This window comes from Streptomyces sp. NPDC042100, assembly GCF_055582325.1.
The window spans coordinates 591,496-700,588 of the sequence record NZ_JBVJDK010000001.1 but is presented as its reverse complement, the minus strand read 5'-3'; the positions used below and the strand labels follow the sequence as shown (position 1 = coordinate 700,588).

108 protein-coding genes and 1 riboswitch (2 of these 109 running past the window's edge) are annotated in these 109,093 nt (G+C 73.7%); of the genes, 52 read left to right on the top strand and 56 right to left on the bottom strand.

Annotated features, from left to right (window positions below):
* Together ACZ6J5_RS03365 and ACZ6J5_RS03360 are read left to right on the top strand one after the other, a co-directional pair.
* Positions 1–1,579: the 3' portion of an acetyl/propionyl/methylcrotonyl-CoA carboxylase subunit alpha gene (locus ACZ6J5_RS03365; protein WP_469387091.1), read on the top strand. The gene continues 176 nt to the left of window position 1, outside the view; only the last 1,579 of its 1,755 coding nucleotides appear in the window; its start codon lies beyond the left edge, outside the window; its stop codon occupies positions 1,577–1,579.
* A 98-nt stretch (positions 1,580–1,677) separates the two neighbouring features.
* Positions 1,678–2,223 (top strand): TetR/AcrR family transcriptional regulator, encoded by a 546-nt coding sequence (locus ACZ6J5_RS03360; protein WP_469387089.1) that lies wholly within the window; start codon positions 1,678–1,680, stop codon positions 2,221–2,223.
* A gap of 196 nt (positions 2,224–2,419) precedes the next feature.
* On the opposite strand, the gene ACZ6J5_RS03355 is transcribed toward ACZ6J5_RS03360, so the two are convergent.
* Both ACZ6J5_RS03355 and ACZ6J5_RS03350 read right to left on the bottom strand, forming a co-directional pair.
* The gene (locus tag ACZ6J5_RS03355; RefSeq protein WP_469387437.1) at positions 2,420–3,349 is read right to left on the bottom strand and encodes a DeoR/GlpR family DNA-binding transcription regulator; all 930 of its coding nucleotides are present in this window, start codon (positions 3,347–3,349) and stop codon (positions 2,420–2,422) included.
* A 224-nt stretch (positions 3,350–3,573) separates the two neighbouring features.
* Positions 3,574–5,013: an NAD(P)H-quinone dehydrogenase gene (locus ACZ6J5_RS03350; RefSeq protein ID WP_469387087.1), complete on the bottom strand. Its 1,440-nt coding sequence runs from the start codon at positions 5,011–5,013 to the stop codon at positions 3,574–3,576.
* Positions 5,014–5,242: 229 nt separating this feature from the next.
* Between ACZ6J5_RS03350 and ACZ6J5_RS03345 the strand changes: the two genes are divergently transcribed.
* From ACZ6J5_RS03345 to ACZ6J5_RS03330, 4 genes are all read left to right on the top strand, one after another.
* Complete coding sequence (locus ACZ6J5_RS03345; RefSeq protein ID WP_046908459.1) at positions 5,243–5,680, top strand: gamma-glutamylcyclotransferase family protein; 438 nt, start codon at positions 5,243–5,245, stop codon at positions 5,678–5,680.
* 312 nt (positions 5,681–5,992) lie between these two features.
* Positions 5,993–6,796 carry a purine-nucleoside phosphorylase gene (locus tag ACZ6J5_RS03340; protein ID WP_469387085.1) on the top strand — a complete coding sequence of 268 codons (804 nt, stop codon included), beginning with the start codon at positions 5,993–5,995 and terminating at the stop codon, positions 6,794–6,796.
* Positions 6,797–6,975: 179 nt separating this feature from the next.
* The gene (locus ACZ6J5_RS03335) at positions 6,976–8,631 is read left to right on the top strand and encodes a phospho-sugar mutase (RefSeq protein ID WP_469387083.1); all 1,656 of its coding nucleotides are present in this window, start codon (positions 6,976–6,978) and stop codon (positions 8,629–8,631) included.
* A 220-nt stretch (positions 8,632–8,851) separates the two neighbouring features.
* Positions 8,852–10,051 carry a hypothetical protein gene (locus ACZ6J5_RS03330; RefSeq protein WP_469387435.1) on the top strand — a complete coding sequence of 400 codons (1,200 nt, stop codon included), beginning with the start codon at positions 8,852–8,854 and terminating at the stop codon, positions 10,049–10,051.
* A gap of 55 nt (positions 10,052–10,106) precedes the next feature.
* On the opposite strand, the gene ACZ6J5_RS03325 is transcribed toward ACZ6J5_RS03330, so the two are convergent.
* Positions 10,107–10,754 (bottom strand): PH domain-containing protein, encoded by a 648-nt coding sequence (locus ACZ6J5_RS03325; protein WP_469387081.1) that lies wholly within the window; start codon positions 10,752–10,754, stop codon positions 10,107–10,109.
* 264 nt (positions 10,755–11,018) lie between these two features.
* Between ACZ6J5_RS03325 and deoC the strand changes: the two genes are divergently transcribed.
* From deoC to ACZ6J5_RS03310, 3 genes are read left to right on the top strand one after another with little or no spacing between them, the layout of a single operon-like run.
* Positions 11,019–11,978, top strand: a complete 960-nt coding sequence (gene deoC, locus ACZ6J5_RS03320) for a deoxyribose-phosphate aldolase (protein ID WP_469387079.1) — start codon at positions 11,019–11,021, stop codon at positions 11,976–11,978.
* A gap of 5 nt (positions 11,979–11,983) precedes the next feature.
* Positions 11,984–13,420 carry an aldehyde dehydrogenase family protein gene (locus ACZ6J5_RS03315; protein WP_469387077.1) on the top strand — a complete coding sequence of 479 codons (1,437 nt, stop codon included), beginning with the start codon at positions 11,984–11,986 and terminating at the stop codon, positions 13,418–13,420.
* Positions 13,413–14,303 (top strand): aldehyde dehydrogenase family protein, encoded by an 891-nt coding sequence (locus ACZ6J5_RS03310; RefSeq protein ID WP_469387075.1) that lies wholly within the window; start codon positions 13,413–13,415, stop codon positions 14,301–14,303. Before ACZ6J5_RS03315 ends, ACZ6J5_RS03310 begins: the two co-directional genes overlap by 8 nt.
* Before the next feature lie 60 nt (positions 14,304–14,363).
* On the opposite strand, the gene ACZ6J5_RS03305 is transcribed toward ACZ6J5_RS03310, so the two are convergent.
* Positions 14,364–14,756 carry a hypothetical protein gene (locus tag ACZ6J5_RS03305; RefSeq protein ID WP_469387073.1) on the bottom strand — a complete coding sequence of 131 codons (393 nt, stop codon included), beginning with the start codon at positions 14,754–14,756 and terminating at the stop codon, positions 14,364–14,366.
* Between the two features lie 52 nt (positions 14,757–14,808).
* Between ACZ6J5_RS03305 and ACZ6J5_RS03300 the strand changes: the two genes are divergently transcribed.
* Complete coding sequence (locus tag ACZ6J5_RS03300) at positions 14,809–15,504, top strand: uridine kinase family protein (protein WP_469387071.1); 696 nt, start codon at positions 14,809–14,811, stop codon at positions 15,502–15,504.
* Positions 15,505–15,644: 140 nt separating this feature from the next.
* On the opposite strand, the gene ACZ6J5_RS03295 is transcribed toward ACZ6J5_RS03300, so the two are convergent.
* Positions 15,645–16,382, bottom strand: a complete 738-nt coding sequence (locus tag ACZ6J5_RS03295; protein ID WP_469387069.1) for a SigE family RNA polymerase sigma factor — start codon at positions 16,380–16,382, stop codon at positions 15,645–15,647.
* A gap of 170 nt (positions 16,383–16,552) precedes the next feature.
* On the opposite strand from ACZ6J5_RS03295, the gene afsQ1 reads away from it, so the two are divergent.
* The 5 genes from afsQ1 (at position 16,553) to ACZ6J5_RS03270 (ending at position 20,345) form a co-directional block, all read left to right on the top strand.
* The gene (gene afsQ1 / locus ACZ6J5_RS03290; protein WP_205628185.1) at positions 16,553–17,230 is read left to right on the top strand and encodes a response regulator transcription factor; all 678 of its coding nucleotides are present in this window, start codon (positions 16,553–16,555) and stop codon (positions 17,228–17,230) included.
* A complete protein-coding gene (locus tag ACZ6J5_RS03285; RefSeq protein WP_469387067.1) occupies positions 17,227–18,765 on the top strand; it encodes an ATP-binding protein in 1,539 nt (512 codons plus the stop codon). The genes afsQ1 and ACZ6J5_RS03285 overlap by 4 nt, the downstream gene beginning before the upstream one ends.
* Positions 18,762–19,382, top strand: coding sequence for a hypothetical protein (locus ACZ6J5_RS03280; protein WP_469387065.1), 621 nt, complete (start codon positions 18,762–18,764; stop codon positions 19,380–19,382). Before ACZ6J5_RS03285 ends, ACZ6J5_RS03280 begins: the two co-directional genes overlap by 4 nt.
* A 96-nt stretch (positions 19,383–19,478) precedes the next feature.
* Positions 19,479–20,054 carry a VanZ family protein gene (locus ACZ6J5_RS03275; protein WP_469387063.1) on the top strand — a complete coding sequence of 192 codons (576 nt, stop codon included), beginning with the start codon at positions 19,479–19,481 and terminating at the stop codon, positions 20,052–20,054.
* A gap of 90 nt (positions 20,055–20,144) precedes the next feature.
* Positions 20,145–20,345 carry a PspC domain-containing protein gene (locus tag ACZ6J5_RS03270; protein ID WP_469387061.1) on the top strand — a complete coding sequence of 67 codons (201 nt, stop codon included), beginning with the start codon at positions 20,145–20,147 and terminating at the stop codon, positions 20,343–20,345.
* A gap of 98 nt (positions 20,346–20,443) precedes the next feature.
* Here ACZ6J5_RS03270 and ACZ6J5_RS03265 read toward each other — a convergent pair whose 3' ends face one another.
* Positions 20,444–20,878 carry a hypothetical protein gene (locus tag ACZ6J5_RS03265; protein WP_469387059.1) on the bottom strand — a complete coding sequence of 145 codons (435 nt, stop codon included), beginning with the start codon at positions 20,876–20,878 and terminating at the stop codon, positions 20,444–20,446.
* A 141-nt stretch (positions 20,879–21,019) separates the two neighbouring features.
* Positions 21,020–22,174, bottom strand: coding sequence for an adenosine deaminase (locus tag ACZ6J5_RS03260; protein ID WP_469387057.1), 1,155 nt, complete (start codon positions 22,172–22,174; stop codon positions 21,020–21,022).
* Positions 22,175–22,279: 105 nt separating this feature from the next.
* Here ACZ6J5_RS03260 and ACZ6J5_RS03255 point away from each other — a divergent pair, with 105 nt between their 5' ends.
* The gene (locus ACZ6J5_RS03255; RefSeq protein WP_469387055.1) at positions 22,280–23,053 is read left to right on the top strand and encodes a GNAT family N-acetyltransferase; all 774 of its coding nucleotides are present in this window, start codon (positions 22,280–22,282) and stop codon (positions 23,051–23,053) included.
* A gap of 194 nt (positions 23,054–23,247) precedes the next feature.
* Positions 23,248–23,925 (top strand): alpha/beta hydrolase, encoded by a 678-nt coding sequence (locus ACZ6J5_RS03250; RefSeq protein ID WP_469387433.1) that lies wholly within the window; start codon positions 23,248–23,250, stop codon positions 23,923–23,925.
* A gap of 76 nt (positions 23,926–24,001) precedes the next feature.
* Here ACZ6J5_RS03250 and ACZ6J5_RS03245 read toward each other — a convergent pair whose 3' ends face one another.
* Entirely contained in the window at positions 24,002–24,955 is a 954-nt protein-coding gene (locus ACZ6J5_RS03245) for a LysR family transcriptional regulator (RefSeq protein ID WP_469387053.1), read from the bottom strand.
* A 62-nt stretch (positions 24,956–25,017) separates the two neighbouring features.
* Between ACZ6J5_RS03245 and ACZ6J5_RS03240 the strand changes: the two genes are divergently transcribed.
* From ACZ6J5_RS03240 to ACZ6J5_RS03230, 3 genes are all read left to right on the top strand, one after another.
* On the top strand, positions 25,018–26,289 hold the full coding sequence (locus tag ACZ6J5_RS03240; RefSeq protein ID WP_469387051.1) for an MFS transporter: 1,272 nt from the start codon (positions 25,018–25,020) through the stop codon (positions 26,287–26,289).
* A gap of 66 nt (positions 26,290–26,355) precedes the next feature.
* Positions 26,356–27,051 carry a L,D-transpeptidase family protein gene (locus ACZ6J5_RS03235; RefSeq protein WP_469387049.1) on the top strand — a complete coding sequence of 232 codons (696 nt, stop codon included), beginning with the start codon at positions 26,356–26,358 and terminating at the stop codon, positions 27,049–27,051.
* A gap of 93 nt (positions 27,052–27,144) precedes the next feature.
* Positions 27,145–28,107 (top strand): sigma-70 family RNA polymerase sigma factor, encoded by a 963-nt coding sequence (locus ACZ6J5_RS03230; protein WP_469387047.1) that lies wholly within the window; start codon positions 27,145–27,147, stop codon positions 28,105–28,107.
* Here the strand turns inward: ACZ6J5_RS03230 and ACZ6J5_RS03225 are convergent, their stop codons facing one another.
* Positions 28,108–28,383, bottom strand: a complete 276-nt coding sequence (locus ACZ6J5_RS03225) for an STAS domain-containing protein (protein ID WP_469387045.1) — start codon at positions 28,381–28,383, stop codon at positions 28,108–28,110.
* 70 nt (positions 28,384–28,453) lie between these two features.
* On the opposite strand from ACZ6J5_RS03225, the gene ACZ6J5_RS03220 reads away from it, so the two are divergent.
* Positions 28,454–29,131: an HAD family hydrolase gene (locus ACZ6J5_RS03220; RefSeq protein ID WP_469387043.1), complete on the top strand. Its 678-nt coding sequence runs from the start codon at positions 28,454–28,456 to the stop codon at positions 29,129–29,131.
* Between the two features lie 81 nt (positions 29,132–29,212).
* Here ACZ6J5_RS03220 and ACZ6J5_RS03215 read toward each other — a convergent pair whose 3' ends face one another.
* The 11 genes from ACZ6J5_RS03215 to ACZ6J5_RS03165 form a co-directional block, all read right to left on the bottom strand.
* The gene (locus ACZ6J5_RS03215; RefSeq protein WP_469387042.1) at positions 29,213–30,490 is read right to left on the bottom strand and encodes a thymidine phosphorylase; all 1,278 of its coding nucleotides are present in this window, start codon (positions 30,488–30,490) and stop codon (positions 29,213–29,215) included.
* Positions 30,491–30,593: 103 nt separating this feature from the next.
* The gene (locus ACZ6J5_RS03210) at positions 30,594–30,998 is read right to left on the bottom strand and encodes a cytidine deaminase (RefSeq protein WP_469387041.1); all 405 of its coding nucleotides are present in this window, start codon (positions 30,996–30,998) and stop codon (positions 30,594–30,596) included.
* Entirely contained in the window at positions 30,995–32,257 is a 1,263-nt protein-coding gene (locus ACZ6J5_RS03205) for an ABC transporter permease (protein WP_469387039.1), read from the bottom strand. Before ACZ6J5_RS03205 ends, ACZ6J5_RS03210 begins: the two co-directional genes overlap by 4 nt.
* Positions 32,254–33,372, bottom strand: coding sequence for an ABC transporter permease (locus ACZ6J5_RS03200; protein WP_469387037.1), 1,119 nt, complete (start codon positions 33,370–33,372; stop codon positions 32,254–32,256). The genes ACZ6J5_RS03205 and ACZ6J5_RS03200 overlap by 4 nt, the downstream gene beginning before the upstream one ends.
* Complete coding sequence (locus ACZ6J5_RS03195; RefSeq protein WP_469387035.1) at positions 33,369–35,084, bottom strand: ABC transporter ATP-binding protein; 1,716 nt, start codon at positions 35,082–35,084, stop codon at positions 33,369–33,371. The genes ACZ6J5_RS03200 and ACZ6J5_RS03195 overlap by 4 nt, the downstream gene beginning before the upstream one ends.
* Before the next feature lie 126 nt (positions 35,085–35,210).
* Complete coding sequence (locus ACZ6J5_RS03190) at positions 35,211–36,269, bottom strand: BMP family lipoprotein (protein WP_469387033.1); 1,059 nt, start codon at positions 36,267–36,269, stop codon at positions 35,211–35,213.
* A gap of 318 nt (positions 36,270–36,587) precedes the next feature.
* Positions 36,588–37,832 carry an amidohydrolase gene (locus tag ACZ6J5_RS03185; RefSeq protein ID WP_469387031.1) on the bottom strand — a complete coding sequence of 415 codons (1,245 nt, stop codon included), beginning with the start codon at positions 37,830–37,832 and terminating at the stop codon, positions 36,588–36,590.
* Between the two features lie 116 nt (positions 37,833–37,948).
* Positions 37,949–39,244, bottom strand: coding sequence for a hypothetical protein (locus ACZ6J5_RS03180; RefSeq protein WP_469387030.1), 1,296 nt, complete (start codon positions 39,242–39,244; stop codon positions 37,949–37,951).
* Positions 39,241–40,134, bottom strand: coding sequence for an N-acetylneuraminate synthase family protein (locus tag ACZ6J5_RS03175; protein ID WP_469387028.1), 894 nt, complete (start codon positions 40,132–40,134; stop codon positions 39,241–39,243). Before ACZ6J5_RS03175 ends, ACZ6J5_RS03180 begins: the two co-directional genes overlap by 4 nt.
* A 69-nt stretch (positions 40,135–40,203) precedes the next feature.
* Positions 40,204–41,403 carry a cytidylyltransferase domain-containing protein gene (locus ACZ6J5_RS03170; protein WP_469387026.1) on the bottom strand — a complete coding sequence of 400 codons (1,200 nt, stop codon included), beginning with the start codon at positions 41,401–41,403 and terminating at the stop codon, positions 40,204–40,206.
* A complete protein-coding gene (locus ACZ6J5_RS03165; protein ID WP_469387024.1) occupies positions 41,403–42,713 on the bottom strand; it encodes a DUF6716 putative glycosyltransferase in 1,311 nt (436 codons plus the stop codon). The genes ACZ6J5_RS03170 and ACZ6J5_RS03165 overlap by 1 nt, the downstream gene beginning before the upstream one ends.
* Before the next feature lie 199 nt (positions 42,714–42,912).
* Between ACZ6J5_RS03165 and ACZ6J5_RS03160 the strand changes: the two genes are divergently transcribed.
* Together ACZ6J5_RS03160 and ACZ6J5_RS03155 are read left to right on the top strand one after the other, a co-directional pair.
* A complete protein-coding gene (locus ACZ6J5_RS03160; protein ID WP_469387022.1) occupies positions 42,913–43,950 on the top strand; it encodes a glycosyltransferase family 2 protein in 1,038 nt (345 codons plus the stop codon).
* Complete coding sequence (locus ACZ6J5_RS03155; protein ID WP_469387020.1) at positions 43,947–45,254, top strand: alpha-2,8-polysialyltransferase family protein; 1,308 nt, start codon at positions 43,947–43,949, stop codon at positions 45,252–45,254. The genes ACZ6J5_RS03160 and ACZ6J5_RS03155 overlap by 4 nt, the downstream gene beginning before the upstream one ends.
* Here the strand turns inward: ACZ6J5_RS03155 and ACZ6J5_RS03150 are convergent.
* The 3 genes from ACZ6J5_RS03150 to ACZ6J5_RS03140 form a co-directional block, all read right to left on the bottom strand.
* The gene (locus ACZ6J5_RS03150) at positions 45,251–46,072 is read right to left on the bottom strand and encodes a MerR family transcriptional regulator (protein WP_469387018.1); all 822 of its coding nucleotides are present in this window, start codon (positions 46,070–46,072) and stop codon (positions 45,251–45,253) included. The two genes, ACZ6J5_RS03155 and ACZ6J5_RS03150, sit on opposite strands and share 4 nt — an antisense overlap.
* Before the next feature lie 48 nt (positions 46,073–46,120).
* Positions 46,121–46,774: a leucine efflux protein LeuE gene (leuE, locus tag ACZ6J5_RS03145; protein ID WP_469387016.1), complete on the bottom strand. Its 654-nt coding sequence runs from the start codon at positions 46,772–46,774 to the stop codon at positions 46,121–46,123.
* Between the two features lie 83 nt (positions 46,775–46,857).
* Positions 46,858–48,438: an acyl-CoA mutase large subunit family protein gene (locus ACZ6J5_RS03140; protein WP_469387014.1), complete on the bottom strand. Its 1,581-nt coding sequence runs from the start codon at positions 48,436–48,438 to the stop codon at positions 46,858–46,860.
* Between the two features lie 136 nt (positions 48,439–48,574).
* Between ACZ6J5_RS03140 and ACZ6J5_RS03135 the strand changes: the two genes are divergently transcribed.
* Entirely contained in the window at positions 48,575–49,441 is an 867-nt protein-coding gene (locus tag ACZ6J5_RS03135) for a L,D-transpeptidase family protein (RefSeq protein ID WP_469387012.1), read from the top strand.
* A gap of 180 nt (positions 49,442–49,621) precedes the next feature.
* Here ACZ6J5_RS03135 and ACZ6J5_RS03130 read toward each other — a convergent pair whose 3' ends face one another.
* Together ACZ6J5_RS03130 and ACZ6J5_RS03125 are read right to left on the bottom strand one after the other, a co-directional pair.
* A complete protein-coding gene (locus tag ACZ6J5_RS03130; protein WP_469387010.1) occupies positions 49,622–50,719 on the bottom strand; it encodes a hypothetical protein in 1,098 nt (365 codons plus the stop codon).
* Positions 50,719–51,417 carry an RNA polymerase sigma factor gene (locus ACZ6J5_RS03125; RefSeq protein ID WP_469387008.1) on the bottom strand — a complete coding sequence of 233 codons (699 nt, stop codon included), beginning with the start codon at positions 51,415–51,417 and terminating at the stop codon, positions 50,719–50,721. The genes ACZ6J5_RS03130 and ACZ6J5_RS03125 overlap by 1 nt, the downstream gene beginning before the upstream one ends.
* 444 nt (positions 51,418–51,861) lie before the next feature.
* On the opposite strand from ACZ6J5_RS03125, the gene ACZ6J5_RS03120 reads away from it, so the two are divergent.
* The gene (locus tag ACZ6J5_RS03120; RefSeq protein ID WP_469387006.1) at positions 51,862–52,614 is read left to right on the top strand and encodes a Clp protease N-terminal domain-containing protein; all 753 of its coding nucleotides are present in this window, start codon (positions 51,862–51,864) and stop codon (positions 52,612–52,614) included.
* 16 nt (positions 52,615–52,630) lie between these two features.
* Here ACZ6J5_RS03120 and ACZ6J5_RS03115 read toward each other — a convergent pair whose 3' ends face one another.
* From ACZ6J5_RS03115 to ACZ6J5_RS03105, 3 genes are all read right to left on the bottom strand, one after another.
* On the bottom strand, positions 52,631–53,170 hold the full coding sequence (locus ACZ6J5_RS03115; RefSeq protein ID WP_469387004.1) for a hypothetical protein: 540 nt from the start codon (positions 53,168–53,170) through the stop codon (positions 52,631–52,633).
* 77 nt (positions 53,171–53,247) lie between these two features.
* Positions 53,248–53,895 (bottom strand): DUF4328 domain-containing protein, encoded by a 648-nt coding sequence (locus ACZ6J5_RS03110; protein WP_469387002.1) that lies wholly within the window; start codon positions 53,893–53,895, stop codon positions 53,248–53,250.
* A gap of 156 nt (positions 53,896–54,051) precedes the next feature.
* Positions 54,052–55,683, bottom strand: a complete 1,632-nt coding sequence (locus ACZ6J5_RS03105) for a beta-N-acetylhexosaminidase (RefSeq protein WP_469387000.1) — start codon at positions 55,681–55,683, stop codon at positions 54,052–54,054.
* Positions 55,684–56,005: 322 nt separating this feature from the next.
* On the opposite strand from ACZ6J5_RS03105, the gene ACZ6J5_RS03100 reads away from it, so the two are divergent.
* The 6 genes from ACZ6J5_RS03100 to ACZ6J5_RS03075 all read left to right on the top strand — a co-directional run bounded on the left by ACZ6J5_RS03100 (position 56,006) and on the right by ACZ6J5_RS03075 (position 60,704).
* Positions 56,006–56,497: a 2-oxo-4-hydroxy-4-carboxy-5-ureidoimidazoline decarboxylase gene (locus ACZ6J5_RS03100; RefSeq protein WP_469386998.1), complete on the top strand. Its 492-nt coding sequence runs from the start codon at positions 56,006–56,008 to the stop codon at positions 56,495–56,497.
* A gap of 224 nt (positions 56,498–56,721) precedes the next feature.
* The gene (gene sdhC / locus ACZ6J5_RS03095) at positions 56,722–57,102 is read left to right on the top strand and encodes a succinate dehydrogenase, cytochrome b556 subunit (protein WP_123954581.1); all 381 of its coding nucleotides are present in this window, start codon (positions 56,722–56,724) and stop codon (positions 57,100–57,102) included.
* 8 nt (positions 57,103–57,110) lie between these two features.
* Entirely contained in the window at positions 57,111–57,584 is a 474-nt protein-coding gene (locus ACZ6J5_RS03090; protein WP_362484215.1) for a succinate dehydrogenase hydrophobic membrane anchor subunit, read from the top strand.
* A gap of 24 nt (positions 57,585–57,608) precedes the next feature.
* Entirely contained in the window at positions 57,609–59,363 is a 1,755-nt protein-coding gene (sdhA, locus tag ACZ6J5_RS03085) for a succinate dehydrogenase flavoprotein subunit (protein ID WP_469386996.1), read from the top strand.
* On the top strand, positions 59,363–60,121 hold the full coding sequence (locus ACZ6J5_RS03080) for a succinate dehydrogenase iron-sulfur subunit (protein ID WP_469386994.1): 759 nt from the start codon (positions 59,363–59,365) through the stop codon (positions 60,119–60,121). The genes sdhA and ACZ6J5_RS03080 overlap by 1 nt, the downstream gene beginning before the upstream one ends.
* A gap of 88 nt (positions 60,122–60,209) precedes the next feature.
* Positions 60,210–60,704, top strand: coding sequence for a hypothetical protein (locus ACZ6J5_RS03075; protein WP_469386992.1), 495 nt, complete (start codon positions 60,210–60,212; stop codon positions 60,702–60,704).
* A gap of 1 nt (position 60,705) precedes the next feature.
* On the opposite strand, the gene ACZ6J5_RS03070 is transcribed toward ACZ6J5_RS03075, so the two are convergent.
* Positions 60,706–61,233, bottom strand: a complete 528-nt coding sequence (locus ACZ6J5_RS03070) for a MarR family winged helix-turn-helix transcriptional regulator (protein WP_469386990.1) — start codon at positions 61,231–61,233, stop codon at positions 60,706–60,708.
* Positions 61,234–61,329: 96 nt separating this feature from the next.
* On the opposite strand from ACZ6J5_RS03070, the gene ACZ6J5_RS03065 reads away from it, so the two are divergent.
* Positions 61,330–62,589: an MFS transporter gene (locus ACZ6J5_RS03065; RefSeq protein WP_469386988.1), complete on the top strand. Its 1,260-nt coding sequence runs from the start codon at positions 61,330–61,332 to the stop codon at positions 62,587–62,589.
* An 88-nt stretch (positions 62,590–62,677) separates the two neighbouring features.
* Positions 62,678–63,457 carry a TetR/AcrR family transcriptional regulator gene (locus ACZ6J5_RS03060; protein ID WP_469386986.1) on the top strand — a complete coding sequence of 260 codons (780 nt, stop codon included), beginning with the start codon at positions 62,678–62,680 and terminating at the stop codon, positions 63,455–63,457.
* Positions 63,458–63,493: 36 nt separating this feature from the next.
* Here ACZ6J5_RS03060 and ACZ6J5_RS03055 read toward each other — a convergent pair whose 3' ends face one another.
* The 4 genes from ACZ6J5_RS03055 to ACZ6J5_RS03040 form a co-directional block, all read right to left on the bottom strand.
* Positions 63,494–64,294, bottom strand: coding sequence for a hypothetical protein (locus ACZ6J5_RS03055; protein WP_469386984.1), 801 nt, complete (start codon positions 64,292–64,294; stop codon positions 63,494–63,496).
* Between the two features lie 104 nt (positions 64,295–64,398).
* Complete coding sequence (locus ACZ6J5_RS03050) at positions 64,399–64,908, bottom strand: SigE family RNA polymerase sigma factor (RefSeq protein ID WP_469386982.1); 510 nt, start codon at positions 64,906–64,908, stop codon at positions 64,399–64,401.
* 202 nt (positions 64,909–65,110) lie between these two features.
* Positions 65,111–66,670: an ABC transporter substrate-binding protein gene (locus ACZ6J5_RS03045; RefSeq protein WP_469386980.1), complete on the bottom strand. Its 1,560-nt coding sequence runs from the start codon at positions 66,668–66,670 to the stop codon at positions 65,111–65,113.
* A 239-nt stretch (positions 66,671–66,909) separates the two neighbouring features.
* Positions 66,910–68,238: a metallophosphoesterase gene (locus ACZ6J5_RS03040; protein WP_469386978.1), complete on the bottom strand. Its 1,329-nt coding sequence runs from the start codon at positions 68,236–68,238 to the stop codon at positions 66,910–66,912.
* 155 nt (positions 68,239–68,393) lie between these two features.
* Here ACZ6J5_RS03040 and ACZ6J5_RS03035 point away from each other — a divergent pair, with 155 nt between their 5' ends.
* Both ACZ6J5_RS03035 and ACZ6J5_RS03030 read left to right on the top strand, forming a co-directional pair.
* A complete protein-coding gene (locus ACZ6J5_RS03035) occupies positions 68,394–68,630 on the top strand; it encodes an SCO4848 family membrane protein (RefSeq protein ID WP_469386976.1) in 237 nt (78 codons plus the stop codon).
* Positions 68,631–68,915: 285 nt separating this feature from the next.
* Positions 68,916–70,220 (top strand): D-alanyl-D-alanine carboxypeptidase family protein, encoded by a 1,305-nt coding sequence (locus ACZ6J5_RS03030; protein ID WP_469386974.1) that lies wholly within the window; start codon positions 68,916–68,918, stop codon positions 70,218–70,220.
* On the opposite strand, the gene ACZ6J5_RS03025 is transcribed toward ACZ6J5_RS03030, so the two are convergent.
* From ACZ6J5_RS03025 to ACZ6J5_RS03010, 4 genes are all read right to left on the bottom strand, one after another.
* Positions 70,132–71,055 (bottom strand): YihY/virulence factor BrkB family protein, encoded by a 924-nt coding sequence (locus ACZ6J5_RS03025; RefSeq protein WP_469386972.1) that lies wholly within the window; start codon positions 71,053–71,055, stop codon positions 70,132–70,134. The genes ACZ6J5_RS03030 and ACZ6J5_RS03025 overlap by 89 nt on opposite strands.
* A complete protein-coding gene (locus ACZ6J5_RS03020; protein WP_469387431.1) occupies positions 71,043–71,438 on the bottom strand; it encodes a GtrA family protein in 396 nt (131 codons plus the stop codon). Before ACZ6J5_RS03020 ends, ACZ6J5_RS03025 begins: the two co-directional genes overlap by 13 nt.
* A 128-nt stretch (positions 71,439–71,566) precedes the next feature.
* A complete protein-coding gene (locus ACZ6J5_RS03015) occupies positions 71,567–72,541 on the bottom strand; it encodes a decaprenyl-phosphate phosphoribosyltransferase (RefSeq protein WP_469387429.1) in 975 nt (324 codons plus the stop codon).
* A gap of 118 nt (positions 72,542–72,659) precedes the next feature.
* A complete protein-coding gene (locus tag ACZ6J5_RS03010) occupies positions 72,660–73,289 on the bottom strand; it encodes a phosphatase PAP2 family protein (protein ID WP_469386970.1) in 630 nt (209 codons plus the stop codon).
* 255 nt (positions 73,290–73,544) lie between these two features.
* Between ACZ6J5_RS03010 and ACZ6J5_RS03005 the strand changes: the two genes are divergently transcribed.
* Together ACZ6J5_RS03005 and ACZ6J5_RS03000 are read left to right on the top strand one after the other, a co-directional pair.
* On the top strand, positions 73,545–74,933 hold the full coding sequence (locus ACZ6J5_RS03005; protein ID WP_469386968.1) for an FAD-binding protein: 1,389 nt from the start codon (positions 73,545–73,547) through the stop codon (positions 74,931–74,933).
* A gap of 35 nt (positions 74,934–74,968) precedes the next feature.
* Positions 74,969–75,724 (top strand): decaprenylphospho-beta-D-erythro-pentofuranosid-2-ulose 2-reductase, encoded by a 756-nt coding sequence (locus ACZ6J5_RS03000; protein ID WP_469387427.1) that lies wholly within the window; start codon positions 74,969–74,971, stop codon positions 75,722–75,724.
* 19 nt (positions 75,725–75,743) lie between these two features.
* Here ACZ6J5_RS03000 and ACZ6J5_RS02995 read toward each other — a convergent pair whose 3' ends face one another.
* From ACZ6J5_RS02995 to ACZ6J5_RS02985, 3 genes are all read right to left on the bottom strand, one after another.
* The gene (locus tag ACZ6J5_RS02995; protein ID WP_469386966.1) at positions 75,744–76,340 is read right to left on the bottom strand and encodes a 2'-5' RNA ligase family protein; all 597 of its coding nucleotides are present in this window, start codon (positions 76,338–76,340) and stop codon (positions 75,744–75,746) included.
* 111 nt (positions 76,341–76,451) lie between these two features.
* The gene (trpS, locus tag ACZ6J5_RS02990; RefSeq protein ID WP_469386964.1) at positions 76,452–77,465 is read right to left on the bottom strand and encodes a tryptophan--tRNA ligase; all 1,014 of its coding nucleotides are present in this window, start codon (positions 77,463–77,465) and stop codon (positions 76,452–76,454) included.
* 105 nt (positions 77,466–77,570) lie between these two features.
* Positions 77,571–78,842 carry a serine hydroxymethyltransferase gene (locus tag ACZ6J5_RS02985; RefSeq protein WP_469386962.1) on the bottom strand — a complete coding sequence of 424 codons (1,272 nt, stop codon included), beginning with the start codon at positions 78,840–78,842 and terminating at the stop codon, positions 77,571–77,573.
* A 68-nt stretch (positions 78,843–78,910) separates the two neighbouring features.
* Positions 78,911–79,001, bottom strand: a riboswitch (ZMP/ZTP riboswitch).
* A 141-nt stretch (positions 79,002–79,142) separates the two neighbouring features.
* Here ACZ6J5_RS02985 and rocD point away from each other — a divergent pair.
* Both rocD and ACZ6J5_RS02975 read left to right on the top strand, forming a co-directional pair.
* Positions 79,143–80,351 (top strand): ornithine--oxo-acid transaminase, encoded by a 1,209-nt coding sequence (rocD, locus tag ACZ6J5_RS02980; RefSeq protein ID WP_469386960.1) that lies wholly within the window; start codon positions 79,143–79,145, stop codon positions 80,349–80,351.
* Positions 80,352–80,544: 193 nt separating this feature from the next.
* On the top strand, positions 80,545–81,231 hold the full coding sequence (locus ACZ6J5_RS02975; RefSeq protein ID WP_469386959.1) for a polysaccharide deacetylase family protein: 687 nt from the start codon (positions 80,545–80,547) through the stop codon (positions 81,229–81,231).
* A gap of 15 nt (positions 81,232–81,246) precedes the next feature.
* On the opposite strand, the gene ACZ6J5_RS02970 is transcribed toward ACZ6J5_RS02975, so the two are convergent.
* Together ACZ6J5_RS02970 and ACZ6J5_RS02965 are read right to left on the bottom strand one after the other, a co-directional pair.
* Complete coding sequence (locus ACZ6J5_RS02970) at positions 81,247–82,431, bottom strand: glutathionylspermidine synthase family protein (RefSeq protein ID WP_469386957.1); 1,185 nt, start codon at positions 82,429–82,431, stop codon at positions 81,247–81,249.
* Between the two features lie 7 nt (positions 82,432–82,438).
* On the bottom strand, positions 82,439–82,738 hold the full coding sequence (locus ACZ6J5_RS02965; RefSeq protein WP_469386955.1) for a hypothetical protein: 300 nt from the start codon (positions 82,736–82,738) through the stop codon (positions 82,439–82,441).
* A gap of 111 nt (positions 82,739–82,849) precedes the next feature.
* On the opposite strand from ACZ6J5_RS02965, the gene ACZ6J5_RS02960 reads away from it, so the two are divergent.
* Entirely contained in the window at positions 82,850–83,707 is an 858-nt protein-coding gene (locus ACZ6J5_RS02960; protein ID WP_469387426.1) for a DMT family protein, read from the top strand.
* Between the two features lie 23 nt (positions 83,708–83,730).
* On the opposite strand, the gene ACZ6J5_RS02955 is transcribed toward ACZ6J5_RS02960, so the two are convergent.
* On the bottom strand, positions 83,731–83,931 hold the full coding sequence (locus ACZ6J5_RS02955; protein WP_469386953.1) for a DUF397 domain-containing protein: 201 nt from the start codon (positions 83,929–83,931) through the stop codon (positions 83,731–83,733).
* A complete protein-coding gene (locus ACZ6J5_RS02950; protein WP_469386951.1) occupies positions 83,928–84,767 on the bottom strand; it encodes a helix-turn-helix domain-containing protein in 840 nt (279 codons plus the stop codon). The genes ACZ6J5_RS02955 and ACZ6J5_RS02950 overlap by 4 nt, the downstream gene beginning before the upstream one ends.
* Positions 84,768–84,863: 96 nt before the next feature.
* Here ACZ6J5_RS02950 and ACZ6J5_RS02945 point away from each other — a divergent pair, with 96 nt between their 5' ends.
* Positions 84,864–85,130, top strand: coding sequence for a hypothetical protein (locus ACZ6J5_RS02945; protein ID WP_469386949.1), 267 nt, complete (start codon positions 84,864–84,866; stop codon positions 85,128–85,130).
* Between the two features lie 279 nt (positions 85,131–85,409).
* Positions 85,410–85,763 (top strand): hypothetical protein, encoded by a 354-nt coding sequence (locus ACZ6J5_RS02940; RefSeq protein WP_469386947.1) that lies wholly within the window; start codon positions 85,410–85,412, stop codon positions 85,761–85,763.
* Positions 85,764–85,791: 28 nt separating this feature from the next.
* Here ACZ6J5_RS02940 and pdxR read toward each other — a convergent pair whose 3' ends face one another.
* Complete coding sequence (gene pdxR / locus ACZ6J5_RS02935) at positions 85,792–87,195, bottom strand: MocR-like pyridoxine biosynthesis transcription factor PdxR (protein WP_469386945.1); 1,404 nt, start codon at positions 87,193–87,195, stop codon at positions 85,792–85,794.
* A gap of 47 nt (positions 87,196–87,242) precedes the next feature.
* Between pdxR and ACZ6J5_RS02930 the strand changes: the two genes are divergently transcribed.
* Together ACZ6J5_RS02930 and ACZ6J5_RS02925 are read left to right on the top strand one after the other, a co-directional pair.
* The gene (locus ACZ6J5_RS02930) at positions 87,243–87,755 is read left to right on the top strand and encodes a carboxymuconolactone decarboxylase family protein (protein WP_469386943.1); all 513 of its coding nucleotides are present in this window, start codon (positions 87,243–87,245) and stop codon (positions 87,753–87,755) included.
* Positions 87,752–88,480 carry an isocitrate lyase/PEP mutase family protein gene (locus ACZ6J5_RS02925; RefSeq protein ID WP_469386941.1) on the top strand — a complete coding sequence of 243 codons (729 nt, stop codon included), beginning with the start codon at positions 87,752–87,754 and terminating at the stop codon, positions 88,478–88,480. The genes ACZ6J5_RS02930 and ACZ6J5_RS02925 overlap by 4 nt, the downstream gene beginning before the upstream one ends.
* Here the strand turns inward: ACZ6J5_RS02925 and ACZ6J5_RS02920 are convergent.
* From ACZ6J5_RS02920 to ACZ6J5_RS02895, 6 genes are all read right to left on the bottom strand, one after another.
* Positions 88,470–89,363, bottom strand: coding sequence for a serine/arginine repetitive matrix protein 2 (locus ACZ6J5_RS02920; protein ID WP_469386939.1), 894 nt, complete (start codon positions 89,361–89,363; stop codon positions 88,470–88,472). The two genes, ACZ6J5_RS02925 and ACZ6J5_RS02920, sit on opposite strands and share 11 nt — an antisense overlap.
* Before the next feature lies 1 nt (position 89,364).
* Positions 89,365–89,766, bottom strand: a complete 402-nt coding sequence (locus tag ACZ6J5_RS02915; RefSeq protein ID WP_469386938.1) for a hypothetical protein — start codon at positions 89,764–89,766, stop codon at positions 89,365–89,367.
* Positions 89,759–91,555 (bottom strand): hypothetical protein, encoded by a 1,797-nt coding sequence (locus tag ACZ6J5_RS02910; protein ID WP_469386936.1) that lies wholly within the window; start codon positions 91,553–91,555, stop codon positions 89,759–89,761. Before ACZ6J5_RS02910 ends, ACZ6J5_RS02915 begins: the two co-directional genes overlap by 8 nt.
* A 147-nt stretch (positions 91,556–91,702) precedes the next feature.
* Positions 91,703–92,692 (bottom strand): malate dehydrogenase, encoded by a 990-nt coding sequence (locus tag ACZ6J5_RS02905; RefSeq protein ID WP_469386934.1) that lies wholly within the window; start codon positions 92,690–92,692, stop codon positions 91,703–91,705.
* A 337-nt stretch (positions 92,693–93,029) separates the two neighbouring features.
* The gene (locus ACZ6J5_RS02900; RefSeq protein ID WP_469386932.1) at positions 93,030–93,686 is read right to left on the bottom strand and encodes a DUF3017 domain-containing protein; all 657 of its coding nucleotides are present in this window, start codon (positions 93,684–93,686) and stop codon (positions 93,030–93,032) included.
* A 2-nt stretch (positions 93,687–93,688) separates the two neighbouring features.
* Positions 93,689–94,549 carry a bifunctional methylenetetrahydrofolate dehydrogenase/methenyltetrahydrofolate cyclohydrolase gene (locus ACZ6J5_RS02895; protein WP_469386930.1) on the bottom strand — a complete coding sequence of 287 codons (861 nt, stop codon included), beginning with the start codon at positions 94,547–94,549 and terminating at the stop codon, positions 93,689–93,691.
* 236 nt (positions 94,550–94,785) lie between these two features.
* Here ACZ6J5_RS02895 and ACZ6J5_RS02890 point away from each other — a divergent pair, with 236 nt between their 5' ends.
* Entirely contained in the window at positions 94,786–95,379 is a 594-nt protein-coding gene (locus ACZ6J5_RS02890) for a hypothetical protein (RefSeq protein WP_469386929.1), read from the top strand.
* A 96-nt stretch (positions 95,380–95,475) separates the two neighbouring features.
* Here the strand turns inward: ACZ6J5_RS02890 and ACZ6J5_RS02885 are convergent, their stop codons facing one another.
* Positions 95,476–96,924: a DUF2079 domain-containing protein gene (locus ACZ6J5_RS02885; protein WP_469386927.1), complete on the bottom strand. Its 1,449-nt coding sequence runs from the start codon at positions 96,922–96,924 to the stop codon at positions 95,476–95,478.
* Positions 96,925–97,283: 359 nt separating this feature from the next.
* On the opposite strand from ACZ6J5_RS02885, the gene ACZ6J5_RS02880 reads away from it, so the two are divergent.
* The 5 genes from ACZ6J5_RS02880 (at position 97,284) to ACZ6J5_RS02860 (ending at position 102,105) form a co-directional block, all read left to right on the top strand.
* Positions 97,284–97,667 (top strand): peptidase inhibitor family I36 protein, encoded by a 384-nt coding sequence (locus tag ACZ6J5_RS02880; protein ID WP_469386925.1) that lies wholly within the window; start codon positions 97,284–97,286, stop codon positions 97,665–97,667.
* Between the two features lie 161 nt (positions 97,668–97,828).
* Entirely contained in the window at positions 97,829–98,851 is a 1,023-nt protein-coding gene (locus ACZ6J5_RS02875) for a hypothetical protein (RefSeq protein ID WP_469386923.1), read from the top strand.
* On the top strand, positions 98,852–100,147 hold the full coding sequence (locus ACZ6J5_RS02870) for a hypothetical protein (RefSeq protein ID WP_469386921.1): 1,296 nt from the start codon (positions 98,852–98,854) through the stop codon (positions 100,145–100,147).
* Positions 100,140–100,835, top strand: coding sequence for an ABC transporter ATP-binding protein (locus tag ACZ6J5_RS02865; protein WP_469386920.1), 696 nt, complete (start codon positions 100,140–100,142; stop codon positions 100,833–100,835). The genes ACZ6J5_RS02870 and ACZ6J5_RS02865 overlap by 8 nt, the downstream gene beginning before the upstream one ends.
* Complete coding sequence (locus ACZ6J5_RS02860; RefSeq protein WP_469386917.1) at positions 100,825–102,105, top strand: ABC transporter permease; 1,281 nt, start codon at positions 100,825–100,827, stop codon at positions 102,103–102,105. Before ACZ6J5_RS02865 ends, ACZ6J5_RS02860 begins: the two co-directional genes overlap by 11 nt.
* Before the next feature lie 106 nt (positions 102,106–102,211).
* Here ACZ6J5_RS02860 and purH read toward each other — a convergent pair whose 3' ends face one another.
* Both purH and purN read right to left on the bottom strand, forming a co-directional pair.
* Positions 102,212–103,774, bottom strand: coding sequence for a bifunctional phosphoribosylaminoimidazolecarboxamide formyltransferase/IMP cyclohydrolase (gene purH, locus ACZ6J5_RS02855; protein ID WP_469386915.1), 1,563 nt, complete (start codon positions 103,772–103,774; stop codon positions 102,212–102,214).
* Entirely contained in the window at positions 103,752–104,378 is a 627-nt protein-coding gene (gene purN, locus ACZ6J5_RS02850) for a phosphoribosylglycinamide formyltransferase (RefSeq protein WP_469386914.1), read from the bottom strand. The genes purH and purN overlap by 23 nt, the downstream gene beginning before the upstream one ends.
* A gap of 238 nt (positions 104,379–104,616) precedes the next feature.
* On the opposite strand from purN, the gene ACZ6J5_RS02845 reads away from it, so the two are divergent.
* Complete coding sequence (locus tag ACZ6J5_RS02845; protein WP_469386912.1) at positions 104,617–105,324, top strand: hypothetical protein; 708 nt, start codon at positions 104,617–104,619, stop codon at positions 105,322–105,324.
* Between the two features lie 4 nt (positions 105,325–105,328).
* Here ACZ6J5_RS02845 and ACZ6J5_RS02840 read toward each other — a convergent pair whose 3' ends face one another.
* The gene (locus tag ACZ6J5_RS02840) at positions 105,329–107,104 is read right to left on the bottom strand and encodes a cell division protein PerM (protein ID WP_469386910.1); all 1,776 of its coding nucleotides are present in this window, start codon (positions 107,102–107,104) and stop codon (positions 105,329–105,331) included.
* Positions 107,105–107,232: 128 nt separating this feature from the next.
* Between ACZ6J5_RS02840 and ACZ6J5_RS02835 the strand changes: the two genes are divergently transcribed.
* On the top strand, positions 107,233–108,711 hold the full coding sequence (locus ACZ6J5_RS02835) for a sigma factor-like helix-turn-helix DNA-binding protein (RefSeq protein ID WP_469386908.1): 1,479 nt from the start codon (positions 107,233–107,235) through the stop codon (positions 108,709–108,711).
* A gap of 140 nt (positions 108,712–108,851) precedes the next feature.
* Here the strand turns inward: ACZ6J5_RS02835 and sucD are convergent, their stop codons facing one another.
* A protein-coding gene (gene sucD, locus ACZ6J5_RS02830) for a succinate--CoA ligase subunit alpha (protein ID WP_046912434.1) crosses the window boundary here: on the bottom strand, positions 108,852–109,093 show its 3' portion. Its footprint extends 643 nt past the window's final position; only the last 242 of its 885 coding nucleotides appear in the window; its start codon lies beyond the right edge, outside the window; its stop codon occupies positions 108,852–108,854.

Sequence of the window (109,093 nt, the reverse complement as noted above, 5' to 3'; positions counted from 1 at the left end):
CCTGGACATGGCCAAGGTGCTCCAGGCAGCGGCCGACTCCGGCGCCGACGCGATCCACCCGGGCTACGGCTTCCTCTCCGAGAACGCCGAGTTCGCCCAGGCCGTCCTCGACGCCGGCCTCACCTGGATCGGCCCGCCGCCGCAGGCCATCCGCGACCTCGGCGACAAGGTCGCCGCGCGCCACATCGCGCAGCGCGCGGGCGCCCCGCTGGTCGCCGGCACCCCGGACCCGGTCTCGGGCGCCGACGAGGTCGTCGCCTTCGCCGAGGAGCACGGCCTGCCGATCGCGATCAAGGCCGCCTTCGGCGGCGGTGGCCGTGGTCTGAAGGTCGCCCGCACCCTCGAAGAGGTGCCGGAGCTCTACGACTCGGCCGTCCGCGAGGCCGTCGCCGCCTTCGGCCGAGGCGAGTGCTTCGTCGAGCGCTACCTGGACAAGCCGCGCCACGTCGAGACCCAGTGCCTCGCCGACTCGCACGGCAACGTGGTCGTCGTCTCCACCCGTGACTGCTCCCTCCAGCGCCGCCACCAGAAGCTGGTCGAGGAGGCCCCGGCGCCGTTCCTGTCGGAGGCTCAGAACGCCGAGCTGTACGCGGCGTCCAAGGCCATCCTGAAGGAGGCGGGCTACGTCGGCGCCGGCACCGTCGAGTTCCTGGTCGGCCTCGACGGGACGATCTCCTTCCTGGAGGTCAACACCCGCCTCCAGGTCGAGCACCCGGTCACCGAGGAGGTCACCGGCCTCGACCTGGTCCGCGAGATGTTCCGGATCGCCGACGGCGAGGAGCTCGGCTACGGCGACCCCGAGATCCGCGGCCACTCCTTCGAGTTCCGCATCAACGGCGAGGACCCGGGCCGCAACTTCCTCCCGGCCCCCGGCACCGTCACCCTCTTCGCCCCGCCCACCGGCCCCGGTGTCCGCCTGGACGCCGGTGTCGAGTCCGGCTCGGTCATCGGCCCGGCCTGGGACTCGCTGCTCGCGAAGCTGATCGTCACCGGCGCCACCCGTGAGCAGGCCCTCCAGCGCGCCGCCCGCGCGCTCGCCGAGTTCAAGGTCGAGGGCATGGCCACCGCCATCCCCTTCCACCAGGCCGTCGTGGTCGACCCGGCGTTCACCGCCGACCCGTTCCGCATCCACACCCGGTGGATCGAGACCGAGTTCGTCAACGAGATCAAGCCCTTCGCCCCGGCCGGCGCCGACGCGGACGAGGACGAGAGCGGTCGCGAGACGATCGTCGTCGAGGTCGGCGGCAAGCGCCTGGAGGTCTCCCTCCCGTCCTCGCTCGGCATGACGCTGGCCCGCACCGGCCTGGCCGCCGGCGCCAAGCCGAAGCGCCGCGCCGCGAAGAAGTCCGGCCCGACCGCCTCCGGCGACACCCTCGCGTCCCCGATGCAGGGCACCATCGTCAAGGTGGCCGTCGAGGAGGGCCAGGAGGTCAAGGAGGGCGACCTGATCGTCGTCCTGGAGGCCATGAAGATGGAGCAGCCGCTGAACGCGCACCGCTCCGGCACGGTCAAGGGCCTCTCGGCGGAGGTCGGCGCCTCGATCACCTCGGGCGCCGCGATCTGCGAGATCAAGGACTGAAACCGGGCCCCGGACCGCGGGGTACGGTACGAAGGGCCCCGGGCGACGACCGCCCGCGGGCCCTTCGTGTCACCCGCCCCCCGGCCCAAGGAGTACGGATGCGTGCCGACGCGCGCCGGAACCACGAGCGGCTGCTCACCGAGGCCCGCGCCGCGTTCACCGCGCACGGGACGGACGCGTCCCTGGAGGACATCGCGCGGCGCGCCGGGGTCGGCATCGGCACGCTCTACCGGCACTTCCCCAACCGGGAGGCGCTGCTCGGCGCCGTCTTCCAGGACGCCCTGGCGGCCCTGCTGCGCCACTCGGCGGAGCTGGCGGGCGCGCCGGAGCCCCGGGCGGCGCTGGTGGCGTGGCTGCGCGCCCTGATCGCCCACGCGGGTGAGTACCGGGGGCTGGCCATCGCCCTCATGTCGGCCTCCCGGGACCGGAGTTCGGCGCTGGCCGCGTGCGGGGAGCCGCTACGGGCGGCGGGCAGCGAGCTGCTCGTGCGCGCCCAGCGGGCGGGCGCGGTCCGCGCGGAGGTGGCGATCGGCGACCTGGTCCAGCTGACGAACGCGATCGCACTGGCCGCCGAGCGCTCACCGGAGGACCCGGAGCTGGCGGACCGGCTGCTGTCCCTGGCGGTCCACGGCATCACGAACTGAGCGACGGCGCCGCCGGACAGCGGGCAGCGGGCAGCGGGCAGCGGGCAGCGGACAGCGGACAGCGGACAGCCGCCAACGGGCAGCGCGGACAGCAGGCAGCGCGAAGCCGACAGCCGACAGCCGACAGGGACAGCGACAGCGACAGCGACAGCGACACCGGAGCCCACAGGCTCCGGCGGCCCCGCCGTGCGCCCGCTCAGCGCCGCCGCATGTCCGCGACCCGCACCGGCCGTTCGGGGGCGAGCACCTCGCCGAGGCCGCCCGGACCGCCCGGACCGCCGCGGAACTGTCCGGCCGGGACCCGGCCGCGCTGTCCCGGCAACGGGACGTCACGGCGCGGGCGGCCGCCCGGGGGGTGCTGGTCGCCCCCGTGGCCCAGGCCCGCGCCGGCGACCGCGATCTGCACGCCCTGGTCGGCCAGGGCCTGGAGCTCGGTGGCGGCGCGCTCGTCGTGGGCGGGCGGCTCGTCGGTGACCAGCCGGGTGATCACGTCGGTCGGCACCGTCTGGAACATGGTGTCGGTGCCCAGCTTGGTGTGGTCGGCGAGGACCACCACCTCCGCCGCCGCCTGCACCAGCGCCCGGTCCACGCTCGCGGAGAGCATGTTCGAGGTGGACAGGCCGCGCTCGGCGGTCAGCCCGCTGCCGGACAGGAAGGCCCGGGAGACCCGCAGCCCCTGGAGCGACTGCTCGGCCCCGCTGCCCACCAGCGCGTAGTTGGAGCCGCGCAGGGTGCCGCCGGTCATGACGACCTCCACCCGGTTGGCGTGGGCGAGGGCCTGGGCGACCAGCAGCGAGTTGGTGACGACGGTGAGTCCGGGCACCCGGGCGAGCCGGCGGGCCAGCTCCTGCGTGGTGGTGCCGGCGCCGACGACGATGGCCTCGCCCTCGTCGACGAGGCTCGCGGCCATGTCGGCGATGGCGGTCTTCTCGGCGGTCGCGAGATGGGATTTCTGCGGGAATCCGGATTCGCGTGTGAATCCGCCCGGCAGCACCGCACCGCCGTGGCGGCGGTCGAGGAGTCCTTCTGCCTCCAGCGCCCGCACGTCTCGCCGTACGGTCACTTCTGAGGTCTGGACGACGCGGGCGAGCTCGCGGAGCGACACGGCTCCATTGGCGCGCACCATTTCGAGGATCAACTGGCGACGTTCTGCAGCGAACACGAAACTGACAGTAACGTGACCGGCCGATGATTTTCAGCACTATGCGCCGAATTGCAGAAGATGCACACAAGCGGGGTCCCCAAGTGGTATGGGAGACCCCGCCGTTGTCCCGAGTTGCCGGGGGTTGTCCGACCCGGCGAACCGTTCCCGCAGGCGGGAGGGGTTCCGGCCGGGTCCGGACAGGACCGTTACGCCTCGCCCGCGGTCTTTCGGGTGTGCAACTGCCGTGCCACTTCCGCGATCGAGCCCGACAGGGAGGGGTACACGGTGAAAGCATTTGCGATCTGTTCGACGGTCAGATTGTTGTCGACCGCGATCGAGATCGGGTGGATCAGCTCGCTCGCACGGGGGGCGACGACACAGCCGCCGACCACGATGCCGGTGCCCGGACGGCAGAAGATCTTGACGAAGCCGTCCCGGATGCCCTGCATCTTCGCGCGGGGGTTGCGCAGCAGCGGCAGCTTGACGACCCGGGCGTCGATCTTGCCCGCGTCCACGTCGGCCTGGGTGTAGCCGACGGTGGCGATCTCCGGGTCGGTGAAGACGTTGGAGGAGACCGTCTTCAGGTTCAGCGGGGCCACCGCGTCGCCCAGGAAGTGGTACATCGCGATCCTGCCCTGCATGGCGGCGACCGAGGCGAGCGCGAAGACGCCCGTGACGTCACCGGCCGCGTACACGCCGGGGGCGGAGGTGCGGGAGACCTTGTCGGTCCAGATGTGGCCGGAGTCCTTCAGCCGGACCCCGGCCTCCTCCAGGCCCATCCCGGCCGAGTTCGGGATGGCGCCGACGGCCATCAGGCAGTGCGTGCCGGAGATGACCCGGCCGTCCGACAGGGTGACCTCGACCCGGTCGCCCACCCGTTTGGCGGACTCCGCGCGGGAGCGGGCCATGACGTTCATGCCCCGGCGGCGGAAGACGTCCTCCAGGACGGCGGCGGCGTCGGGGTCCTCGCCCGGCAGCACGCGGTCGCGGGAGGAGACCAGGGTGACCCGGGAGCCGAGCGCCTGGTAGGCGCCGGCGAACTCGGCGCCGGTGACGCCGGAGCCGACCACGATGAGCTCCTCGGGGAGCTCCCCGAGGTCGTATACCTGGGTCCAGTTCAGGATCCGCTCGCCGTCCGGCTGGGCGTCGGGCAGCTCGCGCGGGTGGCCGCCGGTGGCGATCAGGACCGCGTCGGCGGTGAGGGTCTCCTCGCTGCCGTCCGCCGCGGTGACGATCACCTGGCGGGAGCCGTCCATGGCCTGCCGCCCGGAGAGCCGCCCGCGCCCGCGCAGCACCCGGGCGCCGGCCCGGGTGACGGAGGCGGTGATGTCGTGCGACTGGGCCAGCGCCAGGCGCTTCACCCGCCGGTTCACCTTGCCCAGGTCCACGCCGACCACCCGGGCGGCCTGCTCCACGTGCGGGGTGTCGTCGGCGACGATGATGCCCAGCTCCTCGTACGAGGAGTCGAAGGTGGTCATCACCTCGGCCGTGGCGATCAGGGTCTTGGAGGGGACGCAGTCGGTCAGGACGGATGCGCCGCCGAGGCCGTCGCAGTCGACGACGGTCACCTCCGCGCCGAGTTGGGCGCCCACGAGGGCCGCCTCGTAGCCGCCGGGTCCGCCGCCGATGATCACGATCCGGGTCACTGGGATCTACGCCTCGCGCTCTCGTTCTGCCGGGGGGTCGCCCCGCGGGGATGCAGTGCGTACGCCATTGTCCCGCACGCTTCAAGTGCGTACCCCATTCTCCCGTACCCGCCCGGCGGGCACGCGGCGGGGGCGTACCCGGGGGTCACCGGCTCCGGGGGCCGTCGCCGACGGGCCCCCTACCACGGGCTTCGTCATGCACCCCGCACCCTCCCGTACCCTCGGACCCATGTCGCTCTACGCCGCCTACGCCGGCAACCTCGACGCGCGGCTCATGACCCGCCGCGCTCCGCACTCGCCGCTGCGCGGCACCGGCTGGCTGAACGGCTGGCGGCTGACCTTCGGCGGGGAGCAGATGGGGTGGGAGGGAGCGCTGGCCACCATCGTGGAGGCGCCGCGCTCCCAGGTCTTCGTCGCGCTGTACGACATCGCCCCGATGGACGAGGACTCGCTGGACCGCTGGGAGGGCGTCGGCCTCGACATCTACCGGCGGATGCGGGTGCGGGTGCACACCCTGGACGGCGAGGAGCCGGCCTGGGTGTACGTGCTGAACGCCTACGAGGGCGGGCTGCCGTCCGCCCGCTACCTGGGCGAGGTCGCCGACGCGGCGGAGTCCGCCGGGGCGCCGCACGACTACGTGATGGAGCTGCGCAAGCGCCCGTGCTGACACCGGGCGCCGGCGCGCGCCCCGGCCCGTCGGCCGTCGCGGTCGGCTTCGGCCCGGTCGGCCCCGTCGGCCCCGTCGGCCCTGTCGTCGTCGCGTGCGTCGGCGCGGGATGCGCCGCGCGGGTCGCCGCGCCGTTCGTGGTGATCTCCGGCTCACCCTCCGTCGCGGTCTTCGTCGGAAACGACAAGACAACGATCGCAGGTCCGTCCGCAACGTCATCTACGCGCGTAGGGATTCTCCGGCTAGGCTGCTGCGCGTAGCAAATCCGTCCGGGGCTCCCCTCGGACCCCCCTCCCCGAGGCGAGAGAGTCAGTGAACGCAACTGCCACCCCGTACGAGGCCGCCGAGGCCGCTGCCGCCCGCCTGCGCGAGCTGACCGGAGTCGAGAAGCACGACGTCGTCCTGGTCATGGGATCCGGCTGGGCTCCGGCCGTCGACGCCCTGGGCGCCCCCGAGGCCGAGTTCCCGGTCACCGAGCTCCCCGGCTTCCCGCCGCCGGCCGTCGAGGGCCACGGCGGCAAGGTCCGCTCGTACAAGATCGGTGAGAAGCGCGCCCTGGTCTTCCTCGGCCGCACCCACTACTACGAGGGCCGCGGCGTCGCCTCCGTCGTCCACGGCGTGCGCACCGCCGTCGCCGCGGGCTGCGAGACCGTCGTGCTGACCAACGGCTGCGGCGGCCTGCGCGAGGGCATGCGCCCCGGCCAGCCGGTCCTGATCAGCGACCACCTCAACCTGACGGCCGCCTCGCCGATCGTCGGCGCCAACTTCGTCGACCTCACCGACCTGTACTCGCCGCGGCTGCGCGCGCTGTGCAAGGAGGTCGACGAGACGCTGGAGGAGGGCGTCTACGTCCAGTTCCCCGGCCCGCACTACGAGACCCCGGCCGAGATCAACATGGTCCGCGTCATGGGCGGCGACCTGGTCGGCATGTCCACCGTCCTGGAGGCCATCGCGGCCCGCGAGGCGGGCGCCGAGGTCCTGGGCATCTCCCTCGTCACCAACCTGGCCGCGGGCCTGTCGGGCGAGCCGCTCAACCACGAAGAGGTCCTCCAGGCCGGCCGCGACTCCGCCGCCCGCATGGGCGAGCTGCTGACCCGCGTGCTCGACCGCATCTGAGCCTCCCCCGGCTCGCGGGGGAGGGTCCGGCCCGCCGGGCCCCTTCCCCCGCCCCTCCCGTGACCGGGGGTCCGGGGCACGGCCCCGGTTCGGGAGGGGACGGCGCGGGGAACAGCTCCAGCGGCCCACCCCGCACCGCCCCGCCGCCCACCCGCCGCCATCGCCCCGAAAGGCACACCGTGACGCAGGAAGACGACCTCCTCGCCCGGGCCCACGCCTGGCTCGCCGAGGACCCCGACGCCGAGACCCGCGAGGAGCTCGCGAAGCTCCTCGACGCCGGCGCGACCGAAGAGCTCGCCGAGCGCTTCGCCGGCACGCTCCAGTTCGGCACCGCCGGCCTGCGCGGCGAGCTGGGCGCCGGCCCGATGCGGATGAACCGCGCCGTGGTCATCCGCGCCGCCGCCGGCCTCGCCGCGTACCTCAAGGCGAAGGGCGAGAGCGGCGGCCTCGTCGTCATCGGCTACGACGCCCGCTACAAGTCCGCGGACTTCGCCCGCGACACCGCCGCCGTGATGACCGGCGCCGGGCTGCGCGCCGCGCTGCTGCCGCGCCCGCTGCCGACGCCCGTCCTGGCGTACGCCATAAGGCACCTGGGCGCCGTCGCCGGTGTCGAGGTGACCGCGAGCCACAACCCGCCGCGCGACAACGGCTACAAGGTGTACCTGGGCGACGGCTCGCAGATCACCCCGCCGGCCGACGTGGAGATCGCCGCCGAGATCGACGCGGTGCGCGCGCTGGCCGACGTGCCGCGCCCCGAGTCCGGCTGGGAGACCCTCGGCGACGAGGTCCTGGAGGCGTACCTGGCGCGTACGGACGCGGTGCTGACCCCCGGCTCCCCGCGCGGCGCCCGGACCGTCTACACGGCCATGCACGGCGTCGGCAAGGACGTCCTGACGGCCGCCTTCGCCCGGCACGGCTTCCCGGCGCCGGTGCTGGTCGCCGCGCAGGCGGAGCCGGACCCGGCCTTCCCGACGGTCGCGTTCCCGAACCCGGAGGAGCCGGGGGCCATGGACCTCGCCTTCGAGACGGCGCGGTCGGCGGAGCCGGACCTCGTGATCGCCAACGACCCGGACGCGGACCGCTGCGCGGTGGCCGTGCCGGACGCGTCCGCCGAGGGCGGCTGGCGGATGCTGCGCGGCGACGAGGTCGGCGCGCTGCTCGCCGCGCACCTGGTGCACAAGGGCGCCCGGGGCGTGTTCGCCGAGTCGATCGTGTCGTCCTCGCTGCTCGGCCGGATCGCGGAGGCGGCGGGTGTCGGCTACGAGGAGACGCTGACCGGCTTCAAGTGGATCGCCCGCGTCGAGGGCCTGCGGTACGGCTACGAGGAGGCGCTGGGCTACTGCGTCGACCCCGAGGGCGTGCGCGACAAGGACGGCGTCACGGCGGCGCTGCTCGTCGCCGAGCTGGCCTCGGAGCTCAAGGAGCGGGACCGCACCCTGACGGACCTGCTGGACGACCTGGCGGTGGCCCACGGGCTGCACGCCACGGACCAGCTCTCGGTGCGGGTGCGCGACCTGAGCATCATCGCGAACGCGATGGCGGCGCTGCGCGAGAACCCGCCGGTGCGCCTCGCGGGCCTCACCGTGGTCTCGGCGGAGGACCTGTCGAAGGGCACCGAGTCGCTGCCCCCGACGGACGGGCTGCGCTACCACCTGGAGGGCGACTACAAGGCCCGGGTGATCGTGCGCCCCTCCGGCACCGAGCCGAAGATCAAGTGCTATCTGGAGGTCGTGGTCCCGGTCGGCGGCGCGAGCGAGCTGTCGACGGCCCGCGCGACCGGCGCCGACCTGCTGGCCGCGCTCAAGAAGGACCTGGCCGAGGCCGCGGGCCTGTAACGGCGGGAGCCCCGGAGGGCCCGTACGGAATCGTTTCCGTACGGGCCCTCCGGCGTCCCCGGCCCGCGTGCCCCGGCCCGCCTCCCGCCGGGCTCCCCCTTCGGGTGAACCGGGTACGGCAGGTGACCTAACCCGCGCCCCGCGCGGGGACGGCCGGGGCGAGGGTGACCCGGTGCCCCCGGTGCCCTCCCGGCAGACCCCCCGCCGCGCCGTACCCGCCGTGCCCGCCGCGCGCGGGCCCGCGCCGCCGCCCCGCCGGCTGCCCCGGCTGCTGCCCCGCCGCCCGCCCGGCCCGCTCCCGGGCGCGTTCCCCGGCCCCCTGGCCGGCGCGCTGCGGCGGGCGGCCCCGGCGCTGCTCGGCTATCTGGCCGTGCGGCTGCTCGGCCTGCTGGTGCTGGCCCGCTGGGCGCACCTGAAGGGCCACGGGGTGTGGCCGACGCTGGCGACCTCCTGGGACTCGGGCTGGTACCTGGACATCGCGGCGCACGGCTACGACCGGGCCCTCGGCCCCCCGGGGGACCACGACAACCTGGCCTTCTTCCCGCTGTACCCGCTGCTGGTCAGGGCCCTGTCGGCGGTCGCCCCCGGCTCGGCCGCCTCGGTGGGCCTGGTGCTGGCCTGGGGCTGCTCGCTGCCGGCCGCCTGGGGCGTCTTCGCCGTCGGCGACCGGTTGCACGGACGCCGTACGGGGACGCTGCTCGCGGTGCTGTGGGGGGCGCTGCCGGTCGCGGCGGTGCAGTGGATGGGGTACACGGAGTCGCTGTTCACGGCGCTGGCCGCGTGGGCGCTGTACGCGGTGCTGCGCGGGCGCTGGGCGTGGGCGGCGGGCCTGGCGGTGGCGGCGGGGCTGACCCGGCCGACCGGGGTCGCGGTGGCCGCCGCGGTGGCGGCGGGCGCCCTGCTGGCGGTGCGGCGCGGGGAGCGGCGGGCCTGGCCGGCGGCGCTCGCGGCACCGCTGGGCTGGCTCGGCTACGTGGCCTGGGTGGGGGCGCGGCTGGGCCGCTGGGACGGCTACTTCGCGGTGCAGCGGCGGTGGACCAACGAGTGGGACGGCGGGGCGACCACCCTGCGGGTGCTGCGCGGCGTGCTGGTCTACGCCCGCGCCCCCTCGCTGTTCCTGGTGGTGGTCTCGCTGGTGCTGGTGGCGTCGGCGGGCCTGTTCCTGCTGGCGCTCGCGGACCGGCAGCCGCTGCCGCTGCTGGTCTTCTCGGGCGTGCTGCTGCTGGTGGTGCTGGGCAGCGGCGGCGTCTACTTCCCCCGGGCCCGCTTCCTGCTCCCGGGCTTCCCGCTGCTGCTCCCCCTGGCGGCGGGCCTGGCCCGGGCCCGCCCGGCGGCGCGGACCCTGGTGCTGGCGGCGGCGGCGCTGTCGTCGGCGTGGCTGGGCGCGCACATGCTGCTGGTGTGGCCGGGGCCGCCGTAGGCCCGGCGCGTCCGGGCGCGCTCCCGGGAGGCTCGGCCGGGCGCGCTCCGGGGGCTCAGCCGGTCGCGGAGAGGACCACGAGGAGAACGAGTCCGGCGGCGGCCGGGGCGAGCACCTCGTACGCCCAGCGGACGGCGGGGGCGCCCTGGGCCTCGGGGCGGTCGCCGAGCCGCTCGGCCATGTCGCGCAGGTCGGCGACGGTCTGGTCGCTGGGGGCGACCCGGGAGGCCCGGTCGGTGACGTCCGCGGTGGCGGAGGTGCGCCCGTGCGGGTCGTCCTGGGAGGCGCGGGCGGCCTTGCGGGCGGCGCGCTTGCGCTGGCGCAGCGAGACCGGGACGGCCCACAGCTGGTAGGTGGCGCCCTCGCGGGTGAGGACCTCGCTGGAGTAGCCGGCGCGCAGGTCGGCGACGGTGCCCCAGGGCAGCGCGATGGTGCGGAAGGGGTTGCGGATCCGCAGCCGCTCCTCGTTGGCGAAGACGGCGGGGCGGATGGTGAAGGCGACGATCAGCGGGACCACGAGGACCAGCCCGGCGAGCGCCATCCACGGGACGCGGCCCTCGCCGCGCAGCATCGAGTCGCCGCCGAGGAGCGCGGCGATGACGAGCAGCGTGACCCCGCCCGCGATGCCGAGCGGCGACCGGAAGACCTGGTCGGCGTGGGCGGGCTCGGAGGGCTGCGGGGCGGGCGGCTCGGGGGTCGTCATGCGCCCGATTGTGCCTCAGGGCTCCCCGTTCGGCTCAGGCGGCTCGGGCCGGTGTCCTGCCGGAGCCATGCCCGTGGCATGACGGTGTCATGCCGGGGGACGTGCGGGCGTCATGCCGGGTGCCATGCCGGGGGACGTGCCGGGGGCACGTGACGGAGCTCACCCGGAGCCCCGCTCCCCCGCGCCCGCCTGGGCTTTCGGGCGCTCGTCCGAGCAGGCCCCTGTACAGGTCGCTACGCGCGTAGATATGCTCGACTGGTGACCATGCCCACCACTGCACCCGCAGCACACGCTTTCGCCGACGTGACCGCGTCCGACAGCACGCTGCGCCGCTTCCTCCACGGGCTGCCCGGCGTCGACGCCGTCGGCCTGGAGGCGCGCGCCGCGTCCCTCGGTACCCGCTCGATCAAGACCACGGCCAAGGCCCACGCCATCGACCTGGCCATCTCCATGATCGACCTGACGACGCTCGAAGGCGCGGACACCCCGGGCAAGGTCCGGGCGCTCGCCGCCAAGGCCGTCCACCCCGACCCGACCGACCGCACCTCGCCGACCACCGCCGCCGTCTGCGTCTACCCCGACATGGTGGCCACCGCCAAGGCCGCGCTCGCCGGCTCCGGCGTCAAGGTCGCCTCGGTCGCCACCGCCTTCCCGGCCGGGCGCGCCGCGCTGCCGGTGAAGCTGGCCGACACGGCCGACGCCATCGCCGCGGGCGCCGACGAGATCGACATGGTCATCGACCGTGGCGCCTTCCTCGCCGGGCACTACCTGAAGGTCTACGAGCAGATCGCCGCGGTCAAGGCCGAGTGCGGCGACCGCGCGCGGCTGAAGGTGATCTTCGAGACCGGCGAGCTCTCCACGTACGACAACATCCGCCGCGCCTCCTGGCTCGGCATGATGGCGGGCGCGGACTTCATCAAGACCTCGACCGGCAAGGTCGCGGTCAACGCCACCCCCGCCAACACGCTCCTGATGCTGGAGGCCGTGCGCGACTTCCGCGCCCAGACCGGCGTCCAGATCGGCGTGAAGCCCGCGGGCGGCATCCGCAACACCAAGGAAGCCGTCAAGTTCCTGGTCCTGGTCAACGAGACCGTCGGCGCGGACTGGCTGGACAACCACTGGTTCCGCTTCGGCGCCTCCAGTCTGCTCAACGACCTGCTGATGCAGCGCCAGAAGCTGGCGACCGGCCGCTACTCCGGCCCCGACTACGTGACGGTGGACTGATCGACATGGCATCCGTATTCGAGTACGCGCCGGCGCCCGAGTCCCGGTCCGTCGTCGACATCGCGCCCTCCTACGGCCTGTTCATCGACGGCGAGTTCGTCGACGCGGCCGACGGCAAGGTCTTCAAGACCGTCTCGCCGTCCACCGAGGAGGTCCTGTCCGAGGTCGCCCAGGCGGGCACCGAGGACGTCGACCGCGCCGTGAAGGCCGCCCGCAAGGCCTTCGAGAAGTGGTCGGCGCTGCCCGGCTCCGAGCGCGCCAAGTACCTCTTCCGGATCGCCCGGATCATCCAGGAGCGCAGCCGCGAGCTGGCCGTCCTGGAGACCCTGGACAACGGCAAGCCGATCAAGGAGACCCGCGACGCGGACCTCCCGCTGGTCGCCGCGCACTTCTTCTACTACGCGGGCTGGGCCGACAAGCTGGACCACGCGGGCTACGGCGCGAACCCGCGCCCGCTCGGCGTGGCCGGCCAGGTCATCCCGTGGAACTTCCCGCTCCTGATGCTGGCGTGGAAGATCGCCCCGGCCCTCGCGGCCGGCAACACGGTCGTCCTCAAGCCGGCCGAGACGACCCCGCTCTCCGCGCTGTTCTTCGCGGACATCTGCCGCCAGGCGGGCCTGCCCAAGGGTGTCGTCAACATCCTTCCCGGGTACGGCGACGCGGGCGCGGCCCTGGTCGGGCACCCGGACGTGAACAAGGTCGCCTTCACCGGCTCGACCGCGGTCGGCAAGGCCATCGCGCGCTCCGTCGCGGGCACCGACAAGAAGGTGACGCTGGAGCTGGGCGGCAAGGGCGCCAACATCGTCTTCGACGACGCCCCGATCGACCAGGCCGTCGAGGGCATCGTCACCGGCATCTTCTTCAACCAGGGCCAGGTCTGCTGCGCGGGCTCGCGCCTGCTGGTCCAGGAGTCGGTCCACGACGAGCTGCTGGACTCCCTCAAGCGCCGCCTCGGCACCCTGCGCCTGGGCGACCCGCTCGACAAGAACACCGACATCGGCGCCATCAACTCCGCCGAGCAGCTCGCCCGGATCACCGCGCTCGTCGAGCGAGGCGAGACGGAGGGCGCCGAGCGCTGGTCCGCCCCCTGCGAGCTCCCCTCGGCCGGCTACTGGTTCGCCCCGACGCTCTTCACCGGCGTCACCCAGGCGCACACGGTGGCCCGCGACGAGATCTTCGGCCCGGTCCTGTCCGTGCTGACCTTCCGTACGCCCGACGAGGCCGTCGCCAAGGCCAACAACAGCCAGTACGGCCTGTCGGCGGGCATCTGGACGGAGAAGGGCTCCCGCATCCTCGCCGTCGCGAACAAGCTCCGCGCCGGGGTCGTCTGGGCCAACACGTTCAACAAGTTCGACCCGACCTCGCCCTTCGGCGGCTACAAGGAGTCGGGCTTCGGCCGCGAGGGCGGCCGTCACGGTCTGGAGGCCTACCTCGATGTCTGACGCGACCCGTCTTGGCGTCTTCAAGACCTACAAGCTGTACGTCGGGGGCAAGTTCCCCCGCTCCGAGAGCGGCCGGGTGTACGAGGTGACGGACTCCAAGGGCAACTGGCTGGCCAACGCGCCGCTGTCCTCCCGCAAGGACGCCCGTGACGCGGTCGTCGCCGCGCGCAAGGCCTTCGGCGGCTGGGCCGGCGCGACCGCGTACAACCGGGGCCAGATCCTCTACCGCGTCGCCGAGATGCTGGAGGGCCGCCGGGACCAGTTCGTCCGCGAGGTCGGCGAGGCCGAGGGCCTGTCGAAGTCGAAGGCGGCCGCGGTCGTCGACGCGGCGGTCGACCGCTGGGTCTGGTACGCGGGCTGGACCGACAAGATCGCCCAGGTCGTCGGCGGCGCCAACCCGGTGGCGGGCCCGTACTTCAACCTGTCCACCCCGGAGCCGACCGGCGTCGTCACCGTCCTCGCCCCGCAGGACTCGTCCTTCCTGGGCCTGGTCTCGGTGATCGCCCCGGTCATCGCGACCGGCAACACGGCGGTCGTCGTCACCAGCGAGAAGGCCCCGCTGCCCGCCCTGTCCCTGGGCGAGGTGCTGGCCACCTCCGACCTGCCCGGCGGCGTGGTCAACCTGCTCTCCGGCAAGGCCTCCGAGATGGGCCCGCACCTCGCGGCCCACCAGGACGTCAACGCGATCGACCTCACCGGCGCGGACGCCGACCTGGCGCGCGAGCTGGAGATCGCGGCGGCGGACAACCTGAAGCGGGTGCTGCGCCCGCGCGCCGAGGACTTCACCGCGTCCCCCGGCACGGACCGCATGACCGCGTTCCTGGAGACCAAGACGGTCTGGCACCCGACGGGTTCGCTGGGCGCCTCCGGCTCCTCGTACTGAGCCACCGGCCCCCGACGCCCCCGGCACGGCCCCCGAGGCCGCGCCGGGGGCGTCGGCCGTCTACGGGAGCAGCGACTGCGTCAGCGGCCCCGCCACGGGGAGGTCGGCCAGCGCCCCGCCCTTGGTGACGTGGTCGGTGAGCAGGTTGGTGCCGACCGGCTTGAAGTCGGCGACCTGGGTGCCCAGCCCGTTGTCGAGCGGGTCCACGCCGGTGTTGGCCAGCGGGTCGAGCTGGAGCCGGGTCAGCGGCGCCACCCCGTGCCCGACGCCCTCCAGGGCGGCGGCGCCGTCGACCTGGGTGAGCGAGTCGCCCGGCAGCGGCACCGGCAGGGCCTCGGCGGCCTGGGCCGCGCCGCCCATGCCGAGCATGGCCGCACCGGCCGCCGTGACCGTGAGACCGGCCTTCAGCAGGGCACCGCGGCGGGGGGTCCTGGATTCTGCGTGACGCGCCATGAAGATCCTTCCGGAGAGTGAGAGAGCGGGTACGGACAGTAGTGGAGGTGTGATGCTCGATACCAACGGGCCGTCTCGGTGGTCCCCTTTACGGGGTAATGGTTCACACTGGTGTCCCGTGAGTTCCCAACCGATCCCGACCCGCGTCGTCCTGCTCGCGGGCCCCTCAGGCTCCGGCAAGTCGTCCCTCGCCGCCGTCACCGGCCTCCCGGTGCTGCGCCTCGACGACTTCTACAAGGAGGCCGGCGACCCCTCGCTGCCGCTGGTCGAGGGCAGCGCGGACGTCGACTGGGACTCCCCACGCTCCTGGGACGGGGACGCGGCCGTCGCCGCGATCGTGGAGCTCTGCGGCAGCGGCCGGACCGCCGTCCCGGTGTACGACATCGCCACCAGCTCCCGTGTCGACCACGAGACCCTCGACATCGAGCGGACCCCGCTGTTCGTGGCCGAGGGCATCTTCGCCGCCGACATCGTCGCGCGGTGCAGCGAGCTCGGCGTGCTGGCCGACGCGCTCTGCCTGCGCGGGCGCCCCTCCACGACCTTCCGCCGGCGGCTGCTGCGCGACCTCAAGGAGGGCCGCAAGTCGGTCCCGATGCTGCTGCGCCGCGGCTGGCGCCTGATGCGCGCCGAGCGCTCCATCGTCGCCCGCCAGGCCGCCCTGGGCGCCCACCCGTGCGGCAAGGACGAGGCGCTGGGCCGGCTGGCCGCCGCCGCGGCGGGCCGCTGCCGCACCCCCGCGACCCGCTGACCCGGGTCCGCCCCCGTACACGCGCCGAGGGCCGGACAGGATCCCCCGATCCTGTCCGGCCCTCGCCGTTTTCCCCCGTACCCCCGTACGGTCCCCCGTGTTCCCCCGTGCTCTCCCCCGTCGGTACCCCCGTACCGTCCTCAGGCGACGAGCTCGCCGAAGGACTCCTCCTCGTCACGGCCGAAGCTCAGCACCTCGTCCTCGCGCAGCCTCCGCAGGGAGCGCCAGATGCTCGACTTCACCGTGCCGACACTGATGTCCAGGATCTCCGCGATCTCCGGATCCGTACGGCCCTCGTAGTAGCGCAGCACCAGCATCGTGCGCTGGAGCTCGGGCAGCCGGGCCAGGGCCTGCCACAGGACCGCGCGCAGCTCGGTGCCCCGCATCGCGTCCGTCTCGCCCACCGTCTCCGGCAGCTCCTCGGTCGGGTACTCGTTGAGCTTGCGGCGGCGCCAGGCGCTGATGTGCAGATTGGTCATCGTGCGCCGCAGGTAGCCCCCGACCGCGGCCTTGTCGCTGATCCGGTCCCACGCCCGGTAGGTGGAGAACAGCGCGCTCTGCAGCAGGTCCTCCGCCTCGAAGCGGTCGCCGGTCAGGTGATAGGCGGTGGCGTACAGGGAGGCCCGGCGCTCCTGGACGTAGGCCGTGAACGCCGCTTCGGCGTCCCCCGCCTCCGCACGGGCGGAGCGCTCCCCCGTGACCTCCCCGTACACCGCTGCCCCGTCAGCCACGGCGACCATGTACGGCGCCTTGTGCTGACGCCCGACGCTGCGAACGCACCCCCGTCCGTTCACCGCGCCGGACTTCTCCGCACTCCGGGTGACGTCGTGGAGGCGCGTGACAACTGCGCTTGAGGTGGTGCTGTGCAGTGCGTTCATTCCGCGCCCCCCGTCGGTTGGAGTCCGTAGGTCCTTGATGTCGAGAAGCCTGCCCGGCCCACTTCATGGGGGTGTCCCCCGACTGTCACAGGCGTGTCACAGGCGGGGGGTCGAAAGGCCCTCCGGCCGGACGGTCGATCCCGGACGGCCTGATGGGACAGAATGAGGCCGTGCCTTTCCTGTTGCTGATCGAGGACGACGACGCCATCCGCACGGCCCTCGAACTCTCCCTGTCACGCCAGGGCCACCGTGTGGCCACCGCGGCGACGGGAGAGGACGGCCTGAAGCTCCTCAAGGAGCAGCGGCCCGACCTGGTCGTGCTGGACGTGATGCTGCCCGGCATCGACGGTTTCGAGGTGTGCCGCCGGATCCGGCGTACGGACCAGTTGCCGATCATCCTGCTGACCGCCCGCAGCGATGACATCGACGTGGTGGTGGGCCTGGAGTCCGGGGCCGACGACTACGTGGTCAAGCCCGTGCAGGGCCGGGTGCTCGACGCCCGGATCCGGGCCGTGCTGCGCCGCGGCGAGCGGGAGTCCACCGACTCGGCCAGCTTCGGCTCGCTGGTCATCGACCGTTCCGCGATGACCGTCACGAAGAACGGCGAGGACCTCCAGCTCACCCCGACCGAGCTGCGGCTGCTCCTGGAGCTGAGCCGGCGGCCCGGACAGGCCCTGTCCCGGCAGCAGTTGCTGCGGCTGGTGTGGGAGCACGACTACCTGGGCGACTCGCGCCTGGTGGACGCCTGTGTGCAGCGGCTGCGGGCCAAGGTCGAGGACGTGCCGTCCTCGCCGACCCTGATCCGCACCGTCCGGGGTGTCGGCTACCGGCTGGACGTCCCTGCGTGAGCAAAGGGATCATCGCGGGGCTCCGGCTCACCAGCCTGCGGCTCCGGCTCGTCGTCGTGTTCGCCCTCGTCGCCCTCACCGCCGCCGCGGCGGCGTCCGGGATCGCGTACTGGCTGAACCGCGAGGCGGTGCTGACCCGCACCCAGAACGGGGCGCTGAACGACTTCCGGCAGGAGATGCAGAACCGGGCGGCGACGCTGCCGCCTCGGCCCACCGAGGAGGAGCTGCGCCGCACCGCCGAGCAGATGGCGAGCGGCAGCGCCGGCTACAGCGTGCTGCTGATCGGCGAGCGGGACGCGGGCAAGCCGATCGTCGGCGCCTCCGACCCGGACGCCTTCACGCTCGCGGACGTGCCGCGCACCCTGCAGACCGCGGTGGAGACCAAGCGGCCGGTGACGGACGCCAACGCCTTCCCGTACCACCTGTTCTGGCAGCGGACCCAGCGCGGGTCGACGCCGTACCTGGTGGGCGGGACCACGATCGACGGCGGCGGGCCGACCGGCTACATGTTCAAGTCGCTCGCCGCGGAGAAGGCCGACCTCAACTCGCTCGGCTGGTCCCTCGGGATCGCCACCGGGCTCGCGGTGATCGGCTCGGTGCTGCTCGCGCAGGTCGCCTCCGCCACGGTGCTGCGGCCGGTGCAGCGGCTCGGCGAGGCCGCCCGGCAGCTCGGCGAGGGCAAGCTGGACACCCGGCTCCAGGTCTCCGGCACCGACGAACTGGCCGATCTGTCCCGTACGTTCAACAGCGCCGCCGAATCGCTGCAGAAGCGGGTCGCGGACATGAGCGCCCGGGACGAGGCCAGCCGCCGCTTCGTCGCCGACATGTCGCACGAGCTGCGCACCCCGCTGACCGCGCTCACCGCCGTCACCGAGGTCCTGGAGGACGAGCAGGACTCGCTCGACCCGATGATCGCGCCCGCGGTCGCGCTGGTGGTCAGCGAGACCCGGCGGCTCAACGACCTGGTGGAGAACCTGATGGAGGTGACCCGGTTCGACGCGGGCACCGCCCGGCTGGTCCTGGACGACGTGGACATCGCCGACCAGATCACCGCCTGCATCGACGCCCGGGCCTGGCTGGACGCGGTGGACCTGGACGCCGAGCGCGGGATCGTGTCCCGGCTCGATCCGCGCCGGCTCGACGTGATCCTGGCCAATCTGATCGGCAACGCGCTCAAGCACGGCGGCTCGCCGGTGCGGGTCTCGGTGCGCACCGAGGAGACGGAGACCGGCGAGGACCTGGTGATCGCGGTGCGCGACCACGGGCCCGGCATCCCCGAGGAGGTGCTGCCGCACGTCTTCGACCGCTTCTACAAGGCGAGCGCCTCCCGGCCCCGGTCCGAGGGCAGCGGCCTCGGCCTGTCGATCGCGATGGAGAACGCGGTGATCCACGGCGGGTCCATCACCGCCGCCAACTCGGCCGACGCGGAGGGGCGGGTGGACGGCGCGGTGTTCGTGCTGCGGCTGCCCCGGGACGCCTCCGGGATCGCGCGGGAGCTGCAGACCCGCAGCAGTCAGGGCGAGGAGGAGCGTTGAGACGTCGTTGTACGGGTGCCGGTGCCCTGCTCGCGGCGGGCGCGGTGCTGGCCGCCGGGCTGCTGTCGGGCTGCGGGATCCGGACCACCTCGGTGCCGGTGGACGCGGGCGCCGCGCCCACCCGGGTGCCGTGCAACGTGACCGACGAGTCGTCCGCGCCGGGGGTGCCCGGTGTGCCGCTGCGCGTGTACCTGCTCTGCGGGGCGCAGCTGGAGCGGGTGGACCGGCGCTCGCCGCTGCCGGAGGAGAAGACGGTCGGCGATCCGGTGCGCACGGCGTCGGCGCTGCTGACGCAGCTGGAGACGGAGCCCTCGGACGAGGAGCGGCAGGCCGGGTTCGCCACGGCGGTGAAGGGGCCGCTGGTGGTGGCCGCCGGGCACCGGGGCGACCCGAAGGGCACGCTGCGGCTGAGCCGTCAGCCGGAGGACCTGCCGCCGACGGCGTTCGCGCAGATCGTGTGCACCTTCGCGGAGAGCGCGGCGGGCGCGGGCGGGAACACGGTGGTGCTGGGCGGGCCCGGCCCGTACGAGCCGAGGCGCTACCGGTGCACGCAGGAGCTGAAGGAGCGCCCGGACTCGGCGGTGCAGACGGTCCAGACGGGGCCGGCCGCGTCCTGAGCGGCCGGCGGCCGGGCGGGCTTCCTCATCGGGCCGCGGCCCGTCGCTGACCTCGGGCTTCGGGGGGCCGGAACCGATTCCGCCGGAGCGCGCGTCTTGGGGGGCGTGCAGCGTCAAGGTTCGGGTGATTCCGACGGTTCGGGCGGCAGTGCCGCCGTGGTCGTGCGCGTGGCGGGGTTCGTCCTCCTCCTCGCCCATCTGCTGCTGGTCGCCTGGGTGGCGCTCCGCCCGCGCGACGTGGCCTGGGTGATGGCGCCGAACCTCACCCCGCTGGCCGGGATCAGAGGCGATCTGGCGCTCGGCGCGGCCGAGGCGGTCCGGCGGATCGGCGGGGAGCTGCTGCTCCTGGCGCCGCTCGGGGTGCTGCTGCCGATGGCGGACGGGCGGCTGTGCGTCTCCCCGTGGGCCTCGCTGGCCCGGACGACGGCGGCGGGGGCGCTGCTGTCGGTGACGGTCGAGCTGCTGCAGACGGCGGTGCCGGGACAGGTCGTGGACGTGGACTCGGTGCTGCTGAACACGGCGGGGGTGGCACTCGCCCATCTGCTGGTGGTCCCGGCCGGGCGGGCGCGGCTGCGCCGCAGGTCGGGGGCGGTCTCCTCCTCGGGGAGGAGACCGGCGCGTTCCCCGCAGGGGGCGACCCCGACGATTCCCAGGGTCGGGATCGCCCCGTAGACCGACGCTTCGTCCCCCGGTGCCGGGCGAGGATGGAGTCACATCGGGGGGCCGACGAGCGGCCCCCGCGAGACTCCGAAGGAGCCCACCATGGCCGCACTTGCCCGCCCCCGTGAAGGACGCGTGATCGGTGGAGTGTGCGCGGCGCTGGCACGGCGCTTCGGCATCTCCTCGACGACGATGCGCGTGATCTTCGTGGTGTCCTGTCTGCTGCCGGGGCCGCAGTTCCTGCTGTACCTGGCGCTGTGGGTGCTGCTGCCGGCGGAGAAGTCGTCGAGCACCTCCTGGTAGCCGCCGGTCCGCCCGGCCGGTATCCGCTCGCACGCCTGAGGGCGCCCCTCCCGGTCGGGGAGGGGCGCCCTCAGGCGTGCGAGCGGTGCGGGGCCGGATCAGACCGGGAGGCCGAGGCCGCCGGTGGGCAGGCCGCCGGTGAGCTGGCCGACCGGGAGGCCGCCGAGGAGACCGGTGAGCTGGCCGGCCGGGGTGTGGGCGAGGCCGGCCTGGACGCCGTCCATGGGGACCTTGGTGGCCTGGTCGGTGACCGGCGGGAGGGCCTTGGTGGCCTGGTCGGCGATCTGCGGGACGGTCCCGACGCCCTGCTCGGCGCCGAGGTTGAGGGCGTTCTGGCCGGCGCCGAGGGTCTCGGCGACGCCGGAGGGCAGGTCGGTCACGTCCTCGCCGAGCGGCACGACGCTGGTGACCGTGCCGAGCGCGTCGGTGCCCACGAGCGGCAGCGCGGTGGCGGAGGCCGTGCCGGCGGCGGCAGCGGCGAAAGCGGCACCGAGAGCGGCGACACCGAGCGTCTTGGCGGCAGACTGCTTCATCAGAAAATCGTCCTCAGGAATCTCAGTGGGGAATGCAGAGTGGCTACGCAAACTAATCAGCGAAAGGCCCGGCCGCAAACACCGGAAGGCGGCCGGGCGTGGTGGGCCCGGCCGCTCCGATGATCATCCTGGAAGGGGTGCTCAGCCCGCCTGACGGGAAGAGTCGCTGGTCGTGGCGGTCTGCTGGAACAGCCATTCGGACTTGAGCTCCGCATAGCCCGGCTTGATCACGTCATTGATCATTGCGAGGCGTTCATCGAAAGGAATGAACGCTGATTTCATCGCATTGACCGTGAACCACTGCATGTCGTCGAGCGTGTAGTCGAATGCCTCGACCAGGAATTCGAATTCCCGGCTCATGCTCGTGCCGCTCATCAGCCGGTTGTCGGTGTTGACCGTCGTGCGGAAGTGCAGCTTGCGGAGCAGCCCGATGGGGTGGTCCTTGTACGAGTCGGCGGCGCCGGTCTGCAGGTTGGAGGTCGGGCACATCTCCAGCGGGATGCGCTTGTCCCGCACGTACGCGGCCAGCCGGCCGAGGGTGACCGAGCCGTCGTCGGCGACCTCGATGTCGTCGATGATCCGCACCCCGTGGCCGAGCCGGTCGGCGCCGCACCACTGGAGGGCCTGCCAGATCGACGGCAGCCCGAAGGCCTCGCCCGCGTGGATCGTGAAGTGGTTGTTCTCCCGCTTCAGGTACTCGAAGGCGTCCAGGTGCCGGGTGGGCGGGAAGCCCGCCTCGGCGCCCGCGATGTCGAAGCCGACGACCCCGGTGTCCCGGTAGCGGTTGGCGAGCTCGGCGATCTCCAGGGCGCGGGCGGCGTGCCGCATCGCGGTGAGCAGGGCGCCGACCCGGATCCGGTGCCCGTTCGCCCTGGCCTGGCGCTCGCCCTCACGGAAGCCCTCGTTCACCGCCTCGACGACCTCTTCGAGGGTCAGCCCGCCCTCCAGGTGCTGCTCGGGGGCGTACCGGACCTCCGCGTAGACGACGCCGTCCTCGGCGAGGTCCACCGCGCACTCGGCGGCGACCCGGACCAGCGCCTCACGGGTCTGCATGACGGCGCAGGTGTGCGCGAAGGTCTCCAGATAGCGCTCCAGGGAGCCGGAGTCGGCGGCCTCCCGGAACCAGGTGCCGAGCTTGTCGGGCTCGGTCTCGGGAAGGCTCTCGTAGCCCTGGGCCCGGGCGAGTTCGATGATCGTGCCGGGGCGCAGTCCACCGTCGAGGTGGTCGTGGAGAAGCACCTTCGGGGCACGGCGGATCTGGTCCGCGGCGGGGATGCTGGGGATCTGGCTCGTCATTTCCGCACTGTAGCGCCTACGCGCGTAGAGCGCGCCCCTTTCGGCAGCGGACGGACCGTCGGAAACTCCGGTGCGGGCGGCGGGGCGGCGGCCTAGCCTGGGCCGATGAGCTCCCCCGCCGCCCCCTCCGACCTGCCCCGGATCCATGCCTTCGTCTCCGCGTTCACCCGTCGGCAGGCGGAGCGGACGGTCCCCGTCCCCGGCGGCTTCGCCGCGCTCGACGACGCGTTCACCCTGTCCCACGGGAACAACCACGTCCTGATCGACGGGCCGACCGACCCCGGGGCGCTGCCCGGCGTCGTGGACGCGGTCCTGGCCGGACTGCCGCACCGCGCGGTGTACGTGCTCGACGGGGCGACCGGGGACGCCTGCGCGGAGCCGATGGCCCGCGCCGGATACAGCCTCACCCGCACGGTTCTGATGCGCCACACCGGCCCGGTGCCCGCGCACGGCGGGGCCCGCGAGGTCGGCCTCCCGGCGCTGCGCGGGCCGGTCGCCGCGAGCTGGCGGCGCTTCCTGCCGGACGTCTCGGACGAGGCGATCGATACCCTGGTGGAACGGCGCTCCGCCCGCCTGCGCGGCACCGACGACGTCCGCTTCCTGGCCTCCCTCGACGAGACCGGTGAACCGGCCTCCTGGGCCGACCTCTACCTGGACCCGGCCGCGGGCATCGCCCAGATCGAGGACCTCGTCACGGACGGGGACCACCTCGGGCAGGGCCACGCGAACGCCGTCCTGGACACCGCCCTGCACCTCGCCGACGAGGCCGGCTGCCCCACCCGCTTCCTCATCGCCCTGGCCGACGACTGGCCCCGCCACTGGTACGAGCGGCGTGGCTTCGTCACGGTCGGCGGCGTCCACTGCTTCGAACGGACGTGAGACGGGCGGCCGTTCGCCCGAGAAGACGCGCCGGACGATATGTAACAGTGATCGCGCGTACGGATGGCGTACACCTCCGCTTCTGAGACTGTTCCGTCATGGCGCACTACGCACTCGTAGGGACGGCCGGCTCCCGGAGACCCCGGCTCGGGCGGCCCGCAGGAGCGACGAACCCGGTCACGGAGGCGGGCGGGGTGGTCCTGCTGCTCCCCGACGGCGAGCCCTCCTCCGCCCGGGGCCCGTCCCCGCTCGCCCACGCGGGCACCCTCCCGCTGGCCCGCCGGCTGGCCCGCGCGGGCCGGGCCGACGGCCTCGTCGCGCACGTGGTGCGCTACCGGGGGCGCGGCTGGAACGGCACGGACGCGCAGCTCGCCGAGGACGCGCACTGGGCGGCGTCCGAGGCGGTCCGCCGCTACGGCGACGTCCCGGTCTGCCTGCTGGGCCGGGGCATGGGCGCCCGGGCGGCGCTGCGGGCGGCCGGACACCCGGCGGTGTCGGCGGTACTGGCGCTCGCGCCCTGGCTGCCCGAGGAGGACCGGGCGGCCGAGCCGGAGCCGGTGCGTCAGCTCCTCGGCCGCCGGGTGCTGATCGTGCACGGCACCAACGACTCCCGGACCGACCCCGAGCTGTCCTACCGCTTCGCCGAGCGGGCCAAGAAGTCCAACCGGGACACCTGCCGCTTCGAGGTGCACGCCGACGGACACGCGCTGCGCCAGTACCACGAGGAGGTCGGCAACCTGGCGGCCGACTTCGTACGGTCGGCGCTCTTCGCGCACGCGCCGAGCCGGCCGCTCGCCGACGCGATGGCCGCGCCGCCGCCGCTGGGGCTGCGGATGCCGCTGGCGGCGGGCTTCGGACGCTCGCTCCGCTGAAGGTCCGCTCCCGTCGCTCCCGTCGTTCTTTCGCTCCCGTCGTTCCTTTCGCTCCCGTCGATCCTTTTCGCTCTCGTCACTCCGGCAGCAGAGTGCCCCGCTGGGCGAGCAGGAACTTCTTGAACGCGGCCACCGGCGGGGTGTCCGGGTGCCCGTCGAGCCAGGCCACGCCGATCTCGCGGACCGCCCGAGGGGAGGTCACGCCCAGCTCGACGACGCCGGGGCGGGCGACCGCCGGCGGCGGCAGCAGGGCGACGCCGAGGCCCGCCGCGACCAGGCCGCGCAGGGTCTCGGCCTCCTCGCCCTCGAAGGCGATCCGGGGCGTGAACCCGGCCTGGGCGCACAGGTCGTCGGTGATCCGGCGCAGCCCGTACCCCGGCTCCAGGGTCACGAAGGTCTCGTCGGCCGCCTCGGCCAGCCGGATCCGCTTGCGGCCCGCGAGGCGGTGGTCGTCCGGGACCACCAGCCGCAGCCGCTGCTCGTCGAGGCGGCGGGCCACCAGGTCGGGGGCGTCGGGCACCGGCGAGGTCAGGCAGAGGTCGAGCTCCCCGGCCCGGAGCCGCTCGATCATCGCCTCGCCGTAGTTCTGGACGAGGCTGAAGCGGACCTTGGGGTGGTCCACCCGGAAGGCGCGGATGAGGCCGGGCACGGTCTCGGAGCCCATGGTGTGCAGGAAGCCGAAGGCGACCCGGCCCGCGGCGGGATCCGCGTCGGCCCGCACCGAGTCGGCGGCCTTCGCGACCTCGGCGAGCGCCCGCTCGGCGGCGTACAGGAAGCGGCGGCCCGCCGGGGTGAGCGCGACCGTGCGGCCCCGGCGGGCGAAGAGGGCGACGCCGAGGTCCTGTTCGAGCCGGACCACGGCCCGCGAGAGGGTCGACTGGGGCACGCCCATCTCGGCGGCGGCCCGGGTCACGTGCTCGTGCCGGGCGACCGCGGCGAAGTACGCGAGCCTCGGCGCGAGCACCGGTCCCATGTCTTCTTCGTTACTGTTCGATGACAGGCGAGGCCCTGAACTGTACTCATGCGGCATGGGAACGATTACAGCAGATTCGTGCATTGGACGCATGAAACGGGCGGTCCTACGTTCGAACCATGCCTTCCGCCAGTACCAAGGCGGCCGCCACCAGCCCGGCCGCCGACTCCCGCCTCTCCCCCGGCGCCCCCGGCTACCGCCGGATGAACCTCGCGCTGTTCGCCGCGGGAGTGGCCTCCTTCGCCCTCCTCTACTCCACCCAGGCCCTTCTCCCGGCCGTCTCCGCCGCGTTCGGCGCCACCGCGTCGGCCGCCTCCTGGACGGTCTCCGCCGCGACCGGCGCGCTCGCCCTGTGCGTGCTCCCCCTCAGCGCCCTGTCCGAGCGCTTCGGGCGGCGGTCGATGATGACGGCCTCGCTCGCGGTGGCCGTCGGCGTCGGCCTCCTCGTCCCCTTCGCGCCCAGCCTGGAGGTCCTGATCGCGCTGCGCGCGGTGCAGGGCGCGGCGCTGGCCGGCGTGCCGGCCTCGGCGATGGCCTTCCTCGCCGAGGAGGTGCGGCCGAAGGCGCTGATCGCGGCGATCGGCCTGTTCGTGGCGGGCAACTCCATCGGCGGCATGAGCGGACGGGTCGTCACCGGCTGGGCCGCCCAGCTGTGGGGCTGGCGGGCGGGCCTGGCGGCCGTCGGCCTGCTCTCGGTGGTCTGCGTGGTCGCCTTCCGGCTGCTGCTGCCCAAGGCCCGGCACTTCACGCCCGGCCCGCTGAACGCGAGGGCGCTCGGCCGGACCGTGCGGGGGCACCTCGCGGACCCGCTGCTGAGGCGGCTGTACCTGATCGGCGCGCTGTTCATGACGGTCTTCGGCGCCGTGTACACGGTGATCGGCTACCGGCTGGTCGAGGCCCCGTTCTCGCTGCCGCAGGGCGTGATCGGCTCGATCTTCCTGGTCTACCTGGTCGGCACGGTCTCCTCGGCCGCCGCCGGGAAGCTGGTCGGCCGGATGGGCCGGCGCGGGGCGCTCTACCTGGCCGTCTCCACGACGGCGGCGGGCCTGCTGCTCTCGCTCGCCGACGCGCTGCCCGCCGTCCTCGCGGGCCTGGTGCTGATCACGGCCGGCTTCTTCGCCGGGCACGCGGTCGCCTCCTCCTCGGTCAGCCGCACCGCGAAGACGGGCCGCGCGCAGGCCTCGGCGCTGTACCAGTCCGCGTACTACCTCGGCAGCAGCGCGGGCGGCACGCTCGGCGCGATCGCCTTCCACGCGGGCGGCTGGGCCGGCACCGTCGCGATCGGTCTGGTGGCGGTGCTCGGCGTCGTCTCGGTCACCCTCTGCGGCACGCACAGCGCGCGCGTCGAGGCCCGCCGGGCGGAGGCCGACCGGCTCGGTCTCGCCTGCTAGGACACCGCAACTGTTCGACTCCCCCGAGCGTCGTAAAGGACAGGACTCAAGGGGGAGTTGACAGATATGAAGGCGATACGGAGGAGAGCGGGCATCGGCCTCGCGGTCACCGCGCTGGTCGTCCCGGCGACGGTGGCACTCGGCGCCGCGCCCGCGGCCGCGGCGTCCTGCAACGCGACGGCCGGCCCGTACCAGAAGCAGGTGGAGAAGTTCCTGGGCCGGCCGGTGGACGGGCGCCAGTCGTCCGCCGACTGCAAGGCGATCCAGAACTTCCAGCTCAAGCACGGCATCACGCCCTCGGCGGGCTACGCCGGGACGGTCACCTGGCGCACCATGTCCACGATGCTGGCGCAGCGGGCCGCCGGGACCAATCCCAACAAGGACCGCAAGTGCCCGACGAACAAGGGCCGGATCGCCTGCGTGGACCTGACCCGGCAGCTCAGCTGGATCCAGGACGGCGCCAGGCTGAAGTACGGACCGGTGCCGGTGCGCACCGGCAAGGCGGCCTCGCCGACCCGGACCGGCGCCAAGAAGATCTACTGGCGCAACATCAACCACTGGTCGACGCTGTACAACGTGTCGATGCCGTACGCCCAGTTCTTCGACGGCGGCCAGGCCTTCCACTCGACCACCAAGTCCATGTGGAACCCGCCGGGTTCGGGCGGCTGCGTGAACATGCGGTCGGCCGACGCCAAGGCCTACTGGAACCTGCTCAGGAACGGTGACGACGTGTACGTGTACGGGCGCAAGCCGGGCACGTGACACAGGACGGCCCCGCGCTGTCGGTGCCCTGCGGTAGCTTCCCCTCATCGGCCCCGGACCACGGTGCCGGTGAGGGGCGAGTGGGGTGGACCGATGACGGACGTGCTGACCGACGACCTTGAGAAGTACCGTACGGAGCTGACGGGTTACTGCTACCGGATGCTCGGCTCCGCCTTCGAGGCGGAGGACGCGGTGCAGGACACCATGGTGCGCGCCTGGCGCGCGCTCGACTCCTTCGAGGGACGCTCCTCGCTGCGCTCCTGGCTCTACCGCATCGCGACCAACGTGTGCCTGGACTCGCTCAGCGCGGGCAACCGCCGGGCCCGGCCGATGGACCTGTCGGAGCCCACCCCGGTCGCCCAGGCCCGGCTGAACGAGCGCCCCGAGATCACCTGGCTGGAGCCGGTGCCGGACGGGCGGGTGCTGCCCTCGGTGGCGGACCCGGCGGAGACCGCGGTCTCCCGCGAGACCGTGCGGCTCGCCTTCGTGGCGGCGCTCCAGCACCTGCCGCCGAAGCAGCGCGCGGTGCTGATCCTGCGCGAGGTGCTGGCCTGGAAGGCGGTCGAGGTGTCCGAGCTGCTCGGCACCACCGTCGCCTCGGTCAACAGCGCGCTCCAGCGGGCCCGCGCCACGCTGGCCGAGCAGGCGCCGGCCGCCTCGGACGCGGCGAATCCGCTGGACGAGGAGCAGAAGGCGCTGCTGGACCGCTATGTCGCGGCCTTCGAGGGCTACGACATGGAGGCGCTGACCGCGCTGCTCCACGAGGACGCGACGATGTCCATGCCGCCTTACGACCTGTGGCTGCGCGGCCACGAGGACATCGTGGGCTGGATGCTGGGCGTCGGCGAGGTCTGCCGGGGCTCGAAGCTGGTGCCGACCGTGGCGAACGGGCAGCCGGCCTTCGCGCACTACCACCCGGACCCGGAGGGCGGCTTCGCCCCGTGGGCGCTGATCGTGCTCCAGCTGCACGACGGGAAGGTCGGCGGGATGGACTTCTTCCTGGACACCAAGCGCTGGTTCCCGCTGTTCGACCTGCCGGCGCGGCTGCCCGCCTGATCAGCACAGCAGTCCCCCGAGGCCGACCAGGCCGAGGACGGAGCGCAGCTCGGGCCCGGCTCCCCGGAAGGTGAGCCGGTGCCCGCGCCGCAGGGCGGCGAGCCGCAGCCGCGCCACGGCGTCGACGGCGGCGAGGCCGCCGGGCGGGTCGAGCCCGGCGAGCTCGCAGACGACGTCGGCGGGCTCGGCGGCGGCGAGCAGCGCGCAGAGCCCGGCGACCTGTTCCGGGGCGGGGCGGCCGGTGAGCCGCAGTTCGAGTGTGCGAAGACTGTCCACACCAGGGTGGACCCTCACCGGCCCCCCAACTCATCGCGGGGCGCTTCCGGGCGCCCCTTAGGCTCGGCCCATGACTCTTGCGCGTGCCGAACTGGTGATCTTCGACTGCGACGGTGTTCTGGTCGACAGCGAGCGGGTGTACTGCCGGGTGGACCGGGAGGTCTTCGCCGAGGTGGGCGCGGAGTTCACCGAGGAGGAGATGGCGGAGCTCTTCATAGGCGTCTCCCACGGGCGGCTCACCGAGCTCGTGTCCCAGCGGGCCGGGCGCCCGCTGGACGCGGACTGGCAGCGCCCGTTCCGGCAGCGGTACGAGGACGCGCTGGACGCGGAGCTGACGGTCGTCGAGGGCGTCACCGAGGTCCTCGACGCGCTCGACGTGCCCTACTGCCTCGCGTCGAACGGCAGCCCCGAGAGCATCCGCGCCAACCTCACCCGGACCGGGCTGCTCGACCGCTTCGAGGGCCGGATCTTCAGCGCCCGGCACGTGGCCCGCCCGAAGCCGGCCCCCGACCTCTTCCTGCACGCCGCCGCCACGATGGGCGTCCCGCCGGAGCGCTGCGCCGTCGTGGAGGACAGCCCGTACGGCGTCGCGGCCGCCCGCGCGGCCGGGATGCGGGCCTTCGGCTACGCGGGCGGCCTGACCGCCGCGCCCCGGCTGGCGGGACCGGGCACGGTGGTCTTCGAGGACATGCGGGAGCTGGTGGGGCTGCTGGTCACCCGAAGGGGAACGCGCTCGTGTCGGGAGTGAGGCCGAACGGTGCCGGCATGCCGAACGGGACCGGTGGGTGTCCACCGGTCCCGTTCGCCCCGACGTGTCAGGGGCCTGTGCCTAGGCGATGCGGTCCAGCACGATCGGGTTCGCAGTGAAGGAGGTGCCCGCCGGGGCGATGTCCCAGGCGGCGTCCAGGGACTTCAGGGCGTAGTCGAACTTCTCCGGGGTGTCCGTGTGCAGGGTCAGCAGCGGCTGGCCCGCGGTGACCGTGTCGCCCGGCTTGGCGTGCAGCTCGACACCCGCGCCGGCCTGCACCGGGTCCTCCTTGCGGGCGCGGCCGGCGCCCAGGCGCCAGGCGGCGATGCCGATGTCGTACGCGTCCAGGCGGGTCAGGACGCCGGACGACGGGGCGGTGAGGACGTGCTGCTCGCGGGCGACCAGGAGGGTCGCGTCCGGGTCGCCGCCCTGGGCCCGGATCATGCGGCGCCAGACGTCCATCGCGGAGCCGTCCGCGAGGGCCTTCGCCGGGTCGGCGTCCGTGATGCCGGCCGCGGTCAGCATCTCGCGCGCCAGGGCGATGGTGAGCTCGACGACGTCCTGGGGACCGCCGCCCGCCAGGACCTCCACGGACTCGCGGACCTCCAGGGCGTTGCCCGCGGTGAGGCCGAGCGGGGTGGACATGTCGGTGAGCAGCGCGACCGTCTTCACGCCGCTGTCGGTGCCGAGCCGCACCATCGTGGAGGCGAGCTCGCGGGCGTCGGCGATGTTCTTCATGAAGGCGCCGGTGCCGACCTTCACGTCGAGGACGAGGGAGCCGGTGCCCTCGGCGATCTTCTTCGACATGATCGAGGAGGCGATCAGCGGGATCGCCTCGACCGTGCCGGTCACGTCGCGCAGCGCGTACAGCTTCTTGTCGGCGGGGGCCAGGCCGTCGCCCGCCGCGCAGATGACCGCGCCGGTGGTGTCGAGGACGTGCAGCATCTCCTCGTTGGAGAGCAGCGCCCGCCAGCCGGGGATCGACTCCAGCTTGTCGAGGGTGCCGCCGGTGTGGCCGAGGCCCCGGCCGGAGAGCTGCGGCACGGCGGCGCCGCAGGCGGCGACCAGCGGGGCGAGCGGCAGGGTGATCTTGTCGCCGACGCCGCCGGTGGAGTGCTTGTCGGCGGTGGGGCGGGAGAGGGAGGAGAAGTCCATGCGCTCACCGCTCGCGATCATCGCCGCGGTCCAGCGGGCGATCTCGTCGCGGTTCATGCCGTTGAGCAGGATCGCCATGGCCAGGGCGGACATCTGCTCGTCGGCGACCTCGCCGCGGGTGTAGGCGTCGATGACCCAGTCGATCTGCTCGGGGCTCAGCTCGCCCTTGTCCCGCTTGGTGCGGATGACGGAGATGACGTCCATGGTGGAGCCTCTTTCTACGCGCATAGAGGGGTGACTAGAGGGTGATACCGGTGGGAAGGCCGGAGCGGCCCCTCCATGGTGACGGAAGGGCCGCTCCTGCGTCCTACTTGCTCAGGTGCTCCGGGCCGAAGGCCTGCGGCAGCATCTCCGCCAGCGTGATCAGGCCGGCGGGCGTCTCCAGGACGAGCTCGGGGCCCCCGAACTCGTACAGCAGCTGCCGGCAGCGACCGCACGGGACCAGCGGGCCGCCGCTGCCGTCCACGCACACGAAGTGCGTCAGCCGGCCGCCGCCGGTGGCCTGGAGCTGCGACACCAGGCCGCACTCGGCGCACAGCCCGAGGCCGAAGGAGGCGTTCTCCACGTTGCAGCCGGAGACCGTCCGCCCGTCGTCCACGAGCGCCGCCGCGCCGACCGGGAAGCCCGAGTACGGGGCGTACGCGCGGGCCATCGCCGCGCGCGCCGCCTCCCGCAGGGCCTCCCAGCCGGACTCCGCGAGGGGCGTCGTCACTTGCCCTGGCCCTTGCGGTAGGGCAGGCCGTCCGCCTTCGGCATCCGCAGCCGCTGCGCCGACAGGGCCAGCACGAGCAGCGTGGTGACGTACGGGGCGGCGTCGACGAACTGGCTCGGGACCTGGTCGGTGAACGCGTACCAGAGGAAGAAGCCGACGGCGAAGGCGGCGGAGATGCCCGCGACCACGTACTTCTTCTTGTACAGCTGCCACAGCGTGGCGATCACCAGCAGCAGCGCGACCAGCAGCAGGAGGGCGTGCACGTTCTCGGCGCCGCCGCGCAGCTTGAGGCTGTCGGTGAAGCCGAACAGGCCGGCGCCCATCGCCATGCCGCCCGGCATCCAGTTGCCGAAGATCATCGCGGCGAGACCGATGTAGCCCCGGCCGCCGGTCTGGCCCTCCTGGTAGATGCCGGTGGCGACGATCGCGAGGAACGCGCCGCCGAGACCGGCCAGACCGCCGGAGACGGTGACGGCGATGTACTTGTACTTGTAGACGTTGACACCCAGCGACTCGGCCGCGACCGGGTTCTCACCGCAGGAGCGCAGCCGCAGGCCGAAGGAGGTCCGCCACAGCAGCCACCAGGTGGCCGGGATCAGCAGGATGGCGACGACGGTCAGCAGCGACAGGTTGGTGACCAGACCGCCGAGGATGCCGGCGATGTCGGAGATCAGGAACCAGTGCCTCTGCTGGAGGTCCTGCAGCCAGTCGGAGAGCCCTGGGACGGTGATCTGGGTGATCTCGTCGATGCGCGGGGACTGCTTGGAGGAGCCGCCGTCGGCCTCGGCGAAGGTGAAGTTCGACAGGTAGCGGGTGAAGCCCACCGCCAGGATGTTGATCGCCACACCGGAGACGATGTGGTTCACGTTGAACGTCACGGTGATGATCGCGTGCAGCAGACCGCCGATGGCGCCGCCGAGGACGCCGACGAGCACGCCGGTCCACGGACCCCACTGGTAGCCGGCCCAGGCACCGAACCAGGTGCCCAGGATCATCATGCCTTCGAGACCGATGTTGACGACGCCCGCGCGCTCGGCCCACAGACCGCCGAGACCGGCCATGCCGATCGGCACGGCGAGCTGGAGGGCGCCGGAGACCTGGCCGACGGAGGTGAGGTCGGAGGCCCCGGAGACGACCCGGACCAGCGAGAAGAGGACGAGAGCGGCCGCGACGATCAGCAGGATCCAGGGCCAGGTCAGCTTGCGGCGCCCGGCGCTCTTGGGCGCGGCGCTCGGCTTGGCGACGGTGCCGGTGCTCATGCCGCCACCTCCTTGTCGGTCTTGATGGCACCGCCGGCGGCGAGCTGCTCGCCGACCTTCTGCTGCTGGCGGCGGAGGCCGTAACGGCGGACGAGCTCGTAGGAGACGACCACGGCGATCACGATGATGCCCTGCATGATCTGGGTGATCTCCTTCGGGTACCCGGCGGTGTCGAGCGAGCTCGACGCCTTGTCCAGGAACGCGAAGAGGAGCGCCGCGAAGAGGATGCCGACCGGGTGGTTGCGGCCGAGCAGGGCGATGGCGATGGCGGTGAAGCCGACGCCGACCGGGAAGTCGAGGCTGTACGTGTGGGTCTCGCCCAGCAGCGTCGGCATACCGGACAGGCCCGCCAGCGCGCCCGAGATGAGCATCGTGGTGAGGATCATCCGCTTGGCGTCGACGCCGCTGGCCTGCGCGGCGGACTCGCTGGCGCCGGTGGCGCGCAGGTCGAAGCCGAACTTGGTGCGGTTGAGCGCGAACCAGTAGACGACGCCGAGCGCGAGCGCGACGAAGGTGAAGCCGTAGATCGTGCCGTTGCCCTCGCCCATGTCGATGCCCGGGAACCAGCCGGACTCGGCGATGTCGCCGGTGGTGAGGTTGTTGGAGCCGGCCGGCTGGACGCCGAAGTTCTTCGGCAGGATCAGCCAGGCCACCAGGGCGGTGGTGATCGCGTTGAGCATGATCGTCGAGACGACCTCGGAGACCCCTCGGGTGGTCTTCAGGATGCCCGCGACACCGGCCCAGGCGGCACCGGTGAGCATGGCGACCAGCACGATCAGCAGGATGTGCAGCGGACCGGGCAGCGTGACCGCGCCGCCGACGACGGCCGAGATCATCGCGGCCAGGCGGTACTGCCCGTCGACGCCGATGTTGAAGAGGTTCATCCGGAAGCCGACGGCCACGGCCAGGGCCGCCAGGTAGTAGATCCCGGTCTGGTTGATGATCAGGACCTGGACGTCCGAGAACCCCGCGTTCTCGATCATCAGCTGGATCGGCTCGATCGGGTCGAGACCCGTGGCGAGCAGCACCAGCACGGTGAGGACGAACGAGGTGACCAGGGCGAGCACGGGACCGGCGGCCCCGATGATCAGCTTGTCCTTGTCGATTTTCATCATCGGGCGTCACCGTCTTCGGGGTGCTCTTCGGCGCCTTCGAGGTGGCCGGTGGCCGCGCCGGTCATGGCGGAGCCCAGCTCCTCGGGCGTGATGGTGGCGGGATCGGCGTCGGCGACCAGCTTGCCTCGGTACATGACGCGGAGCGTGTCGGACAGGCCGATCAGCTCGTCCAGGTCGGCGGAGATCAGCAGCACCGCCAGGCCCTCGCGGCGGGCGTCGCGGATGGCGTCCCAGATCTGCGCCTGCGCGCCGACGTCCACACCGCGGGTGGGGTGGGCGGCGATCAGGAACTTGGGGTTGTGGCTCATCTCGCGGCCGACGATCAGCTTCTGCTGGTTGCCGCCGGAGAGCGAGGCCGCGGTGACCTCGATGCCGGGGGTGCGCACGTCGTACTCGCGCACGATCCGCTCGGTGTCCTCGCGGGCGGCCTTCGGGTCGAGGATGCCGCGCTTAGAGTTGGGCGCCTCGGTGACGTGGCCGAGGATGCGGTTCTCCCAGAGGGGGGCCTCCAGGAGCAGGCCGTGGCGGTGCCGGTCCTCGGGGATGTAGCCGATGCCGCCCTCGCGCCGCTTGCGGACCGAGGCCTTGGAGATGTCGGTGCCGTCCAGGCTGATGACGCCCGCGTCGGGGCTGTTCATGCCCATCAGGGCCTCGATGAGCTCGGTCTGGCCGTTGCCCTCGACGCCGGCGATGCCCAGGATCTCGCCCTTGTGGATGGTGAACGCGACGTCGTCCAGCAGCCTGCGGCCGGCGACGGCCTCGTCGTGGACGTCCACGACGGTGGCCGGGTCGGCGGGGGCGGCGGTGGTCAGCGGCGCGGTGGCGGCGGCCCCGGACTCGACCAGGGTGAGGCCCTGGACCGTCAGCATGGGGATGTCCGTGACCGTCGACTCGCGGGTCTCCGGCGAGGGCAGCTCGGTGCCGACCATCAGCTCGGCGAGCTGCTTGGTGGTGGCGGTCTTCGGGTCGGCGGTGCCGACCGTGGTGCCGCGGCGGATGACCGTGATGTCGTCGGCGACCTTCAGCACCTCGCCCAGCTTGTGCGAGATGAAGATGACGGTCAGGCCCTCGGCCTTGAGCTCGCGCAGGTTGTCGAAGAGCGCGTCGACCTCCTGCGGCACGAGGACCGCGGTCGGCTCGTCGAGGATGAGGATCTTGGCGCCTCGGTAGAGGACCTTGAGGATCTCCACGCGCTGCCGGTCGGCGACGCCGAGGTCCTCGACGAGGACGTCGGGGCGGACGCCGAGGCCGTACGCGTCGGAGATCTCCTGGATCTTCCGGCGGGCCTTGCCGCCGATGCCGTAGAGCTTCTCGCCGCCGAGGACGACGTTCTCCAGGACGGTGAGGTTGTCCGCGAGCATGAAGTGCTGGTGCACCATGCCGATGCCGCGCGCGATGGCGTCACCCGGGCTCGCGAACGTGACCTGCTCGCCGTCGATGGCGATGGTGCCCTCGTCCGGCTTCTGCATCCCGTAGAGGATCTTCATCAGGGTGGACTTGCCCGCACCGTTCTCGCCGATGAGGGCATGGACGGTGCCCTTGCGGACGGTGATGGCGATGTCCCTGTTGGCGACGACGCCGGGGAAACGCTTGGTGATGCCGTGGAGTTCGACGGCAGGGGGGCTGGACGCGTTGATGGCGCACTCTCCTTGGCCGGAAGGAGCGGGAGCGGAGGGGCAGGGCGGGGCGAAGTTATCGTGCCGGTGTGACATCTACACGCGTAGCGCTGCCGAAAATTGAAAACCCGTGCGGGAGAGGGGCGACAGGGCCCGGGGCCCGGTGCCAGTGGAAGGTGCCACTGGGACCGGGCCCCGGGCTCAGGTCGTGCCCCGAGTGCCTTACGGCGTGGTCTTGACCGTGATCTTGCCGTCGACGATGTCCTTCTTCGCCTGGTCGACGGCGGCGATGAGGTCGGTCATCTTCTTGAACTCCGGGTTGGAGTCGGCCAGGCCGACGCCGTCCGTGGCGAGGCCGTAGCGGATCTCACCGGTCTGCGGCTTGCCGTCCTTGACCGACTTGATCAGGTTGAAGACGGAGTCCGAGACGTCCTTGGTGACCGAGGTGAGGATGTTGGCCTTGTAGGCGGCCAGACCCTTCTGGTTGTACTGGTCGGAGTCGACGCCGATGGCCCACTTGCCGGCCTTCGAGGTGGCCTCGATCGCGCCGGAGCCGGCCAGACCGGCGGCCGCGTAGATCACGTCGGCGCCCTTGTCGAGCTGGCCCTGCGCGGCGGCCTTGCCGAGGTCGGGCTTCGCGAAGCCGTCGAAGTTCGGCGGCTGGGTCAGGTACTGGGTGAGCACCTCGGCCTTGGGGTTGGTGGCCTTGACGCCCTGGGTGAAGCCCGCCTCGAACTTCTTGATCAGCGGAACCTCGACGCCGCCGATGAAGCCGACCTTGCCGGTCTTGGACGCCTTGGCGGCGGCGACGCCGGCCAGGTAGGAGCCCTGCTCCTCGTTGAAGACGAGGTTGGCGATGTTCGGGCCGGTCTTCGACGTGTCGTCGATGATGCCGAAGGTGGTCTTCGGGTAGGCCTTGGCGACCTTCTCGATGGCCGGGGCGTAGGCGAAGCCGACGCCGATGACCGGGTTGTTCCCGGCGCGGGCCAGAGCGGTCAGACGCTGCACCTTGTCCGCGTCGCCCTCGCCCTCGGACGGCTCGGCCTCGGCACCCTTGACGCCGAGCTCGTCCTCGGCCTTCTTCAGGCCCTCGTAGGCGGCGTCGTTGAACGACTGGTCGCCACGGCCGCCGATGTCGTACGCGATGGCGGCCTTGGCGGCACCCGCGGAGGAGCTGGGGCTCGAACCGGCGTCCGTCGACGACTTGCCACAGGCGGTGGCGGACAGGGCGAGGGCCGCGGAGGCGATGCCTACCGTGGTGATCCTGGTGATCCGGCGCAAGAGGAGGGTCCCTTCGAGACTGACCGAAAGCGCCTCTTCCGGCGCTGGTTTCGCGGCGATCGTAACGCGCGTAGATGTCAGTTAAAGACCCGTTCATGAGTCGTTATCGGATCGACGCGAACCAGCCAACCGACCACCCCCGGCGTCCGGCCCGACACGGCCCGTCATACGCGCTGGTACGGGCCCACGGGCCGGGCCCCGAACCGACACGCCGGGGGCTCGGCCGGACGGCGGAACGGATGCGACCGGGCATTAAGTCGTACTTAATGCCCGGTATTCGGGGCTTCTGCGAAAACCAGCCGTTCCCCCTTCGCGGGGTCAGCGTCCGAGACCGGTCCCGGGGGTCGCGTCGAGCAGCGCGGCGGCGGTGAAGAGCTCCACGCCGACGGTGATGGCGGCCTCGTCCACGTCGAAGTCCCCCGCGTGCAGATCGCGCACCCGGGTGTCGCCGGGGACCCGGACGCCGAGCCGGGCCATGGCGCCGGGGACGTGCTCCAGATACCAGGAGAAGTCCTCGCCGCCGAGGGACTGCTCGGTGTCCTCGATCGCGTACGCGCCGCGCCGGGCGGCCATCGCGTCCCGCAGCAGCTCGGTGACGACCGGGTCGTTCACGACCGGCGGGACGCCCCGGACGTAGTCGATGGTGGTCTTCGCCCGGAGCAGGCCCGCGATCTCGTCGATCGCCGCGTGCACCAGGTCCGGCGCCTCGCGCCAGGCGGGCAGGTCCAGGCAGCGGACGGTGCCGGAGAGCTCGGCGTGCTGCGGGATGACGTTGCAGGCGTGCCCGGCGTCGATCCGGCCCCAGGTGATGGAGAGGCCCGAGCGGGCGTCCACCCGGCGCGCGAGCACCGCGGGCACGTCGACGGCGACCCGGGCGGCGGCGGTGACCAGGTCGGTGGTCAGGTGCGGGCGGGCGGTGTGGCCGCCGGGCCCGTCGAGGGTGACCTCCAGGCGGTCGCAGGCGGAGGTGATGGGCCCGGCACGCAGCCCGATCCGGCCCGCGTCCACCCGGGGGTCGCAGTGCACGGCGATGATCCGGCCGACCCCGTCCAGCACCCCGGCCTCGATCGCGTCGGCGGCGCCGCCGGGCAGCACCTCCTCGGCGGGCTGGAAGATCAGCCGCACCGGGGCCGGGAGGCGGCCCTGCCGGTCCAGCTCGGCGAGCACGAGGCCGGCGCCCAGGACCGTGGTGGTGTGCACGTCGTGGCCGCAGGCGTGGGCACGGTCGGGCACGGTGGAGCGGTAGGCCACGGACTTGGTGTCCGGGATGGGGAGGGCGTCGATGTCCGCGCGGATCGCCAGCATCGGCCGCCGGCCGTCCCAGCTGCCGATGTCGCAGGTCAGGCCGGTGCCGCCCGCCAGTACCCGGGGCGCCAGACCGGCCGCCTCCAGGCGCTTCCTGATCGCGGCGGTGGTGCGGAACTCCTGGTTGCCGAGCTCTGGGTGCATGTGCAAGTCCCGGCGGAACGCGATCAGTTCACGGCGCAGCGGGTCGGACAGCGTTCCGGGCAGCGCTGCGGGCGCCGCGTCGGGGCCGGGCTCACGGGACTTCAACTGGTTCACCTTTTGAAGGGTAGGCCCCCAGAGAGATCAACTGCCCGTTGATCACGAAAAGTTCAGCCCGATAGGGGAAAGAAAACTCGTTCCGTGGGCATGACGGTCACCCTCTGTGGGTACGCTTACCCGAATTCGAGCCTTTCGGTGCGGGTCGCGGTCCCGGCGACACCCGCGAGGAAGCCCTGGGCGCGCGGTGAGGCGTTCTCCCGCAGCCACTCGGGGGCGATCTCGCAGACGGCCACCTTCACCCCGGTGCCGGCCAGGGCCAGCGGCAGGGTGTGCACGACCGTGGACGGGAAGCTGACGACGGTGCGCCCGATGGGGCCTCGGCGGGCGATCAGCTCCAGCGGCAGATCGGGGCGGACCACCTCAAGGCCGGTCTCCACCGCTATCCGGTGCAGCTTCTCGGCGCTCTCGCGGCGGTGCGCGAAGTAACGGGTGGCGCCGTGGGTGCGGGCCAGCACGGCGACGGCCCGCAGGTACTCCTCGGGGTCGACGACGCCGGTCTCCACCAGCGAGGTGCCGACCAGGTCGGCGCCCCGGGTCAGGCGCGGCGGGCCGAACCGGGACCGGGTCCAGGAGAAGTCGTTGACCAGCACCGTGGTGCCCGGCGGGGGCTCGACCGGCAGCGAGGTGAAGATCTCCACGGTGCGGTGCCGGCCGGGGGCGAGCTTGCGGCGGGCCAGCGAGGTGACCGGGGCGAGCACCAGTTCGCGCGGGCCCCGGCCGCCCCGCCGGTGCCAGCGCACCAGGCGCTCGCCGCGCGCGAGCTGGGCGGCGAACTCCATGGTGGCGGTGCCGTCGTCGACGACGGTGACCCGGCGGGGGCCGAAGAGGGTGAGCAGCAGCTGGACGTAGCGCGAGAAGGGGTCCCCGACGATCACCCGGTCCGCCGTGCGCAGCGGCCCGGCGAGCTCCCGGAGGGTGCGGACGAGGGCGCCCCGGCCCTGGCGGGCGTCCTGCCACTTCACGGTGACGCCCTCGTCCCGGGCGAGCTGGGCCATCCGGCGCAGCTGGCCCCGGGACATCGGGTCGGTGGGCGAGAGGACGACGACGGTGAGGTCGCGGGGGGCTCCGAGGGCGGACGCGGCACCCGTGCCGCCGGGGCGGGCGGGGTCCTCGTCGCCGCCGGGGCGGGCGGGGTCGCCTCCTCCGGTCGCGGGGCCCGCGGCGGGCCCTGGGCCGGCCGCGGGTCCGGGGCCGGGGCCGGGGCCGGCCACGGGGACCGCCGGGGTCCCGGCTCCGCCCCCGGGCCCGGGGGCGCCCTGGCCGGGGGCCGCCGGGACCGGAGTGCGGCGGGTCGGCTGGGGCGGGACCGCGTGCAGGCGCGGCGGGTCCTGGACGGCGGCCGCGTGGGCCCATTCCAGGACGTTCAGAAGCTGGACCGGGCTCTCGACGAACGCCAGCTGCCCGGTCATGCGGCGACGAGTCCCGGGACCCGGCGGAGCTTCTTCATGGGGCCAAGCTCCGACTCGTAGACCTTCTTGACCCCGTCGCCGAGGGCGGTCTCGATGGTGCGGATGTCGCGGACCAGGCGGGTCAGGCCGCCGGGCTCGACGGAGGCGGCCTGGTCGGAGCCCCACATGGCCCGGTCGAGGGTGATGTGGCGCTCGACGAAGGCGGCGCCGAGGGCGACGGCGGCGAGGGTGGTCTGGAGGCCGGTCTCGTGGCCGGAGTAGCCGATCGGGACGTTCGGGTACTCCTCCTGGAGCGTCTGGATCACGCGCAGGTTGAGCTCCTCGGCCTTGGCCGGGTACGTGGAGGTGGCGTGGCAGAGCAGGATGTTGTCGCTGCCGAGGACCTCGACGGCGTGCCGGATCTGCTTCGGGGTGGACATGCCGGTGGAGAGGATCACCGTGCGGCCGGTGGCGCGCAGTTCGCGCAGCAGCTCGTCGTCGGTGAGGGAGGCGGAGGCCACCTTGTGGGCGGGGACGTCGAACTTCTCCAGGAAGGCGACGGCCTCGGTGTCCCACGGGGAGGCGAACCAGTCGATGCCGCGCTTGCGGCAGTGCGCGTCGATGGCGCGGTACTCGTCCTCGCCGAACTCGACGCGGTGGCGGTAGTCGATGTAGGTCATCCGGCCCCAGGGGGTGTCGCGCTCGATGTCCCACTGGTCGCGCGGGGTGCAGATCTCGGGGGTGCGCTTCTGGAACTTGACGGCGTCGCAGCCGGCCTCGGCGGCGGCGTCGATGAGCGCGAAGGCGTTGTTCAGGTCGCCGTTGTGGTTGATGCCGATCTCGCCCGTGATGTAGACGGGGCGGCCCGGGCCTGCGGTCTTGCTGCCGAGGGTGCGGAGGCGGGAGCTCATGAGGGTTCCTTCGGGTGATCGGGTGATCGGGGAGATCGAGGGGATCGGCGTGCGGGGGGGTGTCGGGGCTCAGGTGGCTCGGGTGGCTCGGGTCTGGAGCTCGGGTCCGAGGAGCCAGGCGGCGATCTCGCGGATCGCTCCGAAGCCGCCGGGGGTCTCGGTGACCGCGCGGGCGGCGGCCCGTACGGAGTCGTGGGCGCTGCCCACCGCGACGGGCCAGCCGACGAGGTGGAAGCAGGGCAGGTCGTTGACGTCGTTTCCGGCGTACAGGACCCGCTGCGGGTCGACGCCCTGCTCGTCGCACCACTGCTTGAGCGCGAGGTCCTTGCGGTCCACGCCGTGCAGGACGGGGACGCGCAGCTTGCGGGCGCGGGCGGCGACGACGGGGTTGGCCTCGCTGGACAGGATGAGCAGCGGGACGCCGGCCCCGCGCAGGGCGGCGATGCCGAGGCCGTCGCCGCGGTGGACGGAGACGAACTCGCGCCCGTCGGCGTCGATGTGGACGCGGTCGTCGGTCTGGGTGCCGTCGAAGTCGAGGACCACGGCGTCGACGTCGGCGAGCGACGGGACGGGCGCGGTGTCGAGCAGCGGGGCGAGGGCGCGGGCCCGCGCGAGGTCGTGCGGGTCGTCGATCTCCAGGACCCGGGCGGGGTCGGCGACGACGAGGGCGGTGCGGCCGAAGAAGCGGTGCCGGTGGGTGCGGAAGCCCTCGGCGGCCATGGCGTAGACGGCGCCGGTCTCCAGGTACTCGGGCTCGCGGTCCTGGCGGCGGGGCCGGTGCGCCTTGTCGTGGTTGACGCCGGTGGCGCCGTCGGGGGCGGCCCGCCACAGGAAGCCGTGCGAGGGGGCGGCGGTGAAGGCGGTGTCGGCGGCGCCGGAGGTGATCTCGCCGGCGGCGGAGTCGATCTCGTCCGGGGTGAGGAAGGGGCTGGTGCACTGGACGAGGAGGACGACGTCGGGGCGGCGGCCTCCGGTGGCCTCGAAGGCGTCCAGGGCGTGCAGGACGGCGGACTCGCTGCTCGCGGCGTCGCCGGAGAGCGCGGCGGGGCGCTGGACGGCCTCGGCGCCGAAGGAGCGGGCGGCCTCGGCGATGCCGGGGTCGTCGGTGGAGACGACGACGTCGGTGACCCGGGGCGCGGCCAGGCAGGCGCGGACGGCGCGGGCGACCAGCGGCAGCCCGGCGACGGTGGCCAGGTTCTTGCCGGGGACGCCCTTGGAGCCGCCCCGGGCGGGGATCACGGCGAGGACGGTCGGCCGCTGCGGTGTCATCAGATCTCTCCCAGCCGGCGGATGACGGGGGCCACCCGCTGCACGCCGTGGCGGTAGGCGCCGCGCGCCGCCTCGCGGACGATCCGGCGCACCCCGCTCTCGCGGGGCTCGGGCGCGGTGAGGTCGAGCCGGTGGCGGGCGAGGACGGCGGGCAGGTAGCCGCCCGCGGTCTCGTCCGTGTAGTACGGGGCGAGGGGCGGCGGCGGGGGCCCGTCGAGGAGCGCGGCGATCCGGTCGCGGGCGGTGTCGAAGGCCCGCTCGTACGGGGTGTCGGCGGCGACGCCCTGGCGGGCCAGCCACTCCTGGTCGGGGTGCGGGGCCTCGCCCCGGTCCAGCCGGTCGAAGGAGGTGAGCAGGCCGGAGCCGAGGAAGTGGTGGTTGCCGAGCGCCTCGCGCACCCCGAGGTCGGTGAGGACCGCGGTGGGGATCCGCCGGTGCAGGGCTTCCAGGGCGGCCGTGGAGGAGACGGTGACCAGCAGGTCGGTGCGGTCCAGGACCTCGCCCATGTGCCCGTACAGGAGGCGGAAGTTGGCGGGGGCGTCGAGCTCGCGCGCCAGCTTCTGGTACGGGAACTCCTCCAGGTGCGTGGTGTGTTCGCCCGGCTTGGAGCGCAGCTTCAGCAGCACCTCGCGGCCGGGGCGCAGCCGGGCGTGGCCGATCAGCCGGCGCAGCACGTAGGCGCGTTCGGCCCGGGTGACCGGGACGGAGGGCTGGGCGGCGAAGACCAGGGTGTCGCGGCCGGGGACCGGGGTGTGCGGGGCGCCGCCGAGGAAGGGCAGGGCCGCCTCGACGACGGACTCGGCGCCCGCGCCGACGCCCTCGTACACGGCGCGGAACCGCTCGGCGTCGTGGCGGGAGTTGGCGAGGACGACGTCGGCGCCGTGGCGCAGCAGCAGGCCGTCGGCGAGCTTCTCGTAGACGACGCCGACATAGCCGGTGACGATCACCGGGCGCCGGCCGGAGGCGGGGCCGCCGAGCTCGCCGAGGTCGCGAAGGCCCTGGAGCATGGCCCGGACGGTGCCGCCGACGAGGGCGAGCACGATCACGTCGTAGCCGCCGTCGCGCACCTCGCGCAGGAACTCCGCGCCCGTCACCTCGCGCGGGGCCGTGTCCGACACGCCGGTCTCGGCGAGCTGCCGCGCGGTGGGGGTGGCCCGGCCGCGCAGGACGAATCCGGTGGGTTCCTCGAACGCCCGGCCCGCGGGGCTTCCGGTGGTGATTCTGCGGGCGGTGAGGACGCCCCATTTCCACCGGGTGTCGGAATCGGCGAGTACGGCGACGCGCGCCGCTCGATCGGTACGTGATGGCACGTCGAGGACGCTAGGAGGGCCGGGGGATTCGCGGCCCAACTGGGCCGCAACAAAGGGTTAACAGCACCATGACGCATTGCGGGAAACGGACAGGAAGAGGGGGCGGCCCGGGGTGGTTAAGGGGCCCGCCGCTTCGTGTTCACCGGGCATCCCTCTCGCGGTCAGGACGAATGCCGGGGCGGCCCTTAGCGTCGGCCGGGTGGTGAAGCTCTCCGTCGTCGTGCCGTTCTACAACGTGCAGACATACGCTCCCGACGCCCTCCGAAGCCTGCGCGCCAACGCCCGCGAGGACTTCGAGTTCCTGCTGGTCGACGACTGTTCGACGGACGGGACCTCCGAGCTCCTGGAACGGGCCGCGCGCGAGCTGCCGGGGGCCGTGCTCCTGCGGCACGCGCGCAACGAGGGCCTGGCGACCGCCCGGAACACCGGCCTGGACGCGGCCCGGGGCGAGTACCTGGCCTTCCTGGACGGCGACGACTGGCTGGCGCCGGGCCTCTACGCCCGGCTGGTGGCCGAACTCGACCGGCTCGGCTGCGACTTCCTGCGCACCGACCACGTCCGGGTGAGCGGCCGGGGCCGCTCGGTGCGGCGGGTGCCGGTGGGGCGGCGCGGGGAGGTGCTGCGCCCGCGCGACGCGATCCTCCCGGCGGACCGGACGACCTCGGTGGACTACCCGTACGCCTGGGCCGGGCTCTACCGCCGGCGGCTGCTCGACCGGGGGCTGCTGCACTTCCCGCACGGGCTGCGGACGGCCGAGGACCGGCCGTGGATCTGGCGGCTGCACCGGGAGGCGGAATCCTTCGCGGTCAGCGGTGAACTGGGAATCTTCTACCGGCGCGGGGTCGCCACCTCGCTCACCCAGATCGGCGATGAACGACAACTCGATTTCCTTCGCGCATTCGACCAGGTGATCGAGGAGACAATGAGCGATCCGGACGCGGACCGGCTTCTCCCGAAGGCCGTCCGCACCTATTGCGCGGTGATTTCCCATCACCTCGGAAACATGGCCCGATTCGAACCGGAAGTGGCGCGGAAATTGCGGGCGATGAGCGCGGGCGCGCTGCGCCGCCTCCCCCAGGACGTACTCGGCGAGGCGCTCGCCGCGATGGGCGACGAGCGCGCGGGCGCCCTGCGCCGGCTCCGGCGCCGCAGGCCCGGACCCGCCGCCGCGCACGCGCCCGCCGCCCCGGCCGCCCCCGCCGCCCCCGCCGCGCTGAAGGAGGCGGGTGCGGCATGAGCACCACCCAGATCTTCTGCGCCTCCACCCTCTACGGCGCCGCCACCCTCGCCGCCGCCCTCGACAGCGGCTGCTTCCGGCCCGCCGAGCGGCGCCTGCTCCTCGTCTGCACCAACGCCGCCGTCCCCGAGACCGCCACCCCGCTCGACCGGATGCCCGGCTTCGAGCGGCTGCGCGGGCGCTTCGACGCCGTCCTCGACTGGAACGCCGTCATCGAGCCGCTGCACCCGGCCGGCTGGCCCCCCCGCCCCGACGACCTGCCGCTGCTCCAGCGCCATCTGCGGCTGCTGTGGGAGCTCGGCACCGACCGGATCGAGCTGGTCCTGGAGTCGCTCCAGGTCGCGCCCGCCCTGACGATCGCCCAGCTGCTCCCGGACGCCGCGATCCACGTGTACGCGGACGGCCTGATGAGCTACGGCCCCACCCGCAACAAGATCGACCCGCTGGTCGGCGAGCGCGTCCGCCGGCTGCTCCACCTCGACCTGGTGCCCGGCCTCGCCCCGCTGCTGCTCGGCGAGTTCGGCGCCGTCGCCGAGACCGTGCCGGCCGAGGCGTTCACCAAGGTCGTCGAGGAGCTGGCCGGACCCGCCGCCCGCGAGGAGGGCCCCGCGCTGCTGCTCGGCCAGTACCTCGCCGCGCTCGCGCTGCTCACCCCCGAGGAGGAGGGCGAGCTGCACCTGCGGATGGTCCGCGGCGCCGTCGCCCGCGGCCACCGGCGCCTGGTCTTCAAGCCGCACCCGACCGCGCCCGACGCCTGGTCCCGGGCGCTGGTCCGGGAGGCGGAGGCGCTCGGCGCCGAGCTGACCGTGCTGGACCGCCCGGTGCTCGCCGAGGTGCTGTACCGGGAGCTGCGGCCCGCGCTGGTCGTGGGCTGCTTCTCCACCGCGCTGCTCACCGCGAGCGCCTTCTACGGGATCCCCGCCGCCCGCGTGGGCACCCGCCCGCTGCTGGCCCGGCTCACCCCGTACCAGAACAGCAACCGGATCCCGCTGGTCCTGGTGGACGCGCTGGTCCCCGCCCTGGAGGAAGGGGACGGCGACGGGCCGCCGCCCGCCGCCGAGGACCTCGCCGGGCTGGTCGCCGCCGTCGGCTTCGCGATGCAGCCGAAGGTACGGGCGGACCTGCGGGAGGCGGCGGTGCGGCACCTGTCGGGACCGCTCGCGGCCCGCACCCGGCACCACTTCACCCGCCGCCGCCTCACCTCGCTCGGCCTGCCCGGCGGCCTCCCGGTCCCCCGCCACCCGAGGATCCGCCGGCTGGCCCGCCGCGCCCTGAAGCTGAAGCGGCGAGCCCTGGGCGGCTAGGGCCGGGTCACCGGCTCCTGGAACTCGGTGACCCACTTCGCCTTGTCCTCCGGGCACTCCAGGTAGAGCTCCCGGGCGTAGCCGGCGGAGGTGTAGCCGTTGGCGTCGATCCAGCTCGCCAGGGTCTGCGCGGTCGGCAGCAGGGCCTCCATCGGACCCCGGTGCACGATGGTGGCCGCCTCCTCGATGCCGGGCAGCACCCGCACCTCCAGGCCCTCGACGGCGGTGCCCTCGGGCACCGTCATCGCGGCGTGCACGAGGACCGAGCCGTCGCCGCGCCCGGCGTCCTCGTAGTACGCGATGCCGGGCCCCCACCCGGTGATCCCGGCGCTCTCCAGCCGCCCGCACAGCTCCTCGTACAGCGGGCCGATGACCGGCGTGATGTGCTCCGGCCCGAAACTGGCCGCGATCCCGCTCAGCTCCGCGATCCGCACGGCCGGGACCTTCTTGACGACGACGTCCTGCGTGGACATGCGTCCCTCGCTCTCGATGGCTCGGAGCCTCGCGCCGACCTGGGCGAGCAGGGCCCTGGACCGCTCCAGCGCCTCTTCCAGCTCGGCCCGGCGCAGCCGCAGCATCCCGCGCAGCTCCTCGGCGCCCACCTGCTCGTCCAGGATCGACCCCACCTGGTCGAGCGTGAAGCCGAGGTCCTTGAGCGCGATGACGCGGTTGAGCCGCGCGAGCTGGGCCGCCTCGTAGAGGCGATAGCCGCTGTGCGGGTCGACCCGGGCCGGGCGCAGCAGTCCGATGGCGTCGTAATGACGCAGCATCCGGACCGACACCCGCCCGTGCCGGGCGAAGTCTCCGATGGTGAACATGACGCCCCCTACGGAACGGCCTCACATGGTGTGAGGGTCAAGCGGCCGTCACGCGCCCGCGGTCGAGAGCTTCACCGCGAAGCCGAGGAAGAGGGCGCCCGCCGCCGTCGTGGCGCCGGCCGAGAGGCGCTTGCGGCGGCGGAAGGCGGCGGCCAGGCGGGTGCCGCCGAAGATCAGGGTGGTCAGGTAGAGGAAGCTGCCGAACTGCAGCAGGGTGCCCAGGACCAGGAAGGACAGCGCCGGGTAGGCGTAGGACGGGTCCACGAACTGCACGAAGAAGGAGATCAGGAAGAGGATCGCCTTGGGGTTGAGGAGGCTGATGACCAGCGCCCGCCGGTACGGGTGCTCCACCGGGCCCGTGTCCGGCCCGGCGGCCTCCTCGGCGGGGGCCTCGTGCCGGGCCCGCCACATCGCGAGGGCGGAGCGCAGCATCCCGTACGCCATCCAGGCCAGATAGGCGGCGCCCGCGTACTTCACGATCATGAAGAGCAGGGGGGTGGTCTGGAGCAGGGAGGCCGCGCCGAGGGCGGCGAGGGTCATGAGGACCGCGTCGCCGGTGAAGACCCCGGCGGCGGCCCGGTAGCCGGTCCGGGTGCCCTTGCGGGCGGCGACGGACAGCACGTACAGCGAGTTCGGCCCCGGCAGGAGAATGATGAGGACGAGTCCCGCGAGGTAGGTCGGTAGATCGGTGACACCCAGCATGAGGCGGATCCTCGCACACGGGTGCGAGGATCCGTCCAGGGGTTTCGTATGCCGGAAGACCGGGTGCGTAGGGGGCCGGACGGTCAGAACGTGTCGGTGGGGACGTAGGTGCCCCAGACCGCGCGGAGCGCGTCGCAGACCTCGCCGACCGTGGCCCGCGCCTTGAGGGCCGTCTTCATCGGGTAGAGCACGTTGTCCGTGCCCTCGGCCGCCTCGCACAGCTCCGCCAGGGCCGCGTCCACGGCGGCCTGGTCCCGCTCGGCGCGCAGCCGGGCGAGGCGGGCGGCCTGCCGCGCCTCGATCGCCGGGTCGACCCGCAGCGGCTCGTAGGGCTCCTCGACGTCGACGGTGTAGCGGTTGACGCCGACGACGACCCGCTCGCCGGATTCCGTCTCCCGCGCGATGAGGTACGCCGAGCGCTCGATCTCGCCCTTCTGGAAGCCGCGCTCGATCGCCTCGACCGCCCCGCCCATGTCCTCGACCCGCGCCATCAGCTCCAGCACGGCCGCCTCCACGTCGTCCGTCATCTTCTCGACCGCGTAGGAGCCGGCGAAGGGGTCGACGGTGGCGGTGACGTCGGTCTCGTACGCGAGGACCTGCTGGGTGCGCAGGGCGAGCCGGGCCGACGCGGCGGTGGGCAGGGCGATGGCCTCGTCGAAGGAGTTGGTGTGCAGCGACTGGGTGCCGCCGAGGACCGCCGCCAGGCCCTGGACGGCGACCCGGACCAGGTTGACCTCGGGCTGCTGCGCGGTGAGCTGCACACCGGCGGTCTGCGTGTGGAAGCGGAGCATCAGCGACTTGGGGTTCTCCGCGCCGAACTCCTCCTTCATCACCCGGGCCCAGATCCGGCGGGCGGCGCGGAACTTGGCGACCTCCTCCAGGAGCGTCGTGCGGGCCACGAAGAAGAAGGAGAGGCGGGGCGCGAAGTCGTCCACGTCCATGCCGGCGGCGACGGCGGTGCGGACGTACGCGATGCCGTCGGCGAGCGTGAAGGCGATCTCCTGCGCGGGCGTGGCCCCCGCCTCCGCCATGTGGTAGCCGGAGATCGAGATGGTGTTCCACTTCGGGATCTCGGCCCCGCAGTAGCGGAAGAGGTCCGCGACCAGCCGCAATGAGGGCTTGGGCGGGAAGATGTACGTGCCTCGGGCGATGTACTCCTTGAGCACGTCGTTCTGGACGGTGCCGGTGAGCCGGTCGGCCGGCACGCCCTGCTCCTCGGCGACGAGCTGGTAGAGCAGGAGCAGCAGGGCGGCGGGCGCGTTGATGGTCATCGAGGTGGAGACCCGGTCGAGCGGGATGCCCTCGAACAGGACCCGCATGTCGTCGAGCGAGTCGACGGCGACCCCGACCTTCCCGACCTCGCCGTGCGCCAGGGGCGCGTCGGAGTCGTGGCCCATCTGGGTGGGCAGGTCGAAGGCGACCGACAGGCCCGTGGTGCCGTTGGCGATGAGCTGCTTGTAGCGCGCGTTGGACTCGGCGGCGGTGCCGAAGCCCGCGTACTGGCGCATGGTCCACGGCCGCCCGGTGTACATCGTCGGGTACACGCCGCGGGTGAAGGGAGGGCCGCCGGGCTCGCCCAGCTTCTCGGCGGGATCCCAGCCCGCGAGGGCGTCCGGCCCGTAGACCGGCTCGATGGGCAGCCCCGACTCCGACTCGCGCGCCATGTGCTGTGCCTCCGTCAACCCGTCGCCGTAGAACCCTCGCTCCCAGCATGCCCGTCTCGATTCGGTCACGTGCGCAACCGCGCGCGGCCGGGAATCATCCCTTGCGATACACACGACTTTTCCCGGGGGACATCGAATGAAGCGCACGTCCGTCATACGCAGAGTGGTCCTGGGCGCGGCAGCCGTCGCCCTCCTCGCGGGCTGCGGCCCGCAGGCCGTCGGAGCCGGCGGTACGGGCGGAACGGGCGGGTCCGGCGGGTCCGGCGGGGCTTCCGCGACCGCGACGACCGCGCCCGTGACCGCCTCCGCGAGCCCGTCCTCGGACGACAAGCCCGCCCCCTCGGCCTCCGCCGGCTCCCCCTCGTCCGCGGCCAAGGCGCTGATGGGCGACGGCGACGAGAACGAGCAGGTGCGCGAGCTCCAGGCGCGGCTGCGGCAGGCCGGCTACTTCGACCGGGCGCCCACCGGCTTCTACGGGACGATGACCGCCGGCGCGGTGAAGTCCTTCCAGAAGAAGCGGGAGCTGCCGCAGACCGGCTCGGTCGACGAGACGACCTGGCAGCGGCTCCTCGGCATGACGCGCGAGCCGACCGCCGACGAGCTCAAGCCGGCCACCACCAACCAGCTGGACACCCCGGACCCGCGCTGCATGACCGGGCGGGTGCTCTGCATCAGCAAGGAGAGCCGGACGCTGGCCTGGATGATCGACGGCAAGGTCGTCTCGTCGATGGACGTGCGCTTCGGCTCGGAGAACACCCCGACCCGCGAGGGCCTGTTCAAGGTCGAGTGGAAGGCGCGCGAGTGGACCTCGACGATCTACCACACGCCCATGCCGTACGCGATGTTCTTCAGCCGCGGCCAGGCCGTCCACTACTCGGCGGACTTCGCGGCCCGCGGCTACGCCGGCGCCTCGCACGGCTGCGTCAACGTCCGTGACAAGGCGAAGCTCTCGGCGCTGTTCGACCAGGTGAAGCCGGGCGACAAGGTCGTCGTGCACTGGTAGGCGCGCGTCTGCGGCGAGAGGCCGGGAGGCGGGAAGGGGCGCGGGCGGGACCGGGGGAACGTGTCCCACCCGCGCCGGGTGCGCTGAGCCGAAGGTACGGGGGGAACCCCGGCTCGGTGCGCTCGCCGATGACCAGTCGGCTCATTGAGTACTGCGCCGACGGGTCGAAAAGTGTCACACCTAGGAGTGCGCGCGGTCCCGGTCCGGCCGCTCGCCGGGCCGCTGGGCGGGGTTCCCGCCCGGCTTTCCGCCCGGTTTCCCGCCCGGCTTCCCGTTCGGTTTCGCCGTCGGCTTCCCGGGGGTGCCGGGGTGGTGGCCGTCGCCTCGGTCGCCCTTGTCGTCGTCCGAGCCGCCGTCGCCCTTGGAGCCCCCGTCGCCCTTGGAGCCCCCGTCGCCCTTGCCGTTCCCCGAGGGGGCGCGGCCGGTGGAGGTCGCGCCGGGGGTGGGCAGGCCGGAGAGGACCCGGGCGCAGTAGCCCTTGACGGTCTCGCCGCTGCGGAGCGCGCCGAGCAGCCGGCGGCGGCCGCTCTCGGCCAGCCGGCCCTCCTCGAACTCCTGGCAGGCCCTCAAGGTCCTGGTCCGCTCGCCGTTCTCGCCGCCGGCCGCGTCCCGCGTACCCGGGGACGGGGAGGCTCCGGTTCCGCCGTCGTCACCGGTGCCCGCCGTGGCGCTCTCCGTCCCGCCGGTGGTGCCGGTGACTCCGGGGCCGTCCGTGCCGCCGCGCTCCAGGGGCACGGTCGGGATCGCGGCGCCCGTGCCGCCGGTCGTCGTGCCGGGGACGGCGGGGCCGGTGGAGCCCGCGCCGCCGGGGGTGTCGAGGGCGGTGACCGTGCCGGCCGGCGTGGGCTCGCCGGTCAGCGGCAGCATCCCCGTACCGGCGGCGACGGCGACCCCGCCGACGGTGGCGGCGGCGAACGCGGCGGCCAGCCCGTAGCGCAGGGAGCGGCCCCGGCGGGGGCGGGGCGGGGCCGCCGCGAGGCGTACGGGGCCGAGCTCGGGCGCGGGTCCCGGCGCGGCCGGTGCGGCGTACCCGGCCGAGGCGGCCTCGGCGGCGCGTTCGGCGGCGGCCTTCCGGAAGGCGGCCAGGGCGGCGGCCTCACCGGGGAGTTCGCCGTCGGGTCCGGGGACGGCGACGGGGGTGCGGGCCGCTCCCAGGGCGCGCGCGAGGAGTTCGGCCCGCGCGCGGGACTCCTGGTCGAGGGAGGGATCGACCGGCTCGCCGCGCAGCAACCGCTCCGCGGCCTCCTGGTCGAGCCACTGGTACCGCTCCTCGGCCATCACATGTCCTTCTGCGTCCGCGCGCGCGATTGCGTCACACCGCCGGGGGCGGCGGCCCCCGGGCGGCGGCCGCGCTGCGGAGGTACGGCGTCCAGCGGAGCGGCGGGATCGGCGTCGGGGTCCTCGGGGTCCTCCGGGCCCGCCGAACCGGCGGCGCCGAGGAGTTCGGCGAGCTTCTTGAGGCCTCGGTGGGCGGCGGTGCGGACGGCGCCGGGGCGCTTGCCGAGGGTGTCGGCGGCGCCCTTGGCGTCCAGTCCGACGACGACGCGCAGGACGACGGCCTCGGCCTGGTCCTGCGGAAGCTGGGCGATGAGGTGCATGGTGCGGCCGGTGGCCAGGGCTTCCAGTGCCTCGCCCGCGGTGTCCGAGTCGGCGGGCTTGTCGGTCAGTTCGGTCTCGTCGCCGCCTATCGCGGGGCGGCGGCCGCGCATCCTGATGTGGTCGAGGGCGCGGTTGCGGGCGATCCGGGCGGCCCAGCCGCGGAAGCGGTCGGCGTCCCCGGCGAAGCGGTCGAGGTCGCGGGATATCTGGAGCCAGCTCTCGGAGGCGACGTCCTCGGCGTCGGCCTCGCCGACGAGGGTGCGTATGTACCCCAGCAGCCGGGGGTGCACGGCGCGGTAGACGGTGCGGAAGGCGTCCTCGTCACCGTCCTGCGCGGCGAGCAATGCGGCGGTCAGCTCCGCGTCGTCCCCCAGCACTCCCCACACCTGTCCGTCGTCGCGCCATCGCGGCTGGTCGGCACCGCCACGCCGCCCGGGGCGCAGCAGAACGCTACGTCCTGTTCAGGCGCCGCGTCCACGCGGGTCCGCTTCTTTGTCCAACGTGCAACTTGTCCGCCCGGGCGGGCGATCGGGGTGTGACAGAAATCGCGCGCACGGCGCTGTTAGGAGTACGGGGCCGTGCTGCGGCTCCGCGGACGACGACCGGGGCCTCTCCTGTGGGGGGTGGCGGCCCCGGTCGTCTTCCCTTTTCCGGGGTCCCTCCCCGGGGTCCCTCCCCAGGCTCTTGCCGGACCCTCTCCGGCCCTTTTCATTCCTTTTCCTTGCGTTTCGGGCGCCTCTCGCCGTGGCGCCCTTCTCTTTTACCTCTCGACTGTCAACCATCCGTTGACACTCCACGACTGTCAACCTAGGGTTGCACCCATGACGAATCCACTCGGCGTGAACAACCCCGTGCGTCTCGACGACCTGATCGCGGCGATCAAGAAGTCCCACCCGGACGCCCTCGACCAGCTCTCCGGCGCGGTCATCGCGGCGGACCACCTCGGCGAGGTCGCCGACCACCTCATCGGCCACTTCGTGGACCAGGCCAGGCGCGCGGGCGCCTCCTGGACCGACATCGGCAGGAGCATGGGCGTCACCCGGCAGGCCGCGCAGAAGCGCTTCGTCCCCAAGGACGACAAGGACGGCGACGCGGCGAAGATGGACCCGAACGCGGGCTTCAGCCGCTTCACCCCCCGGGCCCGGAACGTCGTCGTGGGCGCCCAGAACGAGGCCCACCAGGCCCACAACGACCGGATCACCCCCGCCCACCTGGCGCTCGGCCTGTTCGCCGAGCCCGAGGGTGTCGCCGCCGTCTGGATCACCCGGCACGGCGTCACCCCGGAGGCGTTCCGCGCGGCCCTGACCCCGGCGCTGCCGCCGGCGGCGGAGGAGCGGCCCGCGCTCATCCCCTTCGACGCGGACGCCAAGAAGGTCCTGGAGCTCACCTTCCGGGAGGCCCTGCGGCTCGGCCACACCTACGTGGGCACCGAGCACATCCTGCTGGCGCTCCTGGAGTTCGAGGACGGCAAGGGCGTCCTGGCCGGGCTCGGCCTCGACAAGGCCCTCGCCGAGACGGAGATCGCCGAGGCGATCTCCTCCCTCCGGATCGAGGAGCCGGACCAGGAGTCCTGAGCCGGCCCCTGCGGCCTCAGGCGGTACGGGCCCGGCGCGAGACGACCGCCCGCAGCACCCGGCCGCCCTCGGCCGACAGCTCCCGGGCGCGGCGCAGCCCCGTCGGGCCGTGCGCGGCGGACTCCAGCACCGCCTGCTGGCGGCGGAGCTCGCCCGCGTACAGCGGACCGCCCTCGGTCGCGTCGTAGCGCCGGTGCACGGCCAGCGCGGTCTCGGAGCAGCGCCCGGCCCACTCCCGCAGCGGGCCCTCGGCCCACCCGGCGGGGGCGGTGTCGAGCAGCCCGCGCACCAGCCCGGCGGCCTCGTCGCCGCCGGTGCCGGTGCCGCCCAGCTCCGCCCGGGCGGTGCCGACGGCCTCGGCCCAGGCACCGCCGTCGCCGCGCGCGACCGAGGCCCAGACGGGCCGCAGCGCGTCGGCGCCCTCGGGCGCGAGCAGCGGCAGACAGCGGTCGAGGCAGGCGAGACCGGCGGCGGCCAGGCTCCGCTCGTCGGCCCGCTCGATCAGTTCCAGCAGTTCCAGCGGTTCCGGCAGACCCGTGCTCGTCGCGGACGTCATGGACGCCTCCTCGCCACCCGATGCGGACGCAGTACTTCCACTACTGCGCCGTGCGGTGTGAATCCGTCACTTTTCCGTCACTGCGCGGCCGGAATCATGCCAGTCGCCTTCCGGTGCTGCATAGAGGTCAGACGACGGACGAGCAGGATCGCGAGGACGGCGGCGACGACGCCGAGGGCGTCACCGGCCAGGATCCAGCCCGTGCCCTCCACGAGGTCGGCCGTCGAGTCGGCCCTGTTGAAGATCGCGAAGCCGACCCGGGACGAGATCACCGTGGCGAGGAAGGACAGCCACCAGAAGTTGACCAGGACGAGCTCGCCGCCTCGGTCCGGGCCGTACGGCTCGGGCCGGGACGCCCGCCAGACGTCCACGATCAGGGCGCGCGGGAACCAGAAGAACACGATCGGGACGACCCAGCCCGCGATCATCCAGCCCTTCGCGCGGCCCTGGAGGTCGGCGGCCCACACCTCCGCGTTGCCCCGGATCCGGAACATCCAGACGATGAAGACCACGCCGGTGGCGACGAGCAGCAGGTTCTGCGCCGTCCAGGCCGCGGCCGCGGCCAGCGTCCCCGCGCACAAGGCCGGGTCGGGGTGGTCCGCCAGCGGGCCGGTGAGCTCGCCGCGCATGGCGCCGGTGGCGAAGAGGCTGAGGACGTTCGCGAGGACCGTCACGCCGAGCAGCGAGACGACGGCCCAGGACAGGCCGTTGGGATCGCGGAGCATGTGAAGCGGGATCCCCCCAGGGACGTGCGGCGCCCCTCCCCGAGGCGCCGGCGCGGCCGGACGGCCGCGACGGAGGAGACCGGCGTCCACGGGAAAACGCCTGATCGGCGCCGACGGGACCGGCCGGCCCCCGCCGGGACCGCCGGTCCCGGCGCCTCAGCGCACCTGGCCCGCCAGGGTCCGGAAGCGGTCCCAGGTCAGTGCCGGTTTCCTGGCGTCCCACAGCTTCTGCGCGGTGGCCGTCAGCGGCATCCGGATGCCGTCGGCGACCTGCGCCTGGGTCTGCGCGTTCGCCAGGTCGCACCAGACGGCGAAGCTGCCGCCGAGGATCTGCGGGTCGTAGCGGGCGGGCACCGGCGCGGTGCCGCGCAGGACGAGCGGGGTCCACTGCTCGTAGATGCGCCGGCCGGTGGGGTACGTGAAGTCGTTGGGCTGCCCGAGGACGTAGTAGAGGTACTCGTCGTTGTAGTTGAGCACCTTGCGGCCCGCGCTCAGATACGCGAGGGGCGGCCGGGCGCCGATCTCCTTGCCGGTCCAGTAGGCGACCTGGAGGTCCTTGTCCGCGCTGGTCACCCCGCCCGCGAAGAAACCGTCGTTCCAGGCGCGCAGGGCCTTGCCGGTCGGCCGGACCACCGCCGCGCGGGCGTTCAGCCAGCCGGTGGCGAGGTCCTGGACCCGGCCGGAGGCGCCGTACGCCGCGGTCGCCGCCCGGGCGAGCTGGGGGTAGGTGGCCTCGGGGTCCTTCGCCATGAGGGCCACGTACTCGTCGGCGCCGAGGTGCCAGTACGCGCCCGGGAAGAGGCCGGTGTACTCGCGCAGCAGCTCGTCGACGAGCTTTGCGGAGGCGGGCTTCGAGATGTCCACGGCCCCGCGCGGGGCGCGGCCGGTGGCGCTGACGAGCTGGAGGCCGGGGTGGGCGGCGATGACCGCGCCGAGGTGTCCGGGCGAGTCGATCTCGGGGACGACGGCGATGTGCAGGCTCGCCGCGAGGTCCACGATCCGGCGCACCTCGGCCTTGCTCAGGTGCTGGGCGGAGACGATCTCGGGGTGGCTGTCGGAGGCGATCCGGAAGCCCTGGTCGTCGGAGAAGTGCAGGCCCAGCTCGTTGAGCTTGAGGTCGGCCATCTCGCGGACGCGGGCCTCGATCCAGGCGGCGTCGAAGTACTTGCGGGCGATGTCGACCATCAGCCCCCGGCGCGGCTTCGCCGGGGCGTCGTCGATCACGCCCTCGGGTATCGCCCCGGTGGCGCGGACCGACTGCTTGAGGGTGCGGGTGCCGTAGAAGACCCCGGCCTGCCCCGGTCCGGTGATCCGGACCCCGCCGCCCTGGACGGCGAGCGTGTACGACTCGGCCCCGCCCTGCCCGCCGAGGGCGAGGGAGACGTCGCCGGGGCGGGCGGCGGCGGTGCCCCGGTACGGGATCCGCAGCTCGCCCGCGAGCAGCCGGGCCTCGTCGGCGAGGGCGGCCTCGTCCTTCGCGGCGACGACGACGCCGGTGTCCGGGCCGGGCTTCCAGCCGGGGCCGCGGGCCGCCCGGTGGGAGCCGACGGCGGGGATGGTGAGCGGGGCGGTGGAGAGCGGATAGCTCTGCGTGGGGGTGGGGGTCGGGCTCGGCGGGGGCGGCGGAGCCGCGGAGGCCGTCGTGGGGGCGGCGGCCGTGCCGCCGGTGCCGGAGGCGCTGGGCGGGCCGCCGCCGGAACCGCCCGAGCAGGCCGTCACGGTGGCCAGGGCCAGCGTGGCCGCCAGGAGTGCGGGGCCCCTGAGGGGCCCTCGTATGGAGTACCGCATCACTCGGAATCCTCCCTCACCACGTGATTCTCGGCATCTCGGACCTTCTGTCACCGCCCGAACCGAAACCACTCGTCCAGGTGAAATTCGCGCATCCGTCGGACACTTCCCCCTTCCCGTCGATAGCGTGCTGTCACATCCACCCCACGGCTTTCCCTAAGCTTTCCCAAGCCCGTGGACTACCCGTGGCGCCCTCTCACCACCCCTTCACCCTCTCCACTTTCTCCGCCCCCTCCACCCTCCTCACCCACCGCTCCCGGAGTCACCGCTGACCACTTCCAGCGACACTCACGCACCCTCCCGGACCCTGGGCTCCCCCGCCATGCCTGCCCAGGCGGCGCGCCACTGGCACCCCGCCGGTCTCCCCGGCTTCAACGCGGCCCCGCGCGCCCTCGCGGAGGGGCTGCTGCTGCGCTGCTGCGGCAGCCTCCGCTGGGCCGAACGGGTGGCCGCGCACCGCCCGTACCCGACCCTCGACGCGCTGCTCGCCGCCGCCGACGAGGCCGGCTACGACCTGGCGGTGGCCGATCTGGACGAGGCGCTCGGCCGCGAGACCCCGGCGCCGCCGCACCCGGACGCCCCGCCCGCCGCCCGGACGGCGCTGCGGGCCGCGCACGCCGCGTACGAGAGCGGCTTCGGGCACGCGTTCGTGATCAGCCTGGACGGGGTCCCCGCCGGCGAACGCCTCGACCGCGTCCTCGCCGGGATCCGGTCACGTCTCGGCAACGAAAGGGAGGAGGAGCGGGTCGTCGCCGCCGAGGAACTGCGCCGGCTCGCCCGCACCCGGCTCACCCGTTCGGTCGCCGGTGGGTGAGTTCGTCCGCGAACGCCCCGCGCTTCCGCCACAAGCATCCGAAATGCGGCGATTCGGGCTCCGCTGATAGTCCGTCCGTGCCTGTTTGATCACACCTACGGACCCCGCGCGAGCGAACCGACAAGTCGTCGCTACGATGACCGGGGCCGGTGGACCGTACCCGGCCGGGCCAGACCGACAGAGAAGCCGGCCGGCCCCGATCCCCGCTCCCGGAGGGTTTTTCCGTGCCGGCTGGAACGCTGTACCGCGGCCGGGAAGGAATGTGGTCCTGGGTGGCTCATCGAGTCACCGGCGTCCTCATCTTCTTCTTCCTGTTCGTACACGTCCTTGACACCGCTCTCGTCCGCGTCTCCCCCGAGGCGTACGACGATGTCGTGGCGACGTACAAGACACCGATCGTCGCACTCCTCGAGTACGGCCTGGTCGCCGCCATCCTCTTCCACGCGCTGAACGGTCTCCGTGTCATCGCCGTGGACTTCTGGTCCAAGGGCCCGCGCTACCAGAAGCAGATGCTCTGGACCGTCGTGGGCATCTGGGTCGTGCTGATGGCGGGCTCCCTGTACCCCGTCCTCGGCCACGCCGCACGTGAACTGTTCGGGAGCTGACTTCAGACATGTCTGCTGACACCACTTCCGCCATCGGTCCCGTCGAGGGCGCTGCCTACGACGTGGACAACCCGGCCCCGTACATCGAGGCCCCCCGCAAGCGCACGGGCAAGACCCCGAAGGCGACGCGCGGCAACTTCGAGATGGCCGCGTGGCTCTTCATGCGCCTCTCGGGCGTGGTCCTCGTCGTCCTGGTCCTCGGCCACCTGCTGATCCAGCTCTTCCTGGACGGCGGCGTCTCCAAGATCGGCTTCGCCTTCGTGGCCGGCCGCTGGGCGTCCCCGTTCTGGCAGGTCTGGGACCTGCTGATGCTGTGGCTCGCGATGCTGCACGGCGCCAACGGCCTCCGCACGGTCATCAACGACTACGCGGAGCGCGCCAACACGCGTCTGTGGCTGAAGGGCCTGCTGTACACCGCCACGGTGTTCACCATCCTTCTGGGCACGCTGGTGATCTTCACCTTCGACCCGAACATCCGCTAGGCACGGGGCTGAGGTAACCACGTCATGAAGATCCACAAGTACGACACCGTCATCGTCGGCGCCGGCGGCGCCGGCATGCGCGCCGCCATCGAGGCGACGAAGCGCAGCCGCACCGCCGTGCTGACGAAGCTCTACCCCACCCGCTCCCACACGGGCGCCGCGCAGGGCGGCATGGCCGCCGCGCTGGCCAACGTGGAGGAGGACAACTGGGAGTGGCACACCTTCGACACGGTCAAGGGCGGTGACTACCTGGTCGACCAGGACGCCGCCGAGATCCTGGCGAAGGAGGCCATCGACGCCGTCCTCGACCTGGAGAAGATGGGCCTGCCGTTCAACCGCACCCCGAACGGCACCATCGACCAGCGCCGCTTCGGCGGCCACTCCCGCAACCACGGCGAGGCCCCGGTCCGCCGGTCCTGCTACGCCGCGGACCGCACCGGCCACATGATCCTCCAGACGCTGTACCAGAACTGCGTCAAGGAGGGCGTGGAGTTCTTCAACGAGTTCTACGTCCTGGACCAGCTGATCGTCGAGGTCGACGGGGTCAAGCACTCCGCCGGTGTGGTCGCCTACGAGCTGGCCACCGGCGAGATCCACGTCTTCCAGGCGAAGGCCGTGATCTACGCGTCCGGCGGCACCGGCAAGTTCTTCAAGGTGACGTCCAACGCCCACACCCTGACCGGTGACGGCCAGGCCGCGTGCTACCGCCGCGGGCTGCCGCTGGAGGACATGGAGTTCTTCCAGTTCCACCCGACGGGCATCTGGCGCATGGGCATCCTGCTCACGGAGGGCGCCCGCGGTGAGGGCGGCATCCTGCGCAACAAGGACGGCGAGCGCTTCATGGAGAAGTACGCGCCGGTCATGAAGGACCTCGCGTCCCGTGACGTCGTCTCCCGCTCCATCTACACGGAGATCCGCGAGGGCCGCGGCTGCGGTCCCGAGGGCGACCACGTCTACCTGGACCTGACGCACCTCCCGCCGGAGCAGCTCGACGCCAAGCTGCCCGACATCACCGAGTTCGCGCGCACCTACCTCGGCATCGAGCCCTACACGGACCCGATCCCGATCCAGCCCACCGCGCACTACGCCATGGGCGGCATCCCGACCAACGTCGAGGGTGAGGTCCTGTCGGACAACACCACCGTCGTCCCGGGCCTGTACGCGGCCGGCGAGGTCGCCTGTGTCTCCGTGCACGGCGCCAACCGTCTCGGCACCAACTCGCTGCTCGACATCAACGTCTTCGGCAAGCGCTCCGGCATCGCCGCCGCCGAGTACTCCGCCAAGGCCGACTACGTCGAGCTGCCGGAGGACCCCGAGGCCTTCGTCGTCGCGCAGATCGAGAACCTGCGCAACTCCACGGGCCACGAGCGGGTCGCCGACCTGCGCCGTGAGCTCCAGGAGACGATGGACGCGAACGTGATGGTGTTCCGTACGGAGCAGACCATCAAGACGGCCGTCGAGAAGATCGCCGAGCTGCGCGAGCGCTACAAGAACGTGTCCATCCAGGACAAGGGCAAGCGCTTCAACACGGACCTGCTGGAGGCCATCGAGCTGGGCAACCTGCTCGAACTGGCCGAGGTCATGGCCGTCTCGGCGCTGGCGCGCAAGGAGTCCCGCGGCGGTCACTACCGCGAGGACTACCCGAACCGCGACGACGTCAACTTCATGCGTCACACCATGGCGTACCGCGAGGTCGGCGAGGACGGCGCCGAGGCCGTCCGTCTCGACTACAAGCCGGTCGTGACGACCCGCTACCAGCCGATGGAGCGTAAGTACTGATGGCTACCCCCGTACTGGACAAGGTCGAGGCGGAGTCCGCCGCCTCCCCGTACATCACGGTCACGATGCGGATCCGCCGCTTCAACCCCGAGGTGTCGGACGCCTCGGTCTGGGAGGACTTCCAGATCGAGATCGACCCGAAGGAGCGCGTGCTCGACGCCCTTCACAAGATCAAGTGGGATCTGGACGGCACGCTGACCTTCCGCCGGTCGTGCGCCCACGGCATCTGCGGCTCGGACGCGATGCGGATCAACGGCAAGAACAGGCTCGCCTGCAAGACGCTGATCAAGGACATCAACCCCGAGAAGCCGATCACGGTCGAGGCCATCAAGGGCCTCACCGTGATGAAGGACCTCGTGGTCGACATGGAGCCCTTCTTCCAGGCGTACCGGGACGTCATGCCGTTCCTGGTCACCAAGGGCAACGAGCCGACCCGCGAGCGCCTGCAGTCCGCCGAGGACCGCGAGCGCTTCGACGACACCACCAAGTGCATCCTGTGCGCCGCGTGCACGTCGTCCTGCCCGGTCTTCTGGAACGACGGCCAGTACTTCGGTCCGGCCGCGATCGTCAACGCGCACCGCTTCATCTTCGACTCGCGTGACGAGGCGGGCGAGCAGCGCCTGGAGATCCTGAACGACAAGGACGGCGTGTGGCGCTGCCGCACGACGTTCAACTGCACGGACGCCTGCCCGCGTGGCATCGAGGTCACGAAGGCGATCCAGGAAGTGAAGCGCGCGCTGATCACCCGCCGCTTCTGACCCCTGGGCACCGCTTGGCGGGAGAGCCCGCTTCTGTACGCTGCGACGTGCAGGAGCGGGCTTTTTCGTGTGTGGAGGACGGGGACTGATGAGCGAGCCGAACCCTTACAAGTCCGGGGAGTACGAGTGGGGCCCCGGGCAGCAGCAGCCGGCCGGGACGCCCGGGTACGGCTATCCCCAGCAGCCGACGCTGCCGGCGGGGGTGCCGGTGCCGCCGGCCGGGCCGCCGCAGCAGGTGCCGGGGCCGCAGCTCGTCCTGGGCGACATCACCGTCGTCGGGGACCAGATCATCACGCCGGCCGGGCCGATGCCGCTCAAGGGCGCCGCCTGGAACGTGATGGACATGTCGCGGACCGAGGAGAAGATCTCCACGACCGGCATCGTGCTGGCGGTCGTGTTCTTCGTCTTCTGCTTCCTGGGGCTGCTGTTCCTGCTGATGAAGGAGAAGAAGACCACCGGCTTCATCCAGGTCACCGTCACCAGCGGCGGGCGCTACCACTCGACGATGATCCCGGCGACCGCCCCGGAGACCCTGCACTGGGTGATGGGCCAGCTGAACTACGCGCGGTCGCTCAGCATGTGAGTCAGCCGTGCCAGGGCTCGACGCCCGTGTGCTCCTCGGCGACGAGCATGACACGCCGGAGCAGGTCGTTGAGCAGGGCGCGCTCCTCGGCGCTGAGGGCTCCGAGGACGCGGTACTCCTCGTGGCCGAGGACGTCCATGGCGCCGAGCCAGGTCGCCCGGCCCCGCTCGGTGAGCTCGACGACCACCCGGCGGCGGTCCCTCGTGGACGGGGTGCGGCGCACCAGGCCCCGCTTCTCCAGGGCGTCCAGCCGGCCGGTGACGGAGGCGGGGGCGAGGTCGAGGTCCTGGGCCAGCTCGGAGGGCGCCGCGCTGCCGCCGCGCCCGGCCAGCTTGTGCAGGGTGTCGAACTCGTGGCGCTCGAGGTCGAAGTCGGCCAGCGACTGCTCCCGCACCCGGCGCAGGTGGACCGAGAGCTTCTTCATCCGGGTGACCGCGCCTTCGACGACCGGGTCGAGCTCGGGCAGCACGGGCTGCCAGCGGGCCACGTGCTCGTCGGTCCAGTCGCGCCGTTCCTCGGTGGGTGCCATGGGGTGATCGTACGTCCGGGGCGGGGGCCCGGGGGGAGCGCGCACGGCAAAGTATTTCGTTGACGAATTATTCGTTACCGAAATACTCTCCTCGTCATGCCCGCACCCCGCACCGCCGCGCCCCCCGCCGCCCCCACTCCCCCCACTCCCCCGGCTCCCCACGCCGCCCCGCACCCGCTGCGCACCCGCTCCTTCCGGCTCCTCTTCACCGGCCGCGCGCTCTCCCTCCTCGGCGACGCCGCCATCCCCGCCGCCCTCGCCCTCGCCGTCCTGGAGGCCACCGGCTCCGCCTCCGCGCTCGCCCTCGTCCTGGCCTGCTCGATGGTGCCCAAGCTGCTCCTGCTGCCGCTCGGCGGCGTCGTCGCCGACCGCTTCGACGCCCGGCACATCGCCCTCACCACCGACCTCGTCCGCTGCGCCGCCCAGCTCCTCGTCGGCGTCGAGCTGCTCAGCGGCTCACCCACCCTCTGGCTGATCGCCGCCGTCGAGGTCGCGGGCGGCGCGGCCGGCGCCTTCGCGATGCCGACCGGCGCGCCGCTCGTCCGGGGCACCGTGGCCCCCGAGGCCCTCCAGCGGGCCAACGCGGCCATGGGCATCGCCCAGAGCGCCAGCCGCGTCGGCGGACCCGCCCTCGCCGGCACCCTGATCCTGACCGTGGGCCCCGGCTGGGCCTTCGTCCTCGACGCGGCGACCTTCGCGCTCAGCGCCGCGCTGCTCGCCGCCGTCCGCGTCGAGCGCGTCACCGTCCCCCGCGGCAGCCTGCTCGCCGATCTCCGGGAGGGCTGGCACGAGGTCCGCACCCGCGACTGGTACTGGACCAGCCTCATCGGCCACAGCGCCTGGAACGGCGCCGCCGCCGTCCTGATGACCCTCGGCCCGGCCATCGCCCTCGACCGGCTCGGCGGCCAGGGCGCCTGGGTGCTGCTGCTCCAGGCCGGCGCCGTCGGCCTGCTCCTCGGCTCACTCGCCGCCGACCGCTTCCGCCCCGCGCGCCCGGTCCTCGCCGCGAACCTCGGCCTCGCCACGTACGCCCTGCCCCTGGCCCTGCTCGCGGTGGCGGCGCCCGCGCCGCTCGTCATCGCCGCGTACGGGCTCGCCCAGGCCGGCCTCGGCTTCCTCAACCCGGTCTGGGAGACGGCCGTCCAACAGGCCGTGCCCGCCCACGCGCTGGCCCGCGTCACCTCGTACGACTGGCTGCTCTCGCTCGCCGCGATGCCGCTCGGCTACGCGCTGGCCCCGCTCGCCGCCGACGCCTGGGGGCCCGGCGTCCCGCTGCTGGCCGCCGCCGTCGTCGTGGCCGGCTGCTGCCTGGGCACGGGACTGGTGCCGGGTGTACGCCGGTTCAGGAGCGGCTGAGCGGGTCCGGCGACGGCCGCGGGCCGGGCGGGACTTCCGGACAGGCCCTAGGTCCGCCCCGGCTCGTCCGGCCCACTAGGCTCCCCCTGTGACGGACGCGAGAAACGAGCAGCAGGACACGTCCGCCGGCGTCCCGCCGGCGGAGAAGCCCGCGAAGGCGCCCAAGAGCGAACAGACCCGCGCGCTCATCCTGGAGACCGCGCTCCGGCTGTTCAAGGAGCGCGGTTACGACAAGACGACCATGCGGGCCATCGCCCAGGAGGCCGGGGTCTCCGTCGGCAACGCGTACTACTACTTCTCCTCCAAGGAGCACCTGGTCCAGGGCTTCTACGACCGGATCGCCCGGGAGCACCAGGAGGCCGTCGAGCACATCCTGACCAGCCGCGAGAAGGATCTGACGACGCGGATCCGCGGGGTGCTGCTGGGCTGGCTGGACATCGCCGCCCCGTACCACGAGTTCGCCGCGCAGTTCTTCAAGAACGCCGCCGACCCGGACAGCCCGCTCAGCCCCTTCTCGCCCGAGTCGGCGGGCCCGCGCGAGGCGGCGATCGACGTGCACCGGCGGGTGATCTCCGGCTCCTCGGTGAAGGTGGACCCCGAACTGGCGGAGGCCCTGCCGCAGTTGCTGTGGCTCCAGCAGATGGGCCTGGTGCTCTTCTGGGTGTACGACCGCTCCGAGGGCGCCGCCAACAGCCGGCGTCTCGTCGAGAAGCTCTGCCCGGTCACCGCGCGGGCTATCCAGCTCTCCCGCTTCCGGATCCTGCGCCCGCTGGTGAAGGAGACCCACGAGCTGCTCTCCGAGATGATGCCGACGGCCGCGGGGATGGCCGCCTCGGGCAAGCCGCGCCGGTCCGCCAAGTCCGGCTAGGGCCGCGCGGGTACGGCGGCCCCGGCGGCCGGCCGGTCAGCCGACGGCCCCCAGGATCGGGGCCCACGCCGGGCCGGTGAGCGCGGCGACGGCCTGCCCCTCGGTCAGCGGGGGCGCGGGGCGGGTCTTCTCGGGCATGGTGCTTCCGGTGCCGCCGCCGATGCTGTTCCACTGCGTCAACTGGAGCTGCGCCCCGGTCGACTTGAGGGTCAGGGTCATCGTCCAGCGGTGCGCGGTGCGGGGGCCCGCCGGGCGCTCGGCCACGGCCTCCTCCGTCATCAGCAGGGCCCCGCCGGGCAGCGCGGCGGAGCTCGGCAGCTCCTTCAGGACGCAGCTGTTCCCCTCGGGAACGGGCTTGGCGTCGCAGTCGAGTCCGTCGCCGTCGCGGAGCGGCAGCTTGAGCCGCATCGCCGAGACGCCGACCGCGGCGCGACCGTGCCCGTCGTCGACAACGAATCCGGCGTTGGCGACGAGTCCGGCGGACGGGTTCGACGGATCGTTGCCCTGACCGGTCACCGCGCTGAACCGGCCCCCGGGGAAGGTCGCTTCCAGGGCGCGGATCATCTGGTCGCCGCTGACCTCGGAGCGGGGCATGGCGAGGGCGACCATCGCGAGGTCGGACTCGGCGGCCCGGGCCCCGGCGAGGGCGCCGGGAAGGGTCAGCGCGGCGGCGGCGACGGCCGCGCAGGCACCCGTCCCGGCGACGAAGACGGCGGTACGGCGGCGGCGACGGCTGCGTCCGCGCGCGACGGCGCCGTCCATGAGGGCGGTGAGGTCGGGGTCGAGGGAGTCGGTCGTACGGTCCAGGGCACGGCTGAGTTCTGCTTCGAACGGCATGGTGGAGTCACCTTCGCTGACGTCGGAGAAGAGGGGGAGGGGCGAGGGGGAGAGGGGGAGAGGGGAGATGCGAGTGCCGGGCTGGGCCGGCCGCCCGGTGGCGCTCAGTGCGGGACCAGGTCGGAGAGGGTGTCGCCGAGCAGTCCGCGCACCCGCGCGAGGGCCCGGGTCCCCTGGGAGCGGACCGCGCCGCTGCTGAGCCGGAGCATCCGCGCTGTCTCCTCGACGCTGCGGTCCTCCCAGTAGCGCAGCAGGAGCACCGCCCGGTCGCGGGGCGGGAGCCGGCCGATCGCGTCGAGCAGGGTGAGGCGCAGCGCCGAGTCCGGGCCGGAGTCGGCCCGCTCGGGCAGCTCGCCCACCGGGCGCTCGGCGGTGCTGCGCCGGCGGCGCATGCTGAGGAAGGAGCGGACCAGGACGGTCTGCGCGTAGGCCGCGGGGCTGTCCGCCCGCGCCACCCGTTTCCAGTGCACGTAGACCCGGCTCAGCGTCTCCTGGACCAGGTCCTCGGCGAGGTGCGTGTCGCCGGCCGCGAGGACGTACGCCGAGCGGTACAGCGCCCGCGTCCGCTCGGCGACGAACCGCAGATAGGCGTCCTCCTGCTGTGCTGATGCCAATGGCTTCCCGCCCGTTCTTCCGGATCCGTGTGCGCGGGCGTTCCCGCGCACACCCTGTTGACTACGCGAGGCGGCGGGATGTCGCGCACGAGCGGGATCTTTTTCGGCGGGACCCCTTTCGGCGGGTACGGCTCAGGGCCCGTCCGTCGGACGGGCCCTGAGCCGTTGCCTGCGGGGCCGGAGGGTGCCGGCCCGGTGCGGGCTAGATCCAGCTGAGCTCCCACAGGCGCCAGATGCCGGTGCCGTCCGAGAGGAACTGCGAGCCGGTCACGTCCTCCGTGGACAGCACGTAGTCCTTCTTCTGCCACAGCGGCACCAGCGGCACCTCCTTGGCGACCTCGGCCTGGATGTCCCGGAAGTCGTTGGTGGCCCGCGAGCGGTCGCTGAACTGCTGCGTGGCGGCGATCAGGGAGTCGATCCGCGCGTTGGAGAAGGCGTTGTGCAGGGTGTTGTCGGTGCCGACGAGCGGGGCGGTGAAGCTGTCCGAGTCGGGGAAGTCGGGGAGCCAGCCGACGGTGTACGCGTCGTAGGCGCCCTTGGCGTACGCCTTCTGGAAGGACTGCCAGTCGACGGCGACGACCTCGACCTCGAACAGCCCGGTGTCCTCCAGCTGCTTCTTCAGCTGGGCGGCCTCGGCGTCGTAGGTGGCGTCCTTGCTGTGGCCCAGGGTGAACTTCACCGGGGTGTCCACGTTTGCCGCCCGCAGCAGGCGCGCGGCCTTGGCCTTGTCGGGCTCCGGGGTGACGTCGTAGAAGGCCGTGCTGTGCCCGACGAAGCCCTGCGGGATGAGGGAGTAGAGCGGCTCGACCGTGCCCTTGTACGTGTCGGTGGTGATGGCCGGGCGGTCCACGACGGCCGCGACGGCCTGCCGTATCGCCTTCTTGGCCATGACGGAGCCGGGCCGGACGTTGAAGTTCAGGTTGCGGATCTCGGCGCTGGCCGCCTCGGTGATCCGGGTGCCGTCCTTCGACGCGTCCTTCAACGAGTTGAGGAAGGCGGGCGGCATCTGCCGGTGCGTCACGGCGACCTCGCCGCCCTTCCAGGCGGCGGCGAGCTGCTCGGACTCCTTGAAGTACTTCACGACGACCGTGCGGCCGGTCTTGGTGATCGCGCCCTTGTAGTTCGGGTTCGGCTCCAGGCGGGCGCTCTCGCCCGGCTTGTACTCCTTGAGGACGTACGGCCCCGAGCCGTCCACCGTGGTGCCCGTGCGCAGCGACTTGGCCGGGTACGCGGAGCGGTCGACGATCGAGCCCGCGCCGGTCGCCAGCTTCAGCGGGAAGGTGGCGTCCCGGCCGCTGAGGTTGAAGGTGACCTTCTGGCCCTCGGCCACGACGCTCTTCAGCGTCGGGAAGAGCGGCTGCGGGCCGACGTCCGTCTTGATCCCGAGCATCCGCTCGAAGGAGAACTGCACGTCCGCGCCGGTGATCTTGCGCCCGTTGGCGAACTTCAGGTCGTCGCGGACCACGCACTGGTACGTCGTCAGCTTCGTGCCGACGAACTTGCAGCTCTCGGCCGCGTCCGGGACCGGCGTCGTGAAGCCCGGCTTGAAGGTCAGCAGCGACTGGAAGACGTTGCTGTACATCGCCCAGGAACCGGCGTCGTAGGCGCCGGCCGGGTCGAGTGAGGTCACCTTGTCGGTGGTGCCGACGGTGATCGGTGCGGTGCGCTCGTTGTCGGACGGCAGGAGTTGCCAGCCTCCGACTCCGGCGGCGACCAGAACTCCACAAGTGATCAGAATCCGCAGACGGACGGACGACCGCATGAGACGTGCTTCCTTTTTTTGTTCCCACCCCTGTCGCGGCGGCTCCTGGCCTGCCGCGATGCAGTCATCCCATCACACGCATTTCACAAGCGGAAGAGTAAACATTCACACGGCACGCATATGTCCGGGATGAGGGAAGTAAGGGACGGAGCGGTACGTATCCGTAACAGCGCGCTCGGTCACGTGTGTCCCGTTCCGCCCCCTGGACCCGCCTCCCCGGGGCCGCCCGCCGGCGCCCGTCACGCCTGCCGCGAGGCCAGCTCCACGACGGTGATGTCCGAGGGCGCCCCGACCCGCACCGGCGGCCCCCAGGCGCCCGCGCCCCGGGACACGTACAGCTGGGTGTCGCCGTAGCGCTCCAGGCCAGCGACCGTCGGATTGGCCAGCTCGGCGAGGTAGTTGCCGGGCCAGAGCTGTCCGCCGTGGGTGTGGCCGGAGAGCTGGAGGTCCACGCCGTGGGCGACGGCGTCGTCGATGACGATCGGCTGGTGCGCGAGGAGGACGGCGGTACGCGCCCGGTCCCGGTCGCCGAGCGCCTTGGCGAAGTCGGGCCCCTGCCCCTCGCTCTCCCCCGCGACGTCGTCGACCCCGGCGAGGTCGAAGCCGGCCCCGATCTCGACGCGGGCGTTGCGCAGCGGACGCATCCCGAGCTCGCGGACGTGGTCCACCCACGCGTCGGCGCCGGAGAAGTACTCGTGGTTGCCCGTCACGAAGAACGCCCCGTCGCGGGCGCGCAGCCGCGCGAGGGGCTCGGCGGCGGGCCCGAGGTCCTGGACGGTGCCGTCGACGAGGTCGCCGACGACGGCGATCAGGTCGGGCTGCGTGGCGTTGATGGTGTCGACGATCCGCTGGGTGTGCGCCCGCCCCAGGATCGGCCCGAGGTGGATGTCGGAGACGACGGCGATCCGGTACCGGTGGGCCGCGCGCGGCAGCTTGGCCAGCGGCACGGTGACCCGCTTCACCCGGGGCCCGCGCAGCACCCCGTACGTCCCGGCGCCCACGGTGCCGAGCGCGACGGCGGCGGCGGTGCCCGAGACGACCCGGTTCACGAAGAGCCGGCGGGAGGGGTCGGGGGCGGGAGCCGGGGCGGCGACGGGAGCGGGCGCGGGCGCCTGGACCACCCCCTCACCGCCCGAAGCCGAGGCGGAAGCCGCCACCGGGGCCTCAGCCCCGCCCTCGGCGCCGCCCTCAGCGCCACCCTCGGCCCCGCCCTCGGCCCCGCCCTCGGCCCCGGCCCCGCCCCCGGTCCGCCGCGCCAGCACGCGCCGCAGCAGGGGCCGCAGCGGCTCGGTGACAGCCAGGGCCAGGGTCAGGTACAGCAGCACGGCCAGCCAGAGGAAGCCCGGCCAGGCCACGATCTGCTGGAGCCGGAAGGGCGCGCCCACCCGGCCCGAGACCAGGGCGCCGAGCGAGAGCAGCGGCAGCGCCACGGCCAGGGCGGTGCCCACCCGGCGGGCGGTGCCGCCCGCCGCCGTCAGGTCGCGCACGAGGCGCCGCCACACATACCAGTGGACCGCGCCGAGCAACGCGAGGACCACGACCAGCACCAGCAGGAAGACGACGACCACGTCCCACGTACCCCTTGTCCGCTACCGCACCACCCGCGCACGCGCGGACCCGCGCGCACGCTACGCGACCCGAACATACCGAGACCCACCCGCAAGATCGCCGGAGGGCCGTTCGATACTGGCAGGGCACGCCACCCCACCCCGAAGGACACCCGATGAAGCTCAGCCGCCGCGCCTCCTGGTTCCTGCTCGCGTTCGGCGCCTGGTCCTGGGTGATCTGGGTGACCTTCGTGAAGAACCTCTGGAAGGACGGCAGCGGCCTCGCCTTCGACGACGCGGGCGACCCGACCGCGTACTTCTGGGTCCACCTCGCCCTCGCGATCACGTCGTTCGCCCTGGGCACGATCGTCGGCACGATCGGCCTCCGGGGGGTCCGGGCCGGCCGGAAGTAGCGGCGCGGTCGGCCGGACAGGGGAACGGCTGGAACCTCGGCCGCCCGAGACCCCTCTGAGGAGAGGGGCCGTGCCCGGGACCGTCCGGGGTCCGGGGCGGCCGGAGTGGCCCCGAGTGGCCGGAGTGGCCGGAGTGGCCGGAGTGGCTTTGTGCGAAAGGTGATCCAGATGAAGCAGGTCCCCGCGTCACCGCCCGCCCCCACGGGCCTGCGGACGGGTGGACGGGCTCGGGGGAATCGGGCCGCGGTGTTCGGAAGCCCCTTCCGGGCATGTACGTTCTCGATCGTGTCCGCATCGAAGATGACCGCGAAGGCCGCCGCGGCGGTGACCGCCGCCAGTGTGCTGTTCCCCCTGCTCGCCGCGTCGCCCGCCCATGCGGACGAAAAGGATAAGCAGCAGCCCAAACCGCCCGCCGCCATGTCCAGCGTGGGCGGCACGCTGCTGTCCCGCCCCGGGACGCAGGTGCAGCTCGGGCCGGGGGCGCCCGTGCTGCCGAAGGAGCTCAGCGCGCGGTCGTGGATGGTCGCCGACGCCGAGAGCGGGCAGGTGCTCGCCGCGCACAACGCGCACTGGCCGCTGGCGCCCGCCTCCACGCTGAAGATGCTCTTCGCGGACACCCTGCTGCCCAAGTTCCCCAAGACCGAGAACCACACGGTCAAGGCCGAGGACCTGGCCGGCATGGGCGCCGGCTCCAGCCTGGTCGGGATCAAGGAGAAGCAGACCTACAGCGTCCACGACCTGTGGCTGGGCGTCTTCCTGCGCTCCGGCAACGACGCCGTCCACGTCCTGGCCGCCATGAACAGCGGCGTGCCGCAGACCGTGCGGGACATGAACGACCACGCCGCCGAGCTCCAGGCGCTCGACACCCACGTCGTCTCCCCGGACGGCTACGACGCCCCGGGCCAGGTCTCCTCCGCGTACGACCTCACCCTCATCGCCCGCAGCGGGATGCAGAAGGCCGACTTCCGGGAGTACGCGGCCACCCCCCGCGCCGCCTTCCCCGGCGAGCAGAAGCCCGGCAAGAAGCGCGAGACCTTCGAGATCCAGAACACCAACCGGCTGCTGACCGGTGACATCGGCGTCCCCGCCTATCAGGGCATCGCCGGCGTCAAGAACGGCAACACCACGCACGCGGGCTCGACCTTCACCGGCGTCGCCGAGCGCAACGGGCGGGTGCTGCTGGTCACCGTCATGAACCCCTCCTCCAAGGAGCAGCACGCCGTCTACAAGGAGACCGCGCGCCTGCTCGACTGGGGCTTCGCCGCCTCCGGCAAGGTGACGCCGGTCGGCGAGCTGGTGCCGCCGAAGTCGGTGCGTACGGACACGGGCACGGCCGGCGGCTCCTCGGCCGGCCCGGCCTCCGACGGCGCCGCCCCCGCGCCCGGCAAGGACGCCCCGGGCACGGTCCACGCCGCCGCGCACGAGCGCTCCGGCGGCGTGGGCATCGCGCTCGGCGTGGCCGGCGGGGTCCTCGTCCTCCTCGCGGGCGCCGTCTTCCTGGTCAACCGGCGGTGGCCGCTGGCGGCTTCGGCCCGTCGGAAGAAGGGGTCACCGCTGCCGGGTCCGGTCGACGAGAGCGTGAACCCGTAGCCGTCCAGGCCGCGCAGAACAGCAGCAGCTTCGCGGTGAAGTTGATCCACAGCAGCAGGGCCACCGGCACGCCGAAGGCCCCGTACATCGACTTCGCCGCGACGCCCTTCATATAGCCGCCGAGCAGCAGCTTCAGCAGCTCGAAGCCGATCGCCCCGAGCAGCGCCGCGACCACCAGGTCGCGGCGCCTGGGCTCGACGCCCGGCAGCAGGGTGAGGACGTACGCCAGCAGCAGGAAGTCCGCGCCGATCGCGACGAGCAGCGCGGCGGCCTGGAGCAGGGTGCCGCCCGCGCCGTCGTGCGAGAGGCCGAGCCGGTCGGCGCTCCAGCCGACGGCGGTGGAGCCGAGCCAGGAGGCGGCGAGCGAGCAGAGCCCGACGCCGCCGAGACCGAGCAGGACCAGGGTGTCCTTGCCCTTGCGGGCGAAGGGGTTGCCCTCGTCGACGCCGTCCAGCCCCCAGACCGCGCGCAGGCACTCGCGCATCGAGCCGATCCAGCCGATGCCCATGAAGAGCAGCACGGCGCCGGCGACGAGCCCGACCGTGCCCGCGTTGTCGACGAGCCCGCCGATGTCGAGCTGGTCGGAGATGCCGGGGACCTGCTCGGCGACCTTGCTCTCGATCCTGTCGAGCTGCTCGGTGCTGAGCAGCGCGGCGCCGATCGCGGCGGCGACCGTGATCAGCGGGAAGAGGGCGAGGAAGCTGAGGAAGGTGATGGCGGCGGCGAGACGGGCCCAGCGGACCTCGTCCAGGCGCTCGTACGCCCGCCAGGCGTGGGTCTTCATGAAGCGGACGACCCAGGGGCCGACGACGGGGAGCTTGGTCAGCCAGTCCATGTCGGGCGCGCCTCTCCTTCTCGGAACACCAAGGTCCGGTTCCCCCAGAATCGCAGACAGGTCGCGAGTGCCATACCCACTCCGAGCCCTGACACCGTGTCGGCCCGCGCGGAGGTGAGCCCGAGGCCGTGGCGGGAGACGACGAGGCAGAGCAACTGGACGGCGGCACCCGCGAGGTTCACGCCGAAGAAGGCCGTGTACTCGCGGGCGGTCACGGTGCGGCGGCGGTAGGTGCCGAGGGCGTTGCCGAGGTAGGCGACCGTGCAGCCGGCCAGGAACGAGAGGCACTTGGCGGTGACCGGGCCGAGCGGCGCCCGGAGGGCGAGGAAGACGGCGAGGTCGGCGGCGTAGGCGGCGGCGCCGGAGAGCGCGAAGCCCAGCAGCTCACGGCGCCGGGCAGCCCGCCGCGCCGGCTCCGGCGCCCCGGTCCGCGCCGGCGCCCGCGCCGGCTCCGGCTCCGGCTCCGGCTCCGGCTCCGGCTCCGGCTCCGGCTCCGGCTCCGGCCCGAGGTTCACAGGCCGACGACCGCCATCCCGTACATCGCCGCCCAGACCAGGCCGATGACGGCGAGCGGCCGGTCGCGCAGCACGACGTCCTCCGGCTCGCCCGCGGTGCCCCGGTCGGCGAAGACGGCGTAGCGCAGCACGGCGAGGATGAAGGCGACGACGGAGAGCTGGCGCCAGGGCAGCAGCGAGCCCTCGGCGCCGCCGCTGCCCTCCAGCGCCCACAGGCAGTAGCCGAGGACGGCGACCCCGGCGGCCAGCTGCCAGACGAAGCGGAGGTAGCCGGTCGTGTACTGGGTGAGCAGGGCCCGGGTGGCACCCCGGGCGTCCGCCAGCTGCACGGCCTCGGAGTAGCGCTTGGCCGCGACCATGAAGAGCGCGCCGAAGCCGGTGGTGATGAGGAACCAGCGGGAGAGCGGGATGCCGAGCGCGATCCCGCCGATCATCGCCCGCATCAGGAAGCCGGTGGCGACGACGGCGAGGTCGACGACGAGGACGTGCTTGAGGCGGACGCAGTAGGCGAGTTGCATCGCCAGGTACGCGGCCAGGAGCAGCGCCGTCATCGCGTTGCAGAGCAGGGCCCCCGCGACGGCCGCGCCGAGCCCGAGCAGCGCGCCCGTCGCGTACGCGAGGGGTACGGGGACGAGGCCGGCGGCGACCGGGCGGTGCCGCTTCACGGGGTGGGCGCGGTCGGCGGCGGCGTCGCGGGCGTCGTTGACCAGGTACACGGCGGAGGCGGCGGCGGTGAACAGCCCGAAGACCAGGGCGAGCCGGGCGAGGTTCGGCCAGGACCCGAGCTGTCCTGCGGCGACGGGCGCGGCGACGACGAGCACGTTCTTGACCCACTGCCGGGGCCGCGCGGTCCGCAGCAGGCCCCGGGCGACGGCGAGGGGGCGGGCGGGGGCGCCCGGGGATTCCGGGGCACCCGGGAGCGCGGGGGGCCGGGCGGTGGCGGGGCCGTCGAGGACGGCGGGGCCGGCCAGGGCGGCCGGGACGGCCGGGACGGCGGGGCCCGCGAGCCCCGCCGGGGAGGCGAGCCCCGCCGGGGAGGCGAGCCCCGCCGGGGAGCCGGGCCCGGCCGTCTCCGTACCAGTGGCGGGCTCAGCCATGGCCGCCTCCGAGGGCTGCGGAGACGGCGGAGACGGCGGTTACGGCCCCTGTGGGCGCCTTGGCGGAGCCGCCCGCCGGGGCACCCGCCTGAGCGCCCGCCCCCGCCCGCAGCCACGCCCGGCCCGCCGTCGCCGTCGCGGCGCCGAGGAGGGCGCCGGCGGCCACGTCGGTCGGGTAGTGGACGCCCGCGACGAGCCGGGAGAGGCACATCGCGGCGGCGGCCGGGACGGCCAGCGGGCGGGTGGGCGGCCGGAGCGCGGCGAAGGCGACCGCCGCCGCGGCGGCGGAGGCGGCGTGCGAGCTGGGGAAGGAGTGCCGGCCCGCCGTGCGGACCAGCGGCGGGTACGCCCCGGGGTGCGGGCGGGGCCGCCGGACGAGCCGCTTGAGGCCCATGCTGGCGAGGTGCGCCGCGCCGACCAGGACCGTGCCGCGCAGCCAGCCGTCCCGGCGCGGCGGGTCGAGGGCGGCGCCGGCGAGCCCGGCGGCGAGCCACAGCGCCCCGTGCTCGCCGCCGAAGGAGAGCGCGCGGGCCGCCGCGGCCACGGCCGGGCGGCGCCCGTGGGCGTGCGCGCCCGCCAGGATCCGCTGGTCGGCGCGGGCCGCCCAGTCCCCGTATCGCATCGGTCTCGCCCCCGTCCGGCGCCTCCGCGCCTCGTAGTCGCCTCGTGGTCGCCTCGCGGTCGCCTCCGGTCAGCCGTCAGCCGTAGTCGTCCGTCGTCAGCCGGAGACGGGCCGGAGGCGGGCCAGAGGCGACTCTGACGGGCGGAGGCGCCGGAGGGGGCGGGACGCTTTCCTGACACTCGTTTAATCACCCATTTCGGCGAACCGCCCCTCAATCCCGGCATAAGCGACACTCACGACGATACGGTCACCTCCATGGCTGCCGAGACCGACCTCCCCGTCGACCTCACCGTCGTTCCCGCCGACGTCGACACCCTCACCGGATGGGGCCGCACCGCCCCCACCCTCGCGCGCGTGATCCGCCCCCGCACCTACGAGGAGGCCGCCGCCGCCGTCCGCGCCTGCGGGGCCCGGGGGTCGATCGCCCGCGGGCTCGGCCGGGCCTACGGCGACGCCGCCCAGAACGCGGGCGGCTCCGTCCTCGACATGACCGGCCTCGCCAGGATCCGCGCCATCGACGCCGAGGCCGGGCTCGCCGTCTGCGACGCCGGGGTCAGCCTGCACCACCTCATGGAGGTGCTGTTGCCGCTCGGCTGGTTCGTGCCCGTCACCCCCGGCACCCGCTGGGTCACCGTCGGCGGGGCCGTCGGCGCCGACATCCACGGCAAGAACCACCACGTCTCCGGCTCCTTCTCCCGCCACGTCGTCTCCCTCGACCTGCTCACCGCCGACGGCCGGGTGCACACCCTCGCCCCCGGCGAGCCGCTCTTCGACGCGACCGCCGGCGGCATGGGCCTCACGGGCGTGATCCTCTCCGTCACCCTGCGGCTGCTGCCCGTCGAGACCTCCCTGATGCGGGTGGACACCGAACGCGCCACCGACCTCGACGACCTGATGGCCCGGCTCACCGAGGGCGACCACCGGCACCGCTACTCCGTCGCCTGGATCGACCTGCTCGCCCGAGGCGCCGCCACCGGCCGCGCCGTCCTCACCCGGGGCGACCACGCCCCCGGCCGGGCGCTGCCCCGCCGGGCCCGCCGGGCCCCGCTCGCCTTCCGCCCCGGCCGTCTGCCGGGCGCCCCCGCGTACGTACCGGAAGGGCTGCTCGGGCGGCACTCCGTCGGCCTCTTCAACGAGCTCTGGTACCGGAGGGCGCCCCGGCACTCCACCGGCCGCCTCCAGTCCCTGAGCTCCTTCTTCCACCCCCTCGACGGGGTCCCGCACTGGAACCGGGTCTACGGGCGCGGCGGCTTCGTGCAGTACCAGTTCGTCGTCGGGTACGGGCAGGAGGAGACCCTGCGCCGGGTCGTGCGGCGGATCGCCAGCCGCCGCTGCCCGTCCTTCCTCGCCGTGCTGAAGCGCTTCGGCGCGGCCGACCCCGGCTGGCTCTCCTTCCCGCTGCCCGGCTGGACCCTCGCGCTCGACATCCCGGCCGGGCTCAGCGGCCTCGGTGCCTTCCTCGACGAGCTCGACGAGGAGGTCGTCACCGCCGGCGGCCGGGTCTACCTCGCCAAGGACTCGCGGCTGCGGCCCGAGCTGCTCGGCGTGATGTACCCGAGGCTGGACGACTTCCGGGAGCTGCGCGCCCGGCTCGACCCCACCGGGGTCTTCGTCTCCGACCTGTCCCGCCGCCTGGGGCTGTGACCCCCTTCCCCCTCTGTCTGAGGAGCGTGAACGCCATGAAGGACGCCTTCGGCGCCCCGCAGTCCCTGCTCGTTCTCGGCGGCACCTCCGAGATCGGCCTCGCCACCGCGCGGCGGCTGATCGCGCGCCGCACCCGGCTCGTGTGGCTGGCCGGGCGGCCCTCCCCCGAGCTCACCGCCGCCGCCGAGTCGCTGCGGGCGCTCGGCGCCGACGTGCGCGCCGTGCCCTTCGACGCACTGGACACCGCGTCGCACGAGGAGCGGCTGGGGAAGCTCTTCACCGAGGGCGACATCGACATGGTGCTGCTCGCCTTCGGGGTCCTCGGCGACCAGGCGCGCGACGAGTCCGACCCGCCCGCGGCCGTACGGGTCGCCCAGACCAACTACACCGGCGCCGTCTCGGCCGGCCTGGTCTGCGCGCAGGCGCTCCAGGCGCAGGGGCACGGCTCGCTGGTGGTGCTGTCGTCGGTGGCCGGTGAGCGGGCCCGGCGGGCCAACTTCATCTACGGCTCGTCCAAGGCGGGGCTCGACGCCTTCGCGCAGGGCCTCGGGGACGCGATGCACGGCACCGGCGTGCACGTGATGGTCGTCCGGCCCGGCTTCGTCCGCACCCGGATGACCGAGGGCCTGCCGGAGGCGCCGCTCGCGACCACGCCCGAGGCGGTCGCGACCGCGATCGAGCTGGGGCTGCGGCGCCGCTCGGAGACGGTGTGGGTGCCGGGCGGGCTGCGGGTGGTGATGTCGGCGCTGCGGCACGTGCCGCGCGGGGTGTTCCGGCGGCTGCCGGTGTGAGGACGGGGCGGGGCCTCGGTCAGACCGCCGGGGTCGCCGTCGGGGCGTCGGCCGGGCTCCCGCACTGGGCCGGCACCGCCGAGACCGTACGGCCGCTGCCGAACTCGTAGTCGCACAGCTTGCGCCACACGCCGTCCGGGCCCTGCTCGTACAGCGCGAAGGAGCGGCACAGCCACTCCGCCTCGTAGCCGGCGAGCTCGCCGAAGGCCCGGTCCATCGCCTCCTCGGCGATGCCGTGGGCGACGGTCACGTGCGGGTGGTACGGGAACTGGAGCTCGCGCGGGACCGGGCCCGACGCGTCGCGGACCTGCGCCTGGAGCCGGTCGCAGGACGGGGCGCCCTCGACCAGCTTGACGAAGACGACCGGGGACAGCGGACGGAACGTCCCCGTGCCCTCCAGCCGCATCGGGAAGGGCTCGCTGCCCGCCGCGATCCCGGCGAGGTGCGCCGCGATCTCCGGCAGCCGCTCCTCGGCCACCTCGGTCGGCGGGAGCAGCGTGACGTGGGTCGGGATGCCGTGCGCGGCGGGATCCCCGAAGCTTGCGCGCCGCTCCTGCAGGCGGCTGCCGTGAGGCTCCGGGACCGCGATCGAAACGCCGAGCGTTACGGTCCCCACGTCGTTCTCCTCCGTCGTCGGTCGTCGGTCGTCGAAAGTCGAGCAATGCGCACGAGTGGTGCAGGCGCCAGTGTGCGGCCTGCACCACCCTCGTGGCCAGGGCCCCAGGGCTCAGTGCTTGGCGGGCAGGAAGCCCATCCGGTCGTACGCCTGCGCCAGCGTCTCCGCCGCGACCGCGCGCGCCTTCTCCGCGCCCTTGGCCAGGACCGAGTCCAGCGTCTCCGGGTCGTCCAGGTATTCCTGCGTCCGGGTCCGGAACGGGGTGACGAAGTCCACCATGACCTCGGCCAGGTCGGTCTTCAGGGCGCCGTACATCTTGCCCTCGTAGCTCTTCTCCAGGTCGGGGACCGACGTGTCGGTGAGCACGGACATGATCGTGAGCAGGTTGGAGACGCCGGCCTTGTGCTCCGGGTCGAAGCGGATCACCGTGTCGGTGTCCGTGACGGCGCTCTTGACCTTCTTCGCCGTCGTCTTCGGGTCGTCGAGCAGGTTGATGAGGCCCTTCGGCGTCGACGCCGACTTGCTCATCTTGATCGACGGGTCCTGGAGGTCGTAGATCTTCGCCGTCTCCTTGAGGATGTACGGCGCCGGGATCGTGAACGTCTCGCCGAAGCGCCCGTTGAAGCGCTCCGCGAGGTCCCGGGTCAGCTCGATGTGCTGACGCTGGTCCTCGCCGACCGGGACCTGGTGGGCCTGGTAGAGCAGGATGTCCGCGACCTGGAGGATCGGGTACGTGAAGAGGCCGACGCTCGCGTTGCCCGCGCCCTGCTTGGCGGACTTGTCCTTGAACTGCGTCATGCGGGAGGCCTCGCCGAAGCCCGTGAGGCAGTTCATCAGCCAGGCGAGCTGCGCGTGCTCGGGCACGTGGCTCTGCACGAAGAGGGTGCAGCGCTCCGGGTCGAGGCCGGCGGCCAGCAGCTGGGCGGCGGCGAGCCGGGTGTTGGCGCGCAGCGCGGCGGGGTCCTGCGGGACCGTGATGGCGTGCAGGTCCACCACCATGTAGAAGGCGTCGTGGGACTCCTGCAGCGCCACCCACTGGCGGACGGCGCCGAGGTAGTTGCCGAGGTGGAACGAGCCTGCGGTGGGCTGGATTCCGGAGAGCACACGAGGACTGTCAGAGGCCATGCTCATCATTCTCTCAGGTGCGTGCCGCGATCCCCGACTGCCCTCGCTGCCGTGTGACGCACCTCCCTCCCGGGACGGGGAGGGAGGTGCGGAGTGCCGGTCGGGTCAGGCCGGCAGGCCCGGCGCCGGGTGGGCGGCCATCAGCTCGGCGACCTCCGCGCGCACGGCGGTCAGGATCGCCTCGTCGCCCTTGCCCGCCGCCGCGACGGCGCGGTCGATCCACTCGGCGACCTGCGGCATGTGCGTGACGTCCAGGCCGCGCGAGGTGAGCGACGGGGTGCCGATACGGATGCCGGAGGGGTCGAAGGGCTTGCGGGGGTCGTACGGGACGGTGTTGTAGTTCACGACGATGCCCGCCCGGTCGAGGGCCTTCGCGGCGATCTTGCCCGGGACCTCCCTGGACGTCAGGTCCATCAGGATCAGGTGGTTGTCGGTGCCGCCGGACACCAGGTCGAAGCCGCGGGCCAGCAGCGCCTCGGCGAGCGCCTTGGCGTTGGCGACGACCGCGTGGGCGTAGGTGCGGAAGGAGGGCTGGGCCGCCTCCCGCAGGGCCACCGCGATGGCGGCGGTGGTCTGGTTGTGCGGGCCGCCCTGGAGGCCGGGGAAGACCGCCTTGTCGAGGGCCTTCGCGTGCTCCGCGCGGGACATCAGCATCGCGCCGCGCGGGCCGCGCAGCGTCTTGTGGGTGGTCGTCGAGACCACGTCGACGTGCGGCACCGGGGACGGGTGGGCGCCGCCGGCGATCAGGCCCGCGATGTGCGCCACGTCCGCGACCAGCACCGCGCCGGCCTCGCGGGCGATCTCGCCGAAGGCCGCGAAGTCGATCGTGCGGGGCAGCGCGGTGCCGCCGCAGAAGATCACCTTCGGGCGCTCCTTCAGCGCGAGCTCGCGCACCTGGTCGAAGTCGATCAGCCCGTCCCCGTGGCGCACGCCGTACCGCACGCCCCGGAACCAGGTGCCCGTCGCCGAGACGCCCCAGCCGTGGGTGAGGTGGCCGCCCATCGGCAGGGCCATGCCCATGACCGTGTCGCCGGGGTTCGCGAACGCCAGGTACACGGCGAGGTTGGCCGGGGAGCCGGAGTAGGGCTGCACGTTGGCGTGCTCGACGCCGAAGAGGGCCTTGGCGCGGTCGACGGCCAGGCTCTCCACCCGGTCGATGTTCTGCTGGCCCTCGTAGTAGCGGCGGCCGGGGTAGCCCTCGCTGTACTTGTTCTGCAGCACCGTGCCGGAGGCTTCCAGGACGGCGGCGGAGACGTAGTTCTCGCTCGGGATGAGGCGCAGGGTCTCCGCCTGGAGCCGCTCCTCCGCGCCGACGAGGGCGGCGAGCTCGGGGTCGGCGGCGGCGAGGGCGGGGTGGGCGGTGGGGTGCGTCTTCATGGCGTCGCTCCGGGTTTCGGCGGGACGGTCCCGGGACGCCTCGGCGCCGCACGGGACCCGGTCGGTTCCCGTGATGCCCAGGCGGGCGGCACCTCGTGTGGCTGGCCGCGCACGGCTCCCCCGGGGTCGCTTCCCCGTACGCCAGTCGCCGTGCGTGTCTCCAGCCTAGGGGGTGATCCGACGCGAATCGCCGGACGGGCCCTGTCGGGCGTGCCGTCACGCGAGGTTTCCCCGTCCGGCATCCGAGCGACGATAGGAAGGGGGACACCAGCCCCTGGCCGCAGGACGAACGGAGATCCCGTGTCGAGGACGCAAGACGAGATCGCTGCCGCGGACGCGCACAGCGCCCACAACTACCACCCCCTCCCCGTGGTCGTCGCCACCGCCGAAGGCGCGTGGGTGACCGACGTCGAGGGGCGCCGCTACCTGGACATGCTCGCCGGGTACTCGGCGCTCAACTTCGGGCACCGCAACCCGCGCCTGCTGGACGCGGCGCGGGCGCAGCTCGACCGCGTGACGCTCACCTCCCGCGCCTTCCACCACGACCGCTTCGGCGAGTTCTGCGGGCGGCTGGCCGCGCTGTGCGGCAAGGAGGCGGTGCTGCCGATGAACACGGGCGCGGAGGCCGTGGAGACGGCGGTGAAGACGGCGCGGAAGTGGGGGTACGAGGTGAAGGGCGTGCCGGACGGGCACGCGAAGATCGTGGTGGCGGCGAACAACTTCCACGGCCGCACCACGACGATCGTCAGCTTCTCCACCGACCACGAGGCGCGGGCGCACTACGGGCCGTACACGCCGGGCTTCGAGATCGTGCCGTACGGGGACCTCACCGCCCTGGAGGCGGCGGTCACCGAGAACACGGTGGCCGTGCTCGTCGAGCCGATCCAGGGCGAGGCGGGGGTGCTGGTGCCGCCGGCGGGCTATCTGCGCGGGGTGCGGGAGCTGACCGCGCGGCGGGGCGTGCTGTTCATGGCGGACGAGATCCAGTCCGGTCTCGGGCGCACCGGGCGCACCTTCGCCTGTGAGCACGAGGGCGTGGTGCCCGACGTGTACGTCCTGGGCAAGGCGCTCGGGGGCGGTGTGGTGCCGGTCTCGGCGGTGGTCGCGGACCGGGACGTGCTCGGGGTGTTCCGGCCGGGTGAGCACGGGTCGACGTTCGGGGGGAATCCGCTGGCCTGCGCGGTGGCGCTGGAGGTCATCGCGATGCTGGAGACCGGCGAGTACCAGCAGCGGGCCACCGAGCTGGGCGACCACCTGCACGCGGAGCTGGGGCTGCTCGTGGCCGGCGGCGCGGTGGAGGAGGTGCGCGGGCGGGGCCTGTGGGCCGGGGTGGACGTGGCGCCCTCGGTCGGCACCGGGCGGGAGGTGTCCGAGCGGCTGATGGGGCGGGGGGTGCTGGTGAAGGACACCCACGGGTCCACCATCCGGATCGCGCCGCCGCTGGTCGTGAGCAAGGAGGACCTGGACTGGGGACTGGCGCGGCTGCGGGAGGTGCTGGCCGGGGGGTGAGGGAACCGGGGGGCGGGGTGCGCGCGGCGGGGCCGGGGCCGGGAGGCGGGGTGCGCGGCGGGGCCTGGCCGGGGAGGCGGGGCCGGGCCGGGGCCGGACGGCAGGGCCGGGCGCCGGGGAGGACCCCCTCCCCCGGCGAGCCGGTCAAGTCGGGCCATTGACACGGCAGTTGGTCTAGGCCAATGTTGCCGCCATGCCGAGAACCCGCCTGCGCCGCGCCCTGCGCGGCGCGCTCGCCGTGCTCGTTCCCGCCGCCCTGCTCGGCGGCATGAGCGGTTCCGCCCAGGCCGCTCCCTGGCCCGAGCCCGTACCGGTCGTCTCCCACGTGGAGACCAGCGACCCGGTCGTCTTCATCACCATCGACGACGGCTGGTACCACGACCCCGCCGCCGCCAAACTGCTGCTCGACCGGCGGGTGCCCGCGTCCCTGTTCCTGCTGCCGGGCGCCTACTCGTACGACTCCGGCTACTTCCACCAGCTGCTCGACCAGGGGCGCTCCCGGGTCGAGAACCACACCGTCAGCCATCCCGACCTCACCGGGCTCGACGCCGCCGGGCAGAAGGCCGAGCTGTGCGGGGCGCGCGACCAGCACCTCGCCCAGTTCGGCGACGGGCCCCGGCTGGTGCGCCCGCCGTACGGGGTGTACGACGCCACCACCCGGACCACCGCCCGGGCCTGCGGGGCGAAGGCCGTGGTGACCTGGACGTACGACCTGACCACCTGGGGCCAGTGGACGCCGCCCACGCCGACGCTGAAGGCCGGCGACATCATCCTGCTGCACTTCAACGAGACCCTGGAGGACGACCTCCGGCGGGCCCTCGACCTCGCGGACGCGGCGGGGCTGAAGCCCGCGCCGCTGCGGGAGTACGTGCCGGAGTAGGGGCCCGGCGGCCGTTCAGAGGATGACGTGCGGGAGGAAGCGGGCGTACTCGTCGGTGATCGGGCCCGCCGACTCCCGGATGCCCAGGCCCGCCGCCTCGTCGCCGACGGTCCACGCGCCCAGCACGACCCGGTTGCCGTCGAAGTCCGGCAGCGGGGCCAGCTCCTGGTAGCAGCAGGGCTCGTCCCGTACGACGGGGGCGGCGCCGGGCTCGTGCAGCGTGACACCGGCGCCCTCGCGGCCGAGCAGCGGCTTGGCCACGTAGCCGGTGGCGGCGGCGAGTTCGCGCGGTCCGTCCAGGTAGGCGGGCAGCAGGTTCGGGTGGCCCGGGTGGAGCTCCCAGAGGATCGCGAGGAGCGCCTTGTTGGAGAGCAGCATCTTCCACGCCGGCTCGATCCAGCAGGTGCTGCCCGTGCCGCCGCCGTTGTCGAGGGTGTCCAGGACGTGCGGGCCGAAGCGGTCCGTGGTCAGCCACTCCCACGGGTAGAGCTTGAAGCAGGCGCGGACGAAGCGGAGCCGGTCGTCGACGAAGCGGCCCGCGATGCGGTCCCAGCCGATCCGCTCGACGGAGAGCGCCTCGGTGTCGAGCCCGGCCTGCTGGGCGGTCTCGCGGAGGTACGCGACCGTCATCAGGTCCTCGCCGAGCTCGTCGCCCTCGGTGTGGACGAAGTGCACGGGGCTGCCGGGCGGCAGCAGGCGGGCCTGGCGGCGCCACGCGTCGACGAGGCGCTCGTGGAGGGAGTTCCACTGGTCGGCGCCCGGGAAGCGCTCCTCCATCCAGAACCACTGCGGGCTCGCCGCCTCCACCAGGGAGGTCGGGGTGTCCGCGTTGTACTCCAGCATCTTCGCCGGGCCCGCACCGTCGTAGCACAGGTCGAAGCGCCCGTAGATCGAGGGGAGTTCGGCCCTGCGGTGCCAGGACTCGGCGACCAGGCCGGCGAGCCGGGAGTCGGTGATGCCGAGCTCGGCGAACCGGTTCTTCTCGACGATGTGCGCCGCCGCGCCCAGGCACATCGCGTGCAGTTCCTCGACGACCTCCTCCAGCGCCTCGACCTCGGGCAGCGTGAAGGAGTAGTAGGCGCTCTCGTCCCAGTACGGGCGCAGCGAGCCGTCCGGGTGGCGGGTCAGGGGGTAGATCAGGCCCTGCTCCTCGACGGTCCGCTGCCAGCCGGGGCGGGGTTCGGTGCGATGGCGCCGCATGGCCGGGTCAGCCGCCGCCGGAGCCCGAATGGTGGCCGCCGAAGCCGCCCGAGTCCACGGCCGTCTTGTCGAAGCTGCCGCCGCCGGCCTTGCCGCCGCTGACCGAGCCGCCGTAGTAGTAGCGGCCGGTGGAGCTGGTGGAACCGCTGCCGGAGCCGTCGCCGGAGGAGCACTTGTAGTCCGGCAGTTCCTTGTAGGTCACCGGGTCGACGCAGCGACGGTCGGGCTCCGAGCCGCACGCCGTCAGCGTCGCGGCGAGCACGCTCACCCCGCCGAGAATCACCGTGCCCGATCGCAGTCTGCGCATCGCCCGTCCCTTCCCTGCCCGCCCGCTCGCCCGCTCGCCCTGTCGCGATCGCACAGTGTAGGCCCGCGTTCCGGAGCCGTTCGCACTAGAGTCCCTTTCGTGCTTCTTGGGATGGTGTGCGCGCTCGGTTCGGCCGTCTGCTTCGGCGCGGCGTCGGTGCTCCAGGCGGTCGCCGCGCGGGCGGCGGAGCCCGGCTCGGGCGGCGGGGTCGACGTCACGCTGCTGTGGCGGGCGCTGCGGCAGTGGCGGTATCTGGCCGGGCTCGGACTGGACGGGCTCGGCTTCGTCCTCCAGATCGTCGCCCTGCGGACCCTGCCGATCTACGCGGTCGGCGCCGCGCTCGCGGCCAGTCTCGCCGTGACGGCGGTGATCGCCTCGCGGGTGCTGAAGGTGCGGCTGCGGCGGGTCGAGTGGGCGGCGGTCGGGGTGGTCTGCCTCGGCCTCGGGATGCTGGCGCTGGCCTCGGGGCGGGAGGGCCACGAGGGGACCGACTCGGCGGTGCTGCGCTGGGGCCTGCTGGTGGCGGCGGGCGCGGTCCTGGCGATCGGCGCGGCGGCCGGCCGGCTGCCGGAGCGGCCCCGCGCGCTGGTCCTGGGCCTGGCGGCCGGGTTCGGCTTCGGGGTGGTGGAGGTCGCCGTGCGGCTGATCGACTCGGTCGACCTGGCCAACCCGGCGCTGTACGCGCTGCTGGTGGGCGGCGGGTCGGCGTTCCTGCTGCTGACCTCGGCGCTGCACCGGGGCTCGGTGACCACGGCGACGGCGGGTCTGGTGCTGGGCGAGACGATCGGCCCGGCCCTGGTCGGCGTGGTGTGGCTCGGCGACGAGACCCGGCAGGGCCTGGGCTGGCTGGCCGTCCTCGGCTTCGCGGTCGCCATCGCCGGCTCCCTGGCCCTGGCCCGCTTCGGCGAGCCCCCGGCCGAGGCCCCGGCCGGGACCGGGGCGGGCGCCGGGAGCCCCGCCGGGGACTGAGCCGGGGCGGGGCCGTGGCGCGTTCAGCCGCCGAGCGGGGCGCCCTTGACGCTCTCGACGAACGCGGCGAACGCGGCGGCGGGGACGGTCAGGACGGGCCCGGCCGGGACCTTCGAGTCGCGGACGGGCACGACGCCGAGGGAAGCGGCGAGGCCGACCGAGACCTCCACGCAGTTTCCGTCATTGTTGCTGTAGGAGGACTTGAACCACTGCGGGTCGTTCACGAATACGCCTTTCGTGCCTCACGGATCATGGCCACCGAAGCCGCCTGAGGCAGCGCTTCGGCCTGCAGTTGATGGTAGGCCGTGAGCAACGCCAACACGGCTTCCGTGGTGCGCTCCATGTGCCCCCGGATCTGTGATTCGGCGTAGGCGACAACGGACATGTCCGGCAGGGTCAGCAGGTTGAGCGGAAGGTCGAGCGAGCGGTGCTCGCCCATGCCGTACGGAGCGATCTGCACCACCGTGTGGGGCTGTTCGGCCACGGCCAGGAGCCTCTCCAGCTGCTCCGACATGACCTCGGCGCCGCCCACGCGCCGCCGGATGCAGCTCTCGTCGAGGACTATCAGCATCATCGGTGGGCGGTCGCGTACGAGAGCGGCCTGCCGTTCCGCGAGGAAGCGGACACGCCGGTCCGCCCGTTCGGCGGTGATCGAGCCGCGGCGCACGTTCGTGTCGGCCAGGCACCGCGCGTACCCAGGGGTCTGCAACAAGCCCGGGACGATGCCGATCTCGTACAGCCGAATCTCCACGGCCTTCCCCTCGTTGGCGACGTACTCGGGGAACCCCTCCAGCAGCGGGCCGGGTCGTGTCCTCTGCCACTCCCGCTCCAGGGAATCGGCGGTTCCCTTGGTGCCGAAGATCTCGTCCATCTGCACCGAGAACGGAAGGGAGGGTGGCTTGCGAGTGGTTTCGACGGCGGAAATATGTTGACTGGAGTATGCCGATCGCATGGCCACGTCGTCCTGCGTCCACCCTCGCTCATCACGCAGCCTGCGTAAAAGCACTCCATACGCGGCCCTTGGGCCGGATGCGGCGTCCAACGCCTTGCGGTTGGTCACAACTCTTCCTTCCTGGCTGGCCAATTGAAGGGAAGTGGGCCGTAGGCCACGCTAGCGACTCCTGGTAGTGAACGCGCTACGGAGAGGAGCGGACGCATGTCCGAAGCGACACCCGCGCAGCCCCCACCCCCACCACCGCCCCCGCCGCCCATCCGCGCCGAGATCGGCTCGTTCGTGGTCGACGTCCGCGGCGGCGCCCGGATCGGGCGCGTGATGGCGATGGAGTGGGACCGCCTCGTCCTACGGCCGCTCGGCGGCGGGATCGAGTGGTCCGTCGAGCGGGCGGACCTTCGCGCGCCGACCGATACGGAGATGGCGACGATCCGCGCGGTCACGGCCCCGGTCTCCCGCACCGTGCTGTGAACGGCCTCCCGCCGACGGATGGTTTCACTCCGGCCGCCACGCCCTTTCCGGGGTGCGGGAGCTGCGCGCGGCTCGAACGGTGGCGGCAGGACTACGCGGCGAGGGGCGCCCATTCCGAGGCCCTGGACTGCGTCGTGGAGATCCGGAACCACCCCCACGAGCCGCCGAAGATGACGGTCCCGACGGGTGTCCCGCCGGGACCTCCCGAGGACGTGAGGCCGTGAAGGGGCGTCGATGGTCCAGTGCGCCGCCGTACGGCGAATCCCCCTCGGTGACCTCATGGAAGTGATCGTCAGGGCCGCCGCCCCGCCCAACCTCTCCCACCCCCTCAGGCGAGACCGGTACGCGGTCTGCGAGCTCGGCGAGAACCACGACGAACCCCACGCGCACCTGGTGCACCCGCCCGAGTCGACCGGTCCCGGCATGTGGGTCCTGTGGTCCGACGAGCTCACCGACTGCGTGTTCGTCGAGCTGAGCGGGTGCGCCGAGGACCACGCGTCGGGCGCGGCGTGCGAACTGTTCGCCGGGCACTCGCCCGGCCACTCGTTCGACGTCCACAGGCCCACGGGGACGCCGTATCCGCAGGTGCGCGGCGAGCCGGACGGCACGGACGCCTCCCCAGACCCGGACTAGGGGGTGTCGCCGGCGGGCGTCCGCCGCGTCACGGCCCCGGCAGAGCGCGCATCAGCGCGTCGAGCGTCCCCGACCACTGGCTGTCCGAGGGGGTGCCGTAGCCGATCACGAGACCCTCCGGACGCGGACCCACGGCATCAGGGTGCCGGAAGTGGCCGAGCCCCTGGAGCCCCAGCCCCTGCCACGCCGCGGAACGGACCACGTGCTGTTCCGTACCGGGAGGAAGCCCCAGGACGATGTGCAGCCCCGCCGCGACCCCGGACACCCGCAGGTGCGGGGCTTCGACCGCGAGTCTGCCGGTCAGCTCGTCGCGCCGCCGCCGGTAGTGCAGCCGCATTCTCCGCACGTGACGGTCGTAGGCGCCGCTCCGGATGAACTCCGCGAGGGCCAGTTGGTCCGTCGCCGCGCTCCCGTCGTGAAGACCCTTCGCGGCGATCACCTCGTCCACCAGGTACTCCGGCAGCACCATCCACGCCAGCCGCAGCCCCGGCGCGAGGGACTTGCTCGCGGTGCCCAGGTAGACGACGCGGTCCGGGTCGAGGCCCTGGAGGGCGCCCACCGACTGCCGGTCGTAGCGGAACTCGCCGTCGTAGTCGTCCTCCAGGATCAGCCCGCCCGTCGAGCGCGCCCAGTCGACCGCCGCCGCGCGCCGGTCCGGCCGGAGGGCGCCGCCCATCGGGAACTGGTGGGCCGGGGTCATCAGGACCGCCGCCGGGCCGGCCAGCTCCTCGGTGCGGGTGCCGTGCGCGTCGAAGGGCAGCGCCGCGGTGCGCAGCCCGGCGCGGGCCAGGATGTCCCAGTGCACGTCGAGGCCGTACGACTCGACCGCCACCTCGCGCGCCCGCCGCTCCCTCAGGACCTGGCCCATCAGCATCAGCCCGTGCACGAAGCCCGAGCAGACCACGATCCGCTCCGGCCGCGCGTACACCCCCCGGGCGCGGGCCAGGTACTCGGCGAGGACCGTGCGCAGCTCGATCCGGCCGCGCGGGTCCCCGTAGCCGAAGGCCTCGTCGGGGGCGCCCATGAGGGCCTTGCGGGCGGCCTTCAGCCAGTCGGCGCGCGGGAAGGAGGAGAGGTCCGGGGTGCCGGGGTGCAGATTGTGGACCGGGCGCCCGGCCCGGGACTGCCGGGGCGCGCCGGGCCGCGCGGGCGCCGGGCGGCGCGGCTCCGAGCGGCGGGCGACCCGGGTGCCGGAGCCCTGCCGGGCGGTCAGCCAGCCCTCGGCGACCAGCTCCGCGTAGGCGTCGGCGACGGTGTTGCGGGCCACGCCCAGGTCGGCGGCGAGCGAGCGGGAGGAGGGCAGCCGGGTCCCGGCCGTCAGGCGCCCGCCGCGCACCGCTTCGCGCAGGGCGTCCATGAGGCCGCTGCGCAGCCCCCGGCCGCGCAGTTCCAGGTGCAGGTCGGCCCCGAAAGTGGCCCAGTCATCCGCCATGGGAATGGACCATACCCGGGCACCACCGGGCCCGTACGGTGATCGGTATGACGACCACCACGCAGCACACCGAGCAGACCGCGTACGCGCCCGAGCACGCCTCCCGGATGGCCTTCGCCGAGCGGCACCCGGAGTTCTACAAGGCCATGATCGGCCTGGAGATCGCCGCGGCGAAGCACGTCGAGCCGGCCCTCTACGAGCTGGTCAAGATCCGTGCCTCGCAGCTCAACAACTGCGGCTTCTGCCTCGACATGCACACCAAGGACGCCCTCGCGGCGGGCGAGACCGTGCAGCGCGTCGTGCAGCTCTCGGCCTGGCGCGAGTCGCGGCACTTCTACACCGAGCGGGAGCTGGCCGCCCTCGGCCTGACCGAGGCGGTCACCGTCCTCACCGACGGCTTCGTGCCCGACGACGTGTACGCGAAGGCCGCCGAGCACTTCGAGGAGACCGAGCTCGCGCACCTGATCGGCGCGATCACCGTCATCAACGCCTGGAACCGGATCGGTGTCACCACCCGGATGGTGCCGGGCCACTACACCCCCGCTTCGCACAAGCGGTGAGCCGCGCCGGGGAGTTGCGGGCGCTGCACGCCGACGTCCCGGCCGGCGGGCGCCCGCTGGTCCTGCCGGGGCCCTGGGACGCGGCCTCCGCCCGGGTCTTCGAGGAGGCCGGTTTCCCGGCCCTGGCCACGCCGAGCGCGGGCATCGCCGCCGCCCTCGGCCACGAGGACGGGCACACCCCGGCCGCCGAGATGTTCGCTGCCGTGGCCCGGATCGTCCGGGCGGTGTCCGTACCGGTCACGGCCGACCTGGAGGGCGGCTACGGCCTGTCCCCCGAGGAGCTGGTGGAGCGGGTCCTGGAGACCGGCGCCGTCGGCCTCAACCTGGAGGACTCCGACCGTACGGGCGGCCTGCGCGACCCGGACGCGCACGCCGAGCGGCTCGCGGCGGTCCGGGCGGCGGCCGGGCCCGCGCTCTTCGTGAACGCCCGGATCGACACGTACCTGCGCGGCGGCGGGGGCGTCGAGGAGGCCGCCGCACGCGCCCGGCGCTACCGGGCGGCGGGCGCGGACTGCGTCTTCCCGATCCTCGCCCCGGCGGCCGACCTGCCCCGGCTGCGGGCGGCCGGGGTCGAGGGGCCGCTCAACTTCCTGGCCCGGCCCGGCGATCCGGACTTCGCCGGGCTGGGGCGGCTCGGCGCCACCCGGATCACCTTCGGCCAGGGGCTGCTGCTGCGCACCCTCGCCGGGGCGAGGGAGCTCGCGGACGGGCTGCTCAGGGCCTGAAGGACGCCAGGGCCGTGGTGAGGGTCTCGCGCTGGCGGGGCCAGTCGGTCTCCGGTCCGGCGACCAGGATCGCGTGCTGGCGTCCGTCGGGGCCGGTGAACGCCCGGTCCACCACCTTGCGGCGGCCCTCCTCCCGGTCGTACGCGTAGACCAGTTCGGCCGCGTCCCCCTCGCCCGCCGGGCCCAGGGAGATCTCCTGGTAGCCCGGCTTGGCGGAGAGGGTCCGCGAGGTCCCCCGCAGCGATTCGAGCGGGGTGGTGCCGGGCTCGCCGAGGGTGAAGATCTGCACCAGGCTCTTCCCGTCGGGCGAGTTGTAGAAGACGCCCTGCTCGGAGGAGGTGCGGTTCCAGTCCTCCGGCACGGCGACGCTGAAGCCGGCCGGGTCCTGGACCGTCCGGAAGCCGGGCGGCACCGCGCCGTCCGAGGGCGTCGCCTCCGACGACGGGGAGACCTCGCCGGACGGGGTGCCGGTGGCCGAGGGCGTGTCCTGGACGGCCGTGGTCGTGACCGGGGGCGGTCCCTGGGTCCCCGTTCCCGTGCCGCCGTCGCGGCCCCACAGCAGCCAGCCGCCGAAGCCCACGGCGACCGCCGCCGCCACGACCCCGGCGACCACCGCCCGCCGCCCCCGCCCGGACCCCGCGGGCGGGCCGGGCGGGGCCGGGGGCGGGAAGGGCGGCGCGACCGGGTCGTAGCCGGGGAACGCCGACGGCCCGGGAGGCTGCGCCGGGAGCGCGGGGAGCTCCGGGAAGGGCTGGGGCGGCTGGAACCGCAAGGGCTCGGGCTGGGGCGGCCCCTGGGCCCCGGTGTCCTGGGGCGGCCCGGTGACCGGCTCCCAGCTCTGCGTCTCGTCGTTCCAGCGCGCCCCTCCCCCGTACCCGCTCATCTCATCCTCCGAGCAGCGCGCCGACGGCCTGGCCGACGGCGACACCAGAGGCGAGGATGCCGGTGACGGCCCCGGCGTCGGCGAGGGCCTGGCGGAGCCGGGTGAGCCGGCCGGTGCCGGCGGCGCCGGTGCCCTCGATCTCGTCCTCGGCGTCGGAGAGTTCGGCGTCCAGGGCGGCGGTCTGCGCCGAGGCGACGACACCGCCGAGGTCGGCGCGGAGCCTGCCGATCGCCTGGAGCAGCTCCTCCTGCGCGGGGTCGCGCTCGGGGCCGGTGCCCTGGACGGTGTACGACACCCGGTTGTGGTCGCCGACGGTGACGTTGCCGCGGGTGTTGGTGATGCTGATGCCGCCCGCCGCGGGCGCGTTGCGGTCCTGGGGCTGGGGCTGGGGCTGGTCAGCCACGGTCGCCTCCGGTCTTCGTCGTCTGGAAGTTCTTGCTGGTGACGGTGTTGTGGTCGCCGATGGTGACGTTCCCCTTGGTGTTCTCGATGAACGTCCCGCCCTCGGCGACGTGCACGATCTTCTGCTCGAACTCGGCCGTCTCGTAACCGGCCTGGCGCAGCGCCACCGTGACGCCGTTCGCGACCCGGTCCTGGACGCTCTTCAGATAGCGGCTGACGTCCATCTCCTGGAAGAGGGAGGCCTCGTCGTCGGAGCCGAGCTCGCGGACCGAGACCCGCGGCCCCTCGGGCAGCGCGCCCGCGTGCCCGCCGGTGGTCTGCCGCCACAGGGCGCCGAGCGACCGGCCGAGGGTGACGAGGGCCTGCCCGGCGGAGCGGGGGACCTGGCCGAGGGCCCAGACGGCCTTGCCGAAGTGGTGGTTGTGGCGGTAGCGGTGGGCGATCCGGTCGGCGTGCCGGTACAGCCCGGCGACCGGGCGCAGCACGTGCGGGGCGACCTCCAGCATGAGCATCCCGCCCTGGGTGTGGACCCGGACGAAGACGGTGACGACGATCTCCTCGCCCCAGCCGCCGACCCGGACGCGCAGGAAGTGCCGGCGGGTCTCGCCGCCCTCCTCGATGGCGCCGGAGCGGTGCGCCTCGAAGCCCTCCGGGGTGTACGGGGCGGCGGCGCGGGCCGGCAGTCCGTCCACGGGCAGGAAGACGACCTCGTCGATCTCCAGGTGGCGCAGCCGGTCGCGGACGGCGGCGGCGAGCTCCGGGGAGCCGTGCGGGGAGGGCTTTCGCAGGCCCTCCACGAGCGGCACGATGTGGCGCATGATCGCGCTGTTGTCGAGCGGCTCGGGCGCCGTGCCGTCGAGGCTCTTGCGGGGGCGCAGCTCGACGGAGAGCGACCAGGGCTCGTACGGTTCGCCGGCGCCGCAGAACGGGTTTTCGGAGCGGTACATCACGAGCCGGGAGTGCTGCTCGACGCGGATCCGGTCGCGCAGCCTGCGGAAGCGGGCGCCCTGGAAGCGCTCGGCCGGGTCGGCGGCGTGGTCGGCGAAGCGCAGCCGGTCCAGTTCGCCGGTGAGCGAGCGGGCGAACTGGCCGCGCTGGGTGGCCACCGCCCAGGCGAGCAGCGGCGGGACGGCGAGGGTGAGCCAGACCTCCAGCCGGCCGAGGCCCCAGAGCTCCTGGGTGCCGAAGAGGACGGCGAGGCCGGGGAGTTCGGCCCAGTCGCCGAGGTCGGACAGCAGCTCCCAGCGGGTCTCCTCGCCGGTGAAGGCCAGGGTGGCGAGCAGCAGCAGGACCTGGACCAGGACCAGGCGCCCGTACCAGCGCAGGACGAGGGCGGGGGCGGCGCGGTAGAGCGGGGCGCGGTCGGCCCGGCCGCGCACCCAGCGGCCGAGCGCGAGCAGCAGGAAGGGCAGGACGAGGAAGCCGACCAGACCCTTGGTCACCGGGAAGGCGATGATCCACAGCGCCAGGATCCCGGCGGACCAGCCGAGTTCGATGCGGCGGGCGCGCAGGGCGTGGGCGAGGACGCGGGCGGCGTCGACGCCGAGGGCGGGCGCGGCGACGCGCTCCTCGTGGACGTAGAGCTCGTCGATGACGGCGTCGCGGAAGCGGTCGTCGAGGTAGACCCCGGCGCAGAGCAGCCGGGTCGCCTCACTGGCGGCGGGCGCCGCGCGCGGGACGGTGCCGGGCGGCGGCCCGGACGGCGGCGGCCCGGCTTGCGGCGGTCCGGACGGCGGTGGTCCGGGGTGCGGCGGTGGTCCGGGTTGGGGTGGAACGGACGGCTGCGTCATGACTTCCCCCGATGTCTCGAACGGTGCGCGTGGGCTCCGGAGTTGGGGTCCGGGGCGGCGCGAGGGGACAGCATAGAACGCACGGCGCCCCCGGCCGAGGGGCCGGGGGCGCCGGGTGCCCGGGGAAGCCGGGCGGGTTCAGCTCGTTCAGATCAGGCCGAGCTCGCGGACCGCGTCGCGCTCCTCGGACAGCTCCTTGACGGAGGCGTCGATGCGGGTGCGGGAGAAGTCGTTGATCTCCAGGCCCTGGACGATCTCGTACGCGCCGTCCTTGCAGGTGACGGGGAAGGAGGAGATGAGGCCCTCGGGGACGCCGTAGGAGCCGTCGGACGGGACGCCCATGGAGGTCCAGTCGCCCTCGGCGGTGCCGTTGACCCAGGTGTGGACGTGGTCGATGGCGGCGTTGGCGGCGGAGGCGGCCGAGGACGCGCCACGGGCGTCGATGATCGCGGCGCCGCGCTTGGCGACGGTCGGGATGAAGGTGTCGGCCAGCCACGCCTCGTCGTTCACGACGTCGGCGGCGTTCTTGCCGGCGATCTCCGCCTGGAAGATGTCCGGGTACTGGGTCGCGGAGTGGTTGCCCCAGATGGTGAGGCGCTTGATGTCCGTGACCGAGGAGCCGGTCTTCTGGGCCAGCTGCGTCAGCGCGCGGTTGTGGTCCAGGCGGGTCATCGCGGTGAAGCGCTCGGCCGGGACGCCCTTGGCGGCGGACTGGGCGATCAGGGCGTTGGTGTTGGCCGGGTTGCCGACGACCAGGATCTTGACGTCGTCGGCGGCGTGCGCGGCGATGGCCTCGCCCTGCGGCTTGAAGATGCCGCCGTTGGCGGCGAGCAGGTCGCCGCGCTCCATGCCCGGGCCGCGCGGGCGCGCGCCGACGAGCAGGCCGATGTTGGCACCCTCGAAGCCCTGGTTCGGGTTGTCGAAGATGTCGATGCCCTTGAGCAGCGGGAAGGCGCAGTCGTCGAGCTCCATGGCGGTGCCCTCGGCGGCCTTGACGCCCTGCGGGATCTCCAGCAGGCGGAGCTTGACCGGCACGTCCGCGCCGAGCAGGTGGCCGGAGGCGATGCGGAAGAGCAGCGCGTAGCCGATCTGGCCGGCCGCGCCGGTCACGGTGACATTCACGGGAGTGCGGGTCATGGCGATCTCCGTAAGACAGCTGGCGGTGGGGGGTCCCTGCCCCTGGTGTGGGATACCCCTCTTGATCGATCCTTGTCTCGACGTGAAGAGATATCCGGCGTCAGGCTATCCGACCCGCGCCCGTCCGGACCCCCGCCCCCTTGTGGGACGGCTCACTGCCGCCGCACCTCCCCGACGACGTACCGGAACGGTCACTTCCGTGCCACAAGGACCCGGCGGACCTTGAAGAGCCATTGGCGCGTACATGACCCTGGATCGGACGGCGCCCGTCCTCCCTCGGGGGAGAGGACGGGCGCCGTCGTATGTACGGGGTGCGGGGGTACGGGGGTACGGGCCGTCAGGTCACCGTGAGGTGCAGGACGTCCTCCAGGAACGGGATCCGCAGCCAGGGCGAGGGCTGCACCATGAGCGCCAGGAACACGATCAGGCCGCCCATCACCCCGTACGTGATCATGTCGGTGAAGCGCGAGCGGACCGCGAGCATCCCCACCGAGGGCATCGTCCGGCGCAGCACCGCGCCGGTCAGCAGCGCGACCCCGACCAGCAGGGTGCCGACCCGGAAGGCCTGCGGGAACAGGTCCGTGCCCACGATCAGCAGCCCGAGCCCGGCCAGCCCGAGCACGGTCAGCAGCGGCCACTGGCGCGCGGGCGCGGGCGCGTCACCGGGCGCCGCCCGGCCACCGCCCTCGGGGCGCACGGTGCCGGTGGTGAGCGTGGCACGGGGGTGCCGCCGGGGGGCGGCGGGCGCGTCGGGCGCTTCGGGCGCTTCGGCGGTGGGCGCGTCGGCGGTGGCGGCGGTGGCGGCGGTGGCCGACACCTTGCCACCGCCCGACTCCCCGGCGCCCGGCTCCTCGGCGCCCGGCCCTGCGGCCTCCGCCGTCTCCGCCGTCTCTGCCGTCTCCGCCCCTACGGTCTCCGGCGGCTCGCCGTCCGGCGGCACCGCGCTGTCGGTCGTGGGGCCCGTCGGCCGCTCCGGGGTTCCGGTGGCCGGCACGGTCAGCGGACCCCGGCCGCGCGCTCGGCGGCCTCGACGACGTTGACCAGGAGCTGGGCGCGGGTCATCGGGCCGACGCCGCCGGGGTTCGGCGAGATCCAGCCGGCCACCTCGGCGACACCGGGGTCGACGTCGCCGACGATCTTGCCCTCGCCGTTGCGCGAGACGCCGACGTCGAGCACCGCGGCGCCCGGCTTCACGTCCTCCGGCTTGATCAGGTGCGGCACGCCCGCGGCGGCCACGATGATGTCGGCGCGGCGCAGGTGCGAGGAGAGGTCGCGGGTGCCGGTGTGGCACTGGGTGACCGTGGCGTTCTCGGAGCGGCGGGTGAGCAGCAGCGGCATCGGGCGCCCGATGGTGACGCCGCGGCCGACGACCACGACCTCGGCCCCGGCGATCTCCACGCCGTGCTCGCGCAGCAGCCGCACGATGCCGTACGGGGTGCAGGGCAGCGGCGCGGGCTCGTTGAGGACCAGCCGGCCGAGGTTGGTCGGGTGCAGGCCGTCGGCGTCCTTGGCCGGGTCCATGAGCTCCAGGACCCGGTTCTCGTCGATGCCCTTGGGCAGCGGGAGCTGGACGATGTAGCCGGTGCAGGAGGGGTCGTCGTTGAGCTCCCGGACGACCGCCTCGATCTCCTCCTGCGTGGCGGTGGCGGGCAGTTCGCGCTGGATGGAGGCGATGCCGACCTGGGCGCAGTCGCGGTGCTTGCCGGCGACGTACTTCTGGCTGCCGGGGTCGTCGCCGACCAGGATGGTGCCGAGACCGGGCGTGACGCCCCGCTCCTTGAGGTCCGCCACCCGGGCGGTCAGATCGGACTTGATCGCGGCTGCGGTGGCCTTGCCGTCGAGAATCTGGGCGCTCATGCGGCCATCCTCCCGGAAGACCCCCGCCCGTTTCCAATTCGGAATCGAAGATTGCACTTGCACAACTCCGCGGCCTATCGACTGGACAAGCGGACGGCGCATTGACGACGATGATCCAAGCAGTGCCGCGGGCAGTGCTGGGGGGCAAAACCGCTCATTTGTTGTGAAACACGTGGTCACACTTCCTCCGCGCGGGCCGCGTCGTCCCCGCACAGAATTCACGGAGGAACCCCTCGATGAGCTTCGGCGAACCGAACAACCCCTACGGCCAGCCCCAGCAGCCCCAGGGCCAGCAGCCCGGCTACGGCTACCCGCAGCAGACGCCGCAGGGCGTCCCGCCGCAGCAGGGCTACGGCTACCCGGCCGCCCCGCCGGTGGACCAGTACGGCGGCTTCCCGGCCGGCCCGGTCGAGATGCCGGGCACCCTCAAGGCGGCCCGCGTGATGCTGTGGGTCATCGCCGGTCTCCAGGTCGTCGGCCTGGCGCTGCTGGTGCTGGGCCTCGCCGCGGTCCAGAAGCTGAAGGACGACCCGGAGCTGAACGCCGACTCCAGCTTCGACGCGGTCACGAAGTTCGGCACCGGGATGATCTACGCGCTGATCGTCCTCGCCGTCCTCTTCCTGGCCGGCGCCATCTGGGGCGCGCTCCAGATCGGCAAGGGCGGCGGCGGGGCCCGCATCGGCCTCATCGTGCTGTCGTCGCTGACCATCGTGTTCAGCCTCTACCCGTGGTTCCCGCTGAGCCTGATCCACCTGGTGCTGGCCGTCCTGATCCTGGTCTTCGTGGCCAAGGCCGACGGTGCCGCCTGGTTCAAGCGCCCGCGCGTCTGAGCCCCGGCAGCCCTGCCCGAAGGGGCCCGGTTCCGTCCTGGAACCGGGCCCCTTCGGCGTTCCGGCGTGCTCGGCGCGTCCGCGCCCGGGGTCCGCTCAGCTCCGCTTCAGCACCACGAACTGCCCCGACTGCGCGGCGATCTCGTACCGCGCCTCCGGGTGCAGCTGGGAGGCGAGCTGGACCGGGTCGGTGACGGGCTGGGACCAGCCGGAGTTCAGGTCGAGGGCGAGGTAGTCGGGGTGGACGCCGGTGGCCCCGCCGACCCAGTAGACGGTGTGGTCCGAGGTCAGGTGCGCCATGAGCGTCACGTTCGTCTCGACGCTGGTCCCCTCCGGCACGGCGGCCACCGCGCGGCGCGCGTCCACGGTCCGGGCGTCGGTGGCGTACGTCTCGGAGCGCAGCAGCTCGCGCAGCGGCAGGTCCAGGGCGTGCACGGCGGCGATCGCGGTGACGACGGGGACGGCGACCCGCCCGTACGCGGCCAGCCAGGCGCGCGGCGAGGTGCGGACCGCGCGGACGGCGTCGACCAGGGCGAGGAAGACGACGGGCATCAGGATGGCGCTGTAGTGCCAGACCATGCCCCAGTGGTTGGGGTCCTGGGAGAGGAAGCGCCAGGCCAGGGTCGGCAGCACGAGCAGCATCAGCGGGGAGCGCAGGGCCAGGAAGCCCGTGATGCCGACGAGGAAGAAGAGCATCTCCCACTTGTCGCCGGGACCGAAGGCGCCGAGGACCGAGTCGAGGAGGCCGACGTCCGCGCCGTCGCCGGTCTTCTCGATCTTGGCCCAGTAGTCGTACTGGCCGACCCTGCTCGCGGCGGGGATGAGGACGAGCACGGTGAGGGCGAAGAACGCCGTCCCGAATCCGGCCAGCGCCGCGCCGATCCGCTTCTGGCCCTTCACGAAGAGGACCGCGCCGACCATGGCGACGGTGAGCCCCATGTCCTCCTTGACGAGGACGAGCGGCACGGACCAGGCGACGGCGGCGTGCCAGCGCCCGAGGAGCAGCGCCCGGCAGGTCAGCGCGAGCAGCGGGACGGCGAAGGCGATCTCGTGGAAGTCGGACTTCACCGCCTCCTGGAGGCCCCAGGAGAGCCCGTAGGCGACGGTGATCGCGATGCCGGCGGCCCGGCTGCCGAGCACCTGCTGGGCGGTGCGGCCGACGACGGCGGCGGAGGCGGCGAAGAGCGCGGCCTGGGCGAAGAGGAGGGCGAGGGGGGAGGACCAGACCCAGTAGAGCGGCGCGAGGAGCGCGGTCACCGGGCTGAAGTGGTCCCCGAGTATGAGGAAGCCGGGCCCCTTGATGTCGACGATCGGGGCGCGCAGCTCGGCGTAGGCCCGGACCGCCTGCTCGAAGATCCCGAGGTCCCAGGAGGGGTTGCGGAAGCGCGCGTACTGGACCCAGGAGTACAGGAAGTACAGGGCGCACAGCACGCCCGCGAGGATCGCGTACGGGCGCACGGGCGCCGGAGAGAGGCCCGGCGACGGCCCGCCGCGCGCCCCGGGGGCGGCTGACCCCGTCGTGGATCCGTTCTGCACATCCAACACCGCGCCCCCAGGAACCGGCCGCCGACAAAAGAGCAACCTATTAGACCAGAGTCGCCCATCCGGGGGGCAGATGTGACGCAGCTCACATTGACTCGGTACGGAATTCAGTGCTCCACCCACATGATCGCGAATTCGGCACGGAATGGGCGCTGGTGCGGACGTCGGCCGCATATGCCTTACACGGAATGCCCATGACCGGAATGCACTGGTCATCGCAATTATTTCAGCCATATTGCAGACCGCTGGCCCGAAGTCGTCAGCCGGAGCAAAAACTTCCGGACAGCGGCCGTCGGAGCTGTGCTAGCTTCCTCCACCGCACGACCCGTTTCTCCCGACACGCCACGTGAAAGGAAGAGCACATGGTCAAGCGCAGAATGATCTCCGCACTCCTCGGGGTTTCCGCCGCGGCCGGCCTCACCATGGCCGTCACGTCCCCGGCCTCCGCCGTCGACCGCAACTGCTACGACGGCTACTTCTGCGTCTACCAGGCGCAGGAGTTCAACCAGAACTACCCGATGTACCGCTTCAGCGGCGCCGACGCCAACTGGTCCGACCAGTCGGCGATCTACGACAACGACAGCTCCTGGATGAACAAGTGGAGCGTCACGGTGAAGGTGTACGCCTACGCCAACTACGGCACCGTCAACACCTGCTTCAACCCGGGCTACCAGCTCGGCGCGGGCGGCAGCTCGCAGAACGACAACGGCCGCTCGCACAAGTGGGACGGCACCAGCTGGTGCTGACCCCGCTCCGGCGGTGACCCCGGGTGACGCAGAGGACGCCTCCCCCTCATCGCAGGAGGGGGAGGCGTCCCGCCGCCACCCTACCGCCCCGCCGGGACCGCCCGGCAGCACGCCGACCGGACCGCCGGCAGGGCACCGGAAGGACCTCCGAAGGGACCCGTATGCTCCCCCGTCACCGGATCGGCGCCACGCTCGCCGCCACCGCCCTCGCCTTGGTCACCGGCTGCGGATCGGGCTCGGGCCCGGCCCAGGACGACGGCGCGCAGGCCGGTCCCGACGCCACCCGGGGCGCGGCCTCCGCACCCGACGCGGCCAGTGCCGCCAAGGCCACCGCGGCCTTCAACTCGGCTAAGGAGCTGGCCCGCCAGGTCGGCGCGATGGAGCTCCGGCTCACCCGCGCGTGCATGGTCTCCCGAGGCTTCACCGTGCACCCGCCGGACCCCGCGCCGATGCCCGACGGCGGCGGCCCCGAGGCCCCCGAGGGCCGGGTCTCCCCCACCGCCGAGGAGGCCGCCCGGCACGGCTACGGCGCCGGCCCGGACGGCGCCGGCGACGGCACGGGCGCCGCCCCGCAGGACTCGACCCGCGACCGGCCCGGCCCGTGGGCGGACCTGCCCGACGCGGAGAAGCGGCGCTACACCCTCGCCAAGAACGGCGCCCCCGACCGGCTCGTCAGCTACGAGACCGGGGAGGGGAAGTTCTCCTCGCCGAGCGGCGGCTGCGTCGGCGAGACCCGGAAGGCGCTCTACGGCGACATGCCGAAGTACCTGCGCCTGATGTGGCTCGCCGACAACGGGATGCGCCACGAGGCCGGCCGCGAGGCGGAGGGGTCCGACGCCTTCCTGAAGGCCGTCGGCACCTGGTCGTCCTGCATGGACAAGGCCGGATACGGCGGAATGAAGTCGCCCACCGAAGCCATCAAGAAGGCGAAGGAATATTACGGCGGAAAGGGCGGCGGGAAGAACCTCGACACCGCCGCCGTGGAATCCGGCAGGAAACAGGAGATCGCCCAGGCGAAAGCCGACGCGAATTGCGCGGACACCGCGAGGTACGACACTTTCTGGCGGGCCGCCTACCAGAAATCCCTCACGGCGCTGTACGTGAAGAACGAACCCGACCTCGTCACCTACCAGCAGATTCTCACCGAGGCCCAGAAGAAGGCCCAGAAAATGCTGGAGTCCTGAGTGGACGGCACGGAGGAGGCCCCCGGCGGCCCCCGGCGGCGCCGCTGGGGCCGGGTGGCCGGGGCCGCCGGTCTCGTCCTCGCGCTGGCCGCCAGCGGCGGTGCCTGGATCGCCGCCTCCCAGGCCCGCACCCCGGAGCAGCGCGCCGCCTCGGCCGCCGCGCCGCCGCGCTCCAGCGTCACCGTGCCCGCCACGGCCGGCCCGCTGGTCGACCGCAAGCGCTGGGACGGCACCCTGACCCGCAGCAGCACCCTGACCGTCAAGGGCCCCGAGTCCGGCGCGGGCGCGGCCCGGCAGGTCGTCACCCGGCTCGCCCTGCGCCCCGGGCAGCGCCTCGCCAACGGCGCCGTCGCCGCCGAGGTCTCCGGCCGCCCGCTCTTCCTCCTGGAGGGCGCCTTCCCGGCCTACCGGGACCTCTCCGAGGGCATGGAGGGCCCCGACGTGCGCCAGCTCCAGCAGGCCCTGGAGCAGCGGTACGGGACCCCCGTCACCGGCACCTTCGACGACCGGACCGCCCGGGACCTCAGGCGGCTCTACCGGGCCGCGGGCTACCGGGCCCAGCTCGGCCCGGAGGGCGGCGCCCGCGACGGGACCGGCGAGGGCGCGGGCGGCGGGACCGCCCCGGGCGGCGGGGGCAAGACCTCCGGGGGCGGCGACGCGGGCTCGGGCTCCGACGCGGGCTCGGGCTCCGGCTCCGCGCCGCCGCCCCCGGCCCGTACCGTCGTCACGCTCCCCATGTCGGAGGTGACCTACCTCGGCTCGCTGCCCGCCGTCGTCGGCGACGTGCCCGGCCGGGTCGGCATGAGCGCCGCCGAACCGCTGTTCACCGTCACCGGCGGGCGCTGGCAGGTCGCGGTGCCCGTCGCCGAACCCGACCTGCCCGACCTCACCGCGCTGCCCCGGGGCACCCGCGCCGAGGCGCGCGGCGAAGGGCTCGGCGCGGCCCGGCTCCAGGGCTCGTACGCCCGGCTGAGCACCGGCGGCAGCGCCAGGACCGCCTACTTCGACATCGGCGGGAGCGTGCCCGACCGGGCGCTGGGCAGCGCCGTCACCGTCGAGGTGGTCCGGCGCACCAGCCCGCCGGACGCGATCGTCGTCCCCGTCTCCGCACTGTGGACCGACCCGGCGGGCGTGGTGTCGGTGACCCTCCTCCAGGGCGACCGGCGCCGGCACGTGCCCGTCGAGGTGGCCCTGACCGTGGGCGGCCGGGCGGCCGTGACCGCCGCCGACCCGGCGCTCAGGGCGGGGGCCCCGCTGCTCGTCGGCTACGCGTACCGGGAGGCCGGCCTTGGCTGAGGACCCCGCGCCGGACGGGCGCCGGGTGGTGGTCGCCATGGAAGGGGTCTCCAAGACGTACCCGGCGGCCCGCCCGGTCACCGCGCTCGTCGACGCCACGCTGGAGATCCGCACCGGCGAGATGGTCGCCGTCACCGGCCCCTCCGGCTCCGGCAAGTCGACCCTGCTCAACATCCTCGGGCTGCTCGACACGGCCACCGGCGGGCGGTACGCCATGGACGGCGTCGACGTGCGGACCCTCGGCGAACGGGAGCGGACCCGGCTGCGGGCCGCCCGGCTCGGCTTCGTCTTCCAGTCCTTCCACCTCGTGCCGTACCTGAGCTGCCTGCGCAACGTGCAGCTGCCGCTCGTGCACACCCGGCACCCCCGGGCCGAGCGGCGGGAGCTGGCCGAGCGGGCGCTGGGCGCGGTCGGCCTGCGGCACCGGCTCACCGCCCGGCCCACCACCCTCTCGGGCGGCGAGCGCCAGCGGGTCGCGCTGGCCCGCGCGGTGGTGCACCAGCCGTCGGTGCTGCTGTGCGACGAGCCGACCGGCAACCTGGACTCGGCCAACACCGCCCAGGTCATGGACCTGCTGCGGGCGCTCGTCACCCCCGAGCGGACGGTCGTCGTCGTCACCCACGAGCGGGACGTCGCCGAGCGCGCCGACCGGGAGCTGCGGGTCGTGGACGGGCGCGTTGTCGGCTGAGCGGCGGGGGCGGGCCCGTACCGGCACGGCGTTCACGGACATCGCCGTCCAGGCCGTGTACGCGGTACTGGGCCGGCGGCTGCGCTCGCTGCTCACCGTCCTCGGGATCGCCCTCGGCATCGCCGCCGCCCTCGCCACCACCGGCATCACGGCGAGCGCGGCGGACGCCGTCTCCGGCCGCTTCGACGCGCTCAAGGCGACCGCCGTGACCGTCCGCTTCCCCAACGAGGCCGCCCGGCCCGGCGCCGACGCGGCGCGGCGGGCCCGCGCGCTCAACGGCGTGCGGTCGGCCGGGCTGCTGTGCGCCGCCGACGAGCGGCCCGCCGTCTCCGCGCTCGGCCCGCGCTTCGGCCGGGCCACCCCGCAGGAGCTGCGGGTGCTGGCCGCCGACGACGGGGCGCTCGCCGCGCTCGGGGTGGCCGCCCGCTCCGGGCGGCTGCCCGACGCCGGGCACATGGCCCGCGCGGACGCGGTCGCCGTCGTCGACACCGTCGCCGCCAAGGCGCTCGGCCTGGACGCGCTGCTGGAACGCGACCCGGAGGCGGCGCCCTCGGTCTGGCTCGCGGGGCGCCCGTTCACCGTCATCGGCACCTTCCGCGCCCCGGCGGGCGAGACCCGGCTCAGCGGCGCCGTCGTCGTCCCGTACGCGAACTGCGCGGCCGACGGCGGGGTGCTGGCCCGGCCTCCGGCGGCGGGCGCGGACGCCGACGGCGGGGAGGGCGGGCGGCTGGTCTTCGGGCCCACCGAGGCGGTGCTGCGCACCGAGCTCGGCGCGGCCCAGCAGGCCGGCCTGGAGGCGCCGCTCGCCCTCTACCCCGAGGGTCCGGACCGGCTGGCCGCGATCGTCCCCGCCGACCTGGGCAGTTTCCGGGGCGGGGTGGAGAGCGAGACCCGGGCGCTGTTCCTGGGCCTGGCGGGGGTGTCGCTGCTGATCGGCGCGCTGGGCGTCAGCAACACCACGTACGTATCGGTCGTCGAGCGGCGCTCCGAGATCGGGCTGCGCCGGGCGGTCGGCGCGGGACGGGCGGCGGTCGCGGCGCAGTTCCTGGTGGAGTGCGGGCTGCTGGGCCTGGCCGGCGGGGTGCTCGGCACCGCCGTCGGCGTGGACGTCACGGCGGGCACGGCGCTCGCGAAGGGCTGGCTCGTGGTCCTCGACCCGCGCCTGACGGCGGCCGGCCCGCTGCTGGGCCTCGCGGTGGGGATGCTGGCCGGGGTCTACCCGGCGCTCGCGGCGGCCCGGGTGGCCCCGGCGGAGACCCTGCGCGGCTGAGCGCGCCCGAGCCCCCCTCGACGGATCGAAGGGGGCTCGGGCGAGCGCCCCGGCCGGGGCGCTCGGGCTCAGCCGGAGGGCTCGGGCTCAGCCTGGGTGCTCGGGCTCAGTGGAAGAAGTGGCGGGTGCCGGTGAAGTACATCGTCACGCCGGCCTTCGCCGCCGCCTCGACCACCAGCTCGTCACGGACCGAGCCGCCGGGCTGCACGACCGCCTTCACACCCGCGGCGGTCAGGATCTCCAGGCCGTCCGGGAAGGGGAAGAAGGCGTCGGAGGCGGCGTACGCGCCGCGCGCCCGCTCCTCACCCGCCCGCTCGACGGCCAGCTTCGCCGAGTCGACGCGGTTGACCTGGCCCATGCCGACGCCGACCGAGGCGCCGTCCTTGGCGAGCAGGATCGCGTTGGACTTGACCGCGCGGCAGGCCTTCCAGGCGAAGGCGAGCTCGGCGAGCTCCTCGGCGGAGAGCGCCTCACCGGTGGCGAGGGTCCAGTTCGCCGGGTCGTCGCCGTCGGCCTGGAGCCGGTCGGTGACCTGGAGCAGGGCGCCGCCGTCGACGGGCTTGACCTCGACCGGGTTGGCCGGGGCGCCCTCGGCGCGCAGCACGCGGATGTTCTTCTTCTTGGCCAGCACCTCGACGGCGCCGTCCTCGTACGCCGGGGCGACGATGACCTCGGTGAAGATCTCGGCGACCTGCTCGGCCATCGCGACCGACACCGGGCGGTTGACGGCGATCACGCCGCCGAACGCGGAGAGCGGGTCGCAGGCGTGCGCCTTGCGGTGCGCCTCGGCGACGTCGGCGCCGATCGCGATGCCGCACGGGTTGGCGTGCTTGATGATCGCGACGCACGGCTCGGCGTGGTCGTACGCGGCCCGGCGCGCGGCGTCGGTGTCCGTGTAGTTGTTGTAGGACATCTCCTTGCCGTGCAGCTGCTCGGCCTCGGCGAGACCGCCCGTGCCGTCGACGTAGAGCGCGGCGCCCTGGTGCGGGTTCTCGCCGTAGCGCAGCACGTTCTTGCGGGCGTAGGTGGCGCCCAGGAAGTCGGGGAAGCCGGAGTCGTCGGCCGCCGCGTAGTCGTCGGCGAACCAGGAGGCCACGGCCACGTCGTACGCGGCCGTGTGCTGGAACGCCTGCGCGGCGAAGCGCTTGCGCTGGGCCAGCGTGAAGCCGCCCTCCTTGACCGCGTCGAGCACCGCGGCGTAGGCGCCGGGCTCGGTGACGATGGCCACGGACGGGTGGTTCTTGGCGGCGGCGCGGACCATGGAGGGGCCGCCGATGTCGATCTGCTCGACGCACTCGTCCGGGGTGGCGCCGGAGGCGACGGTCTCGCGGAACGGGTACAGGTTCACGACGACCAGGTCGAAGGGCTCCACGCCCAGCTCGGCGAGCTGCTCGCGGTGCGACTCCAGGCGCAGGTCGGCGAGGATGCCGGCGTGCACGCGCGGGTGGAGGGTCTTGACCCGCCCGTCCAGGCACTCGGGGAAGCCGGTGAGCTCCTCGACCTTGGTGACCGGGACGCCGGCCGCGGCGATCTTCGAGGCGGTGGAGCCGGTGGAGACGAGCTCGACCCCGGCCCCGTGCAGTCCGAGGGCCAGCTCTTCGAGCCCCGTCTTGTCGTAGACGCTGACCAGCGCGCGGCGGATGGGCTTAACGGTGTCGTTCACCGACATGAACCTTTCGTCCCTCAATGCTGTAGCCGTTGCGGGCGAGCTGCCCCACGACCTCGACGAGCAGCGAGCGCTCGACGTCCTTGATGCGCTCGTGGAGCGCGGCCTCATCGTCCTCGGCCCGGACCTCGACCACGCCCTGGGCGATGATCGGGCCGGTGTCGACACCGTCGTCGACGAAGTGGACGGTGCACCCGGTGACCTTCGCCCCGTAGGCGAGTGCGTCACGCACGCCGTGGGCACCGGGAAAACTGGGGAGCAGCGCCGGGTGGGTGTTCACCACGCGGCCGCCGAAGCGGGCGAGGAACTCCTTGCCGACGATCTTCATGAATCCGGCCGAGACGACGAGGTCCGGCCCGTACGCGGCGGTCGCCTCGGTCAGCGCGCGGTCCCACTCCTCGCGGCTGCCGTGGTCCTTGACGCGGCAGACGAAGGTGGGCAGTCCGGCGCGCTCCGCCCGCTCCAGACCGGCGATCCCGTCCCGGTCGGCACCCACGGCGACGATCTCCGCGCCGTAGCCCTCCGGGTCGGCGGCGACGGCGTCGAGCAGGGCCTGGAGGTTCGTGCCGGAGCCGGAGACCAGGACGACGAGGCGGGCGGCAGCCACTGGGTCACTCTTTCCGTGGTGTTTGTGCGGTCGTACGAACGAATCGCATCCCGCGATACGGGGAACCCTACGAAGGGCTCGGCCGTCAGCAACGATACCGGCACACCGCACGGCCCCCACGGGACGGGGGCGGGGCCGGAGGGTAGCGTCGGGTCTGACGACACGCCACAGCAGGCCACCCCCGGCCGACACCCGGCCGACACCCGCGCACGACAGACAGAGGGAAGACGTCCAGCACATGCCGGATCGCCAGTCCACGAACGACAACAACCCGTTCGCGCCGCCGCCGGAGGGGCGGCCGGACCAGCCGTGGCAGCCGCGGCGCCCCGAGGGCGCCGAGAACCCAAACGGCACCGACGGCTCTGTCGGCGGCGAGCGCGGGCAGCGCCCCGCGGGCGGGCCCGGCTGGAGCAGCAGCCAGCCGGGGCGTTCCTCCGACGGCTTCGGCCGCCGCCCCGACCAGCCCTCGGGCGGTCCCGGCGGCCCCGGCGGCCCCGAGGGCGGTCAGGGCCCGGGGCTGCGCTGGGACCCGACCGACCCGGCCCAGCGGCGCGCCCGGTACGCGGTGCTCTCGGGCATGTGGGCGTTCTTCTTCGCGGTCTTCGGCATCGAGGAGCTGGCGCTGCTGCTCGGCGCCCTCGGCCTGTACTGGGCGGTCAGCGCCCTGCGCACCAAGGCCAAGGCCCCGGAGGGCACCGACGCGCCGCCGACGCCGGTCCAGGTCGCCGCGGCGGCCGGGGCGGCCCGCTCGAAGCGGACCGCGGCGGTCAGCGGACTGGTCGCCTCCTCGGTGGCCCTGGCGATCGTGGCGGGCGCCTTCACCGTGCGCCTCGCCTACCGGGACTACTACGAGTGCCGGGACGACGCCCTGACCCGGCAGGGCCAGCTGGCCTGCAACAACCTGCTGCCGGAGAAGCTGCGCACCGTCTTCGGCGAGCGCGAGTAGCCGCTCAGGGCGCCTCGGCGGCCGGGCCGGGAGCGGAGGGCGGCGGCGCGGCGGGCCCGGCCGGGGGCTCCCAGGCGGCGGGCAGGAAGCCGTAGCCGGCGTCGCCGGTGCCCTCGTCGAGGTCGTCGAGGCCGTCGAGCCCCTCGAAGGCGCCGCGCCGGTCCAGGGCCTCCAGCGCGTCCAGCGCGGCGAGCGCGCCCAGCGAGGAGTCGGCGCCCGCTCCCCCGGGGGGCGCCCCGGCGGCGCCAAGGTCCTCCGGTGCCGCACCGGGGGTGCCGGGCGGACCGGACATGCCGGAGGCGCCGAGCAGGCCGAACGCGCTGGACGTGCCGGAGGCGCCGAGCAGGCCGGACGCGCCGGTCAGGCCGGATGCGCCGGTCAGGCCGGATGCGCCGGTCAGGCCGGACAGGCCGGGAGTCACGGGCAGGCCGGGCGGACCGGACGTCCCGGGCGAGACCAGCGGTACGGGCGGGGCCGAGGGCACGGGCGGGACCGCGCCGGCCGCCACTCCGGCCATCGCCCCGGCCACCGCCGCCGCGTACGGCTTCGGGCCCCCGCCGGACGCCGGGCGCCGGGTGCGGTCCCGCAGCCCCCAGGACCGCACCGCGAGCGCGGTCGGGACGCCGAGCACCGAGCCCCACAGCACCGCCGCCGCGCCCGCCTGCCACCACACCGGGCCGAAGGCCGCGAGCCTCCCCGCGCCGAGCGGGCCGCCGGCCGCCGCCGCGAGCAGCGCCACGGCCGCCCCGCAGGCCCAGGAGGCGACGAGGGCGGCCTGGACCGCCTCCCGGACCTCCCACGCGCGGGCCGCCCGGCCCACCCGGCGCCCGAGCAGCAGCACGGCCACGAGCGGGACGGCCACCGCCGACCAGTGCGGCCAGGTGCCGCGGCCCTCGGCCGGGAGCGCGGCCAGCAGCGGGAAGCCGGGGAGCACCGGGGCGCCGGCGAAGCCCAGGGGGGTGGCCAGCGCGCCCGTACCGACGGAGAAGCCGGGGCCGAGCCCGTACGCCGCACCCCAGACCACCGCGTTCGGCAGCAGCGCGAGGACCAGCAGGAGCAGGGCCACGCGGCCCGACCACTCCCCCGCGAGGCCGTCGAGGGAGGCGTGGGCGGCGCCGAGGTGCCAGAACAGCGAGCCCCCGGCGAGCAGCGCCCCGCCGGCCAGCAGCACGGCCAGCGCGAGCCCGGCGGCGCGCAGGGCGACGACCGTCTCCGGGCGGCCCGGCAGCGGGCGGCCGTGCGCGGTCCAGGCGCCCGCCGCGGCGGCGGCCACCACGGTCAGCGGCGTCCAGACCCCGGTGGCGGGCAGGTCGGCGGGCAGCGCCCCACTCTCGCCGTAGGCCACGACCAGGGCCGCGACCAGCAGGTATCCGCCGGAGACGGCGGCCACCGTCGCGGCGGGCGAGGGCACCGGGCGCCCGTCCTCGGCATCGAGGGTGTCCCGCGCGGCCCGGTGCGCGAGCCACAGCGGCAGGGCCGAGAGCAGCAGCGGGGTGACGCCGAGGGGCGCGGGCACCCCACCGGCGGTATCGGTGCGGAGCAGATCGGCGCCGTGGGCCAGCAGCCAGAGCCCGGCGGCCGTGTGCAGGGCCCCGCCGGGGCCGCTGTCCGGGAACGGGGAGGCGATCCAGGCGGCCGTCACCAGCACGGCCAGGGCCCCCAGGCCGAGGCCGGCGGCGACGCCGCCGCGGACGAACGCGGTGGCCAGGGCGGCCGAACGGGCCCCCTGGACCGGGGCGTCGGGCGACAACGGCGGGCGGTGGTCGGTCACTTGCGTCACGGGCCCATGCTGCCAGCGACACGCGGTTTGCCCGCGTAACAGGCGAATGGCCGTTGTGTCGCTCAATATACGTTTATGTACTTTTCCGCCCAGAGCTGCACCGGCTGCACCGCGGGAGGTCGACACCGATGAGCCCGACGAGTCCGACCGTCTCGCTGCCCTCCCCCAAGGAGCGGCGGCGCCTTCGCGAGGCCCTCTCCTTGACCGAGGAGCAGGTCGCGGAGGCCATGGGCGTCACCCGCGCCACCGTCCGCTCCTGGGAGACCGGCCGCAGCGCCCCCCGGGGCCGCAAGCGCGAGGCGTACGCGAAGCTGCTCGGCGTGTACGAGGAGCCCACGGCGCCCCGTACGGAGAAGCCCGCCCGTCCGGCCCCCGCCGCCACCCGCCCGCGTCCGGCCGCCAAGGGCCCGGACCGGCCGCCCAGGTCCCCCGCGCCGGCCCCGGCGGCCACCGCGAAGGCGGGCCCCGGGAAGACCGCGCCCGCGCGGACCGGCCCCGCCCGCCCGGCCGCCGCGAAGGACGCGCCCGCGCCCCCGCGCGAGCGGTTGAAACCGGCCCCGGAGCCCGCCGCCCGGGCCGTACCGGAGCCGGAGACGGAGGCGGAGCCGGAGACGACGACGCGGCCGGACCCGAAGGCGCGGCCGGGCACGACGACCGGGCCGGGGCGCGGGCGGGCGCCGAGGGACGACCGGAGGCCGGGGCCCGACCGGACGCCGAAGGCCGCGCGGAAGGCCGGGCCGCGCGCCGCGCGGGGACCGGCGGCCGAGCCCCCGGCCGTACCGGCCGCGGAGGCCGCCGTGGAGGCCGGGCTCACGCCCGAGCAGGCCTTCGACGCGCTGTACACGTACGCCGCACCCGGCCTCGTCCACCAGACGTACCTGCTCACCGGGCGCCGGGGCCTGTCCCGCGAGTCCGTCGAGCACGCCTTCCACCACGCCTGGCAGCACTGGCCCGAGGTCGCCGTCGACGCCGACCCGGTGGGCTGGGTGCGCGCGGCGGCGTACGAGTACGCGCTGTCCCCCTGGCACCGCTTCAGGCGCCGCCACCGGCACCCGGACTCCGCGCCGACCGAGGCGTCCCGGCGCGCCCTGCTCGCGGCACTCCTGGAGCTCCCGGCGCCGTACCGCAGGACCGTGCTGCTCTACGACGGCCTCGGCCTCGACCTGCCGGAGACGGCGGCGGAGACCGAGGCGAGCACCCCGGCGGCCGGGAACCGGCTGCTGCACGCCCGTACCGTCATCGGGCAGCGGGTCCCCGGGCTCGACGACCCGGAGGCGCTCCAGCGGCGGCTCGCCGCGCTGGTGGCGGAGGCGCCGACGGCGACCCTGCCCGCCGCGCGCAGCGTGCGCTCGGGCAGCGAGCGCCGCGGCAGGCTGCTGACCAGGGCCGTCTTCGGGGTGACCGCGGCGCTGATCGGCGTCACGGCCTTCACCGTGTCCACGGCGCCGACCCGCTACATCCCGGTGAACGCGCCCGGCGAGATCGTCGAGGGCGTCCCGGTGCGCGGCGGCCCGCTGAAGCTGGGCCCTGAGGACAAGGAGCTCCGTGACCACCTGCGCTCCCGCCCGCACCCCGGCCCGGAACGGCTGATCCCCCGGGTGGAGTAACGCGGACCGGCCTTCGCCGGACGGCGCACGCGGCGTCCGGCGCACGCGGCGCGCACGCGAGCGGGCCCCGCCCCCACCCGGTCTTCCGGGAGGGGCGGGGCCCGCTCGTGTACGGGGCCGGGCCCCGGTCAGTCCTGGATTCAGCCCGCGAGGATCGCGCGCGCCAGCTTGGCCGTCTCGGTCGGCGTCTTGCCGACCTTGACGCCGGCGGCCTCCAGGGCCTCCTTCTTCGCCTGGGCGGTGCCGGAGGAGCCGGAGACGATGGCGCCGGCGTGGCCCATGGTCTTGCCCTCGGGCGCGGTGAAGCCCGCGACGTAGCCGACGACCGGCTTGGTGACGTTGGCCTTGATGAAGTCGGCCGCGCGCTCCTCGGCGTCGCCGC

Excerpts from the sequence above, each read along its gene's own strand:
- ACZ6J5_RS03360 (WP_469387089.1), top strand. The coding sequence starts at position 1,678 with ATGCGTGCCGACGCGCGCCGGAACCACGAGCGGCTGCTCACCGAGGCC.
- ACZ6J5_RS03355 (WP_469387437.1), bottom strand. The coding sequence starts at position 3,349 with ATGGTGCGCGCCAATGGAGCCGTGTCGCTCCGCGAGCTCGCCCGCGTC.
- ACZ6J5_RS03345 (WP_046908459.1), top strand. The coding sequence starts at position 5,243 with ATGTCGCTCTACGCCGCCTACGCCGGCAACCTCGACGCGCGGCTCATG.
- ACZ6J5_RS03325 (WP_469387081.1), bottom strand. The coding sequence starts at position 10,754 with ATGACGACCCCCGAGCCGCCCGCCCCGCAGCCCTCCGAGCCCGCCCAC.
- deoC (WP_469387079.1), top strand. The coding sequence starts at position 11,019 with ATGCCCACCACTGCACCCGCAGCACACGCTTTCGCCGACGTGACCGCG.
- ACZ6J5_RS03315 (WP_469387077.1), top strand. The coding sequence starts at position 11,984 with ATGGCATCCGTATTCGAGTACGCGCCGGCGCCCGAGTCCCGGTCCGTC.
- ACZ6J5_RS03310 (WP_469387075.1), top strand. The coding sequence starts at position 13,413 with ATGTCTGACGCGACCCGTCTTGGCGTCTTCAAGACCTACAAGCTGTAC.
- ACZ6J5_RS03305 (WP_469387073.1), bottom strand. The coding sequence starts at position 14,756 with ATGGCGCGTCACGCAGAATCCAGGACCCCCCGCCGCGGTGCCCTGCTG.
- ACZ6J5_RS03300 (WP_469387071.1), top strand. The coding sequence starts at position 14,809 with ATGCTCGATACCAACGGGCCGTCTCGGTGGTCCCCTTTACGGGGTAAT.
- ACZ6J5_RS03295 (WP_469387069.1), bottom strand. The coding sequence starts at position 16,382 with ATGAACGCACTGCACAGCACCACCTCAAGCGCAGTTGTCACGCGCCTC.
- ACZ6J5_RS03270 (WP_469387061.1), top strand. The coding sequence starts at position 20,145 with ATGGCCGCACTTGCCCGCCCCCGTGAAGGACGCGTGATCGGTGGAGTG.
- ACZ6J5_RS03265 (WP_469387059.1), bottom strand. The coding sequence starts at position 20,878 with ATGAAGCAGTCTGCCGCCAAGACGCTCGGTGTCGCCGCTCTCGGTGCC.
- ACZ6J5_RS03260 (WP_469387057.1), bottom strand. The coding sequence starts at position 22,174 with ATGACGAGCCAGATCCCCAGCATCCCCGCCGCGGACCAGATCCGCCGT.
- ACZ6J5_RS03255 (WP_469387055.1), top strand. The coding sequence starts at position 22,280 with ATGAGCTCCCCCGCCGCCCCCTCCGACCTGCCCCGGATCCATGCCTTC.
- ACZ6J5_RS03245 (WP_469387053.1), bottom strand. The coding sequence starts at position 24,955 with ATGCCGCATGAGTACAGTTCAGGGCCTCGCCTGTCATCGAACAGTAAC.
- ACZ6J5_RS03240 (WP_469387051.1), top strand. The coding sequence starts at position 25,018 with ATGCCTTCCGCCAGTACCAAGGCGGCCGCCACCAGCCCGGCCGCCGAC.
- ACZ6J5_RS03235 (WP_469387049.1), top strand. The coding sequence starts at position 26,356 with ATGAAGGCGATACGGAGGAGAGCGGGCATCGGCCTCGCGGTCACCGCG.
- ACZ6J5_RS03230 (WP_469387047.1), top strand. The coding sequence starts at position 27,145 with ATGACGGACGTGCTGACCGACGACCTTGAGAAGTACCGTACGGAGCTG.
- ACZ6J5_RS03220 (WP_469387043.1), top strand. The coding sequence starts at position 28,454 with ATGACTCTTGCGCGTGCCGAACTGGTGATCTTCGACTGCGACGGTGTT.
- ACZ6J5_RS03215 (WP_469387042.1), bottom strand. The coding sequence starts at position 30,490 with ATGGACGTCATCTCCGTCATCCGCACCAAGCGGGACAAGGGCGAGCTG.
- ACZ6J5_RS03205 (WP_469387039.1), bottom strand. The coding sequence starts at position 32,257 with ATGAGCACCGGCACCGTCGCCAAGCCGAGCGCCGCGCCCAAGAGCGCC.
- ACZ6J5_RS03200 (WP_469387037.1), bottom strand. The coding sequence starts at position 33,372 with ATGATGAAAATCGACAAGGACAAGCTGATCATCGGGGCCGCCGGTCCC.
- ACZ6J5_RS03195 (WP_469387035.1), bottom strand. The coding sequence starts at position 35,084 with ATGTCACACCGGCACGATAACTTCGCCCCGCCCTGCCCCTCCGCTCCC.
- ACZ6J5_RS03180 (WP_469387030.1), bottom strand. The coding sequence starts at position 39,244 with ATGACCGGGCAGCTGGCGTTCGTCGAGAGCCCGGTCCAGCTTCTGAAC.
- ACZ6J5_RS03175 (WP_469387028.1), bottom strand. The coding sequence starts at position 40,134 with ATGAGCTCCCGCCTCCGCACCCTCGGCAGCAAGACCGCAGGCCCGGGC.
- ACZ6J5_RS03170 (WP_469387026.1), bottom strand. The coding sequence starts at position 41,403 with ATGACACCGCAGCGGCCGACCGTCCTCGCCGTGATCCCCGCCCGGGGC.
- ACZ6J5_RS03155 (WP_469387020.1), top strand. The coding sequence starts at position 43,947 with ATGAGCACCACCCAGATCTTCTGCGCCTCCACCCTCTACGGCGCCGCC.
- ACZ6J5_RS03150 (WP_469387018.1), bottom strand. The coding sequence starts at position 46,072 with ATGTTCACCATCGGAGACTTCGCCCGGCACGGGCGGGTGTCGGTCCGG.
- leuE (WP_469387016.1), bottom strand. The coding sequence starts at position 46,774 with ATGCTGGGTGTCACCGATCTACCGACCTACCTCGCGGGACTCGTCCTC.
- ACZ6J5_RS03140 (WP_469387014.1), bottom strand. The coding sequence starts at position 48,438 with ATGGCGCGCGAGTCGGAGTCGGGGCTGCCCATCGAGCCGGTCTACGGG.
- ACZ6J5_RS03135 (WP_469387012.1), top strand. The coding sequence starts at position 48,575 with ATGAAGCGCACGTCCGTCATACGCAGAGTGGTCCTGGGCGCGGCAGCC.
- ACZ6J5_RS03130 (WP_469387010.1), bottom strand. The coding sequence starts at position 50,719 with ATGGCCGAGGAGCGGTACCAGTGGCTCGACCAGGAGGCCGCGGAGCGG.
- ACZ6J5_RS03120 (WP_469387006.1), top strand. The coding sequence starts at position 51,862 with ATGACGAATCCACTCGGCGTGAACAACCCCGTGCGTCTCGACGACCTG.
- ACZ6J5_RS03115 (WP_469387004.1), bottom strand. The coding sequence starts at position 53,170 with ATGACGTCCGCGACGAGCACGGGTCTGCCGGAACCGCTGGAACTGCTG.
- ACZ6J5_RS03110 (WP_469387002.1), bottom strand. The coding sequence starts at position 53,895 with ATGCTCCGCGATCCCAACGGCCTGTCCTGGGCCGTCGTCTCGCTGCTC.
- ACZ6J5_RS03105 (WP_469387000.1), bottom strand. The coding sequence starts at position 55,683 with ATGCGGTACTCCATACGAGGGCCCCTCAGGGGCCCCGCACTCCTGGCG.
- ACZ6J5_RS03100 (WP_469386998.1), top strand. The coding sequence starts at position 56,006 with ATGCCTGCCCAGGCGGCGCGCCACTGGCACCCCGCCGGTCTCCCCGGC.
- ACZ6J5_RS03090 (WP_362484215.1), top strand. The coding sequence starts at position 57,111 with ATGTCTGCTGACACCACTTCCGCCATCGGTCCCGTCGAGGGCGCTGCC.
- sdhA (WP_469386996.1), top strand. The coding sequence starts at position 57,609 with ATGAAGATCCACAAGTACGACACCGTCATCGTCGGCGCCGGCGGCGCC.
- ACZ6J5_RS03080 (WP_469386994.1), top strand. The coding sequence starts at position 59,363 with ATGGCTACCCCCGTACTGGACAAGGTCGAGGCGGAGTCCGCCGCCTCC.
- ACZ6J5_RS03075 (WP_469386992.1), top strand. The coding sequence starts at position 60,210 with ATGAGCGAGCCGAACCCTTACAAGTCCGGGGAGTACGAGTGGGGCCCC.
- ACZ6J5_RS03070 (WP_469386990.1), bottom strand. The coding sequence starts at position 61,233 with ATGGCACCCACCGAGGAACGGCGCGACTGGACCGACGAGCACGTGGCC.
- ACZ6J5_RS03065 (WP_469386988.1), top strand. The coding sequence starts at position 61,330 with ATGCCCGCACCCCGCACCGCCGCGCCCCCCGCCGCCCCCACTCCCCCC.
- ACZ6J5_RS03055 (WP_469386984.1), bottom strand. The coding sequence starts at position 64,294 with ATGCCGTTCGAAGCAGAACTCAGCCGTGCCCTGGACCGTACGACCGAC.
- ACZ6J5_RS03045 (WP_469386980.1), bottom strand. The coding sequence starts at position 66,670 with ATGCGGTCGTCCGTCCGTCTGCGGATTCTGATCACTTGTGGAGTTCTG.
- ACZ6J5_RS03035 (WP_469386976.1), top strand. The coding sequence starts at position 68,394 with ATGAAGCTCAGCCGCCGCGCCTCCTGGTTCCTGCTCGCGTTCGGCGCC.
- ACZ6J5_RS03025 (WP_469386972.1), bottom strand. The coding sequence starts at position 71,055 with ATGGACTGGCTGACCAAGCTCCCCGTCGTCGGCCCCTGGGTCGTCCGC.
- ACZ6J5_RS03010 (WP_469386970.1), bottom strand. The coding sequence starts at position 73,289 with ATGCGATACGGGGACTGGGCGGCCCGCGCCGACCAGCGGATCCTGGCG.
- ACZ6J5_RS03005 (WP_469386968.1), top strand. The coding sequence starts at position 73,545 with ATGGCTGCCGAGACCGACCTCCCCGTCGACCTCACCGTCGTTCCCGCC.
- ACZ6J5_RS03000 (WP_469387427.1), top strand. The coding sequence starts at position 74,969 with ATGAAGGACGCCTTCGGCGCCCCGCAGTCCCTGCTCGTTCTCGGCGGC.
- trpS (WP_469386964.1), bottom strand. The coding sequence starts at position 77,465 with ATGGCCTCTGACAGTCCTCGTGTGCTCTCCGGAATCCAGCCCACCGCA.
- ACZ6J5_RS02985 (WP_469386962.1), bottom strand. The coding sequence starts at position 78,842 with ATGAAGACGCACCCCACCGCCCACCCCGCCCTCGCCGCCGCCGACCCC.
- ACZ6J5_RS02975 (WP_469386959.1), top strand. The coding sequence starts at position 80,545 with ATGCCGAGAACCCGCCTGCGCCGCGCCCTGCGCGGCGCGCTCGCCGTG.
- ACZ6J5_RS02970 (WP_469386957.1), bottom strand. The coding sequence starts at position 82,431 with ATGCGGCGCCATCGCACCGAACCCCGCCCCGGCTGGCAGCGGACCGTC.
- ACZ6J5_RS02965 (WP_469386955.1), bottom strand. The coding sequence starts at position 82,738 with ATGCGCAGACTGCGATCGGGCACGGTGATTCTCGGCGGGGTGAGCGTG.
- ACZ6J5_RS02960 (WP_469387426.1), top strand. The coding sequence starts at position 82,850 with ATGGTGTGCGCGCTCGGTTCGGCCGTCTGCTTCGGCGCGGCGTCGGTG.
- ACZ6J5_RS02945 (WP_469386949.1), top strand. The coding sequence starts at position 84,864 with ATGTCCGAAGCGACACCCGCGCAGCCCCCACCCCCACCACCGCCCCCG.
- ACZ6J5_RS02940 (WP_469386947.1), top strand. The coding sequence starts at position 85,410 with ATGGAAGTGATCGTCAGGGCCGCCGCCCCGCCCAACCTCTCCCACCCC.
- pdxR (WP_469386945.1), bottom strand. The coding sequence starts at position 87,195 with ATGGCGGATGACTGGGCCACTTTCGGGGCCGACCTGCACCTGGAACTG.
- ACZ6J5_RS02930 (WP_469386943.1), top strand. The coding sequence starts at position 87,243 with ATGACGACCACCACGCAGCACACCGAGCAGACCGCGTACGCGCCCGAG.
- ACZ6J5_RS02920 (WP_469386939.1), bottom strand. The coding sequence starts at position 89,363 with ATGAGCGGGTACGGGGGAGGGGCGCGCTGGAACGACGAGACGCAGAGC.
- ACZ6J5_RS02910 (WP_469386936.1), bottom strand. The coding sequence starts at position 91,555 with ATGACGCAGCCGTCCGTTCCACCCCAACCCGGACCACCGCCGCACCCC.
- ACZ6J5_RS02905 (WP_469386934.1), bottom strand. The coding sequence starts at position 92,692 with ATGACCCGCACTCCCGTGAATGTCACCGTGACCGGCGCGGCCGGCCAG.
- ACZ6J5_RS02895 (WP_469386930.1), bottom strand. The coding sequence starts at position 94,549 with ATGAGCGCCCAGATTCTCGACGGCAAGGCCACCGCAGCCGCGATCAAG.
- ACZ6J5_RS02890 (WP_469386929.1), top strand. The coding sequence starts at position 94,786 with ATGAGCTTCGGCGAACCGAACAACCCCTACGGCCAGCCCCAGCAGCCC.
- ACZ6J5_RS02880 (WP_469386925.1), top strand. The coding sequence starts at position 97,284 with ATGGTCAAGCGCAGAATGATCTCCGCACTCCTCGGGGTTTCCGCCGCG.
- ACZ6J5_RS02875 (WP_469386923.1), top strand. The coding sequence starts at position 97,829 with ATGCTCCCCCGTCACCGGATCGGCGCCACGCTCGCCGCCACCGCCCTC.
- purH (WP_469386915.1), bottom strand. The coding sequence starts at position 103,774 with ATGTCGGTGAACGACACCGTTAAGCCCATCCGCCGCGCGCTGGTCAGC.
- ACZ6J5_RS02845 (WP_469386912.1), top strand. The coding sequence starts at position 104,617 with ATGCCGGATCGCCAGTCCACGAACGACAACAACCCGTTCGCGCCGCCG.
- ACZ6J5_RS02835 (WP_469386908.1), top strand. The coding sequence starts at position 107,233 with ATGAGCCCGACGAGTCCGACCGTCTCGCTGCCCTCCCCCAAGGAGCGG.